The 114,459-nt window shown below is 71.7% G+C and carries 107 protein-coding genes, 1 pseudogene and 1 riboswitch (2 of these 109 only partly in view); of the genes and pseudogenes, 63 read left to right on the forward strand and 45 right to left on the reverse strand.

The genetic code is table 11. From position 1 onward, the window contains the following. On the forward strand, positions 1-20 hold the final stretch of the coding sequence (locus FO059_RS04455) for a bifunctional methylenetetrahydrofolate dehydrogenase/methenyltetrahydrofolate cyclohydrolase (RefSeq protein WP_199257072.1). It extends 832 nt beyond the left edge of the window; 20 of the gene's 852 nt are visible here — the last part of the coding sequence; the start codon falls outside the window, past its left edge; it ends in the stop codon at positions 18-20. 44 nt (positions 21-64) lie between these two features. Next, on the forward strand, positions 65-430 hold the full coding sequence (locus FO059_RS18635) for a DUF3017 domain-containing protein (protein WP_143906715.1): 366 nt from the start codon (positions 65-67) through the stop codon (positions 428-430). 59 nt (positions 431-489) lie between these two features. Here the strand turns inward: FO059_RS18635 and metX are convergent, their stop codons facing one another. Together metX and FO059_RS04470 are read right to left on the reverse strand one after the other, a co-directional pair. Next, on the reverse strand, positions 490-1,635 hold the full coding sequence (gene metX / locus FO059_RS04465) for a homoserine O-acetyltransferase MetX (protein ID WP_143906717.1): 1,146 nt from the start codon (positions 1,633-1,635) through the stop codon (positions 490-492). Positions 1,636-1,637: 2 nt separating this feature from the next. Continuing rightward, positions 1,638-2,960 (reverse strand): bifunctional o-acetylhomoserine/o-acetylserine sulfhydrylase, encoded by a 1,323-nt coding sequence (locus tag FO059_RS04470; protein WP_143906719.1) that lies wholly within the window; start codon positions 2,958-2,960, stop codon positions 1,638-1,640. Between the two features lie 428 nt (positions 2,961-3,388). Beyond that, positions 3,389-3,503: riboswitch (SAM riboswitch) on the reverse strand. 390 nt (positions 3,504-3,893) lie between these two features. Between FO059_RS04470 and FO059_RS04480 the strand changes: the two genes are divergently transcribed. From FO059_RS04480 to FO059_RS04500, 5 genes are all read left to right on the forward strand, one after another. Next, positions 3,894-5,117 (forward strand): NADP-dependent isocitrate dehydrogenase, encoded by a 1,224-nt coding sequence (locus FO059_RS04480; RefSeq protein ID WP_143906721.1) that lies wholly within the window; start codon positions 3,894-3,896, stop codon positions 5,115-5,117. A 205-nt stretch (positions 5,118-5,322) separates the two neighbouring features. Then, the gene (locus tag FO059_RS04485; RefSeq protein ID WP_233266916.1) at positions 5,323-6,522 is read left to right on the forward strand and encodes an MFS transporter; all 1,200 of its coding nucleotides are present in this window, start codon (positions 5,323-5,325) and stop codon (positions 6,520-6,522) included. Between the two features lie 10 nt (positions 6,523-6,532). Further along, on the forward strand, positions 6,533-7,345 hold the full coding sequence (locus FO059_RS04490; RefSeq protein ID WP_143906723.1) for an exodeoxyribonuclease III: 813 nt from the start codon (positions 6,533-6,535) through the stop codon (positions 7,343-7,345). After that, positions 7,335-7,805, forward strand: a complete 471-nt coding sequence (locus tag FO059_RS04495) for a ribonuclease domain-containing protein (protein WP_143906725.1) — start codon at positions 7,335-7,337, stop codon at positions 7,803-7,805. The genes FO059_RS04490 and FO059_RS04495 overlap by 11 nt, the downstream gene beginning before the upstream one ends. Before the next feature lie 31 nt (positions 7,806-7,836). Continuing rightward, positions 7,837-8,316 (forward strand): barstar family protein, encoded by a 480-nt coding sequence (locus tag FO059_RS04500; protein ID WP_143906727.1) that lies wholly within the window; start codon positions 7,837-7,839, stop codon positions 8,314-8,316. 42 nt (positions 8,317-8,358) lie between these two features. Here the strand turns inward: FO059_RS04500 and FO059_RS04505 are convergent, their stop codons facing one another. Then, complete coding sequence (locus FO059_RS04505) at positions 8,359-8,787, reverse strand: CBS domain-containing protein (RefSeq protein WP_143906729.1); 429 nt, start codon at positions 8,785-8,787, stop codon at positions 8,359-8,361. 147 nt (positions 8,788-8,934) lie between these two features. On the opposite strand from FO059_RS04505, the gene trpS reads away from it, so the two are divergent. The 3 genes from trpS (at position 8,935) to FO059_RS04520 (ending at position 14,067) form a co-directional block, all read left to right on the forward strand. Then, positions 8,935-10,011 (forward strand): tryptophan--tRNA ligase, encoded by a 1,077-nt coding sequence (trpS, locus tag FO059_RS04510; protein ID WP_143906731.1) that lies wholly within the window; start codon positions 8,935-8,937, stop codon positions 10,009-10,011. A gap of 26 nt (positions 10,012-10,037) precedes the next feature. Continuing rightward, complete coding sequence (gene yhjD / locus FO059_RS04515; RefSeq protein WP_143906733.1) at positions 10,038-11,096, forward strand: inner membrane protein YhjD; 1,059 nt, start codon at positions 10,038-10,040, stop codon at positions 11,094-11,096. Between the two features lie 79 nt (positions 11,097-11,175). After that, positions 11,176-14,067, forward strand: coding sequence for an FAD-binding and (Fe-S)-binding domain-containing protein (locus FO059_RS04520; RefSeq protein ID WP_143906736.1), 2,892 nt, complete (start codon positions 11,176-11,178; stop codon positions 14,065-14,067). Positions 14,068-14,089: 22 nt separating this feature from the next. Here the strand turns inward: FO059_RS04520 and FO059_RS18640 are convergent, their stop codons facing one another. Beyond that, positions 14,090-15,613, reverse strand: coding sequence for a D-alanyl-D-alanine carboxypeptidase family protein (locus tag FO059_RS18640; protein ID WP_233266915.1), 1,524 nt, complete (start codon positions 15,611-15,613; stop codon positions 14,090-14,092). Then, the gene (locus tag FO059_RS04530) at positions 15,610-16,491 is read right to left on the reverse strand and encodes an alpha/beta fold hydrolase (protein WP_158726608.1); all 882 of its coding nucleotides are present in this window, start codon (positions 16,489-16,491) and stop codon (positions 15,610-15,612) included. The genes FO059_RS18640 and FO059_RS04530 overlap by 4 nt, the downstream gene beginning before the upstream one ends. 349 nt (positions 16,492-16,840) lie before the next feature. Here FO059_RS04530 and FO059_RS04535 point away from each other — a divergent pair, with 349 nt between their 5' ends. Together FO059_RS04535 and FO059_RS04540 are read left to right on the forward strand one after the other, a co-directional pair. Continuing rightward, positions 16,841-18,196, forward strand: a complete 1,356-nt coding sequence (locus tag FO059_RS04535) for a hypothetical protein (RefSeq protein ID WP_143906739.1) — start codon at positions 16,841-16,843, stop codon at positions 18,194-18,196. Next, a complete protein-coding gene (locus tag FO059_RS04540; protein WP_143906740.1) occupies positions 18,193-19,047 on the forward strand; it encodes an ESX secretion-associated protein EspG in 855 nt (284 codons plus the stop codon). The genes FO059_RS04535 and FO059_RS04540 overlap by 4 nt, the downstream gene beginning before the upstream one ends. Here FO059_RS04540 and FO059_RS04545 read toward each other — a convergent pair. The 8 genes from FO059_RS04545 to sdhC form a co-directional block, all read right to left on the reverse strand. After that, entirely contained in the window at positions 19,044-20,117 is a 1,074-nt protein-coding gene (locus FO059_RS04545; RefSeq protein ID WP_143906742.1) for a Gfo/Idh/MocA family protein, read from the reverse strand. The two genes, FO059_RS04540 and FO059_RS04545, sit on opposite strands and share 4 nt — an antisense overlap. Further along, on the reverse strand, positions 20,114-21,256 hold the full coding sequence (locus FO059_RS04550) for a tellurite resistance/C4-dicarboxylate transporter family protein (RefSeq protein ID WP_233266914.1): 1,143 nt from the start codon (positions 21,254-21,256) through the stop codon (positions 20,114-20,116). The genes FO059_RS04545 and FO059_RS04550 overlap by 4 nt, the downstream gene beginning before the upstream one ends. Before the next feature lie 19 nt (positions 21,257-21,275). Beyond that, a complete protein-coding gene (locus FO059_RS04555; RefSeq protein WP_143906744.1) occupies positions 21,276-21,605 on the reverse strand; it encodes a cupin domain-containing protein in 330 nt (109 codons plus the stop codon). Between the two features lie 88 nt (positions 21,606-21,693). Continuing rightward, entirely contained in the window at positions 21,694-24,495 is a 2,802-nt protein-coding gene (acnA, locus tag FO059_RS04560) for an aconitate hydratase (protein WP_143906746.1), read from the reverse strand. Positions 24,496-24,717: 222 nt separating this feature from the next. Next, on the reverse strand, positions 24,718-25,503 hold the full coding sequence (locus FO059_RS04565) for a succinate dehydrogenase iron-sulfur subunit (protein ID WP_143906748.1): 786 nt from the start codon (positions 25,501-25,503) through the stop codon (positions 24,718-24,720). Continuing rightward, entirely contained in the window at positions 25,503-27,257 is a 1,755-nt protein-coding gene (sdhA, locus tag FO059_RS04570) for a succinate dehydrogenase flavoprotein subunit (RefSeq protein WP_143910432.1), read from the reverse strand. The genes FO059_RS04565 and sdhA overlap by 1 nt, the downstream gene beginning before the upstream one ends. Before the next feature lie 39 nt (positions 27,258-27,296). Then, positions 27,297-27,740, reverse strand: coding sequence for a succinate dehydrogenase hydrophobic membrane anchor subunit (locus tag FO059_RS04575; RefSeq protein WP_143906750.1), 444 nt, complete (start codon positions 27,738-27,740; stop codon positions 27,297-27,299). Beyond that, entirely contained in the window at positions 27,740-28,147 is a 408-nt protein-coding gene (sdhC, locus tag FO059_RS04580) for a succinate dehydrogenase, cytochrome b556 subunit (RefSeq protein WP_143906752.1), read from the reverse strand. The genes FO059_RS04575 and sdhC overlap by 1 nt, the downstream gene beginning before the upstream one ends. A gap of 273 nt (positions 28,148-28,420) precedes the next feature. Here sdhC and FO059_RS04585 point away from each other — a divergent pair, with 273 nt between their 5' ends. The 5 genes from FO059_RS04585 (at position 28,421) to FO059_RS04605 (ending at position 33,377) form a co-directional block, all read left to right on the forward strand. Beyond that, a complete protein-coding gene (locus FO059_RS04585; protein ID WP_372497844.1) occupies positions 28,421-28,840 on the forward strand; it encodes a cytidine deaminase in 420 nt (139 codons plus the stop codon). After that, a complete protein-coding gene (locus tag FO059_RS04590; protein ID WP_143906756.1) occupies positions 28,828-30,144 on the forward strand; it encodes a thymidine phosphorylase in 1,317 nt (438 codons plus the stop codon). The genes FO059_RS04585 and FO059_RS04590 overlap by 13 nt, the downstream gene beginning before the upstream one ends. Before the next feature lie 148 nt (positions 30,145-30,292). Then, positions 30,293-31,303, forward strand: a complete 1,011-nt coding sequence (locus FO059_RS04595; protein WP_233266913.1) for a R2-like ligand-binding oxidase — start codon at positions 30,293-30,295, stop codon at positions 31,301-31,303. Between the two features lie 46 nt (positions 31,304-31,349). Then, the gene (locus FO059_RS04600; RefSeq protein ID WP_143906758.1) at positions 31,350-32,534 is read left to right on the forward strand and encodes an adenosine deaminase; all 1,185 of its coding nucleotides are present in this window, start codon (positions 31,350-31,352) and stop codon (positions 32,532-32,534) included. A 111-nt stretch (positions 32,535-32,645) separates the two neighbouring features. Beyond that, positions 32,646-33,377: a VIT1/CCC1 transporter family protein gene (locus tag FO059_RS04605; RefSeq protein WP_143910434.1), complete on the forward strand. Its 732-nt coding sequence runs from the start codon at positions 32,646-32,648 to the stop codon at positions 33,375-33,377. A 34-nt stretch (positions 33,378-33,411) separates the two neighbouring features. Here FO059_RS04605 and FO059_RS04610 read toward each other — a convergent pair whose 3' ends face one another. Further along, positions 33,412-34,704 carry a primosomal protein gene (locus tag FO059_RS04610; protein ID WP_143906760.1) on the reverse strand — a complete coding sequence of 431 codons (1,293 nt, stop codon included), beginning with the start codon at positions 34,702-34,704 and terminating at the stop codon, positions 33,412-33,414. 71 nt (positions 34,705-34,775) lie between these two features. On the opposite strand from FO059_RS04610, the gene upp reads away from it, so the two are divergent. Further along, positions 34,776-35,399, forward strand: a complete 624-nt coding sequence (gene upp, locus FO059_RS04615) for a uracil phosphoribosyltransferase (RefSeq protein ID WP_143906761.1) — start codon at positions 34,776-34,778, stop codon at positions 35,397-35,399. Between the two features lie 44 nt (positions 35,400-35,443). Here the strand turns inward: upp and FO059_RS04620 are convergent, their stop codons facing one another. Further along, a complete protein-coding gene (locus FO059_RS04620) occupies positions 35,444-37,231 on the reverse strand; it encodes a phospho-sugar mutase (RefSeq protein ID WP_233266912.1) in 1,788 nt (595 codons plus the stop codon). Next, the gene (locus FO059_RS04625; RefSeq protein ID WP_143906763.1) at positions 37,228-38,091 is read right to left on the reverse strand and encodes a purine-nucleoside phosphorylase; all 864 of its coding nucleotides are present in this window, start codon (positions 38,089-38,091) and stop codon (positions 37,228-37,230) included. Before FO059_RS04625 ends, FO059_RS04620 begins: the two co-directional genes overlap by 4 nt. Before the next feature lie 153 nt (positions 38,092-38,244). On the opposite strand from FO059_RS04625, the gene FO059_RS04630 reads away from it, so the two are divergent. Both FO059_RS04630 and FO059_RS04635 read left to right on the forward strand, forming a co-directional pair. Beyond that, the gene (locus tag FO059_RS04630; RefSeq protein WP_143910436.1) at positions 38,245-38,952 is read left to right on the forward strand and encodes an enoyl-CoA hydratase/isomerase family protein; all 708 of its coding nucleotides are present in this window, start codon (positions 38,245-38,247) and stop codon (positions 38,950-38,952) included. Positions 38,953-38,955: 3 nt separating this feature from the next. Further along, positions 38,956-40,152 carry an amidohydrolase gene (locus FO059_RS04635; RefSeq protein ID WP_143906765.1) on the forward strand — a complete coding sequence of 399 codons (1,197 nt, stop codon included), beginning with the start codon at positions 38,956-38,958 and terminating at the stop codon, positions 40,150-40,152. A gap of 6 nt (positions 40,153-40,158) precedes the next feature. Here FO059_RS04635 and FO059_RS04640 read toward each other — a convergent pair whose 3' ends face one another. Continuing rightward, positions 40,159-40,734, reverse strand: a complete 576-nt coding sequence (locus tag FO059_RS04640; RefSeq protein WP_143906767.1) for a gamma-glutamylcyclotransferase family protein — start codon at positions 40,732-40,734, stop codon at positions 40,159-40,161. Between the two features lie 269 nt (positions 40,735-41,003). Between FO059_RS04640 and FO059_RS04645 the strand changes: the two genes are divergently transcribed. Together FO059_RS04645 and FO059_RS18645 are read left to right on the forward strand one after the other, a co-directional pair. After that, the gene (locus FO059_RS04645; RefSeq protein ID WP_143906769.1) at positions 41,004-42,407 is read left to right on the forward strand and encodes an NAD(P)H-quinone dehydrogenase; all 1,404 of its coding nucleotides are present in this window, start codon (positions 41,004-41,006) and stop codon (positions 42,405-42,407) included. A 234-nt stretch (positions 42,408-42,641) separates the two neighbouring features. Further along, positions 42,642-43,214, forward strand: a pseudogene (locus tag FO059_RS18645) (phosphatase PAP2 family protein); the annotation flags it as partial. Between the two features lie 61 nt (positions 43,215-43,275). Here the strand turns inward: FO059_RS18645 and glpK are convergent. Further along, positions 43,276-44,829: a glycerol kinase GlpK gene (gene glpK / locus FO059_RS04655; RefSeq protein ID WP_143906773.1), complete on the reverse strand. Its 1,554-nt coding sequence runs from the start codon at positions 44,827-44,829 to the stop codon at positions 43,276-43,278. A gap of 189 nt (positions 44,830-45,018) precedes the next feature. On the opposite strand from glpK, the gene FO059_RS04660 reads away from it, so the two are divergent. After that, a complete protein-coding gene (locus FO059_RS04660) occupies positions 45,019-46,743 on the forward strand; it encodes a glycerol-3-phosphate dehydrogenase/oxidase (protein WP_168226582.1) in 1,725 nt (574 codons plus the stop codon). A gap of 45 nt (positions 46,744-46,788) precedes the next feature. Here FO059_RS04660 and FO059_RS04665 read toward each other — a convergent pair whose 3' ends face one another. The 4 genes from FO059_RS04665 to FO059_RS04680 form a co-directional block, all read right to left on the reverse strand. Next, positions 46,789-47,343 (reverse strand): small multidrug efflux protein, encoded by a 555-nt coding sequence (locus FO059_RS04665; RefSeq protein WP_143906775.1) that lies wholly within the window; start codon positions 47,341-47,343, stop codon positions 46,789-46,791. A gap of 106 nt (positions 47,344-47,449) precedes the next feature. After that, the gene (locus FO059_RS04670; protein WP_143906777.1) at positions 47,450-48,202 is read right to left on the reverse strand and encodes a MerR family transcriptional regulator; all 753 of its coding nucleotides are present in this window, start codon (positions 48,200-48,202) and stop codon (positions 47,450-47,452) included. Between the two features lie 99 nt (positions 48,203-48,301). Continuing rightward, positions 48,302-48,619, reverse strand: a complete 318-nt coding sequence (locus FO059_RS04675) for a GNAT family N-acetyltransferase (protein WP_143906779.1) — start codon at positions 48,617-48,619, stop codon at positions 48,302-48,304. A 50-nt stretch (positions 48,620-48,669) separates the two neighbouring features. Further along, the gene (locus FO059_RS04680; RefSeq protein WP_143906781.1) at positions 48,670-49,722 is read right to left on the reverse strand and encodes an oxygenase MpaB family protein; all 1,053 of its coding nucleotides are present in this window, start codon (positions 49,720-49,722) and stop codon (positions 48,670-48,672) included. Between the two features lie 105 nt (positions 49,723-49,827). Here FO059_RS04680 and FO059_RS04685 point away from each other — a divergent pair, with 105 nt between their 5' ends. Next, complete coding sequence (locus FO059_RS04685) at positions 49,828-50,448, forward strand: TetR/AcrR family transcriptional regulator (RefSeq protein ID WP_143906783.1); 621 nt, start codon at positions 49,828-49,830, stop codon at positions 50,446-50,448. Positions 50,449-50,563: 115 nt separating this feature from the next. Here the strand turns inward: FO059_RS04685 and FO059_RS04690 are convergent, their stop codons facing one another. The 8 genes from FO059_RS04690 to FO059_RS04725 all read right to left on the reverse strand — a co-directional run bounded on the left by FO059_RS04690 (position 50,564) and on the right by FO059_RS04725 (position 57,786). After that, a complete protein-coding gene (locus FO059_RS04690; RefSeq protein ID WP_143906785.1) occupies positions 50,564-52,351 on the reverse strand; it encodes an acetyl/propionyl/methylcrotonyl-CoA carboxylase subunit alpha in 1,788 nt (595 codons plus the stop codon). 168 nt (positions 52,352-52,519) lie between these two features. Next, entirely contained in the window at positions 52,520-52,939 is a 420-nt protein-coding gene (locus FO059_RS04695) for a SufE family protein (RefSeq protein ID WP_143906787.1), read from the reverse strand. Next, positions 52,936-53,847, reverse strand: a complete 912-nt coding sequence (locus tag FO059_RS04700) for a sulfurtransferase (RefSeq protein WP_143906789.1) — start codon at positions 53,845-53,847, stop codon at positions 52,936-52,938. Before FO059_RS04700 ends, FO059_RS04695 begins: the two co-directional genes overlap by 4 nt. Positions 53,848-53,988: 141 nt before the next feature. Continuing rightward, entirely contained in the window at positions 53,989-54,405 is a 417-nt protein-coding gene (locus tag FO059_RS04705; protein ID WP_143906791.1) for a DUF2784 domain-containing protein, read from the reverse strand. Between the two features lie 128 nt (positions 54,406-54,533). Then, the gene (locus FO059_RS04710) at positions 54,534-54,956 is read right to left on the reverse strand and encodes a cupin domain-containing protein (protein ID WP_233266911.1); all 423 of its coding nucleotides are present in this window, start codon (positions 54,954-54,956) and stop codon (positions 54,534-54,536) included. Positions 54,957-55,070: 114 nt separating this feature from the next. Further along, complete coding sequence (locus FO059_RS04715; RefSeq protein WP_143906793.1) at positions 55,071-55,781, reverse strand: Maf family protein; 711 nt, start codon at positions 55,779-55,781, stop codon at positions 55,071-55,073. A 2-nt stretch (positions 55,782-55,783) separates the two neighbouring features. Continuing rightward, entirely contained in the window at positions 55,784-56,122 is a 339-nt protein-coding gene (locus FO059_RS04720) for an acyl-CoA carboxylase subunit epsilon (protein WP_235671115.1), read from the reverse strand. Between the two features lie 11 nt (positions 56,123-56,133). Next, positions 56,134-57,786 (reverse strand): acyl-CoA carboxylase subunit beta, encoded by a 1,653-nt coding sequence (locus FO059_RS04725; protein WP_143906795.1) that lies wholly within the window; start codon positions 57,784-57,786, stop codon positions 56,134-56,136. 156 nt (positions 57,787-57,942) lie between these two features. Between FO059_RS04725 and FO059_RS04730 the strand changes: the two genes are divergently transcribed. Continuing rightward, a complete protein-coding gene (locus FO059_RS04730) occupies positions 57,943-58,812 on the forward strand; it encodes a biotin--[acetyl-CoA-carboxylase] ligase (RefSeq protein ID WP_143906797.1) in 870 nt (289 codons plus the stop codon). An 11-nt stretch (positions 58,813-58,823) separates the two neighbouring features. Then, complete coding sequence (locus FO059_RS04735) at positions 58,824-59,315, forward strand: PH domain-containing protein (RefSeq protein ID WP_143906799.1); 492 nt, start codon at positions 58,824-58,826, stop codon at positions 59,313-59,315. Positions 59,316-59,370: 55 nt separating this feature from the next. Here the strand turns inward: FO059_RS04735 and FO059_RS04740 are convergent, their stop codons facing one another. Beyond that, complete coding sequence (locus tag FO059_RS04740) at positions 59,371-59,928, reverse strand: GtrA family protein (RefSeq protein WP_199257071.1); 558 nt, start codon at positions 59,926-59,928, stop codon at positions 59,371-59,373. Positions 59,929-60,021: 93 nt separating this feature from the next. Continuing rightward, entirely contained in the window at positions 60,022-60,639 is a 618-nt protein-coding gene (locus tag FO059_RS04745; RefSeq protein WP_143906801.1) for a hypothetical protein, read from the reverse strand. A 190-nt stretch (positions 60,640-60,829) separates the two neighbouring features. Here FO059_RS04745 and FO059_RS04750 point away from each other — a divergent pair, with 190 nt between their 5' ends. The 8 genes from FO059_RS04750 (at position 60,830) to FO059_RS04785 (ending at position 69,578) form a co-directional block, all read left to right on the forward strand. Continuing rightward, complete coding sequence (locus FO059_RS04750; protein WP_168226583.1) at positions 60,830-62,035, forward strand: DUF6578 domain-containing protein; 1,206 nt, start codon at positions 60,830-60,832, stop codon at positions 62,033-62,035. 227 nt (positions 62,036-62,262) lie between these two features. Beyond that, positions 62,263-63,480 carry a 5-(carboxyamino)imidazole ribonucleotide synthase gene (locus tag FO059_RS04755; RefSeq protein ID WP_372497846.1) on the forward strand — a complete coding sequence of 406 codons (1,218 nt, stop codon included), beginning with the start codon at positions 62,263-62,265 and terminating at the stop codon, positions 63,478-63,480. Further along, on the forward strand, positions 63,473-64,015 hold the full coding sequence (purE, locus tag FO059_RS04760; RefSeq protein ID WP_143906807.1) for a 5-(carboxyamino)imidazole ribonucleotide mutase: 543 nt from the start codon (positions 63,473-63,475) through the stop codon (positions 64,013-64,015). Before FO059_RS04755 ends, purE begins: the two co-directional genes overlap by 8 nt. A 5-nt stretch (positions 64,016-64,020) precedes the next feature. Then, positions 64,021-64,761: a TetR family transcriptional regulator gene (locus FO059_RS04765; protein ID WP_408033854.1), complete on the forward strand. Its 741-nt coding sequence runs from the start codon at positions 64,021-64,023 to the stop codon at positions 64,759-64,761. Positions 64,762-65,044: 283 nt separating this feature from the next. Next, on the forward strand, positions 65,045-66,205 hold the full coding sequence (locus FO059_RS04770; RefSeq protein WP_143906811.1) for an acyl-CoA dehydrogenase: 1,161 nt from the start codon (positions 65,045-65,047) through the stop codon (positions 66,203-66,205). A 49-nt stretch (positions 66,206-66,254) separates the two neighbouring features. Beyond that, complete coding sequence (locus FO059_RS04775) at positions 66,255-67,103, forward strand: 3-hydroxybutyryl-CoA dehydrogenase (protein ID WP_143906813.1); 849 nt, start codon at positions 66,255-66,257, stop codon at positions 67,101-67,103. Between the two features lie 168 nt (positions 67,104-67,271). After that, positions 67,272-68,936, forward strand: coding sequence for an FAD-binding oxidoreductase (locus FO059_RS04780; protein WP_143906816.1), 1,665 nt, complete (start codon positions 67,272-67,274; stop codon positions 68,934-68,936). Positions 68,937-68,948: 12 nt separating this feature from the next. Next, positions 68,949-69,578 carry a TIGR03085 family metal-binding protein gene (locus tag FO059_RS04785; RefSeq protein ID WP_143906818.1) on the forward strand — a complete coding sequence of 210 codons (630 nt, stop codon included), beginning with the start codon at positions 68,949-68,951 and terminating at the stop codon, positions 69,576-69,578. A gap of 126 nt (positions 69,579-69,704) precedes the next feature. On the opposite strand, the gene FO059_RS04790 is transcribed toward FO059_RS04785, so the two are convergent. The 3 genes from FO059_RS04790 to FO059_RS04800 form a co-directional block, all read right to left on the reverse strand. Beyond that, positions 69,705-70,364 (reverse strand): TetR/AcrR family transcriptional regulator, encoded by a 660-nt coding sequence (locus FO059_RS04790; RefSeq protein WP_143906820.1) that lies wholly within the window; start codon positions 70,362-70,364, stop codon positions 69,705-69,707. A gap of 70 nt (positions 70,365-70,434) precedes the next feature. Continuing rightward, on the reverse strand, positions 70,435-71,202 hold the full coding sequence (locus FO059_RS04795) for a TIGR03089 family protein (RefSeq protein WP_143906822.1): 768 nt from the start codon (positions 71,200-71,202) through the stop codon (positions 70,435-70,437). A gap of 68 nt (positions 71,203-71,270) precedes the next feature. Then, positions 71,271-72,824, reverse strand: coding sequence for an LCP family protein (locus FO059_RS04800; RefSeq protein WP_235671140.1), 1,554 nt, complete (start codon positions 72,822-72,824; stop codon positions 71,271-71,273). Between the two features lie 473 nt (positions 72,825-73,297). On the opposite strand from FO059_RS04800, the gene rfbD reads away from it, so the two are divergent. The 4 genes from rfbD (at position 73,298) to FO059_RS04820 (ending at position 77,279) form a co-directional block, all read left to right on the forward strand. Then, positions 73,298-74,239 carry a dTDP-4-dehydrorhamnose reductase gene (rfbD, locus tag FO059_RS04805; protein ID WP_143906826.1) on the forward strand — a complete coding sequence of 314 codons (942 nt, stop codon included), beginning with the start codon at positions 73,298-73,300 and terminating at the stop codon, positions 74,237-74,239. A gap of 173 nt (positions 74,240-74,412) precedes the next feature. Continuing rightward, positions 74,413-75,276 carry a glycosyltransferase family 2 protein gene (locus FO059_RS04810; RefSeq protein ID WP_143910441.1) on the forward strand — a complete coding sequence of 288 codons (864 nt, stop codon included), beginning with the start codon at positions 74,413-74,415 and terminating at the stop codon, positions 75,274-75,276. 16 nt (positions 75,277-75,292) lie between these two features. Continuing rightward, on the forward strand, positions 75,293-76,450 hold the full coding sequence (gene manB, locus FO059_RS04815) for a mannose-1-phosphate guanylyltransferase (RefSeq protein ID WP_143906828.1): 1,158 nt from the start codon (positions 75,293-75,295) through the stop codon (positions 76,448-76,450). Then, positions 76,443-77,279, forward strand: a complete 837-nt coding sequence (locus FO059_RS04820; protein WP_143906830.1) for an SGNH/GDSL hydrolase family protein — start codon at positions 76,443-76,445, stop codon at positions 77,277-77,279. Before manB ends, FO059_RS04820 begins: the two co-directional genes overlap by 8 nt. A 21-nt stretch (positions 77,280-77,300) precedes the next feature. On the opposite strand, the gene FO059_RS04825 is transcribed toward FO059_RS04820, so the two are convergent. The 3 genes from FO059_RS04825 to cofD are packed head-to-tail and all read right to left on the reverse strand — an operon-like array spanning position 77,301 to position 80,283. Beyond that, positions 77,301-77,894, reverse strand: a complete 594-nt coding sequence (locus FO059_RS04825; protein ID WP_233266908.1) for an NUDIX hydrolase — start codon at positions 77,892-77,894, stop codon at positions 77,301-77,303. After that, complete coding sequence (locus tag FO059_RS18650; RefSeq protein ID WP_233266907.1) at positions 77,891-79,249, reverse strand: coenzyme F420-0:L-glutamate ligase; 1,359 nt, start codon at positions 79,247-79,249, stop codon at positions 77,891-77,893. Before FO059_RS18650 ends, FO059_RS04825 begins: the two co-directional genes overlap by 4 nt. Continuing rightward, positions 79,246-80,283, reverse strand: a complete 1,038-nt coding sequence (cofD, locus tag FO059_RS18655) for a 2-phospho-L-lactate transferase (protein WP_233266906.1) — start codon at positions 80,281-80,283, stop codon at positions 79,246-79,248. Before cofD ends, FO059_RS18650 begins: the two co-directional genes overlap by 4 nt. Positions 80,284-80,983: 700 nt before the next feature. Here cofD and FO059_RS04835 point away from each other — a divergent pair. Then, the gene (locus FO059_RS04835) at positions 80,984-81,241 is read left to right on the forward strand and encodes a WhiB family transcriptional regulator (RefSeq protein WP_168226647.1); all 258 of its coding nucleotides are present in this window, start codon (positions 80,984-80,986) and stop codon (positions 81,239-81,241) included. Between the two features lie 100 nt (positions 81,242-81,341). Here the strand turns inward: FO059_RS04835 and FO059_RS04840 are convergent, their stop codons facing one another. After that, the gene (locus FO059_RS04840; RefSeq protein WP_143910443.1) at positions 81,342-81,929 is read right to left on the reverse strand and encodes a metallopeptidase family protein; all 588 of its coding nucleotides are present in this window, start codon (positions 81,927-81,929) and stop codon (positions 81,342-81,344) included. Between the two features lie 124 nt (positions 81,930-82,053). On the opposite strand from FO059_RS04840, the gene FO059_RS04845 reads away from it, so the two are divergent. The 14 genes from FO059_RS04845 to secA all read left to right on the forward strand — a co-directional run bounded on the left by FO059_RS04845 (position 82,054) and on the right by secA (position 99,205). Then, on the forward strand, positions 82,054-82,455 hold the full coding sequence (locus FO059_RS04845; protein ID WP_168226584.1) for a DUF3499 domain-containing protein: 402 nt from the start codon (positions 82,054-82,056) through the stop codon (positions 82,453-82,455). A gap of 111 nt (positions 82,456-82,566) precedes the next feature. Continuing rightward, entirely contained in the window at positions 82,567-83,943 is a 1,377-nt protein-coding gene (locus FO059_RS04850; protein WP_143906836.1) for a phosphomannomutase/phosphoglucomutase, read from the forward strand. A gap of 165 nt (positions 83,944-84,108) precedes the next feature. After that, entirely contained in the window at positions 84,109-84,348 is a 240-nt protein-coding gene (locus tag FO059_RS04855; RefSeq protein WP_143906838.1) for a Trm112 family protein, read from the forward strand. Then, positions 84,345-85,562: a tobH protein gene (locus FO059_RS04860; protein WP_143906840.1), complete on the forward strand. Its 1,218-nt coding sequence runs from the start codon at positions 84,345-84,347 to the stop codon at positions 85,560-85,562. The genes FO059_RS04855 and FO059_RS04860 overlap by 4 nt, the downstream gene beginning before the upstream one ends. After that, positions 85,562-86,869, forward strand: a complete 1,308-nt coding sequence (gene manA, locus FO059_RS04865; RefSeq protein WP_143906842.1) for a mannose-6-phosphate isomerase, class I — start codon at positions 85,562-85,564, stop codon at positions 86,867-86,869. The genes FO059_RS04860 and manA overlap by 1 nt, the downstream gene beginning before the upstream one ends. Positions 86,870-86,952: 83 nt before the next feature. Beyond that, positions 86,953-87,867 (forward strand): cation diffusion facilitator family transporter, encoded by a 915-nt coding sequence (locus FO059_RS04870; protein WP_143910444.1) that lies wholly within the window; start codon positions 86,953-86,955, stop codon positions 87,865-87,867. A 51-nt stretch (positions 87,868-87,918) separates the two neighbouring features. Beyond that, positions 87,919-89,409, forward strand: a complete 1,491-nt coding sequence (ahcY, locus tag FO059_RS04875; RefSeq protein ID WP_143906844.1) for an adenosylhomocysteinase — start codon at positions 87,919-87,921, stop codon at positions 89,407-89,409. Further along, the gene (locus FO059_RS04880; RefSeq protein WP_143906846.1) at positions 89,409-90,065 is read left to right on the forward strand and encodes a dTMP kinase; all 657 of its coding nucleotides are present in this window, start codon (positions 89,409-89,411) and stop codon (positions 90,063-90,065) included. Before ahcY ends, FO059_RS04880 begins: the two co-directional genes overlap by 1 nt. Before the next feature lie 137 nt (positions 90,066-90,202). Next, entirely contained in the window at positions 90,203-90,889 is a 687-nt protein-coding gene (gene mtrA, locus FO059_RS04885) for an MtrAB system response regulator MtrA (protein ID WP_199257069.1), read from the forward strand. Further along, on the forward strand, positions 90,886-92,652 hold the full coding sequence (gene mtrB / locus FO059_RS04890) for an MtrAB system histidine kinase MtrB (RefSeq protein ID WP_372497840.1): 1,767 nt from the start codon (positions 90,886-90,888) through the stop codon (positions 92,650-92,652). Before mtrA ends, mtrB begins: the two co-directional genes overlap by 4 nt. A 35-nt stretch (positions 92,653-92,687) precedes the next feature. Continuing rightward, positions 92,688-94,430, forward strand: coding sequence for an MtrAB system accessory lipoprotein LpqB (lpqB, locus tag FO059_RS04895; RefSeq protein ID WP_158726607.1), 1,743 nt, complete (start codon positions 92,688-92,690; stop codon positions 94,428-94,430). Positions 94,431-94,511: 81 nt separating this feature from the next. Continuing rightward, on the forward strand, positions 94,512-95,225 hold the full coding sequence (locus FO059_RS04900) for a ComF family protein (RefSeq protein WP_143910446.1): 714 nt from the start codon (positions 94,512-94,514) through the stop codon (positions 95,223-95,225). Positions 95,226-95,532: 307 nt separating this feature from the next. After that, on the forward strand, positions 95,533-96,177 hold the full coding sequence (gene hpf, locus FO059_RS04905) for a ribosome hibernation-promoting factor, HPF/YfiA family (RefSeq protein WP_143906852.1): 645 nt from the start codon (positions 95,533-95,535) through the stop codon (positions 96,175-96,177). A 166-nt stretch (positions 96,178-96,343) separates the two neighbouring features. After that, positions 96,344-99,205, forward strand: a complete 2,862-nt coding sequence (gene secA, locus FO059_RS04910) for a preprotein translocase subunit SecA (RefSeq protein ID WP_143906854.1) — start codon at positions 96,344-96,346, stop codon at positions 99,203-99,205. Positions 99,206-99,310: 105 nt separating this feature from the next. Here the strand turns inward: secA and FO059_RS04915 are convergent, their stop codons facing one another. Then, the gene (locus FO059_RS04915) at positions 99,311-99,994 is read right to left on the reverse strand and encodes an Rv3235 family protein (RefSeq protein WP_143906855.1); all 684 of its coding nucleotides are present in this window, start codon (positions 99,992-99,994) and stop codon (positions 99,311-99,313) included. Positions 99,995-100,180: 186 nt separating this feature from the next. On the opposite strand from FO059_RS04915, the gene FO059_RS04920 reads away from it, so the two are divergent. The 6 genes from FO059_RS04920 (at position 100,181) to FO059_RS04945 (ending at position 107,715) form a co-directional block, all read left to right on the forward strand. Beyond that, the gene (locus tag FO059_RS04920) at positions 100,181-101,638 is read left to right on the forward strand and encodes a WS/DGAT/MGAT family O-acyltransferase (protein ID WP_143906857.1); all 1,458 of its coding nucleotides are present in this window, start codon (positions 100,181-100,183) and stop codon (positions 101,636-101,638) included. 21 nt (positions 101,639-101,659) lie between these two features. Further along, positions 101,660-102,154 carry a DUF6912 family protein gene (locus FO059_RS04925; RefSeq protein WP_408033856.1) on the forward strand — a complete coding sequence of 165 codons (495 nt, stop codon included), beginning with the start codon at positions 101,660-101,662 and terminating at the stop codon, positions 102,152-102,154. Between the two features lie 160 nt (positions 102,155-102,314). Then, positions 102,315-103,472, forward strand: coding sequence for a ferredoxin reductase (locus FO059_RS04930; RefSeq protein ID WP_143906861.1), 1,158 nt, complete (start codon positions 102,315-102,317; stop codon positions 103,470-103,472). 146 nt (positions 103,473-103,618) lie between these two features. Beyond that, a complete protein-coding gene (locus FO059_RS04935) occupies positions 103,619-104,920 on the forward strand; it encodes a fatty acid desaturase family protein (protein ID WP_143906863.1) in 1,302 nt (433 codons plus the stop codon). Continuing rightward, a complete protein-coding gene (locus FO059_RS04940) occupies positions 104,917-105,732 on the forward strand; it encodes an alpha/beta fold hydrolase (RefSeq protein WP_143906865.1) in 816 nt (271 codons plus the stop codon). Before FO059_RS04935 ends, FO059_RS04940 begins: the two co-directional genes overlap by 4 nt. Before the next feature lie 60 nt (positions 105,733-105,792). Then, positions 105,793-107,715 (forward strand): chloride channel protein, encoded by a 1,923-nt coding sequence (locus FO059_RS04945; protein ID WP_199257068.1) that lies wholly within the window; start codon positions 105,793-105,795, stop codon positions 107,713-107,715. Between the two features lie 122 nt (positions 107,716-107,837). Here FO059_RS04945 and FO059_RS04950 read toward each other — a convergent pair whose 3' ends face one another. From FO059_RS04950 to FO059_RS04965, 4 genes are read right to left on the reverse strand one after another with little or no spacing between them, the layout of a single operon-like run. After that, entirely contained in the window at positions 107,838-108,209 is a 372-nt protein-coding gene (locus FO059_RS04950; protein ID WP_143910448.1) for a nuclear transport factor 2 family protein, read from the reverse strand. A 35-nt stretch (positions 108,210-108,244) separates the two neighbouring features. Next, the gene (locus tag FO059_RS04955) at positions 108,245-109,456 is read right to left on the reverse strand and encodes a thiolase domain-containing protein (RefSeq protein ID WP_143906867.1); all 1,212 of its coding nucleotides are present in this window, start codon (positions 109,454-109,456) and stop codon (positions 108,245-108,247) included. A 23-nt stretch (positions 109,457-109,479) separates the two neighbouring features. Then, entirely contained in the window at positions 109,480-110,640 is a 1,161-nt protein-coding gene (locus tag FO059_RS04960) for a thiolase domain-containing protein (protein WP_143906869.1), read from the reverse strand. A gap of 17 nt (positions 110,641-110,657) precedes the next feature. Beyond that, on the reverse strand, positions 110,658-111,671 hold the full coding sequence (locus FO059_RS04965) for a Zn-ribbon domain-containing OB-fold protein (protein ID WP_143906871.1): 1,014 nt from the start codon (positions 111,669-111,671) through the stop codon (positions 110,658-110,660). A 109-nt stretch (positions 111,672-111,780) separates the two neighbouring features. Between FO059_RS04965 and FO059_RS04970 the strand changes: the two genes are divergently transcribed. Together FO059_RS04970 and FO059_RS04975 are read left to right on the forward strand one after the other, a co-directional pair. Continuing rightward, the gene (locus FO059_RS04970; protein WP_143906873.1) at positions 111,781-112,815 is read left to right on the forward strand and encodes an LLM class F420-dependent oxidoreductase; all 1,035 of its coding nucleotides are present in this window, start codon (positions 111,781-111,783) and stop codon (positions 112,813-112,815) included. Between the two features lie 85 nt (positions 112,816-112,900). Further along, positions 112,901-113,551 carry a DedA family protein gene (locus tag FO059_RS04975; protein ID WP_233266904.1) on the forward strand — a complete coding sequence of 217 codons (651 nt, stop codon included), beginning with the start codon at positions 112,901-112,903 and terminating at the stop codon, positions 113,549-113,551. 116 nt (positions 113,552-113,667) lie between these two features. Here the strand turns inward: FO059_RS04975 and FO059_RS04980 are convergent, their stop codons facing one another. Then, positions 113,668-114,024, reverse strand: a complete 357-nt coding sequence (locus FO059_RS04980) for an amino acid permease (RefSeq protein ID WP_143906875.1) — start codon at positions 114,022-114,024, stop codon at positions 113,668-113,670. A gap of 53 nt (positions 114,025-114,077) precedes the next feature. On the opposite strand from FO059_RS04980, the gene FO059_RS18535 reads away from it, so the two are divergent. Both FO059_RS18535 and FO059_RS04990 read left to right on the forward strand, forming a co-directional pair. Next, entirely contained in the window at positions 114,078-114,314 is a 237-nt protein-coding gene (locus FO059_RS18535; protein ID WP_210416625.1) for a hypothetical protein, read from the forward strand. Positions 114,315-114,329: 15 nt separating this feature from the next. After that, positions 114,330-114,459 carry the 5' end (the start) of a hypothetical protein gene (locus tag FO059_RS04990; RefSeq protein ID WP_143906877.1) on the forward strand. 809 nt of this gene lie beyond the right edge of the window, so 130 of the gene's 939 nt are visible here — the first part of the coding sequence; its start codon is at positions 114,330-114,332; its stop codon lies off the right edge, out of view.

Consider the following 114,459-nt stretch of genomic DNA (forward strand, 5'->3'; position numbering starts at 1 on the left):
CCGAACGGGACGCCGGATAAGTCGACGACCCAGGGCAGGCCTGACACACAGCAGGAGAGACGCGATGAGCGACGCGGGTGACGGGGGCGGTCCGGGGGCGGGCAAGGCCGTGCCCAGCCGCATCGCCGCGCCGACGGGTCCGCCGACGACGCTCCTCTACCGGCTGCGCACCATCCATCTGCCGCTGATACTGATCGGCTGCGGGCTGTTCGCGGCGATGGTGCTGGTGGCGATGGACCGGTGGCGCCGCGGCACCGTGCTGTTCGGCCTGGTCACACTGGTGGCGGCGGTGGTGCGCCTGGTGCTCTCGCCGGAGCGGGTGGGGGTCCTGGCGGTGCGGAGCCGGGCGTTCGACGTGGCCACGCTCACCGCGTTCGGCGGGTTGATCATCTGGCTGGGCCTGTCCATCGAGTCGCTGGGCACCGGGTAGCCGGGCGGCCGTCATCCCGCCCGCGGTCCGTCGCCACCCCGCGAAGAAACACCCCCGCGTCAGCGCCGCGCGGCGGCCGCCTTGCGCGCCAGCTCCATCGTCTTGCAGATCGCAGCGTCGACCGCGTCGAATTCGATGAGGAACGCGTCGTGCCCGTAGCGGCTCTCGTACTGCAGGAACTCGACGCATCCGGCCAGGTACTCGGCGATCTCGGCCTGCAGGCGGATGGGGTAGAGCCGGTCGGAGTCCCAGCCGGCCACGATGGTGGGCACGCTGCAGCCGGCCAGCGCGGCCTGCACGCCGCCGCGGTCGCGTCCCACGTCGTGCCGGTTGAGTGATTCGGTGAGGATCACGTAGCTGCCGGGGTCGAATCGCCCGACGAACTTGTCCGCCTGGTACTCCAGGTAGCTCTGCACCGCGTAGCGGCCGTCCTTGAGCGGATCCTCGTCCAGCTGGCCCGCGTTGGCGAAGCGCTCGTCCAGCTCGAACTCGGTGCGGTAGCTCAGGTGCGCGAACCGCCGCGCCAGCCTGAGGCCGGTGTCGGGCCGCAGGCTGGTGCCGTAGAAGTCGCCGCCCTGCCAGTCGGGGTCGCGGCGGATGGCCTCGAGCTGCGTGGTCTGCGTGCCGATCTGGTCCGCCGTGGCGCGGGCGCCGACGGCGAGGATCAGCGCCGAGTCGACCCGCTCGGGATAGGTGACCTCCCATTCGAGCGCGCGGGCGCCGCCCATCGAGCCGCCCATCACGGAGGCGACGCGGTCGATGCCGAGCTCTTCGAGCGCGCGGGCTTCGGCGCGCACCTGGTCGCGGATGGACAGGTACGGGAACCGCGAGCCCCAGGGGCGCCCGTCCGGAGCGGGCGACGACGGCCCGGTGCTGCCGTTGCAGCCGCCGAGCGAGTTGGTGGTGATCACGCACCACTCGTCGGTGTCGAGGGCCAGGCCGGGGCCGATCAGCCCGTTCCACCAGCCCGGCGACGCGTGCCGGTCGTCCGCGGGACCGGCGGCGTGGGTGTCCCCGGTCAGCGCGTGCAGCGCGAGCACCACGTTGTCGCGCGCGGCGTTGAGCTCGCCCCACCGCTGGAACGCGATGGTGACCTGGGGGAGCCGGACGCCGCAGTCGAGGACCAGCGGTCCGATCTCGACGGCGCCCTGCTGCCCGTCCGGCGACGGGAGCGACGCCGGACGGGCAGGGTGGACCGTGCTCATGGTCAAGATGCAGCCGCCGCGGCGAAGCCGGTCGCCAGGTCCGCGAGGATGTCGTCGATGCCCTCGATGCCCACGCACAGGCGCACCTGGCCGGCGTAGACGCCTGCGGCCTCGCGCTCGGCCTCGGAGAGCTGCTGGTGGGTGGTGGACCAGGGGTGGACGACCAGCGAGCGGACGTCGCCCATGTTGGCCACGTGGCTGTGCAGGGTGAGCGCGTCGATGAAGGCCCGCGCGGCCTTCTCGCCGCCGGCGATGTTGAAGGTGAGCACGGCGCCGGTCCCGCGGGGCAGCAGCTTCTTGCCGCGCTCGTGCCACTGCGAGGAGGCCAGGCCGGCGTAGGAGACGGATTCGACCTCGCTGCGGGCCTCGAGGAATTCGGCGACGCGCTGCGCGTTGGCCACGTGCCGCTCGACGCGCAGGCTCAGCGTCTCCAGGCCCTGCGCCGTGAGGAACGCGTTGAACGGCGAGGGGGCATTGCCCATGTCGCGGAGCAGCTGCACGCGCGCCTTGAGGGCGAACGCGGGCGCTCCGAGATCCGCGTAGACGACGCCGTGGTAGCTCTCGTCCGGCTCGGTGAACCCGGGGAACCGGGGCGTGCCGTCGGCCTGCGTGACGGTCCAGTCGAAGTTGCCGCCGTCGACGATGACGCCGTTGATCGTCGTCCCGTGGCCGCCGAGGTACTTGGTGGCCGAGTGCACGACCACGTTGGCGCCGTGCTCGAGCGGGTTGAGCAGGTACGGGGTGGCGATCGTGTTGTCGACGATCAGCGGGACGCCGGCCTCCCGCGCCACCCCGGAGATGCCGGGCAGGTCGAGGACGTCGCCGCGCGGGTTGCCGATGGTCTCGCCGAACAGCGCCTTGGTGTTCGGCTTGATGGCGGCGCGCCACTGCGCGATGTCGTCGGGGTCGTCGACGAAGCTCACGTCCACGCCGATCTTGCGCAGCGTGTAGTGGAACAGGTTGAACGTGCCGCCGTAGATGTGCGGGCTGGAGACGACGTGGTCGCCGGCGCCGGCGATGTTGAGCAGCGAATACATGGTGGCCGACTGGCCGGAGGACAGCAGCAGCCCTGCGACGCCGCCCTCGAGCGCGGCGATGCGCTGCTCGACCGCATCCACGGTGGGATTCATGATGCGGGTGTAGATGTTGCCGGGCTCGGCCAGCGAGAACAGGGCCTCGGCGTGATCGGTGCTGTCGAACTGGTACGACGTGGTCTGGTAGATCGGCAGCGCCGTCGCCTTGGTGGTGGGGTCCGGGGTGTAGCCGGTGTGGACCTGCTTGGTCTCGAAGGACCAGTTGGCGGTGGGATCGGTGGTCTCGGTCATCGATGCGCTCCAGGGGGCTGGTTCGCCGCGCCGCCCGATGGGCGTGCGGGGCAGGTGGCGGATGGCTCCGGGCGGCTCGGGCCGCGGGCCCGCGCGTGGATCGCCGCGTTCCGGCGGGACCCGGTGGGATCCGCCGCTGTGCGGAGCCCGGCTCGGCACGGTGGCCTTCTGCCGGGGATCGTGCGCGGGCTCCGCCGGCGAGGGCGGACGGAGCCGTCGGGCAGGGTGCATCGCGTCGCGGCCTGCGGGCCGGGCCCGGGGCGACGACGGAGATGCGGGGGTCGGCACTTCCGTCAGCTACGACAACACATGTGTGAACCTCCGTTGGGGCTTACCCCTTCTTTGTGGGCCCGCCCCAGCGGGCCCGCGCTTGTCGTCCGCAACGGCCACCCGTTCGACGGATGCCTCGCCTGTGCCGTGGTGCGCACAGCCGGCGATGCCGACGCGGTGTCCACGGACGACCTGGTCATCACCCGGGGCACCCCACCGCGGTTGGAGGGTTGCCGGCCAGCCAGCCGGGGCTTGACGCTGACGCTCATGACCTGACCCGATCTTAGCCGTATACGCGGGTGCGGTTTCAACTGGTCCGTCCCGGCGGGGGGCCGGGATCCGGACCTGTTGTAGTCACCGGGACCTGAAGGGGTGCCCGGCGCCGGCTATCGAGTACGCTCGTACTGCAGAACGTGCGGTGTGCACGGCCGGGTCCTGTGCCCCGTGCGCACCCGCCCGGATTCCGGTGCGTATCACGTCACCACGTGACCGCTCCTGTGACCCGGGGTACTAATCTGCTACATGACGGAGTATGTCAGTACGGCCGGTGCCTGAGAGCACGCGCGCCGCGCGGTCGCCTTGCAGTCGGCCGTCGGGCGTGCATCCACAAGATGGGCCGCGCTGCGCGAGTTGAACAGGCTTGTCTAGGAGGACGCGGACCACATGTCCAAGATCAAGGTCGAGGGAACCGTCGTCGAGCTCGATGGCGACGAGATGACCCGCATCATCTGGCAGTTCATCAAGGACAAGCTGGTCCATCCGTACCTGGATGTGAACCTGGAGTACTACGACCTGGGCGTCGAGCACCGTGATGCGACGGACGACCAGGTGACCGTCGACGCGGCGAACGCCATCAAAAAGCACGGCGCGGGCGTCAAGTGCGCCACCATCACGCCCGACGAGGCGCGCGTGGAGGAGTTCGGGCTCAAGAAGATGTGGCGGTCGCCCAACGGCACCATCCGCAACATCCTCGGCGGCACGATCTTCCGCGCGCCCATCATCATCTCCAACGTGCCGCGCCTGGTCCCCGGCTGGACCAAGCCGGTGGTCGTGGGCCGTCACGCCTTCGGCGACCAGTACCGCGCCACCGACTTCAAGGTCCCCGGCGCCGGCACGGTCACCATCACCTACACGCCCGAGGACGGCAGCGAGCCGATCCAGCACGAGGTGTGCAAGATCCCCGAGGACGGCGGCGTCGTCATGGGGATGTACAACTACAAGAAGTCGATCCAGGACTTCGCCCGCGCATCGCTGTCCTACGGCCTGCAGCAGAACTACCCCGTGTACCTGTCGACGAAGAACACGATCCTCAAGGCCTACGACGGCATGTTCAAGGACGAGTTCCAGCGCATCTACGAGGAGGAGTTCAAGGCGGAGTTCGACGCCGCCGGGCTCACCTACGAGCACCGCCTGATCGACGACATGGTCGCCTCCGCGCTCAAGTGGGAGGGCGGCTACGTCTGGGCCTGCAAGAACTACGACGGCGACGTCCAGTCCGACACCGTCGCGCAGGGCTACGGTTCGCTGGGCCTGATGACCTCGGTGCTCATGACGCCGGACGGCCGGACCGTCGAGGCCGAGGCCGCGCATGGCACCGTCACCCGGCACTACCGCCAGCACCAGCAGGGCAAGCCGACCTCGACCAACCCCATCGCGTCCATCTTCGCCTGGACCCGGGGCCTGGAGCACCGCGGCAAGCTCGACAACACCCCCGACGTGGTGGAGTTCTGCCATCTGCTCGAGGACGTCGTCATCAAGACCGTCGAGAGCGGCAAGATGACCAAGGACCTGGCGATGCTCGTCGGCGGCGACCAGGGCTACCTGACCACCGAGGAGTTCCTCGGTGCGCTCGACGACAACCTGAAGGCCGCGAAGGCCCGCGCCTGACGCACCGCCGCTCGCGCAGAGCGGCACCCGACGGCGGAGGATCGGCCGGGGCCCACGGGCCCCGGCCGTTGTCGTGCGTCCGGAGCCCCGGCACCGTGGTGCGGCTCACGCCGGTTCCCGGAATGCCCGCGCGCCCGCGCCCCGTTGACCGTGCGTGTGGGCCCTCGCCCGCCGGTACTCGAACATTCAGGAAGGCGGTGCCCGCATGTCCGTGCGACCGGCGATGACGGCGCTCGCGCTCGGCGGCTTCGGCATCGGCACCACCGAGTTCGTGGCGATGGGGCTGCTGCCGCAGATCGCGGACGGCATGGGGGTGTCCGAGCCGACGGCCGGGCACGTCATCTCCGCCTACGCCCTGGGCGTGGTGGTGGGCGCACCGACGATCTCGGCGCTCACCGCGCGCGTGGACCGGCGGCGACTGCTGGTGGCGCTGATGGTCGCGTTCACCGTGGGCAACGCCGTCACGGTGCTGGCGCCGGGCATGGACGTGCTCATCGTGTCGCGCTTTCTCGCGGGGCTGCCGCACGGCGCCTACTTCGGGGTGGCGTCGCTGGTCGCCGCGCAACTCGCGGGCTCCGGCAAACGCGCGAAGGCGGTGGCCACGGTGATGCTCGGCCTGTCCGTGGCCAACGTGGTGGGCGTCCCGCTCGCCTCGGCGATGGGCCAGCAGCTGGGGTGGCGCAGCGCGTTCGGCCTGGTCGCCGTGATCGGGCTGGCGACGATGGCGGCGCTGCTGCGCTGGGTGCCGCCCATGGCGGCGGCGCCCTCGTCGAGTCCCCGGGCCGAACTCGGAGCGCTGCGGCGCCCGCAGGTGTGGCTGACTCTGGCCGTCGGGATGGTCGGATTCGGCGGCATGTTCGCCGTCTACACCTACATCGCGACCACGCTCACCGACGTCGCCGGCGTGCCCTCGGCGCTGGTACCGCTGGCGTTGGCGCTCTACGGGCTCGGCATGGTCGCGGGCAACCTCGTCGGCGGGCGCCTGGCCGACCGGGCGCTCATGCCGTCGATGTTCGCGATGCTCGCCCTCATCGCCGTCGTGATGGCCCTGTTCGTCGTGGCCGTGCACAACCCGGTGACCGCGCTCGCCGCCGTGTTCCTGGTGGGGGCCTCCGGGGCGGCGATGGTCCCCGCGCTGCAGACGCGGCTCATGGACGTCGCCGCCGACGCCCAGAGCCTGGCCGCCGCGCTCAACCATTCGGCGCTCAACGTCGCCAACGCGGGCGGGGCGTGGCTGGGCGGGGTCGTCATCGCCGCGGGCCTCGGCTACACCGCCCCGGCGGCGGTGGGCGCCGGGCTGGCGGTGGCCGGCCTGCTGATCCTGGCGGTGAGCGCGGCGCTGCAACGGCGCACCGACGCGCGCACGTCCGTGGACCGGGACCGCGCGCCGGCGGCGGTGCACTAGCCTTCAGAGCGTGTCGAAGAGCGATCTCACCGTCAGCACCGTCAACATCAACGGCGTCCGCGCCGCCACCAAGAAGGAGCACGGGCTGCTCCAGTGGCTGGCCGGCACCCGGGCGGACGTGGTCTGCCTGCAGGAGGTGCGTGCCACCGACGCGCAGCTGCAGGCGGCGCTCGCGCCCGCCGTCGAGGACGGCTGGCACATCGTCTCCGCCGAGCCGGAGCAGAAGGGCCGCAACGGCGTGGCCATCCTGTCGCGGGTGCCCGCCGACGCCCACCGCATCGGGCACGGGGATCCCGAGTTCGCCGCGTCGGGCCGCTACATCGAGGCGGACTTCGGCGACGTCACCGTCGCGAGCCTGTACCTGCCGTCCGGGGAGACCGACACCCCGCGGCAGGACGAGAAGGAACGCTTCATGGCGACGTTCGCCGAGCACATGGCGCGCGCCGCGACGGCCGGCCGGGACACCGTGGTGTGCGGCGACTGGAACATCGCCCACACCGAGCGGGACCTGAAGAACTGGAAGGGCAACAAGAAGTCCTCGGGTTTCCTGCCGGGCGAGCGCGCGTGGCTGGACGAACTGTTCGCCGCGGACACGGGCTGGGTGGACGTGATCCGCGCGCTGCACGGCGACGTCGACGGCCCCTACAGCTGGTGGTCGTACCGCGGCAAGGCGTTCGACAACGATGCGGGCTGGCGCATCGACTACCACGTCGCCACGGCCGGGCTCGCGTCGTCGGCGTCCGCGGGCGTCGTCGAGCGCGCGGAGAGTTACGACACGCGCTGGTCCGATCATGCGCCCGTCACCGTCACCTATGCGCGCTGAGCGGCCCCCTCTGCGGCGTGCGCGGCGGCCCGGCCGCATCGCGGCGCTGCTGGTGGCGGTCTTCGCCGTCATCGCCGCGCTGCTGGCCGGTTGCGGCCCGGCGGACGATGCCGCCGGGGTTGGCGGGGCGACCGGCGCGCACGCCGCGGCGCAGGCCGGCGATCATCCGCACGTGGCCGGCGTCCCCGAGGCCGCCTGGAGCACGCTCGCGCTCATCGACGCCGGCGACTGGCCGGAGGCAGCCGAAGCGCCCGGCACCAAGGGCGGGCAGCGCTTCGGCAACCGGGAGAACCGGCTGCCGCAGCGCGACGCCGGTGGCGACCGGATCCGCTACAGCGAATGGGATGTCAATCCGAAGAAACCTGGCCAAGGGCGGGACGCGGAGCGCATAGTCACAGGGGACGAGGGTTCAGCCTGGTACACGGGCGACCACTACTCGACGTTCACGCGCATGCGTTGACGGTGGCCGCCCCCAGGAGAGGTGATGCGCCATGACCGAGATCGAGAAGTTCGCCGCGGCCGGCGGGCACCTGGTCGGTGTCGCCCGGCCGGGCGACACCGGGGCGGGCGAGGTGATCGTGGCGCTTGAGAGCGCGGGATTCGCGGTGAGCACCGTCTCTGCGGAGCACATGCACACCGTCGGAGGGGTGTTCGAGGAGTTCTCGGCCGCCCTCGAGTTCCCCGACTACTTCGGCAACAACAAGGACGCCTTCGACGAGTGCATGCGCGAACTCGACGAGATCGTGGGGGAGGCGTCCGGCCACGCCGTCGTCATCCGGCATGCGTCCGAGCTGCTGGCCGATGAGCCGGACGAACTCGAGTGGTTCGTCGACGCGTTCGAGTTCTACGGGGAGCACTACGGCGACGCCGAGGTGGAGTTCCGTGTGCTGCTGGTGGTGGCCCCCGGCGAGGCCGACGGCGTGCAGGAGCGGTGGCGCGACTTCGGCGCCGATCCGGTGGAACTGGGCTGACGCTGCCCACCCGCTGCGGACCGCACGGCCGTCGCGGAGGGATCAGCCGCGGTGGATGTAGGACTCGAGGTGGTCGCGCTCGGTCTCGAGCTCGTCCATGCGGCTCTTGACCACGTCGCCGATGCTGACTATGCCGCGTAGAGATCCCTCCACGACGACGGGCAGATGGCGGATGCGGTGCTCGGTCATGGTGGCCGCGAGGCTGTCCACCGAGTCGTCCAACGCGCAGGTGAACACGGTGGTGGACATGATCTCGGAGATCGGCGTGCCCAGCGCGCCGGCCCCGCACCTGTGCAGCCTGCGGATGATGTCGCGTTCCGAGATCATCCCCAGGACCTCGTTGTTCTGCACCACGACGAACGCGCCGACGTTGTGGCGGGCCATGTCGTCGATGACCTGGCGGACGGTCACATCCGGTGCGACGGTGAGCACCGCGGTGCCCTTGGACTGCAGAACGTCTGCGATACGCATGCGGACTCCCCTGTCGAGCGTCTGTCGAGCGTCCTCCGACGATCACACGAGTCTACTGTGATGCACGACACTTTCCCAGGGGTTTCCGTGCGGGCGCGCTCTCGGCCGGAGGCGGGGGGCGGAGCGGCGCGTGAAAGTATGGGTGACATGGCAGAACCGTCCTCTTCACCGGCCTCCGATGCGCCAGCGGATCAGGCTCCGGCGGCCCAGGCGCCGGCCCGCAAGCCCCGGGTGCTCTCCGGAATCCAGCCCACCGCGGATTCGTTCCACCTCGGCAACTATCTGGGCGCGCTGCGGCAGTGGGTGCCGTTGCAGGACGAGCACGACGCGTTCTACTTCATCCCGGACATGCACGCGATCACTGTTCCGCAGGATCCGAAGCTGCTGCGCAAGCGCACCCGGCTGGCGGCGGCCCAGCTGCTGGCCATCGGGATCGACCCGGAGCGGTCCACCCTGTTCGTGCAGAGCCACGTGCCGGAGCACGCCGAGCTGTCGTGGGTCCTCAACTGCATCACCGGGTTCGGCGAGGCGGGCCGGATGACGCAGTTCAAGGACAAGTCCGCCAAGCAGGGCGCGGAGAGCACCGGGGTGGGGCTGTTCACCTATCCGATCCTCATGGCGGCGGACATCCTGCTCTACCGCTCGCATCTGGTGCCGGTGGGCGAGGACCAGCGCCAGCACCTGGAACTGACCCGTGACCTGGCGCAGCGGTTCAACGCGCGGTACGGGAAGTCATTCGTCGTGCCGGAGGCGACGATCATCAAGGAGTTCGCGAAGGTCTACGACCTGCAGGAGCCGACGAAGAAGATGAGCAAGTCCGGCGACAACCCCAAGGGCGTCATCAACCTGCTCGACGACCCGAAGGTCTCCGCCAAGCGCATCAAGTCGGCGGTGACCGACACCGGAAGCGAGGTCCGCTTCGACCGCGCGGAGAAGCCGGGCGTGTCGAACCTGCTGACGATCAACTCCGCGCTGTCCGGCCGCAGCATCGCCGAGCTCGAGCAGCGCTTCGCGGGCGGCGGCTACGGCGACCTGAAGGGCGACACGGCCGAGGTCCTCACCGGGTTCGTCACGCCGCTGCGCTCCGCCGTGGACGGGTACCTGGCCGACCCGGCCGAGCTCGACCGCGTCCTCTCGCGCGGCGCGGAGCGGGCGCGTGCGGTAGCGTCGGGAACCCTGAAGCGTGTCTACGACAGGGTGGGCTTCCTCGCCTCCGGGGATTGACCTCCGCGGGAAAGGAGTTGAGCCGTATGGCCCGCAGCGGCACTGCGACCGGGAAGACCGACGAGGACAAGGGTCCGTCGTTCCTGGACCGGCGCCGGGCCGCGTGGCCCTGGTTCGACCACGTCATGCGGGCGGCCGCCCGCTACAAGGACGAGCGCGGCGACCACTACGCCGCCGCCGTCACCTACTTCACCGTGCTGGCGCTGTTTCCGCTGCTGATGGTGGCGTTCGCGGTGGCGGGGTTCGTGCTGGCCGGCAACGCGCACCTGCTGGACGAGCTGCGCACGCAGATCACCGACAACGTGCCGGGGTCGATGGGCGGCACCATCAACGACCTGGTGGATACGGCGATCAACTCGCGTGCCGCGGTGGGCGTGCTGGGCATCCTGGGCGCGCTCTACACCGGGCTCGGCTGGATGGCGCACCTGCGCGCCGCGCTGTCCGAGCAGTGGGAGCAGACCAGCCCGCAGCCGAATTTCCTGATGAAGAAGGTCCATGACCTGGGTGCGCTGGGCGGGCTGGGCGTGGCGCTGGTGGTGTCGCTGGGCGTGACCGCCCTGGGCTCCGGGTCGCTGGGCAAGAAGGTGCTCGAGTGGCTGCGCCTCGACGCCATGCCGGGGGCCGGTGTTCTGCTGACTGTGGTGTCCGTACTGGCGGGCGTGGCGGCCTCGTGGGCGCTGTTCACATGGGTGATCGCGCGCTTGCCGCGGGAACGCGTGGCGCTCCGCAGCGCGCTGATGGGCGCCCTGCTGGCGGCGATCGCGTTCGAGGTGTTCAAGCGCATCGCGGTCGTGTATCTGGCGAATATCGTCCAGGGACCCGCGGGTGCGACGTTCGGGCCCATCATCGGCATCATGGTCTTCGCGTACATCACCGCGCGGATCACGCTGTTCGCCACGGCCTTCGCCGCCACCAGCGAGGAGAGCCTGAACCTGGCGCCGGTGCCGGTACCCGATCCCGTCGTCATCCGGCCGCGGGTGGACGAGCGCGAATCCGCCGCCGGATTCGCGGCGCTCGCGGGCGCGGGCCTGGGCGCCGCCGCGGGCTGGGGGATCGGCCGGAGGTCGCGGAGCCGGCGCGGCTGATCGCCCGGTCGGGCCCCGAGGGGCAGGCGGGGGACTACGCTCGCGGGAGACGCACGACCCACCCGTGAAGGAGGCCCCGATGGCGAGCCGGACGGATCCCGCGGGTCCCTCCTCGGAAGTCGTTTCCAGCCTGCGCCGCTCCACATCCGCGGACGTGCTCGACGATCCGGCCTCCCTCGCCCTCTACAGCGCGGACGCGTCGAACTACCGTCACGTGCCCACCGCCGTGGTCCTGCCGCGCGGCGAGGACGACGTGGCGGCGACGCTTGCGGCCTGCCGCCGCCACGGGGTCCCGTTGACCATGCGCGGCGCGGGAACCTCCATCGCCGGAAACTGTCTGGGCGAGGGCATCGTCATGGACACCTCCCGGTACTTCGACGCCATCGAGGACGTCGACGCGGGCTCGGCGACGGCGGTGGTGCGGCCGGGCGTCGTGGGCGGGCGCCTGCGCGAGGCGCTGGCGCCGTCGGGGCTCGCGTTCGCGCCGGACCCGTCGACGATCTCCCGCTGCACCGTGGGCGGGATGATCGGCAACAACTCCTGCGGCTCGCATTCAGTGGCCTGGGGCAAGACCAGCGACAACATCCGAGAGCTCGAGGTGATGCTCGCGGACGGCACACGCCTGACGCTGGGGCCCACCACCGCGGAGCAGATGGCCGCGGCCGCCGCGCGCGAGGACACCGCGGGGCGGCTGCACCGGGGATTGGATGCGTTGACGGCGGAGAACCTCGCGCTGCTGCGGACCGAGCTGGGCCGGTTCCCGCGCCAGGTCAGCGGCTACGGGCTGCACGAGCTGCTGCCGGACAACCATCGCAATCTGGCGCGCGCGCTCGTCGGCAGCGAGGGCACCTGTGCCGTGGTCCTGCGCGCCACCCTGGAACTGGTACGGCCGCCCGTGCACCGCGCGCTGCTGGTGCTGGGATTCGACGGGGACATCGCCTCGGCGCGCGCGGTGCCGGCGATCCTCGCGCATGCGCCGCTCACGGTGGAGAGCATGGGCCGCAAGCTGTTCGCGGGCGTGCGGCTGCACGGCGCGCGCGCCACCGCCGCGGATGCGCTGCCGGACACGTCGGACTGGCTGTTGGTGGAAACCGGCGGCGGGACCGCCGAGGAGGCCCGAGCGGCGGCCGAGGCGCTCGCACGGGGCATCGGCATGCCGGTGGGCTCCGACCCGCGGGCGGTGGTGCTCACCGACCCCGCCCAGCAGAAGGTGGTGTGGTCGCTGCGGGCGGACGGCAGCGGGCTGGCGGCGCGCACGGTCGACGGCGACGCGGCCTACCCGGGGTTCGAGGACGCCGCAGTGCCGCCCGAGCGGCTCGCCGATTACCTCGCCGACTTCCGCGGGCTGCTCGGCGAGTACGGGCTGAGCGGCGTCTCCTACGGCCACTACGGCGAGGGCTGCCTGCACATCCGGCTCGACGCGGACCTGTCCACGGGGCCGGGGGTGGATCGCTACCGCGCGTTCCTGTTCGACGCGGCGGACGTCGTGGCGCGTCACGGCGGGTCGATCTCCGGGGAGCACGGCGACGGGCAGGCTCGCTCCGAGTTGCTGCCCCGCGCCTACAGCCCCGAGGTGATCGGCCTGTTCGAGAGGTTCAAGGGCCTGTGGGACCCGGACGACCTGCTCAATCCGGGAATCCTGGTGCGCCCCAAAAAGGTCGACGCCGATGTCCGGTGGCTCGAGCTGGGTGTCCGCGAATGGGAGACCGCCTACAGCTACCCGGACGACCGCGGCAGCTTCCGGCAGGCGGTGAGCCGGTGCCTGGGCATCGGCAAGTGCCGCGTGGACCACGGCGTCGCGATGTGCCCCAGCTACCAGGTGACCCGCGACGAGAAGCACTCGACGCGGGGACGCGCCCGCCTGCTGTTCGAGATGATGCAGGGCGATGTGATCGAGGACGGTTGGCGCTCCAAAGAGGTGCTCGGCGCGCTGGACCTGTGCCTGAGCTGCAAGGCGTGCGAGTCCGACTGCCCGGTGAACGTGGACATGGCCACCTACAAGTCGGAGTTCCTCTACCAGCACTACCGCCGCCGCATCCGGCCGCGCGTGCACTACGCGCTGGGAAGGCTGCCGCAGTGGGCGCGCCTCGCCTCGCGGGCGCCCCGCGCGGTCAACGCGCTGTCCGGGGGCAGGCTGTCGGGGGCGGCGGCCAAGCGCGCCGCGGGCATCGATGCGCGACGGGACCTTCCGCGCTTCGCGCCGCACACGCTGCGGCGGCAATGGCGCGACCGGCCGGCGGGACCCGCCGGCGTGCGGGGCACGGTGGTGCTGTGGCCGGACACGTTCACCAACCACCTCGACCCCGGCGTGGGCATGGCCGCGGCCGCCGTCCTCGAGGACGCGGGCTATCGGGTGGTCCTGCCTGACGGGCCGGTGTGCTGCGGGCTCACCGCGCTGAGCACGGGCCAACTGCCGCTGGCGCGTAGAACCGTCCGCAAGAGCCTGGACGTGCTGGCGCCGCACCTGGCCGCGGGCACCCCCGTGATCGGCCTGGAGCCCAGCTGCACGGCCGCGCTGCGCACCGAGATCACCCGGCTGCTTCCTCAGGACGACCGCGCCCGGACGCTGTCGGGGCTGGTGCGCACCTTCGCCGAGCAGCTCGTCGACCACACGCCCGGCTGGGAGCCGCCGTCGGAGCAGCAGGACGCGGTGGTGCAGACCCATTGCCACCAGTACGCGGAACTCGGCGACGACGCCGACCGGGCGCTGATGCGCCGCGCGGGCATCCGGCCGGCGGAGATGAGCCCGGGCTGCTGCGGGCTGGCCGGCAACTTCGGGTTCGAAGACGGGCACTACGAGGTGTCGATGTCGGTGGGGGAGCAGAACCTGCTGCCCGCGGTCCGCGCGGCGGGCCCGGACCCGCTGGTGATCGCGGACGGGTTCAGCTGCCGCACCCAGGTGCGCGACGGCGCCGATGTCCAGGCCTTCCATCTCGCGCAGGTCCTCGCGGCGCGCCTCGACTCCGCCTGATCCCGCCAGGCGCGGGCACCGTTCAGCGCCGCCGGCGCAGAAGCCGGATCCCGCCCGCGGCGAGCAGCATCGCGGCGGCCACGATGCCGGTGACGGCCGCGTAGTAGCCGGCCCCGTGCGCGGAATCGTCCGAGCCCGGCTGCGCGCTCTGCGGCGGTGCCGCGAGCGTCACCGCCCCGTCGGTCCCGGAGCTGTGCGAAGCGTTCTCGGCCGCGACCGCGCCGTCCTGGCCCACGGTGCCGGGCTCGACCAGCGTGCCCACCGATGCTCCCGTCGGAAGGCTGAAACCGTAGTCGAGCAGCGCGGCAGCCTGCTGCCACGGATCGGACGGCGTGCGGGTGCCGTCGAGCAGCGTCACCACCAGGCGCCGTCCGTTCCGCTCGGCCGCGCCGATGAACGTCTGGCCGGCGTCGTCGGTGTAGCCGGTCTTGCCGCCGAGTGCGCCCGGGTACATGGACAGCAGCGGGTTGTCGTTGGCGATGGCGAAGCCCGGGTTGTCCGTCAGGATCACGGGCGCGCCGTCCGGGCCCACGACCGGAGGCTTCAGCCCGGTGGCGGGATCGGGTGCCGCCTCGGCCAGCGCGGCGGTCACCGCTTCCGCGTCGGTGGATTCCACGCGGATCGGTTCCACGCCCGCCGCGATCCGGCTCTGCGCGGCGGCGTGTTCCTGGTCGATCCGGTCCTGCGTCTTGGGATAGCCGGGGAACTCGATGGGCCCGTGCGAGATCAGGTCTGCGAAGACCGGATCGTGCATCGCGTCCCGGAAGATCAGGGCGAGGTCGTACGCGGAGGTCGACATGCCCGGTCCGTCGAGCCCCGCGGGGGTGGGTGTGCGGGTGTCCAGTGCGCCCAGATGCCGGGCGAGCGTGTTCATGGCCGCGGTGGTGGCATCCGTGCCACCCATCGTGTCGGCGAGGACCTGGGCGGCGTCGTTGCCGGAGTTCATCATGAGCCCGCGCAGCAGCTTGTGCACGGTGTACTCGCCGCCGGCGCCGATCCCGACGCGGCTGCCCTCCACGTTCGCCTCTTCAGGTGTGGCGGTCAGCACGGTGTCCAGGTCGAGCTTCTGCAGCGCCAGCGTGGCCAGGAGGATCTTGATGGTGCTGGCAGGACGGTGCCGGCCGTGCGGGTCCTTCGCGGCGAGGACCTCGCCGGTGTTGAGGTCGGCAAGCACCCACCCGGACGCCGAGATCCCTTCCGGCAGCGGCGGCGACGCAGCGGGTTGCACGGCGCCGCACTCGCCGAGCCGCGGGCCGCCGACGGGCTCGTCGGGGACGGGGAGCGGCGGCGGCGCGGTCTCGCCCGGTTCCGGGACCTCGGAGCTGTCGATGGGCGGCGGTGGCGACACGCGGTGGGGACAGTCGTCGGTGTTCGGAGTGGTGAATGCGGGGGCCGGCTCCGCCGCCGCGGCGGGTGCCAAAGGCAGCGCTCCCGCCAGGAGGGTCGCCGCGGCGGGCGCGGTGGCGACCGCTCCGGCGCACAACAGCGCCGCAGCGGCACGCCTGCGGGGGCCGGGGCGGGCCGCTCCGGCGCCGCGGACGGTCATGCCGCGGCCAGCTCGGCGATGAACCCGCGCACGGTGCGGGCCACCAGGTCGGGGTCCTCCAGCATCGGCACGTGCCCCACATCGGGCAGCAGCAGGCGCCCGGCGGTATCGGGCAACTCGTCGAGGAACGCCCGGGCGTAGACCCGCCACGGGATCACCCGGTCCTTGTCGCACAACACCAGCTGGGCGGGCGTCGTGGTCGAGTCCAGCCCGGTGAGTCCGCCGTCCCACACCGCCGACCACAACACCGGCAGCAACGCGCGCGAGTGGATGGCCGCGTTCATGGCGCGCTTGGCCGCGTCGAACGGCACCGCCGCCGGGTGCGCCGTGACCACGGACATCGCGGCCTTCTGGATCCGCCGCACCCCCACCGCCCACGAGGCGAACGGGCGGGCGACGATCATCAGCGGCGACAACGCGAGGAACGCCGCGCCCAGCCGCACGGCGGGCATCGACAGCGTGGTCCAACCGCCGGCCGGGGCGATCGCCGTCACGCTGCGGGCCCGCCCGCGTTGTTCGAGCTCGAAGGCGATCCAGCCGCCCAGCGAGTTGCCCACGATGTGGCAGGTGTCCCAGCCGCACTCGTCCAGCACCAGCTCCACCGCGTCGGCCATGTCCTTGGCGCCGGTGCGGCCCCAGCGTGCGTCGGGCCCGCCCCAATGCCCGGGCAGCGTCACGGCCAGGACCTCGTGGTCCACGGCGAGCAGGTCGACGACCTCGGCCCACACCTCGTGCGTCATGAGGAACGGGTGGATGAGCAGCACCGGCTCGCCTTTGCCGACGTGCCGGTACGGGGCGGGCGCGCCGTCCGTGCGTCGGGGCGCCGGCGCCCTGTCGTGTGTCGGCTCCGGCCGCGGGGTCGGGTCGTTCGAGCTCATCTCTTCCTCACTGCCACGCATCGCCGGCATCGCGGTGCGCTTCGGGGCCTGCCAGGGCGTCGATCGTGGGCGTCGGCTGAGTTTGTCGTGGGCGTCGGCTGAGTTTACGCCACGGAGCTGCCGGAGCCGGGGAGGCGAGGGGCTCCGGGGGGCGAAACGGTCGCCGTGGCGTGACGGTTGCGGGTAGGGTTCGACGCGGCCGGGCCGCCGCGGGGGCGGGGTCCGGGCGCGCGGCACCATACGGGGGAACGCGCGACACCATCGAGGCGCGCGGCGCATTCCGGGATGCGCCGGGTGCACAGAAGTTCGGGCCGTGGGACCAGCGGTCCGCAGGGGGAGGGGACGAGTCATGTCAGGATCCGGCCGGTACGCGGGAGCAGGGGACGGCCATCCGATGGCCCTCGACTTCGAGGCGTTCGAGGAGATGAGCCGTTCGACGCTGCGCTTTTATGCCCAGGAGCTGACCCCCGGCGCGGTCTCGGGGAACTCCGGTCACTGGACCACCGCTGCGGCGGGCCTGTCCGGCGTGCTGGACAGGGTGCACTCGGCGGTGGCGTCGGTGGCGGACGCGGAGTTCCGTGGCGCCTTCCCGGATGCGGTCCGCGCGGCGCACCGCGGTTTCGCGGACGGCGCGGCAGCGCTGGGCGACGCGCTGGGCCGGCCCGCGGGCCGGCTCGACGACGCGGCGCCGCAGCTGGGTGACGTGCGGACGAGGATCGCGGCCGCGCCGGCCGGCGGCGGGCTGCTGCAGGGGTTCCCGTCGCGGTACCTGTTCGCCGAGCCGTCCACCGAGCTGGCAGCACTGATGGAATCGCTGTATGTCCCCGCGGTGCGGCAGGCGGTCGCGGTGCACCCTCTTCCCGGGCCGGACGTCCGGCAGCGCGGCGGTGCGGACGCGGCCGGCCCCGAAGGCCCCGGCGCAGGTCCGGACTCCAGGCCTTCGGGGATCCCCGCTGCGGGCCCGGCGGGCGGCGTCGATGCCGGCCGCCGTGGACCGGACGTCTCCCGGCCGGTGGGCGCGTCCGGTGATGGGGGTGGCGGTGGCCACGTGGGCGACGTCGCGGGGGACGCGGCGGCAGGGCCGGGCCCGGGGCCGAACGGCGGCGCGAGCGCACCGGCTGCGCAGCGGGCCGACACGGCAGGCGTGGACCGGTACGGGGTCTCGGCTGCGGAGGCGGGCGGTGCCGCGCCGTCGCCCGTCCCGCCCGGGGCAGCCGGAGCCGACGCGGCGGTGAGCGGTGGACCGCACAGCGGGCCGGTGCGAGGCGACGGGTCCGGGCACACGCCGTCGGCCCTCCGCGGTACGGGGGCCGGAGCGTCGGCCGGCGCCCCCGTCATCGCCGACGGCGGGGACCGGCCCCGGGCGCGCGGCGTGGGCGCGCATGGCTCGGGGCTCCGGTCCCCGGGCTCGGCTGCGGATGGCCGCGCGGGCGGCGTGGCCGGCGGATCCGCCGCGCATGGCGGACCGCTGGGCCGGGTGCCGAGGTCGGCCGCCGGCGCCGCCGCGACGCACGAAGCCCCGGGCGGTGCCGTCCGCAGGACGATGGGCCCGGCGATGCTGGGCGGCGCGGGCCGTGGGCGCGGCGGCGACGAGGAGGGGTATGACGCGGCCGGGTTCCTCACCACCGTCGGCAACGGCGACCAACTCATCGGCGACCTGGGCACGGCGGTGCGCCCGGTGCTGGGGTCGGCGAATGGCTCGTGAAGCGCACGCTCACCGGAGAGCAGTTCCGGTACCTGTGGCGGGAGGCCGGCGGCGACGTGGTCAAGCGACCGCTGCAGGTGCTGGGGTCCGCGCGCACGCGCAGCGAGTCCGCATCCCGGACCGCGGAGCTCGCCGCCTGGTGGCGGTACCGGCCGGACCCCGCGGCGCTCTCTGCCGTGCGCATTCTGCGGCGGCCGGAACTGTGGCTCGAGGCGACGACCGTGGACGCGGCCGGGCGGCCGCTGCGCGGGCTCGTCGGCGTCGGCGCGGCGTATTCGACGCTCGTACTGCAGGATCCGGTGCCGGAGCCTCCCGGGCGGGCCGCAGAACCGGGCATCGGCGGCGCGCGGCCGGCCTGGTCCCGGGAACGGGGCGGCGACTGCCACATTGAAACGGGCCGGGTCGGCGGGCTCGTCGCGCGGCTGTGCGCGGGGCTGCCGCACCATCCGGCGGGCGGGGGAACCGTGCTGACGGCCGCGTTGGCCGCCGTCGCCCCTGGGGCGCCGGGCGGCGCCGGAGCACCCCTGTCCGAGCGTGCGACCAGGTCCGACCCCGAGCGCATCCGCTCGCTGGGGGAGCGGCCACGCAGGTTCGAGGCGCACTTCCAGGTCACCGCGCCGACGGGCGTGGCGGGTGAGCGTGCGCGGGCCGGGCTGATCTGGCTCGTCGGCGATGACGGCGGTCATGTCTTCGACGGCGACGGGATCGGCCGCAGCGCAGGGTCGGCGCCCGCGGGAGCTCCGGGCAGGACTGTGCGGGTCCGGCCGTGCGGCCGCGGCGCGCTCGAGGCCGCGGTGCGCTCGCTCCTCGCCGGGGCGCTGGAGCAGTCGGATCGTGCGGGCAGGGACTAGGGCGCGGCGAGCCCAGCGGCGGCGCGAACGTCGTCCGTCAGGCGCGCGACGGCCACCGCGTCGTCGAGCGACCAGCCGAACGGCATCGGCGCACCGTCGCGGACATGCGCCGCGAACCGGGCCAGCTGGCGGGTGTAGGTGGTAGGCCCGGTGAACAACGCGGTCGTGTCCCCGGCGGCCTCCGGCGCGCCGTTCCTGTGGACGACCAGGGAGCCGCCGAGGTGTGGAAGCAGGATCCCGTCGGCCTCGAGCCTGCCGTCGCGCCCGTCGACGCGGAGCCGGTGGCGCGACGACGCGGCGGCGATGGACGCGTGCACCTGCGCGTGCGCGCCGCCGGGGTAGCGCAGAACCACGGTGACGGACGCGTCGACCGGGGTGCGGTGCCCGTCTGCGGAGCGCCCCGTGCCGGCGAGCCGGGCCGACGCCGATTCCACCGCCGGCGCACCGCCGCACACGGCCCCTAGCAGGTGCGCGATCTGCAGCCCGTAGCAGCCGAGGTCCAGCAGCGCGCCGCCGCCCAGGGTCCGGGACCAGCGCGGATCGTCCGGGCCGGGCGGCGGCATCGACAGATCCACCCGCACGGAACGAGATGCGCCGAGGGCGCTCTCTACGATGCTCGGCGGCATCGCGAGAAGCGACGCGATGCGCTCCCACAGCGGATGGCAGAGGTGGTGATACGCCTCGTGCACGACGAGGCCGGCGCGGTGCGCGGCCGACCGGACGCGTTGCGCCTCATCCTCGGTGGCCGCGAGCGGCTTCTCGCACAGCACGTGTTTCCCGGCGGCGAGCGCGGCGAGGGTCCAATTCGCGTGCAGGGCCGGCGGCAGCGGGAGATAGACGGCGTCGACCTCCGGGTCCGCGAGCACGTCCTCGTAGGTGTCGTGGACGCGCTCCACCCCGCACAGCCCGGCGAAGAACTCCGCGCGCGCCCGGTCGCGTGATGCGACGGCCACCAGGCGGTGCCCGAGCGCCCGGGCGGGCAGCACGACGGCCTCGCCCGAGATCCGGGCGACCCCCAGGATGCCGATGCGCAGCGGCGGCGCGCAGTGGCCGGCGGGCGCCGGTGTCACGGGGCGGGGTCGGGTTCTTCGGGGATGATGTACGGGCGCTCCGGCTGCGGCGGGACGATCCGCCCCAGGATGAGCGTGCGGAACAGGTGCACGCACATGCTGAGGAAGACGGCCGCCCACGCGGCGAGCGCCACCCATGCCTCGACCTCGGCGATCGTCTGCACCAGCGGCAGGTCGTCGACGGGCGCCGAGCCGAGGAAGTAGCTGGCCACCGCATACATGCCGAGAGGGAAGATGATGCTCCACAGCGTGGCGTCGTACCGCAGGGGAAGCCGGTGGACCACGTGCCGCCAGTAGCCGGCCGCGATCAACACGGGGATCAGCCAGGTGCCGAAGACCCAGAAGATCACCGACGTCCCGGCCGCCAGCTCCCGGGTGGCCCGCACCATGGGCGCGGCGTGGTCGCCGATGAGCACCACCTTGGACCCGGCCAGGACGGTGATGGCGGTGGCGCCCATGGAGATCCAATACGCTGGCACCGCGTCCTCGGGGCCCAGCGGGTAGAGCATCAACCGCGCCGCCACCAGCAGCGCGACGCCCGCGTAGAGCACGCAACCGACGGCCCAGGAGAACACGGCCAGGATTCCCAACTCGTCCTGGAACGTGCTTACGGTGGGCTCCAGGGTGGCCGCGAGCACCGCCACGGACTGGCCGCCGACCACCCAGATGAACCAGGTTCCGTTCGCGCCGGGCAGGGTGGGCCGGTGCGACGGGTGCAGCACGGCCGTCCACGGCACGATGTACCCCAGCAGGAACCAGCTGATGGCGGTGATCACCAGCATCGCGATACCGAGCGACTGCTGCTCCTCGGCCAGCAGCACCGTTCCCAGCACTCCGGACCCCGCGGTGAACGTGAAGTAGCCGAAGCCGCGCCGCGGGTCCTTGAAGTCGTTGCGGATCGCGGGGCGGTGCCGGACTATCCGGATCAGCGTCAGGGCGGTGAGCAGTACCCAGGAGACGCCGCAGATCACCGCCATCACCCGCGCCAGCACGTCCAGGCCATGGATCCGGATGGCCACCGACACGATGCCCGTCGCCATGGTCAGCGCGAAGTAACCGGGGTTCAGGGTGGATACGGCGGAGTCGACGCGCCGGAGGAACGCGCGGGGCGACAAATGCTCAGGGTCGGTGTCGGTCACGGCGCCGGTTCCCGGTCGGTCAATTCTTCGCGACCGTCAACAGGAAGGAAGCGTCCTCCACCGCGCGAACGCTGTGGCGCGCCGGCGGGACCACGAGCAGGTCGCCCGTGCGGCCGTCCCACGAGTCCTCGGCCGTGTCCAGGGTGATCCGCCCCGAGAGCACCTGCACCGTCGCCTCGCCGGGGCTTTCGTGCTCGGCCAGCTCGCCGCCCGCCGCAACGACGACGAGCGTCTGCCGCAGGGTCTTTTCGTGCCCGCCGAAGACGGTGGAGGACGCGACCTTCCGTTCGCTCCCCGCCGCCCTCGTCCGCAGCTCACGAGTGAGTGCCACCAGCGACATCTTGTTCATGGGCTCATTGTGTCACTTGGTGCTCCGGGGCGGGGCGCGTTGCGGAGCGAACCCGCTGAACCGGGGCCGTCGATCTCCCCCGCCGCGGTCAGGCTTCCATCAACTGCCGCAGCACGTACTGGAGGATGCCGCCGTGCCGGTAGTACGACGCCTCCGCGGGGGTGTCGATGCGCACCTTCGCGATGAACTCGGTGTCGCCTGCCCGGACGGTGACGGTGCGCGGGAATTCGCCGGAGTCGGCGCCCTCGATGCCGGTGATCGCGAACTCCTCCTCACCTGTGAGCCCGAGGCTCTCGATCGACTCGCCCTCCGGGAACTCCAAGGGCAGGACGCCCATCCCGATGAGGTTGGAGCGGTGGATGCGCTCGAACGACTGCGCGATCACCGCCCGCACCCCCAGCAGCAGCGTGCCCTTGGCCGCCCAGTCGCGCGAGGAGCCGGAGCCGTACTCGGCGCCCGCGAGCACCACGAGCGGCGTGCCGTCCGCCTCGTACTTCTCCGCCGCGTCGAAGATGCTCATCTGCTCGCCGGTGGGCAGATAGCGGGTGACGCCGCCCTCGACGCCCGGCACCAGCTCGTTGCGCAGGCGGATGTTGGCGAAGGTGCCGCGGATCATCACCTCGTGGTTGCCGCGCCGGGAACCGTACGAGTTGAACGACCGCGGCTCCACGCCGTGCTCCTGCAAGTACGAGCCGGCGGGGCCGTCGCGCCGGATCGCGCCGGCGGGCGAGATGTGGTCGGTGGTGACCGAGTCGCCCAGCTTGGCCAGGACGCGCGCCCCCGCGATGTCGCGTACCGGCTCGGCCGCGCGGGCCATCCCGTCGAAGTACGGTGGCCTGCGGATGTACGTGGAGTCGTCCTTCCACTCGAACACCTCGCTCGTCGCCTCCGGGAGGCTCTTCCAGTTGTCGTCCCCGGCGTACACGTCCGAATAGCCGTCGGTGAACATCGAGGCCTCGATGGACTCGGAGATCACCTTCTCCACCTCGGCCTCGTCCGGCCAGATGTCCCGGAGGTACACGGGCTCGCCGTCGCTGTCGGTGCCGAGGGGATCCGAGGTCAGGTCCACGAGCATGCTGCCCGCGAGCGCATAGGCGACGACGAGCGGCGGGGACGCGAGGAAGTTCATCCTGGACTGCGGGTGGATGCGGCCCTCGAAGTTGCGGTTGCCGGAGAGCACCGCCGCCACGTTGAGATCGCCCTGATCGATGGCGTCGGCGACTGGCCCGAGCAGCGGACCCGAGTTGCCGATGCAGGTGGTGCACCCGTAGCCGACCAGGTTGAACCCCAGCTTGTCCAGGTACGGGGTGAGGCCGGAGCGCTCGAAGTAGTCGGTGACCACCCGCGAGCCCGGCGCCAGCGTGGTCTTCACCCACGGCTTGCTGGTCAGCCCGCGTTCCACGGCCTTCTTGGCCAGCAGCGCCGCGCCGATCATCACCGACGGGTTGGAGGTGTTGGTGCACGAGGTGATCGCGGCGATGATCACGTGGCCGTTGTCGACGGTGAAATCGTCGCCGCCGGGCATCGTCACCTTCGTCGGGTTCGACGGGTAGTCCGGAGCGGGCCCGTCGATGTCGACCTCGACGGGGGGCGCCACGTTGTGGTCCTCGACGATGGCGACCGGATCGGAGGCGGGGAACGACTCGAACGACGCCTCGTCCAGGCCCACGGCCTGCACCTCGTCGATGACCTTCGCCGTCTCCTCGCCGTGCAGCAGCTGCTTGACGGCGCGCTTGGAGTGGGTCAGCGGGATGCGGTCCTGGGGCCGCTTGGGGCCGGCGATCGACGGCCGGATGGTGGACAGGTCCAGCTCGACCTTCTCGCTGAACTCCGGCTCGCGGTCCGGATCGTGCCACATCCCCTGCATCTTGGCGTAGGCCTCGACCAGCTTGATCCGCCACTCGGGCCGGCCGGTGAGGCGCATGTAGTCCAGGGTGACCTGGTCGATGGGGAAGATCGACACGGTGGAGCCGTACTCGGGGCTCATGTTGCCGAGGGTGGCGCGGTTGGCCAGGGGCACGTTGGCCACGCCGGGACCGTAGAACTCGACGAACTTGCCCACCACGCCGGTCTTGCGCAGCAGCTCGGCGACGGTGAGCACCACGTCGGTCGCCGTGGTGCCCGGCTGCGGCTCGCCGGTGAGTTTGAGGCCCACCACCTGCGGGATGAGCATGGACATGGGCTGGCCGAGCATGGCCGCCTCCGCCTCGATGCCGCCCACGCCCCAGCCGACCACGCCGAGCCCGTTGATCATCGGGGTGTGCGAGTCGGTGCCGACGAGACTGTCGGGGTAGGCGGTGGCGGTGCCGTCGGCGTTGTCGCGGGTGAACACGCCGCGGCCCAGGTACTCCAGATTGACCTGGTGGCAGATCCCGGTGTCCGGGGGGACCACGAGGAAGTCGTCGAAAGCGCCCTGCCCCCAGCGCAGCAGCTGGTAACGCTCCTTGTTGCGCTCGAACTCCAGGTCGGAGTTGATCCGGGCCGCGTCGACCGAGGCGAACTCGTCGGCGATCACGGAGTGGTCGATCACGAGCTCGGTGGGGATGAGCGGGTTGATCTTCTTCGGGTCGCCGCCGAGTGCGGTCATCGCGTCGCGCATCGCGACGAGGTCCACCACGCACGGAACGCCGGTGAAGTCCTGCATGAGCACGCGGGCGGGGGAGAACTGGATCTCCGGGTTGGCGGTGGACGCGGGATCCCACTGCGCGAGCGCGTCGATCTGCGCCCGGGTGACCAGGTGGCCGTCCTCGTTGCGCAGCAGGTTCTCCAGCAGCACCTTGAGGCTGTAGGGCAGGCGCTCCGACCCGCGCACCTTGTCCACTCGGAAGACCTCGTACCGCGCGCCGTCGACCTCCAGCTCGTCCCGCGCCCCGAAGCTGTCCTCGCTCATCGCACTCCACCTCTCCAGACGTACCCGTGCGCAGCCGGCGCGTGCCCGGAGGCATTCGTGCGCCGCCCGCGGCCTCACACTAGCCCGGCTGCGCGCTTTCGACTGCGGAACCGGAGCGCCGGAGTGCGCGCGGCCGAAAGCAGGGGCGTGGAAAACGCCGGGGACCCCGCACCGTGCAGGTGCGGGGTCCCCGGAAAGCATGACCGCCGATGCGGTCCGTTCTCAGCGTGCGAACAGCAGCGCGCGCTTGACCTCGGCGATCGCCTTGGTGACCTCGATGCCGCGCGGGCATGCGTCGGTGCAGTTGAAGGTGGTGCGGCACCGCCACACGCCGTCGACGTCGTTGAGGATGTCGAGACGCTCGGCGGCGCCCTCGTCGCGGCTGTCGAAGATGAACCGGTGCGCGTTGACGATGGCGGCGGGGCCGAAGTAGCTGCCCTCGTTCCAGTACACCGGGCACGAGCTGGTGCAGCACGCACACAGGATGCACTTGGTGGTGTCGTCGAAGCGGGCGCGGTCGGCCTGCGACTGGACCCGCTCGCGGGTGGGCTCGTTACCCGAGGTGATCAGGTACGGCTTGACCGCGCGGTAGGCGTCGAAGAACGGCTCCATGTCCACGATCAGGTCCTTGAGGCACGGCAGCCCCTTGAGCGGCTCGATCGTGATGGTGACCGGCTTGCCGTCCTTGGGCAGCAGGTCCTTCATCAGCAGCTTGCAGGCCAGCCTGTTGACGCCGTTGACACGCATGGCGTCCGAGCCGCACACGCCGTGCGCGCACGAACGGCGGAACGTCAGCGATCCGTCGAGGTAGCCCTTCACGTAGAGAAGGAGGTTGAGCAGCCGGTCGGAGGGCAGAGCGGGCACCTCGAAGCTGTCCCAGTGGGCGCCCTTGCCGTCCTCGGGGTTGAAGCGCGCGATCTTGAGGGTGACCGTCACCGACCCCTCGGCGGGCTTCGGCAGCTCCGGGTCGCCCTTCGGCGGCGCGGTGATTACAGCGGTGTCGGCCATCAGTACTTACGCTCCATCGGCTCGTAGCGGGTCTGGACAACCGGCTTCTGGCCGAGCCGGATCTCGGAGAGCAGACCCTCGCCCTCCTTGTAGGCCATGGTGTGCCACATGTAGTTGGCGTCGTCGCGCTTGGGGTAGTCCTCGCGGGCGTGTCCGCCGCGGGTCTCCTTGCGGTTGAGGGCGCCCACGACGGTGACCTCGGCGAGCTCCAGCAGGAAGCCCAGCTCGATCGCCTCGAGCAGGTCGCTGTTGAACCGCTTGCCCTTGTCGTGCACCACGATGTGGTTGTACCGCTCCTTGAGCGCGCGCACGTCCTTGAGTGCCTGCTCGAGCGTCTCCTCGGTGCGGAACACCTGGGCGTTGGCATCCATCGTCGCCTGCAGCTCCTTGCGGATGTCCGCGACGCGCTCGTTGCCGTGGTCGGACAGGATCTGCGCGAGCCACTCGGTGACCATCTTGGCCGGGTCCTCCGGCAGCTCCACGAACTCGTGCGACTGCGCGTACTCGGAGGCCGCGATGCCCGCCCGGCGCCCGAACACGTTGATGTCGAGCAGCGAGTTGGTGCCGAGGCGGTTGGCGCCGTGCACCGAGACGCAGGCGCACTCGCCCGCCGCGTACAGGCCGGGGACGATGTCCTCCTGGTCGTTGCGCAGCACGTTGCCGGTGACGGTGGTGGGGATGCCGCCCATCACGTAGTGGCAGGTGGGGTAGACGGGCACCGGGTCGGTGACCGGGTCGACGCCCAGGTAGGTGCGCGAGAACTCGGTGATGTCGGGCAGCTTCTCGTTGAGCACGTCGGCGCCGAGGTGGGTCACGTCGAGGAAGACGTAGTCCTTGTGTGGCCCGGCGCCGCGGCCCTCCATCACCTCGAGGACCATCGAGCGGGCGACGATGTCGCGCGGGGCGAGGTCCTTGATGGTGGGCGCGTAGCGCTCCATGAAGCGCTCGCCGTCCGCGTTGCGGAGGATCCCGCCCTCGCCGCGCACGGCCTCGGAGATGAGGATGCCCAGGCCGGCGAGGCCCGTCGGGTGGAACTGGTGGAACTCCATGTCCTCCAGCGGGAGGCCCTTGCGGAAGATGATGCCCATGCCGTCGCCGGTCAGGGTGTGCGCGTTGGACGTGGTCTTGTACATGCGTCCCGAGCCGCCGGAGGCGAACACGATGGCCTTGCCCTGGAACACGTGCAGCTCGCCGGTGGCCAGTTCGTAGGCGACGACGCCGGTGGCGACGGGGCCCTCGTCGGTCTCGGTGAGGCACACGTCCAGCGCGTAGAACTCGTTGAAGAACTCGACGTCGTGCTTGACGCAGTTCTGGTAGAGCGTCTGCAGGATCATGTGACCGGTGCGGTCCGCGGCGTAGCAGGCGCGGCGGACGGGCGCCTTGCCGTGGTCACGGGTGTGACCGCCGAAGCGGCGCTGGTCGATCCGGCCCTCAGGCGTGCGGTTGAACGGCAGGCCCATCTTCTCCAGGTCCATGACCGCGTCGATGGCCTCCTTGGCCATGATCTCCGCGGCGTCCTGGTCGACGAGGTAGTCGCCGCCCTTCACCGTGTCGAACGTGTGCCACTCCCAGTTGTCCTCCTCGACGTTCGACAGCGCGGCGCACATGCCGCCCTGCGCTGCGCCGGTGTGGGAGCGGGTGGGGTACAGCTTTGTCAGCACTGCGGTGCGGGCGCGGGGGCCGGCCTCGATGGCCGCGCGCATGCCGGCGCCGCCTGCGCCGACGATGACCACGTCGTAACGGTGTTGATGCAGCTCTTGCGATTCTGGCATGAAGTTTCTGCTCCCCGGAGGTCAGCTGATCTTGATGTTGGGGTCGAACGAGAAGATGACGTAGGTGCCGATCGCCATGATCAGGACCACTGCGACGGCGAGCACCGTCGTCAGCCAGAACCGCGTGGAGTCCTTGCGTGAGTAGTCCGCGATCACGGTGCGCAGGCCGTTGCCGCCGTGCAGCATGGCGAGCCAGAGCATGACCAGGTCCCAGATCTGCCAGAACGGGTTGGTCCAGCGGTCCGCGACGAAGGCGAAGTTGATGCGGTGCACGCCGTCGTCGATCATGAGCATGATCGACAGGTGCGTGAGGACCAGGATGAGTAGCGCGACGCCCGAGACGCGCATGAACACCCACGCGGTCATCTCGAAGCCGCCGCGGCGGGGCCGGCGGGGCGAGCGCGGGTTGTCGAGGCTCGCGGGGCGGTCGTAGGAACGACCCATGATGGGGGCTTCGGCGGACATTATGAGATCCCCTTCATGATCTGCTGGATGATGCGGAAGGTGGCCGGGATCATCACGACCAGCCAGACGACTCCGACTCCCCAGAGCAGCTGGCGCTGGTAGCGGCAGCCCTTGGCCCAGAAGTCGACGAGGATGATGCGGACGCCGTTGAGCCCGTGGTAGAGGACCACCGCGACGAGCGACAGCTCCATCAGGGCGACGATCGGGTTCTGGTAGGTGCCGATCACCTCGTTGTATGCGTCCTGGCTGACGCGCACGAGAGCGGTGTCCAGCACGTGGACGAACAAGAAGAAGAAGGTGGCGACGCCTGTGATCCGGTGCAAGGCCCAGGACCACATTCCGGGATCGCCCCGGTAGAGGGATCGTGTGCGCTCTCTGGTGAGTGCGACTTCTTGCGTGCTGGTCATCGAGTGCTCTGCCTCCAACGTCTGTGGTGATTCGGCGGCCGCGAGACGTAGCAGATGCCGTGGGGACGCGGGAGTCCTACGGGCGGGGCCTCGGGGCTCGACGAGAACCTGAACCGACAGATGAACTGTAGACCCAGCGTAGTGAGGCAACGAATCCGATATACCGGCAATACGAAGAATCGGCCATGGAATTAGCGCAGCCTAAGCAAACCTCGGGCTGGGATCCGACGGCCCCGGACTGTGTCCCCTTCCGCCGATGGCACGATGGGTGACGTGGCCGACATCGACTGGAATGACCTGCGCAAGCGTGCTTTCGCCGCGATGCGGCATGCCTACGCACCGTACTCCGGATTCGCGGTGGGCGCCGCCGGGCTGACGGAGGACGGCCGCGTCGTGGTCGGGTGCAATGTGGAGAATGTCTCACTGGGTCTCACCGTCTGCGCGGAGAACGTACTGGTCGGTAACTTGTTTTCGTCCGGTGGCGGCCGATTGCGCGCGGTGGCGTGCGCGGGTCCCGACGGCGCCGCCGTCATGCCGTGCGGCAGGTGCCGGCAGGTGCTTCTGGAACACGGCGGCACCGGGCTGACCGTCGACGCCGGGCTCGACGCGCCCGTCACGCTCGGGGAGCTGCTCCCGCGCGCGTTCGGGCCCGGCGAGGTGGACTCGGGGGCGGTGCGGCGATGGACCCGGTAGCCGTCATCGCGCGCAAACGGGACGGGCACGAGCTGACGGACGCGGAGATCCGCTGGGCGGTGGCCGCATACACGTCGGGCGCGTTCGCCGACGTCCAGATGGCGGCGCTGCTGATGGCCATCGTGCTGCGCGGGATGTCCGCGGCCGAGACCGCGTCGCTCGAGTCGGCGATGCGTGCGAGCGGGACCACCGCCGATCTGACCGGTCTGCGGCGCGGCGGCGCGCGCCTTCCCACGGCGGACAAGCACTCCACCGGCGGGGTGGGGGACAAGATCACGCTGCCGCTGGCGCCGCTGGTCGCGGCCTGCGGCGCCGCCGTGCCGCAGCTGTCGGGGCGCGCGCTCGGACATACCGGCGGCACTCTGGACAAGCTCGAGTCCATTCCGGGGTGGCGCGCGGACGTGCCCATGCGGGCGTTCCGGCGCCAGCTGGAGGACGTCGGTGCGGTGGTGTGCGCGGCCGGTGCGGACCTCGCGCCCGCGGACCGGGCGATGTACGCGCTGCGCGACATCACCGGCACCGTCGAGTCCATCCCGCTCATCGCGGCGTCGATCATGAGCAAGAAGCTCGCGGAGGGCTCGGAGGCGCTGGTGCTCGACGTGAAGGTGGGCTCCGGCGCCTTCATGACCGACGCCGGGTCGGCCCGGGAGCTGGCGCGGACGATGGTGCGTCTGGGCACGGACGCGGGCGTGCGGACGACCGCGCTGCTCACCGCGATGGACACGCCCCTGGGCAGGACCGTCGGCAACGCGCTCGAGGTCGCGGAGGCGGTGGAGGTCCTGGCGGGCGGGGGTCCGCCGGACGTGGTGGAGCTGACGGTGGCCCTGGCACGGGAGATGCTCGCGACGGCCGGGCTGGACTCCGCGGACCCGGCGGCCCGGCTGGCGGACGGTGCGGCGATGGACCGGTGGCGGCGGATGATCTCCGCGCAGGGCGGAGACCCCGACGCGCCCCTGCCCGCCGCGCGGCACGTCGACACGGTGCGGGCCGAGCCGGGCGCCGCGGGGGTGGTCACCCGGCTCGATGCGCGGGCGGTGGGGGAGGCCGCCCGGATCCTGGGTGCGGGCCGCCGCGGCCCGGGCGACCGGGTGCAGGCCGGTGCGGGGATCGAGATCCACGCCCGCCCGGGCGAGCGGGTGGCGGCGGGCGGGCGGCTGCTGTCGCTGCACACCGATGCCCCGGAGCGGTTCGCCGCTGCGCGCGAGGCGCTGGCCGGGGCGATCGACATCGGGCCGCGGGGCCCGGCGGGCGTCGACGCCGGCGCGGGCGGTGCCGGCCCGCTGGTGCTGGGCAGGGTGACCTGACCGGACCCCGTCCGGTCGGACGTCCGATTCCGGCTCCGGGTATGTGTGAATGCGGGTATCGTCGGCTGTGACCGGGATCTCACACGCGCTCCGGACGTACGGCCGGGCCGCGGATCCGCATCGGCGCCGCCTGCCGGGAGGTACTTCCATGACGACACAGATGACATCGCAATCGACGGCCGCGCAGCCGGCCGCGCAATCACCCGCCTCGGGCGCGGACGACGTTCCGGACCTGCGCTCGGACTTCGCGACCCTCCGCGCCGGCGGGCTCAACTGGCAGTCGATGCCGCTGCGACTGTTCACCAAGGGCAACGCGCACTTCTGGGACCCGCGGAGCATCGACTTCTCCCAGGACCGCGAGGACTGGGAGGCGATGACCGACGAGCAGCGCCGCAGCGCCACCTACCTGTGCTCGCAGTTCATCGCCGGGGAGGAGGCGGTGACGCAGGACCTGCAGCCGTTCATGCGCGCCATGGCCGCGGAGGGCCGCTTCGGCGACGAGATGTACCTGACCCAGTTCTGCTTCGAGGAGGCCAAGCACGCGCAGGTCTTCCGCCTGTGGATGGACGCGGTGGGGCTCGACGGCGACCTGCAGCCGTTCGTCAAGGACAACCCCGGCTACCGGCGCCTGTTCTATTACGAACTGCCGCAGTCGCTGCGGGCGCTCGAGCGGGACCCGAGCCCCGCGAACCAGATCATCGCCAGCGTCACCTACAACCACGTCGTGGAGGGCAGCCTGGCGCTCACCGGCTACTACGCGTGGCAGAAGGTGTGCACCGAGAACGACATCCTGCCGGGGATGCGCGAGCTCATCAGCCGCATCAGCCTGGACGAACGCCGGCACATGGCCTGGGGCACGTTCACCTGCCGGCGGCACGTGGCCGCGGACGACGGCCTGTGGGAGCTCGTGCAGCAGCGCGTGGCGGAGCTCATGCCACACGCGATCACCATGATCAACTGGGTCAACGAGCAGTTCGACGAGCAGCCCTTCGGCCTCGACCCCGACGAGTTCGTCACCTACGCGGCAGACCGCGCGCAGCGGCGGCTCACCGCCATCGAGTCCGCGCGCGGGCGCCGCGTCGAGGAGATCGACCTGGACCACACGCCCGAGGCGCTCGAGGATCGCTTCGCCGAAGAGGACGCGGCCGTTCTCGGATAGCCGGGTGCACCGGCGCACCGCCGGCCCGCCGACGTACGGTCGGAGCGTGGACACCACCGCGAACGTCCCGGCCGCAGGCTCCGACGCGCAGACCCCGTCGGCGTCGCAGCCGGACCCGGCGCGCGCCGCCGCCTTCCGCGCGGCGCCCAAGGTGTTGCTGCACGACCATCTCGACGGCGGGCTGCGCCCGCAGACGGTGCTCGAACTGGCGGACGCGCACGGCTACCGCGGGCTGCCCGTCGGCGACGGGCCGGAGCTGGCCCGGTGGTTCCGTTCCGCCGCGGACAGCGGATCGCTGGAGCGGTACCTGGAGACGTTCGCGCACACCGTCGGCGTCATGCAGCACCGGGATGCGCTGGTGCGTGTCGCGCGCGAATGCGCGATGGACCTGGCGGACGACGGAGTCGTCTACGCCGAGGTGCGGTTCGCGCCGGAACAGCACCTCGAGGGCGGGCTGGGCCTGGACGAGGTGGTGCAGGCCGTGCTCGACGGTTTCGCCGCGGGGGTCGACATCGCCGCGCGGGGCGGCCGCGCCATCCGGATCGGCACGCTCGTCACCGCCATGCGGCATGCGGCGCGCTCACGCGAGATCGCAGAGCTGGCGGTGCGGTTCCGGGACCGCGGCGTGGTGGGCTTCGACATCGCGGGCGCCGAGGCCGGCAACCCGCCGACCCGCCACCTGGACGCGTTCGAATTCATGCGGCAGTCCAATGCGCACTTCACCATCCATGCCGGCGAGGCGTTCGGCCTGCCGTCGATCCATGAGGCGATCGCCTTCTGCGGGGCGGACCGCCTGGGCCACGGCGTGCGCATCACGGACGACATCACCGTGCCCGACGGCGGCATCGTCGACTGGTCCCCGGACGCGCCGAGCGGCAGCAGGCCGGTGCTCGGCAGGGTGGCGAACTACGTGCGTGACAAGCGGATCCCGTTGGAGCTGTGCCCCAGCTCCAACGTGCAGACGGGCGCAGTCGCGAGCCTGGCCGACCACCCCTTCGACCTGCTGGCGCGCCTGCGGTTCCGCGTCACGGTGAACACCGACAACCGGCTGATGAGCGACACGACGATGAGCGGCGAGATGATCAAGCTCGTCGACACCTTCGGCTACGACTGGGTGGACCTGCAGCGGTTCACCATCAACGCGGCGAAGTCCGCATTCCTCCCGTTCGACCAGCGGCTGGCGATGATCGACGACGTGATCAAGCCGGGCTACGCGGTGCTCTTCGGCTGACCGGGACCCACCGCACAAGAGTTCGGATAGGCTACCATTCCTGCTGGTAGTGCAGCCTTTCCTTGCTGGTGGGAGGGGTGCGGCGCGCCTACGATCGGGCTCATGGAGACCATGACGGGGGAGTCGTCACAGGCGGCGGTGGCGGGTACCCATCCGGAGCCCCACGGCGGCGCGATCGCCTCGAAACTCAACTGGCTGCGGGCCGGCGTCCTCGGCGCCAACGACGGGATCGTGTCGACGGCGGGGCTCGTCGTGGGCGTGGCGGCGGCGTCGGCCTCGCGCGACACCCTGCTGACCGCGGGCGTGGCGGGGCTGATCGCGGGCGCGGCGTCGATGGCGATGGGCGAGTACGTCTCGGTGAGCACCCAGCGAGACGCGGAGCGCGCGTTGCTGGCCAAGGAGCGTCAGGAGCTCGCCGACGAGCCCGAGGGCGAGCTGCGCGAGCTCGCCGCGCTGTACCGGGCGAAGGGCCTCACCGATGCGACCGCGCACACGGTGGCGGCGGAGCTCACCGCGCATGATGCGCTGACGGCGCACGCCGAGGCCGAACTGGGCATCGACCCCGACCAGCTGGTCTCGCCCTGGCACGCCGCCGCGTCCTCGGCGGTGTCGTTCATCCTGGGCGCGCTGCTGCCGCTGATCGCGATCGTCCTGCCGCCACCGGAACTCCGGGTGCCCGTCACCGTGCTGGCAGTGCTTGCGGCACTGGCGCTCACCGGCGCGGTGAGCGCCGCGCTGGGCGGTGCCGACAGATTGCGCGCGACGGTGCGCGTGATGGCCGGCGGGGCCGCGGCGATGGCGGTCACCTACGCAGTGGGCGAGCTCATCGGCGCGATGATGTGACGGTCCGGTGATGTGACGGGCCGGCCCGCCGGGATCACGTGTCCGGCTGGATCAGCCGATCCTCGAATGCGTGCTCCAGCGCGCGCCACTGACCGGCCTCGACGGTGAACGGCGGGTGCGGCATCACGCGGAGCGGGTCGGGCTCGCGGATGAACGACACCAGCGCGCCGAGCTCGGTGGATTCGTCCAGCGCCTGCTCCACGGCGTCGTCGTCGCAGTAGTCGGCGGCGTCCTCGAGCAGTTCGATCGCCAGGTCGAGCTGCTCGGAGTCGACGGCGACAGGGCCGTCGGTGATGTCCTCGACCAGTCCGGTGAGCACGTACACGTTGTCGTCCGTGATCACGATCTCGAGTTCGCCGCCGGTCGCCGACTGGGCCACGGTGGAGTACGTGCTCACCCCGGCCAGGTCGTGTTCGTGGTTGACCGCAAGGTGCTGGGTCAGCGCGCGGGGCGTGGCGAACACGCGGATGCGGCCGTCGTGGCCGAGGAAGACCGGGTCGTCCCGCAGGTAGCAGCGCAGGGTGTAGTAGGTGCCGCCGGGGACGACCACCTGGATGGGGTCGATGCCCACCGAATCCCAGAACGCGTACTCGTCGTCCCCCTCCTCGGATTCCCCGTCCTCGTCCCCGTCGTCCCCGTCGTCGTGATCGGCGTCGGTGCCCTCGGAATCGAGCAGGTCCAGGTCGTCGTCGGTGTCGAGCTCGTCGTCGTTCTCCACGTCGTTCTCGTCGGACGCCGTCAGCTCGGCCTCGGCGATCTCCAGGGCCGCCGCGTCGATGTCGGGGCTGCCGATGACGTCGTCGAGGGCGGTGAGGATCGCGTCCCACTCGCCGGCCAGCAGGCGCCCGATCCGGTCCCACCGCTTGCCGCCCGACCGGCCGTGGAACGGCGCCGTGCCGCTGCCGAGCAGATCCAGCTCGCCGTGCTCCTCGAGGAAGTCCGTGATGCTGCTGATGTCGCAGACGTCTCCGAGTGCGAACACGACGCCGAGGCAATCGTCCAGGAATCGCGTGGACGACAGGGTGGGCGCGCGCTGCGCGACCGCCGGCACCCGGGTCAGGTCGTAGCGGTCCTCGGGTTCGGGGGTGAGTTCGTCTGCGGACAGCGCCTCGACGATGTTCCAGGACGGATGGTCGTACAGGTCGTGGTCGTGGTCGGTGCGGATGAACGCGGTGAGCTCGGCGACGGAGTCGAAGCCGAACACCTCGTCCTCCAGCCCGAGGAACGCCTGCCACTCGTCCGCGCCGTCACGCCACCGCGGCGCCCACAGGGTGTAGACGCTGCCGGTGTGAAGGCGCAGTTCGATGGGGACGATGTCACCTGCCATGGTCGCGAGCCTATCGACAGAACGCCGATTGCGGAAAGGGTCGTGCAGTGGGGACCGCCTATGCTGCCCGTATGGATCTGCGCGTGATCGACCATCCCCTCGTCGGGGCCCGTCTGGCGATGCTGCGTGACCGGCGTGCCGACAATGCGCGTTTCCGTGCGGTGCTGCGTGATCTCACGACGATGCTCGTCTACGAGGCCTGCCGCGACATCGAGGTGACGGAGATCGATGTGCAGACGCCGGTGGCGCCGACGCGTGGTGTGCGCGTGGCGAACCCGCCGCTGCTCGTGCCGGTGCTGCGCGCGGGGCTGGGCATGGTGGACCAGGCGCAGGCCATGCTCCCGGAGGCCGATCTGGGCATGGTGGGCCTGGCCCGCGACGAGTCGACGCACCGGCCGACGGCCTACCTGGAGTCGCTGCCGGAGGACCTGAGCGGACGCCCGGTGCTCGTGCTCGACCCCATGCTGGCGACCGGCGGCTCGATGGTGCACACGGTGGAGCTGCTGCGGGGCCGGGGCGCCGACGCGGTGACGGTCATCTGCGTCGTGGCCGCACCGCAGGGCGTCGAGGCCGTGCGCGCGTGCGGCGCGGCGGACCGGCTGGTGACCGCCTCGCTGGACGACGGCCTCGATGCCGATGCGTTCATCGTCCCGGGCCTGGGCGACGCGGGGGACCGGCAGTACGGGCCGCGCTGAGCGGGCCGGTGCGCGGTGGTCCCGCGCCCGCGTGCGGTGGCCGGTCAGGGAGTGAGCAGCCGCCGGGCGTCGTCGGCGACGCTGCGCAGCAGCGCGTCGGCGTCGGCGCGCCGCGCGTCCAGCATCTCCGCGTCCAGCGTCTCTTCGCCGAGTGCCGGCGCACCCTGCGCGGCGACCGGCGGAAACGACACCTCGGCATAGGCCTTGACCTTCGGCTCGGTGCCGGACGGCCGGATCACCAGGCGCACCGCGGGCCCACCGGCGTCGTCGGGCGAGGCGAATACCAGCGCGTCGGTCCGCAGCCCGTCGGCGCGCTGGGCGAAATCTGCGTAGTGCACGGCCACGCCGCCGAGGCGGGACGGTGCGCTCCGGCGCAGACGGTGCATCAGCGCATCGATCACGCCGGGGCGGTCGGCGGCGACCGATATCTGGCGACCGGCATGCATCCCGTACTCGCCGGCGAGCCGGTCGAGCTCGTCGGCGATGCTGCGCCCGTCCGCGCGCAGCATGGCAGCCATGCGGCACAGCGCCACCGCCGCGGATATCCCGTCCTTGTCGGCGACGGCGTCGGGGTCCACGCACATCCCGATCGCCTCCTCGTACGCGTAGACGAGCCGGGCGCCGGGCACGTCGTCGGCGGCCCGCGCCAGCCACTTGAAGCCGGTGAGCGTGGTGCGGAACCGCGCGCCGTGTGCCGCGGCGATGCGGCCGAGCAGCGTCGACGACACGATCGTCGTCGCGACGAGCCGGGCCGAGGCCGGGACCGATGCCGGATCAGAGACCGGTTCCGTGGCAGGGCCGCCGGCGCGCAGGATGTGCTCGCCCAGCAGCGGGCCGGTCTCGTCGCCGCGCAGCATCCGCCAGCCGTCGCGGCCGGGCACCCCCAGCGCGCACCGGTCGGCGTCCGGGTCGAGCGCGATCGCCACGTCGGCGTCCACCCGCCGCGCCAGAGCCAGTAGCCGGTCGGCGACGCCGGGCTCCTCGGGATTGGGCCGCGGCGCGGTGGGGAAGTCCGGGTCGGGGGCGAACTGCTCGTCCACCACGTGCACGTCGGTGAAGCCCGCGCGCCGCAGCGCCGCCACCGCCACGGCGCCGCCCACCCCGTGCACCGGGGAGAGCGCGACGCGCAGGGGGCCGTCCGCCCCGACCCCGGCCAGGACCCGGGACGCGCGCTCGAGGTACCGCTCGACGAGTGCGGCGCACCGCGGGTCCGGTTCCGCGGAGCCGCGGTGCGCGGCCTCCGGCAAGGGCGTGCGTGGGATCTCCGCCGCGGGCCCGGCCTCGGCGATGGCCTCCTCGATGGCGCGGTCCGCGGGCGGCACGATCTGCGCACCGCCCCGCAGGTAGACCTTGTAGCCGTTGTCGCCCGCGGGGTTGTGGGAGGCGGTGATCTGCACTCCCGCCGCGGCGCCGAGCGCGCGGACGGCGAAGGCGGTGACGGGCGTGGGCAGCGGCTCCGGGAAGGTGACCACGTCGAACCCGGCGGCGGCCAGCACCTCGGCGGCGGCGCGCGCGAAGCCGGCGGAGCCGTGCCGGGCGTCGCGCCCCACGACGACGATCGCCCCCGACTCGCCGCGGCCGAGCAGGTGGGACGCGAGCCCCGCGGTGGCGCGCAGGACCACCGCGGTGTTCATCCCCGCCGGCCCGGCACGCAGCGGGCCGCGCAGCCCGGCGGTGCCGAAGGCCAGGGGCGCGGCGAACCGCGCGGCGAGCTCGGGCCCGCCCGGCGGCAGTGCCGACAACTCGGCGCGGTCGCGCGGATCCGGATCGCCCGCAATCCATGCCGCCACCCGCCCGGCCAGCGGCGCGGGATCGGGTTCGGGCGGCGTCACAGCGCCGACACCACGTCGCGCAGCAGCCCGCCCATCCGGCCGGCGGCCGCCGCGCCCGCCGCGAGCACCTCCTCGTGGTCGAGCGGTTCCCCGGTGATCCCGGCCGCGGCGTTGGTCACCATCGACACGCCGAGCACCCGCGCGCCCGCGGCACGTGCGGCGATCGTCTCGTGCACCGTGGACATGCCGACCAGGTCGGCGCCGAGGGTGCGCAGCATCCGGATCTCCGCGGGCGTCTCGTAGTGGGGGCCCGGCATGCAGGCGTACACGCCCTCGGCGAGCGTGGGGTCGACGTCCCGGCACAGCGCGCGCAGCGCGGGGTCGTAGGCGTCGGTCAGGTCGACGAAGCGCGGGCCGACCAGCGGCGAGCGCCCGGTGAGGTTGAGGTGGTCGCTGATGAGCACCGGCTGCCCCACCGACATGTCCGCGCGCAATCCGCCCGCCGCGTTGGTGAGCACCACCGTCCCTGCGCCGGCGGCGCACGCGGCGCGGACGGGATGGACGACGTGGGAAAGGCCGTGGCCCTCGTAGGCGTGGGTGCGGCCGAGCATGACCAGGACGCGGCGCCTGCCCACCGTCGCGGAGACCACCGTGCCGGCATGCCCCTCGGCGGTGGGCGGGACGAAGCCGGGCAGCTCGGACATGGGGATCCGCACGCCTGCTTCGGCGCCGCCCAGCAGCCGGTCCACGGCGGGCCGCCAGCCGGAGCCGAGCACCACGGCCACGTCGTGGCGCTGCACCTCGCTCAGCTCGGCGATGACGGCCGCGGCCTCCTCGGCGCGGGGCTCCTGCCTGGCGGAGACCGGGCGCGGTGTGGAGCCGGGGGCGGGCTCATCGGTGGGGAGGTTCGGCGACGGCATGGCCCCATTGTGCTGCCGGGCCCCATCGCGCCGCCGACGGGCCGTGCCGCGAAGCGCGGACCCGGGACGACCGGTCGCTACGATCAACCCATGCCGAACACTGAGCAGGAACCGGACAGCTCCGACGGCGCGCCGGGCACGGCACCGCGCGCGATGCCGCGGCTGCAGCGCCGGGGCGACGTCTTCATCCTCTGGCTGGCGGGCACGGACGCGGTGGACGACGACGCCCGCTTCCACCCGGACCGGATGGCCGCACTGCACGCGGCGCTCGACGAGGTGGAGGCCTCCGACGGGCCCGCGGCGCTGGTCACCGCGAACGCCGGCAAGTTCTTCAGCAACGGACTGGACCTGGACTACATCCTGCCGAAGCCGGACCGGCTGGACGCCTACCTGGACGAGGTGCACGCCCTCTTCAGCCGTCTGCTCGTGTTCTCCACGCCCACCGTGGCCGCGGTGCAGGGGCACGCGTTCGGCGCCGGCGCCATGCTGGCCACGGCGCACGACTTCCGCGTGATGCGCGCCGACCGTGGCTTCTACTGCCTGCCGGAGGTCACGCTGCAGATGCCGTTCACCCCGTCGATGTCGGCGCTGATGACGCGCAGGCTGCCCCCGCAGGTGGCGCTCGAGGCGATGACGACGGGCCGCCGCTACGGCGGCCGTGACGCGCTGGCCGCGGGCATCGTCGACGCCGTCGCGGACGGCTCCGCCTCGGCCGACGCGGTGCTCGACGCGGCCGTCGCGCGTGCGCAGGAACTGGCCCCGCTGCGCGGTGCCAACCTGGCGGGGATCAAGCGGGGGATCCACGCGGAGCTGCTCGAGGCGCTGGCGCGCAAGACCGCCGGCACCCGGATCGGCGGCTGAATCATGGCGGCCGGCGCGGATTGGTTCGAGGAGTGGCTGGGGGCCCACCGCGACGACCTGACGGCCTGGCGCCGCCACATCCACCGCAACCCCGAGTTGTCCCGCGCGGAGTTCCAGACCACCGACTTCGTCGTGCAGCACCTGCGCGCCGCGGGACTCGAACCGCAGGTCCTGCCGGGCGGCACCGGGCTCACCTGCGACATCGGCCCGGCGGACGCGGACGGCAAGCGGATCGCACTGCGCGCGGACATGGACGCGCTGCCGATGGGCGAGACCACCGGGCTGCCCTTCGCATCGCGTAACCCGGGCGCGGCGCACGCGTGCGGGCACGACGCGCACACCGCCATCCTGCTGGGCACAGGCCTGGCGCTCGCCTCGGCGCCGGCGCTGCACCAGGGGGTGCGGCTGCTGTTCCAGCCCGCCGAGGAGGTGATGCCGGGCGGGGCGCTCGACGCGATCGCCGCAGGCGCGCTCGACGAGGTCTCGCGCATTTTCGGGCTGCACTGCGACCCGCATCTGCGGGTGGGCACGGTGGGCCTGCGAGTGGGGGCGATCACCTCTGCCGCGGACATCGTCGAGGTGCACCTGAGCTCGCCCGGCGGGCACACCTCGCGCCCGCACCTCACCGCGGACCTCGTGCACGCCATCGGCCTGCTCATCACCGGCATCCCCAACCTGGTGGGGCGCCGCGTGGACGCGCGGTCGCGGACCGTCATCACCTGGGGTGCGGTCAACGCCGGTGCGGCGGCCAATGCGATCCCCCGCAGCGGTGTGCTGCGCGGCACCGTCCGCACCGGCGACAGGGCCACGTGGCGGCAGCTGCGCCCGCTCGTCTGCGAGCTGATCCAGGCGCTCGCGGTGCCGACGGGGGTCGAGGTGGACATCGACTACCGCCAGGGGGTGCCGCCCGTCGTCAACGACGAGCATTCGGTGGCGGTGCTGCGGCGGGCGGTCGACGCGATCGGCCCCGACGTGGCGGTGCCCACCCCGCAGTCCAGCGGCGGCGAGGACTTCGCCTGGTACCTGGAGAAGGTGCCCGGGGCGATGGCGCGCCTGGGCGTGTGGGACGGCGGGCGCAAGGTGGACATCCACCAGCCCGACTTCGACCTGGACGAACGCGCACTGGAGGTGGGGGTGCGCACGATGGTCAATCTGGTCGCCCCGCGGGTCAAGGTGCCCTACCAGGAGACGCTGGGGTAGCGGCCCCTACTCCGGGCAGCCCGGGCCCACGTTGCGGCTCTCGCGGGTGCGCAGCCCGCGCACGTAGTGCGACGGCGCACCGGCGGCCTCGGCGGCGTCCGCGATCACCCCGAGGTAGCGGGCGGACGGCAGGCCGCCCTCGAACGCGTCCATGACGTACAGCCAGGCCAGCAGCGGATCGGTGACCACGGCGGCGGGGTCGGCGTCGAGGGACGGTGGCTCCGTGGGCGCCGGGACGGCGGGGGCGGAGTCGTCGCCGGGTGCGGGACGGGCGCCCTTGCCGGGAGCGGTGCCCTCGGGGTGGATGCGCACGCGGATCTTGCGGTGCAGGCCCAGCTCGGCGCCCTCCCAGCGGTCCAGCCCCGGCGCGTCGTCCGCGGCGACGTCGTAGAGGACCACGAACACCCGGGAGTCCGGATCCTCGACCACGGTGGCCAGCGCGCCCTCCCAGCCCAGGTCGCCGCCGCAGAACGTCAGCCGCCACCCGTAGAGCCAGCCCGTCCCCGCCATCGGCGAATGCGGTGCGCGGGTGAGCATCTGCTCCGGGTGCATGTTGGACCCGTAGGCGGCGTACATCGACACGCGTCCACGATAGGCGACGCGGCCGTCCGCGCGCGATCCGCGCGTCCTCCGATCCCGGAGACGCCGTGGGCGCGGGACGCGCCTGGCGGACGGCATCACCCGTCCGGGGGAGTCGTGGCCGCGGGGTGTGCGGCGCGCCTCCGCGCGCGGCCCGGAACCGATAGCGTGGACGCGACGGCGCCGCGACCGGCCATCCAGGCGGCGGGCGCGCGCCGCACCGGGGCCCACGAGACGACGCGGACCACAGCGACGAACGGAGATCGGCGAGCATGTACCGGATCGTGATCATCGGCGGCGGACCGGCCGGCTACGAGGCGGCGCTGGTGGCGGCGCAGAACGGCGCGGCGGTGACCCTCGTGGACTCCGAGGGCGTCGGCGGCGCCGCGGTGCTGGCGGACTGCGTCCCGTCGAAGACGTTCATCGCGTCGACGGGCATGCGGACGACGCTGCGGCGTGCCGACGAGCTGGGCGTGGACATCGACCTGGACCACGCGCACATGAACATGAAGCGCATCAACCGGCGCGTCATCGACTTGGCCCGCGCGCAGTCGGAGGACATCTCGGCCCGGCTCGAGGAGGAGGGCGTCACCGTCATCGACGGCCGCGGGCGCCTCGCCGACACCGCCACCGGCCTCGCGTCCCACCAGGTGACCGTCTCTCTGGCCGGCGGCGGCGAACAGACGCTCACCGCGGACGTCGTCCTCATCGCCACGGGGGCCAACCCGCGTGTGCTGCCGGGGGCCGAGCCGGACGGCGAACGCATCCTGACCTGGCGGCAGGTGTACGACCTGGAGGAGCTGCCCTCGCACCTGATCGTCATCGGGTCGGGCGTCACCGGCGCGGAGTTCGTCTCCGCCTACACCGAGCTGGGCGTCAAGGTCACGCTGGTGTCCAGCCGCGACCGCGTCCTGCCGCACGAGGATGAGGACGCCGCGCTGGTGCTGGAGGAGGCGCTGGCCGAGCGCGGCGTCAGCATCGTCGCCCACGGCCGTGCGGACCGCATCGACCGCACCGCCGACGGCATCAGCGTGGTGCTCTCGGACGGGCGCACCGTCGAGGGCAGCCACGCGTTGATGACGGTGGGCTCCGTGCCGAACACCGACGACCTGGGGCTCGACTCGGTGGGCATCGAGCTTGAACGCAGCGGGCACATCACGGTCGACCGCGTCTCGCGCACCTCCGCGCCCGGCGTGTACGCGGCCGGCGACTGCACCTCGCTGATGCCGCTCGCCTCGGTGGCCGCCATGCAGGGGCGTATCGCGATGTACCACGCGCTGGGCGAGGGGGTGACGCCAATCAAGCTCAAGACGGTCTCCGCGGCCGTGTTCACCCGCCCCGAGCTGGCCACCGTCGGCGTCAGCCAGAAGGCCATCGACGCGGGCGAGGTGCCCGCCCGCACGATCATGCTGCCGCTGAGCACCAACCCGCGCGCGAAGATGATGGGCCTGCGCCGCGGTTTCGTGAAGATCTTCTGCCGGCCCGCGCAGGGCACCGTCATCGGCGGCGTCGTCGTGGCGCCCACGGCGTCCGAGCTGATCCTGCCGATCGCCATCGCGGTGCAGAACCGGCTGTCGGTGGCGTCGCTGGCGGCCACCTTCTCCGTGTACCCGTCGCTGTCCGGATCGATCACCGAGGCCGCCCGGCAGCTCATGCGCCACGACGACCTGGACTGAGAGCATGCCGACGGCCCGCCGCGCGCCGACGGACAGCGCCCCGTGAACCACAACCTGACCTGGCAACAGGCGGCGTGGCTGGCCGGCGCCGCCGCGGCGGTCGCGGCGGCGCTGTGGGCGTGGTCGAGTGCGCGGCGACGGCGTGGAGCCGAAACGCCCGCGCGGGCGCTCGCCGCGGCGCGGCTGCTGCGCGAGGCTGCGGTGGTCGTCGGCCTGTACGCGGTCTGGCAGTGGGTGGGCGGCGTCGCCGGCCGCACCACCGACGGCGCCGTCGCGCACGGGCAGGCGATCCTCGACCTCGAGCACGCACTGCACCTGCCCGGCGAGCACGCGGTGCAGCAGTGGATCCTCCCGTACGCGTCCGCGTCCCAGGCGGCCAATCTGTACTACGCCACCGCGCACTTCGGCGCCATGATCGCCCTGCTGATATGGCTGTACGCGCGGCACCGCCGGGCCTACGGCCGGGTGCGCACGGTGGTGGCGGTGTCGACGGCCGCGTGCCTGGCGATCTCGCTGGTCGCCGTCGCCCCACCGCGCCTGCTGCCGGACGCGGGCTTCGTCGACGTGGCCGCGCGCTACGGGCAGTCCGTCTACGCAGCGGCCGGGGCGCTGGCACCCGACGAGGTCGCCGCGATGCCGTCGGTGCACGTGGCGTGGGCGTACATCGTGGCCTGCGCGGTGTGGCGGTACGGCGGCCGGCGGTGGCGGTGGATCGGCCCCGCGCATCTGGTTCTCACGGTTTTCGTAGTGGTCGCCACGGCCAACCACTACTGGCTCGACGGGGCGGCCGCCATCGCCGTGGTCGCCGTGTGTGCTGCGGCGACGGCGGCCGGCTACCGGGCGGCGGCGCGCGTGCGCGGGGCGGTGGTCAGTCCTGCACCCAGCCGTAGGTGCGTTCCACCGCCTGGTTCCACCGGGCATACAGCTCCTCGCGCCGCTCCGCGGGCATCGACGGCTCCCACGTGCGCTCCGCCGACCAGTTCCGGCGGATCTCCTCCGTCCCGGACCAGTACCCCACGGCCAGCCCCGCCGCGTAGGCGGCCCCGAGCGCCGTCGTTTCGATGACGGCGGGGCGGGTGACCGGAACGCCCAGGATGTCGGCCTGGAACTGCATGAGCAGCTCGTTGACCACCATGCCGCCGTCCACGCGCAGCTCGCCGACCGGCAGCCCCGACTCCATCGCCGCCTCGATGACCTCGCGGCTCTGGAACGCGGTGGCCTCCAGTGCGGCGCGCGCGATGTGCGCCTTGGTGACGTAGCGGGTGAGCCCTACCAGCACCCCGCGCGCGTCGGGGCGCCACCGCGGCGCGAACAGGCCCGAGAACGCGGGCACCAGATAGGCGCCGCCGTTGTCGTCCACGCTCGCCGCCAGCGGCTCCACCTCGGAGGACGACGAGATGAGGCCCAGGTTGTCGCGCAGCCACTGGACCAGCGAACCGCTCACCGCCACCGATCCCTCCAGCGCGTACACGGCCGGCTGATCGCCCAGGCGGTAGCAGACGGTGGTGAGCAGGCCCTTGTCGCTGTGCACAGGCTCGGTGCCCGTGTTGAGCAGCAGGAAGTTGCCGGTGCCGTAGGTGTTCTTGGCGTCGCCCGGCTCCAGGCACGCCTGGCCGAACATCGCCGCCTGCTGGTCGCCGAGGATCCCCGCCACGGGCACCCCGCCGAGCACGCTGCGTCGGCGCACCCGGCAGTACTCCTCGGACGAGCTGCGGATCTCCGGCAGCATCGAGACGGGGATGCCCATGTCCTCGCAGATCCGTTCGTCCCACTGCAGCGTGGTCAGGTCCATCAGCAGCGTCCGCGAGGCGTTGGTGACGTCGGTGACGTGGATGCCCGGTTCCTGGCCCGGCCCGCCGGTCCCGCCGGACAGGTTCCACATCAGCCACGTGTCCATGGTGCCGAAGCACAGCTCGCCGGCCTCGGCGCGCTCGCGCACCCCGTCGACGTTCTCGAGGATCCAGGCCAGCTTGGTGCCGGAGAAGTACGGCGAGAGCGGCAGGCCGGTGACGGCGCGGTAGCGGTCGATGCCGCTGCCGTCCGGGGCGCCCGCCGCGAGTCGTTCGCAGATCTCCGCGGTGCGCGTGTCCTGCCAGACGATGGCGTTGTACACCGGCTCGCCGGTGGCCCGGTCCCACACCACGGTGGTCTCGCGCTGGTTGGTGATGCCGATGGCGGCGATCTCCGACGCGGGGATGTCCGACGACGCCAGCACCTCGCCCGTCACGGATCGGGAATTGATCCAGATCTCCTGGGCGTCGTGCTCCACCCACCCGGGATGCGGGAAGATCTGCCGGTGTTCACGCCGGGCCACGTCGACGATGCGGCCGTCGTGGTCGAAGATGATGCACCGGCTGGAGGTGGTGCCCTGGTCGATGGCGGCGATGTAGCCGCCGCGGTGCGGGGTGTTTGCGTCGGTCACCGCCTCATTATGCGGATTCCGCCGCCCCGCGCGGCGTAATCCGGTGGGCCGCGCGCCGCAGCAACTAGCCTGGGAGAGGTGCCGCGGCACGACGGCATGCAGAGGATGCGACGGCCGTTGAGGACACGGTGCCAGACGAAACTGCGCCAGACGATACGGCGCCAGACGATACGGCGACAGGGAGTCAGGGTGGCGAAGGAACCGGGACACGAGCGGCTCGGGCCCCGCCAGCGCGACGAGGCGTGGCGGCGGCTGGGCGCCGAACAGTTCGATCTCATCGTCATCGGCGGCGGGGTCGTCGGGGCGGGCACGGCGCTCGACGCCGCCACCCGCGGGCTCCGCGTGGCGCTGGTGGAGGCGCGCGACTTCGCGTCGGGCACGTCGTCGCGCTCGTCGAAGATGTTCCACGGCGGGCTGCGGTACCTGGAACAACTGGAGTTCGGGCTGGTCGCCGAGGCGCTGCACGAGCGGGAGCTGGCGATGTCCCGGCTGGCTCCGCACCTGGTCAAGCCGCTGCAGTTCCTGTTCCCGCTGCAGCACCGGCTGTGGGAGCGGCCGTACATCGCCGCCGGGATCATGCTCTACGACAGGATGGGCGGGGCCAAGTCGGTGCCCGCTCAGAAGCACCTGACCCGGGCGGGCGCGCTGCGCATGGCGCCGGGGCTCAAGCGCAGCGCGCTGGTGGGCGGCATCCGGTACTACGACACCGTCGTCGACGACGCCCGCCACACCATGACCGTCGCCCGCACCGCCGCCCACTACGGCACGGTGGTGCGTACCTCGACCCAGGTCGCGGGGTTCCTGCACGAGGCGGACCGGGTCAGCGGCGTGCGCGTGCGCGACAGCGAGACCGGCGAGGCCACCGACGTGCGCGGGCACGCCGTCGTCAACGCGACGGGCGTGTGGACCGACGAGATCCAGTCGCTCTCCGGCGAGCGCGGCCGCTTCCGCGTGCGCGCCTCCAAGGGCGTGCACATCGTGGTCCCGCGCGACAGGATCGTCAGCGAATCCGCCATCATCCTGCGCACGGAGACGTCGGTGCTGTTCATCATCCCGTGGGGCCGGCACTGGATCATCGGCACCACCGACACCGACTGGAACCTGGACCTGGCGCACCCGGCCGCGACCCACGCGGACATCGACTACCTGCTGCACCACGTCAACAAGGCGCTGGTCACCCCGCTCACGCCCGACGACATCGAGGGCGTCTACGCGGGCCTGCGCCCGCTGCTGGCGGGCGAAAGCGACGAGACCTCCAAGCTCTCACGTGAACACGCGGTGGCCCGGGTGGCACCCGGGCTGGTCGCCATCGCCGGCGGCAAGTACACCACCTACCGGGTGATGGGCGCCGACGCGGTGGACGAGGCCGCCGAGGACATTCCCGGCCGGGTGGCCGAGTCCGTGACGGACAAGGTGCCGCTGCTCGGCGCCGACGGCTACTTCGCGCTGGTCAACCAGGCGCAGCACGTGGCCGACCGCTACGGGGTGCACCCGTACCGGGTGCGGCACCTGCTGGACCGCTACGGCTCGCTCATCCACGACGTGCTCTCCCTCGCGGAGGGGCGGTCGGAGCTGCTGGGCCCCATCGACGCCGCGCCGAACTACCTGCAGGTGGAGGTCGTCTACGCCGCCGACTCCGAGGGCGCCCTGCACGTGGAGGACGTGCTGGCCCGGCGGACCCGGATCTCCATCGAGTACGCCCACCGCGGCGTGGACTGCGCGCGGCAGACCGCCGGGCTCATGGCCGGCGTGCTCGGCTGGGACCAGGCCACCATCGACCGGGAGGTGGAGAACTACTGCGCGCGCGTCGAGGCGGAGGTGCGTTCGCAGGAACAGCCCGACGACGCGTCCGCCGACGGATTGCGCGCCGCGGCGCCGGAGGCGCGTGCCGAGATCCTGGAGCCCGTCGAGTAGGGCCGCGGTGTCCGGCCCCGCGCGGCTAGTGTGCGGGGCTCGAGTTCAGGACGGCACGATGGCGTTGAGCGCGGCCCATACCAGGATCGTGGTCCCCGTGGTCCACAGCGCGATCGCCACGGCCTGCCAGCGCAGGACCCTCGCAGGCGGTGTCCCGGACGCGACGAGCATGGCGGAGGTGAACTGGGTCGGGATCGCCAACGGTCCGAGGAGGCTCGCCCCGGGTACGCCGAAACGTGCCAGCCACTTCCGGAAGCGCCGGCGGCCCTTCGACTCGCCCGCGCGCCCGGCGTCGCCGAAACCGGGTTCGGCATCACCGGGCGCGGGGGCGCGCATCGGGCCCGTGCGGCCGCCGACCACCGCAGTCCGGGCCCGGGAACCGACTGCCACGACGACCAGCACGCTGAGGAAGTTGCCCAGTGCGGCCGCCAGGCCGGCGACGAACGGATTGATGCCGCCGATCACTCCGATTGTTGTTCCTACCTCGCCCTCGATGAACGGGATGGCTCCCGCGAGCATGGCGATGAACGGACGGATGTGCTCAGGCACCTGCGTCACCAGTTCCTGGAAATCGCTGACGAGGTTCTGGAGGGGATTCACGGCGGGCCTTCCTCTGGCTGGAGCTGAAGGTCGAGGTCTGCCTCGACACGCCCAGTAGAGGCCGTGTTCTTGGAACAGGGTCAAGCATCGTGCGGATACACACTGGTCAGTCGGCGTTCTCCACCGGCTGATCGAGAGCGCGCACACGCTCGTCCGCCAGGATGCCCGCACGGGACAGCACGTCCAGCTGTGCAGGGTTGTAGAGCTCCAACATCGCCTCGACGAGAGTCCGCCGCGTCACGTGGCCGGGCTGCGACAGCCGGGATTCGGGGGCTCTCAACCACGGGAAGTCGATGAGATTCCGGGCGACGATCGGCGCGAGCTGCTCTGCGAGACCGGCTCGCGCCGCTTCGTCCGCATCGGGCGGCAATCCTTCGAGGCGTGCGCTGACGGCATCGGTGTCGGCGTCCACCATGGCACGTACGTCTTCGAGTGCGTCCGCGTCGTAAAGCCTGGAATAGATGTGGATTATCGCGCTGTCGGCCTCGGAAAGCCGCGATGCAACGGCCGTGAATCCCGCAGGTGCATCGGCGGGGGCGTCGTCGGTCAGGATCGCCGCGATGTCGCTGCGCGCCTTCTCGAGGCGCTCGATCCGCCCGGCGAGTTCGGCATCGAGGTTTCGCAGCGAGTCCCGGGCGTGATCGCCTGCCATGTCGGTTCGGCCGATCTGCGTCAGGCCGACTCCCAGCTCCGCCAGTCTGCGAACGCGCAGAAGTCCTACAAGATGCCGAATCCCGTACTGCTTGTATCCGTTGGACCGACGCTCGGGCTCCGCGAGCAGGCCGAGCCGGTGATAGTGACGGATGGTGTTCACCGTCGTCCCCGTCAGCTCGGCGAGCTCGCGGGTGCTCCACGGCATGCCGCCTCCGTCCTGCGCGCGTCGACACGGCGCACGGTCACCACCCGTGGATACCACGCTGCGGCACCGGTCCGCCGTGGTGCCGGGTTCGTCGTGGGCTCACGCCGGTTCGGGCAGCCCCATCGCGGAGCGGGTGGCGGCGGGGATGTGCGCCAGGTGCTCGGCGTTCTTGGTGACGAACTTGCGCACGTAGCTGCAGGTGGGGACGACGGAAAGCCCTGCGGCCTCGGTGTCCGCCAGCGCGGCTGCGACGACCTTGCCGGCCAGCCCGCGGCCGCCGAACTCGGAGCCGACCTCCGTGTGGTCGAAGTCGCGGGCCCCGTCGGCCGGCTCGTACGCGGCGAAGCCGGCGAGCTCGTCGTCGACGAACACCTCGAAACGGTGCTGCTGCTCGTTGTGGACGATCTTCTCGTTCATCTGCTGCCGCCTTCCGTCGACGCCGGACCGCCGATTGCGGGCCTGCTCACTCACCGTTGTAGCAGCCGCATGAGAAACCCCGGCGCCCAGGCCGTGCGGGGAGCGCCCGCCGGGTTGTAGTGCTGTGGTCCGGACGCGTAGCGGCCGGCGGGAAGGTTGCGGGCGGGGCTCTCGAGCAGCGGCGCATCCGCCGCCACCGTGCCCGCGGCGCGGTCCACGCCGTCGCGGGCCCGGGGATGCTTGCGGTAGCGCGGCGGAACCAGGCGGAACAGCGCGTTGACGGTGCGCCCGACGAGCCGGTGCAGACGCGCATCGCGTGCCGTCCAGCGGTAGCCCAGCAGGTCCCGCACCTCCGGGTCGTACATGCCCACCGTCAGCCAGACGAACCCGCGCGCCAGCAGGGGGCGCTGCAGCCGCCAGAGGGCGTCCGGCAGCCACGGCAGGAACGGCGGGCGGGGGAGCGCGGAGAGGTCGAGCACGTCACGTGTGGCCTTGTTGTCCTCGAGCACCTCGGCGCACATGTGCTTCCAGTACCGCTGGAAGTCCTCCCAGGTGTCCGGCACCGGCCGCATGCTCACGCCGTACTGGGCGTACCACTGCTTGTGCTCGTCGAACAGCCGGCGCTTGTCGTCTTCCGAGATGCCGCCGCAGAAGTGTTCGGCGGTGACGATGGTGCCGTAGAAGAACGTGGCATGCGCCCAGTAGAAGACGTCCTGGTCCAGAGCGTGGTAGCGGCGGCCCTGGGAATCGACGCCCTGGATGCCGCGGTGGTAGTCGCGCACCTCGAGCCCGGTGCGGTGCGCGCGGTCGCCGTCGAACACGACGCCGCCGATGGGGTAGAGGGACCGCAGCAGCCTCTCCCAACGCTCGTCGAAGAAGTCCGAGTGCTGCTCCACCGCGGCACCGAGCTTGGGGTGCATGTTCTGCATGGAGCCGGCCCACGGCCCCTGGAGCAGCCCGCGCCAGTCCCCGAAGTACTTCCACGTCGCGGACCCGGGCCCCAGTGGCGCGGCTGCGGAGGCGGCCGGAGCGTGCCGGCCGGAATGCGCCGGCGGAGTCTCCGCGGGGCTTTCGTCGGCCTGCGGAGGGGGGAATCCGCTCATGAGGGGTCCTCGATTCCGTCCAAGCGACTGGCTGCGCGTCCTGTTGACAACGTATGTTGTCAGGATAGGAATGCGGTGCGGATCGGTCAAGGGAGGTGGTGAGGGATGGCGCCTGGGCGAGATGCGCAGCCTTCGCTGGAGCAGCGCAGGCGAATGCGCCGTGAGGCGCTCATCGACGCGGGCATCACGCTGCTCGGCTCCACGGAGACGACGCCGCTGACCGTCCGAGCAGCATGCCGCTCGGCGGGCCTGACCGAACGCTACTTCTACGAGAGCTTCGACGACCGGGACGGATTCGTCCGCAGCGTCTACGACGAGCTGGGCGCCCGGGCGAAGGCCACGCTGGGCGACGTGGTGCAGGCGGGGCCCATGGACGGGGCGACGCGGGCGCGCGCCGCGGTGGAGGCGTTCATCGGGTTGACGGTCGACCGGCCGGTGCTCGGCCGTGCATTGCTCATCGCGCCGCTGACGGAACCCGCATTGAGCAGGGTCGGGGTCGCGCTGGCGCCGGAGTTCGTCACGATGGTCTTCGACGGCCTCTCCACCGTGGAGGACGTCGAGGAACGGCGTATGCGGTCCACCGGGCTCGTCGGGGCGTTCACCGCGTTGTTCATCGGCTTCCTCGACGGCACGCTGGCGGTGGACCGGGAGAGGCTCGTCGAGCACTGCGTCGGACTTCTGATCGACTCCGGGGTGCGCAACCCGCGCGGATCGGTCACCGCCTAGTCGCGATCAGGCGGGGGCCGACGGCGGGAACGACCACGGGCCGGAAGCTCCGATCGGTTGATCGATGCTCCCGGCCCGCTGCAGGGCGACTACGCGCGCCCGGCGGTTCCAGCGCCTACTTGATCTCGGCCAGCACGGTGCCCTGGTTGATGGCAGCACCCGGCTCGACGGCCAGGCCGGTGACGACGCCGTCCTTGTGCGCGGTCACCGGGTTCTCCATCTTCATCGCCTCGAGCACCACGATCAGGTCGCCGGAGGCGACCTCCTGGCCCTCCTCGACTGCGATCTTGACGACGGTGCCCTGCATGGGGGCGGTGATCGCGTCACCCGACACGGCGGCGTTGCCGGCGGCGCCGCGCTTGCGGGGCTTGACCTTGCGGCGCACGGCGGTCGCGGTGCCGCCGCCGTTGCCGCCGAGGTTCAGCTCGCCGGGCAGCGACACCTCGAGGCGGCGGCCGCCGACCTCGACAACGACGTTCTGCCGCTCGGCGTCGTCCTCCGGCGCCTCACCGGGCGCGTTGAAGGGCTCGACGTTGTTGACCCACTCGGTCTCGATCCACTTGGTGTAGATGTCGAAGCCGTTCTCGTCGCCGATGAAGGCCGGGTCGTCCAGCACTGCGCGGTCGAACGGGATCACCGTGGCCAGACCCTCCACCGTGAACTCGGCCAGTGCGCGGCGGGCGCGGGCCAGGGCCTGCGGGCGGTCTTCGCCGGTGACGATGAGCTTGGCGAGCATCGAGTCGAACTGGCCGCCGATCACGCTGCCGGTCTCCACGCCTGAGTCCATGCGGACCCCGGGGCCCGTGGGCGGCTGGAACAGGGTGACGGGGCCGGGGGCGGGCAGGAAGCCGCGGCCGGCGTCCTCGCCGTTGATGCGGAACTCGATGGAGTGCCCGCGCGGGGTGGGATCCTCCTTGATGGAGATCTCGTCGCCGTTGGCGATGCGGAACTGCTCGAGCACCAGGTCGATGCCGGAGGTCTCTTCCGTGACGGGGTGCTCCACCTGCAGGCGCGTGTTGACCTCGAGGAAGCTGATCGTGTCGCCCTGCACCATGTACTCCACGGTGCCGGCGCCGTAGTAGCCGGCCTCGCGGCAGATGGCCTTGGCGGACTCGTGGATGCGGCCGCGCTGCTCATCGGTCAGGAACGGCGCGGGCGCCTCCTCGACCAGCTTCTGGAAGCGGCGCTGCAGGGAGCAGTCGCGGGTGCCGACCACGACGACGTTGCCGTGCGTATCGGCGATCACCTGGGCCTCGACGTGGCGGGCCTTGTCCAGGTACTGCTCGACGAAGCACTCGCCGCGGCCGAAGGCTGCGACCGCCTCACGGGTGGCCGACTCGAACAGCTCGGGGATCTCCTCGACGGTGCGCGCGACCTTCATGCCGCGCCCGCCGCCGCCGAACGCCGCCTTGATGGCCACGGGGACGCCGTGCTGCTCGGCGAAGGCGACGACCTCGTCCGCCCCGGCCACCGGATCCTTGGTGCCCGCGGCCATGGGCGCCTGCGCGCGCTCGGCGATGTGCCGGGCGGTGACCTTGTCGCCCAGGTCGCGGATGGACTGCGGCGACGGGCCGATCCAGATCAGGCCGGCGTCGAGGACGGCCTGCGCGAAGTCGGCGTTCTCGGACAGGAACCCGTAGCCGGGGTGGATGGCGTCGGCGCCGGAATCGGCTGCGGCCTTGATGAGCTTTTCGATGTTCAGGTACGAATCGGCAGAGGTCTGGCCGCCCAGAGCGAAGGCCTCGTCGGCGAGGCGGACGTGAGGTGCGTTGGCGTCGGGCTCGGCGTAGACGGCCACGCTGGCGAGACCCGCATCGGCTGCCGCTCGTATCACTCGCACCGCGATCTCGCCACGGTTGGCGACGAGGACCTTGGTGATCTTTTCACTGGAGTGATTCGGCACAGGGCCTCCCGGGAGTGTCTTCGTGGAAGTTCATGCCCCTCGCGGGGGCGATTCTGGTAATGGAGTCTAAGCAACCGGGCCATGCGGCGTCAGCCGCCGGTCCCGCTGCGACCGCATCGCGCCACTGCGCGACCGGATCACATTCTAGGCGCCCGTGTGACGGCGGCTTCAGGCGGACTCCCGGATGTTGCGCTTGACCCGCGAGAGCATGGCCGACAATCCGCGCAGCCGCAGCGGGCTGACCACCTTCTCGAGTCCCAGGGTGGAGTAGAAGTCGTCGGGCACCCCCAGGATGTCCTCGGCGCTGCTGCCGTTGAGCCCCTCGTAGAGGATCCCCGCGAACCCGCGCGTGGTGGGGGACTCCGGGGGAGCGCTGAAATACAGGCGCACCGACTGCCTGTCGGCGGCGTCGACCCGCAGGAACAGAGGCGACTGGCACTCGGGCACGGGCTCCATCGCCGCCTCCTCAAGCTCGGCCGGGAGCGGGGGGAGCTCCTGGCTGAACTCGAGGAGGAGGGTGACCTTGTCCTGCCCCTGGAGATCCTCGAAATCGTCGATGATCTCCGCGAGCGCGGCGGGAATGCTCATGCCTGCGACGGTACCGCCCCGGGCTCCTCACCCGCTGCGATGGGCACGCGCACCGTATTGCCCCATTCGGTCCAGGAGCCGTCGTAGTTGCGGATGTTCGGCAGGCCCAGCAGGTGGGTCAGGACGAACCAGGTGTGGCTGGAGCGCTCGCCGATCCGGCAGTAGGCGATGATCTCGCCGTCGTCGCCCTGGCGGGCCTCCTTGACGCCGGCGTAGATCTCCTCGAGTTCGTCGCGGGAGCGGAAGCGGCCGTCGGGCGCGGCGGCCTTCGCCCACGGGATGGACACGGCGGTGGGGATGTGCCCGCCGCGCAGGACCCCTTCCTGCGGGTAGTCGGGCATGTGCGTGCGCTGGCCCGTGTACTCCTCGGGCGAGCGGACGTCCACGAGCGGCCCCGAGCCGAGGAAGTCCCGGACGTAGCTCTGGTAGGCGCGGATCTGCGAGTCGTCGCGCTCCACCGCCGGGTACTCCGTGCGGGGCAGCTGCGGCACGTCGAAGGTCATCTCGCGGTTCTCCGCCAGCCACGCGTCGCGGCCGCCGTCGAGGAGGCGCACGTCCTCGTGCCCGAACAGCGTGAACACCCACAGCGCGTAGGCGGCCCACCAGTTGGACTTGTCGCCGTAGACGACGATGGTGTCGTCGCGCTTGATGCCCTTGCTGCTCATCAGCTCGGCGAAGGCGGGCCCGTCGAGGTAGTCGCGCGTCACCTGGTCGTTGAGGTCGAGGTGCCAATCCACCTTGACGGCGCCGGGGATGTGGCCGACGTCGTAGAGCAGCACGTCCTCGTCCGATTCGACGACGACCAGACCCGGCGTGCCGATGTTCGCGGAGAGCCACTCGGTGGAAACGAGTCGCTCCGGGTGTGCGTAGGCGGCGAAGGCCGGATTCTGCTCGACGGGGACTGGCACGGTGCGCTCCTGTTGTCTCGGCAGTGGCGGGCTGAGGCGTCACCGCGGGCCGATTAGGCAATACCGCCGTGACGTAAATCAGCGTAGTCCCGAGCAGGCGGATGAGACACGGCGCGGGGCAGCGCGGCGGTGTGGACCCTGTCACTCGTGCGGTCGGTGCGGGGCCGACCGGTCGTCGCGGGATTGGACGGAGGCCGGTGCGCGGCGCTGCGACTGCACGACCGCGAAGCCCGCCCACGACGCGGCGACGACGAGCGCCGCCGCGATCTCGGCGATGCCGGCCGCACCGCGCGGATAGAACACGCCGGTGATGTAGTAGGCGATGAACCCGCCGTCCGGCAGCGGATCCATGCCCCCGCCGTCGCGGGCCCAGCGCTCGATCAGCGTCAGCGGGCATTCGAGGTACGGGATGACCGTGATGCAGACCGCCCACGCGGCGGCGATCAGGTGCAGCCAGATCGTGCGGGGATGGCGCCAGGCGATGAACCCGCCGCACAGCAGGTACCCGATGAAAGCGAAGTGCAGGGCCGCCGACACGGCCACCAGTGCCACGTACACGCGCTCACCCCCGCGGACCGGAACGGTGCGTCCTTACCGCTTGAGATTAGTCCGCGAACGGCTCCGCGATGCGCGAATCGGCCAACACTGCGAGGCGCGGCGTGCACGTTCCACGCCGGCCCGGCGGGCTACTCCTCGCCGGTGGCCGCGGCCGGGTCGAGCATGGTCAGCAGCAGCGTGGCGTCGGTGACGGCCCGCACCTCGTGCAACAGCCGGGCCGACAGGTGTGCGACGTCGCCGGGATGCAGGTCCACGGTGCGGCCGTCGGCGGTGAACTCGATGTGCCCGTCGATGGACTGCACCAGAATCGGGAACGCGGCCTTGTGCTCGGCGAGGATCTGGCCGGCGGCGAACCGGAAGACGATCACGCGGGCGCCGTCGGCGACCATGATGCGCTTGACGCCCGGGCGCGCGCCGCGCGGCGCCACGGCGTCGATCAGCCCGTGGTGGTCGGTCATCGTGAGGACCCGGGGCGCAGTGCCGGGCGAGGCCGTCTCGGAGCCGGACGTCGTCGCCTCAGGGGCGGGCATGGTTTCCTCGGATTCGGGCATGGTCACCTCTCAGCGCGGCCGTCGGACCCGATCATCGCACGGACCCCCGCCGGAGGAGCGTGGCAGCGCCGGTCAGCGGGCAGCGCGGTCAGCGGGCAGCGCCGGTCAGCGCGGTCAGCGGGCGTTGCCCGCCCACAGTTGCGCGACGTCGAGACCCACGTCGCGCAGGAGCGTGCGGACCAGCGGCAAGCCGATGCCGATGACGCTGGACGGGTCGCCCTCGAGCGAGTCGACGAACCAGCCGCCGAGGCCGTCGAGCGTGAAGGCCCCGGCCACCTCGAGCGGTTCGCGGGACGCCAGATACGCCTCGAGCTCCGCCTGCGAGGGCGTGCCGAACCGCACTGTGGTGGAGCAGACGCCCTCCGCCTCGGCAATCACGCGCCCGTCCGCGATCCGCAGCAGGCAGTGCCCCGTGAGAAGGTCGCCGCTGCGCCCGGCCATCGTGGCCCAACGTTCGCGTGCGGCCTCCACGGTGTGCGGCTTGCCCTGCAGGCGGCCGTCGATGTGCAGCATCGAGTCGCAACCGACGATCACCGTGTGGGCCGGGGCGTCGGCGTCGCGCGCCTGCACGGCGAGACCGTCGGCCACGTCGACCGCCTTCGCGCGGGCGAGCGCCGCGACGACTTCGGCGGGGCCGGTCTGCTCCGGCAAGGCGGATGCGACAGCGTCCTCATCCACCGAGGAGACCCGCACCGACGGTTCCACCCCCGCCGCGCGCAACACCGACAGACGCGCGGGGGAGGCGGATGCGAGGACGAACAGGACGGGCGCGACGGCGCCGTCCGGGCCGGGATCACCCGGGCGGGCGGCGACGGGCGATGCCATGATCAGCGGCCGCCGAATCTCCCGGATTGGTACGCGCGCGGCGAGAACATGCGCGGCATGCCGTCGAGCGCGTCGTCGAGATCGCCCCACATGTCACGCGGACCCGCATCATCGGAACCGTCACCGCCATTGCCGGAGGCGGCGGCGACGACGGCGACCAGTACCGCGAGCTCCTCGGGCGACGGGTTGCCCTTCACGACCCGGAGCAACGCCGGAGCCGTGGCCACGTCGCCGTCACCGGCCGGCGCGGCGGCCTCGTCGATCGCGCTCTGCGCTTCGGTATCCACAGCTTCCGCATCCACCATAGTTTGGGAATCCACCACCGCTCCGGCCTTCGACACAGTTCCGACACTCACAGTGGAATGTTCCCATGCTTCTTGGGCGGCAGGCTGACCGACTTGCGTTCGAGCAGCCGCAGCGACTTGGCGATGTAGGCGCGGGTGTGCGAGGGCGGGATCACCGCGTCCAGGTAACCGCGCTCGGCGGCGACGTACGGGTTGACCAACGTGTCCTCGTACTCCTGCTGGAGATCCAGGCGCACCGCGTCGACGTCCTTGCCCTCGGCCTCGGCGGCCTTGAGCTCCTTGCGGTAGACGAAGCCCACCGCGCCCGACGCGCCCATGACGGCGATCTGGGCCGTCGGCCAGGCGATGTTGACGTCGGCGCCCATGTGCTTTGACCCCATGACGTCGTAGGCGCCGCCGTAAGCCTTGCGCGTGATGACGGTGATCTTGCCGACCGTGGCCTCGCCGTAGGCGAACAGCAGCTTGGCGCCGCGCCGGATGATGCCGCCGTACTCCTGCTCGGTGCCCGGCAGGAAGCCGGGCACGTCCACCAGGGTGACGATGGGGATGTTGAAGGCGTCGCACGTGCGCACGAAGCGGGCGGCCTTCTCGGAGGCGTCGATGTCGAGCGTGCCGGCGAACTGCGTCGGCTGGTTGGCGACGATGCCGACGGAGCGGCCGTCGATGCGCGCGAAGCCCACGATGATGTTGGTGGCGCGGCCCGCCTGGACCTCGAGGAACTCCTCGTCATCGACCAGCCGCTCGATGACCCCGTGCATGTCGTACGGCTGGTTGGGGGAGTCGGGGATGAGCGAGTCGAGTTCGAGGTCGGTGGCGGTCACGGAATCCTCGACCGACGTCTCCACCGGGTTGGGCGCCGGGTAGCGCGGCGGCTCGGAACGGTTGTTGTCGGGCAGGTAGCCCACCAGCTCCTTGACGTAGTCGAGCGCGTCCTGCTCGTCGGGCGCCACGTAGTGCGCCACGCCGGAGGTGGCCATGTGGGTGTTCGCGCCGCCGAGCTCGTCCATGGTGACGTCTTCGCCGGTGACTGTCTTGATGACGTCCGGGCCGGTGACGAACATCTGGCTGGTCTTGTCGACCATGACGATGAAGTCGGTCAGCGCCGGGGAGTAGACGTGCCCGCCCGCGTTGGGTCCCATGATCAGCGAGATCTGCGGGATCACGCCGGAGGCCTGCACGTTGCGGTAGAAGATCTCGCCGTACAGGCCCAGGGAGACCACGCCCTCCTGGATGCGGGCGCCGGCGCCCTCATTGATGCCGATCAGCGGCCGGCCGGTCTTGAGCGCAAGGTCCATGACCTTGACGATCTTCTCGCCGTAGACCTCGCCGAGGCTGCCGCCGAAGACGGTCACGTCCTGGCTGAAGATGCAGACCTCGCGCCCGTCGATGGTGCCGTAGCCGGTGACCACGCCGTCGCCGGTGGGGCGGTTGGCGTCCAGGCCGAAGTTCGTCGATCGGTGCCGGGCGAGCGCGTCGATCTCCACGAACGAACCGTCGTCCAGCAGCTCCTGGATGCGTTCGCGGGCGGTGAGCTTGCCCTTCGCGTGCTGCTTCTCAATGGCGGCCGCGCCGACCGGCTGCTGGGCCTCCGCGAGCCGGTTGCGCAGGTCCGCGAGTTTGCCCGCGGTCGTGTGGATGTCGATGGCGGCCGGGTCCTGTGGGGCCGCGGCGCCCGTCGTCGAGTCTGTCGCACTGGTCATGTGCTGCATGGTAGCGATGCGCGCCACACCGCATTACTGCGAGGTCCGACTACCGGCCGGTAGTCGGTGTGCGGGTGGCCACAGCGTGAACCGCGGCTCGCGCGCGGGCGGGCGGCGACTGCGCGCAGCCGCGGAACAGTCAATAGTCTGGGTGGCATGTACGGGGATCTGGGACGGCCGCCGCTGGACGAGCGCGGCCTGCGGCGGAGCCTGGCGGGCGCGGTGGACGCGCCGTGGTCGGGTCTCGAGGTGCTCGCGGAGACAGGCTCGACCAACGCGGACCTGCTCGAGCGCATCGCGCGGGACCGGCGTCCCGAATCGCTGGATCGGACGGTGCTGCTGGCCGAGCAGCAAGTGGCGGGCCGTGGGCGGCATCGGCGGTCGTTCGAGTGCGCGCCGCAATCCCAGGTTCTGATGTCGACGGTGCTGCGCCTGCCCGGAATCCCCCCGGACCGGATCGGCTGGCTGCCGCTGCTCACCGGGGTCGCCGTGGTCGACGCGCTCCGCGAGGTGGCGGAGGTCGACGCGCGGCTCAAGTGGCCGAACGACGTTCTCGTCGGCGACAGGAAAGTGGCCGGGATCCTCGCCGAGGTCGCCTCGCCCGCCGCCCGACCGGGTGCGCCGTACGTCCCGATGATCGTCGTGGGGGTGGGTCTCAACGTCTCGCAGTCGGCCGACGAGCTGCCGGTCCCCACCGCGACGTCGCTGGCGGTCGAGGGCGCCGCGTGCGTGGATCGCAACACACTGGTCCGGGCGATGCTGCGCAACCTGGCCTCGCGGACGCACCGTTGGCAGGGGCTGCGCGGCGAATCCCCGGAGCTGACCGCGGACTACCTGCGCCACTGCAGCACGGTGGGACGCGAGGTGCGGGCGCTGCTGCCCGGCGGCGACGCGCACGTCGGCCGCGCGACGGGCATCGACGAGCGCGGCTGCCTGCTCATCGACGCGGGGTCGGCGGGGCCCGTGGCGGTGGCGGCGGGCGACGTCGAGCATGTGCGCCCGGCCCCCGCGCCGGGCGCGGGCTGACCGGGACGGCGATGGCCTACCCCGAGAGCGTCCTGGAACCGGGCGAGACGGTGCTGTGGCACCGGAATCCGCACTGGAAGTCGGTCCTGCCTGCGGCCCTGCTGCTGCCGGTGCTGACGGGCGTCGCGGGCATCTGCGGCGGCCTGATCGAGCGGCATGCGGGCCCGGGTGTCTCCGCGGTGCTCTACAGCGTTCTCGCGGTGGCGTGGTGCGCGGCGGTGTGGTGGCGGTGCGTGCTGCCGTGGCTGCGGTGGCGGTCGACGCACTTCGTCGTCACGGACCGGCGCGTCATGGTCCGCCAGGGGGTGTTCTCGCGCTCCGGGTTCGAGCTGGAACTGGAACGGGTCAGCGACGTCCGCTATCGCCGGTCGTTCTCGGAGCGGCTGCTGGGCGCGGGGACCCTGGTGCTGCGTTCATCTTCTGCGGAGCCGTTGGAGTTCGCCGGGATGCCCGGGGCGCGACGCGTGCAGCGGCTCATCCGCGAGGAGGCGGGCTGGAGCTGATCGGACCCGGAGCGGCGGCGCGCGGCGGCATGCGCGGTCGCCGCGGTCCGTGGATTCAGCCTCGCGGCGTGAGCCGCGGCTCGGGGAGGTCCGGCGGGCCGGGTTCGGACACGTCGATCTCGGTGGTCCCGTCCTCGTGCGGGAACACCCAGCGCCGCATGGCCCAGAACCGGAAGGCCATCTGCAGCAGGTTGCCGATGATGTAGGCGCTGACGAAGTCCGCGATGTTCTCGACCGTGAGCGAATAGTGCTCGGCGTTCAGGTGCAGCCCGTAGCGGGACACCCACAGCGGCGCGAAGCTCAGCACCACGCCGATCCCGCTGACGATGAAGAACAGCACCGCCTCGGAGCTGATGTGCCGACCGCCGCGGGAGCGGAACGACCACTGCCGATTGAGGAAGTACGACAGGATCATGGCCAGCACGCCGGAGATGATTTTGGCGGTGACCGGCTTGGGCTCGAGGATCGTGAGCTTGAGGCAGTAGAAGATCGCCAGGTCGACGACGAAGGTGGTACCTCCGACGATGGCGAACTTGATGAACTCGGCGTGGCGCAGCGCGAGGTCCCGGAACGGCTGCGGGATCATCCCCATCACGGTGTCGACATAGGCCACGATCCCACAGTCTAGATTCCGCAAGGCCCGGCGTGTGCGCTGCGGCGCAGGCAGGGTGCGGAGTGTGTGCGGGATCTCGCCCGCGGGGCCCGTTTATTGCGGTGCGGATCCGTCGACATCGAGCGTGACGAGGGCGCCCTCCTCGCAGCGCCAAGGACCGTCCCGTGGTGGCACGAGCGGGAACCAGCCGGAGCCGTGGAAGTTGTCGGGTACGTCGGCCACCAGTCCGGAATCGAATCCGGACTGTCCGACGCGTAGAGGGCTGAGCTTCATGGTTCCGTCGTGCGAATACTCGCCGTCTGTGTCGGGCCAACTCGTCCGGGTGATGAGCATGCAGTCGGTCACTTCGCCCGCCGCGCGTGCGTGCTCTGTCACCATTCCCAGGCATGCGACCTCGAAGATCCCGACGAGCTCGGCCGGAACGGAGTCGAGGGTCTGCGAAGCGAGCGAGGCGGCCCAGTGACTCCCACGGAGCAAGTGCCGGCGCCCGTCATGGTGCGCAAGGATTCGGCGGTCGGCGTCGGCATGCGCGTTGCCGGCGGCAGGAACGTGCTCTGCGCGCGTCTCGACCACGTGGGAGGCCTCAGGAAAGACTGCGGGGTCGATCTCCCGGAACTCCAGCAAGTACTCCACCCGGTCGCCGACCCGCGGGATCGTCTCCTGGCCGTCCGAGACCAGGTACTCGGGCAGGACTATCCGCAACTCCGCCATGGAGACATGGTGCACGGGGGTTCTCTCGGCCGCGATGCTCTCGCGGGAATGCCCGCGGCTATCGGGGGGCGTCGTGGTAGTTTCCGGTGCAAGGTGTCCCCGCGCCCGATGGCTTCGCCCATCGGTTCGTCGAGTGCGTGGGGTTTGCACGATGACTGCCGAAACGGCTGATCGCACGATTTCCGTGTTCGTGCCCGGTTGGGTTTTCGATGACCGCTCGCTCACCCCGCCCGATCGCGGAGACCTCCTCGACGTCGAGTTGACGTTCGACCCCGCCGGGCAGACACCCTCGCCGTGTGAGCGCGCCGTGCAGGCCATCGCGCGGCCGATGTTCGGGCACGCCCCCCGCAACCGACCCGGCGGTCGACTGCGCTGGCCCCACGAAGTGATCGGTGACGGATGGTCCGCCGAGTGGCTGTCTGAGCAGCCACTGGCCGGACGGGTCGAACTCACCGGAACGCTCGTCGTCGGTGTCGGCTGGACGTCGTCAAGCAACGCAGCGCGGGTGCGCGGCCGGGTGCGGCGGGTCCGGCTCGTCGAGCAGCGCTTCGAGCACGTCGAACGAGGGATACGCGCCGTGGACGGCACCGAGCGGCTGACCGAGGTCGAGTTCACCCCGCGCCGCTTCTGGTCGGACCTGGTTGTAGAAGAGGACGGTTTCCGGGCGACGGGCGTGCTGGTCGACCTGGACGTCCACGACGTGCCGGCGGCGAAGCCGGAGTTCGTCGCCGGCGCGGTTTCCGTCGCCGGGCCCGACGTGTGGGTGATGGACCGGTCGGATCCGGTCCTGCTGCACATCGACACGAGGCCGTCGCCGCCGCGAGTGGTCGAGTACCTGTTGCCGCTGACCATCGAGCCGCCGGTGGACCAGTGGACCCGCAGGGTTCACGCCGACCGTGACGGGTGCTGGATCACCTCCCGCTACGAGGTGTTCCGGTGCGATCGCGACGACGACGGGACGCTGACCGTGGAACGTGTCTGCACGGAGGGTGGCAGCACCGTTTTCTTCGACGGGCAGCTTTTCCTGATTGGTCACCTGCGTCCTAAACTGAGCAAGGACCCCCGCTACGGCGCCGTGCGCATCGAGGGCGACGCCCACCGGCTGCGGGTGCTCGACGAGGAGCGGCGGTTCGTCCCCGTCGCGGATCCGGCCACCATCGCCGAGGTCACGGCGCAGTGGGGGCGAGCCGACTCGGCGCGCGGGACCGACGGCACGGAGTGGAGGGCCGTGGGCATGCTCACCGCGCAATCCCCGGACGGCACGCGTCGGCGCATCGACCTCGATGTGCGAACCCGTGGCACTGTGCGCTGGGTTCGGCCGGACCCGCTGACGGATCCGGCCAACGCCGACATCGTCGCGAGGATCTCGTTTCCGCCGCCGCGCGCCGCAACATAGAACCGTTGGACTTGGCGCTCTCCGGGGTGCTGAGCTGCGTGCGCGCATATCCAGGGCGAGTCCGCGCGCAGGCCGCTCCCGTGACACCATGGACAGCCGTGACCGACGAACCTCTCTCCGCACCGGCTGACGACGACAGTGCCGCGCACGGCGACTCGCGCATCCGCGGCGGCGCGCGGGATTCCGCCCCTCCCGGCCGCGGCGAGGAGGCCGCGGCGGCGGGCGTGATGCCGCTGGTCGCGATGATCGGCGGCGGGCAGCTGGCGCGGATGACGCAGCAGGCGGCCATCGCGCTGGGGCAGAACCTGCGGGTACTCGCGGGCGCGCCGGACGAGTCCGCGGCGCAGGTGTCCGCGGACGTGGTGCTCGGCAGCCACACGGATCTCGACGCGCTGCGCCGCGCGGCGGACGGGGCTTCGGTGCTCACCTTCGACCACGAGCACGTGCCGCCGGAGCACTTGCACGCACTTGTGGCGGAGGGCGTGACGGTGCTGCCGCCGCCGGAGGCGCTGGTGCACGCCCAGGACAAGCTGCTGATGCGCCGCAGGCTGCGTGAACTCGGCGCGCCGGTGCCGGACTTCGCGCCGGTGGAGGGCACCGCGGACGTGGCGGAGTTCGCCGAGCATCACTCCTGGCCGGTGGTGGTCAAGGCGACCCGCGGCGGCTACGACGGCAAGGGCGTGTGGGTGCTGCACTCCCAGGACGAGGCCGCGGAGGTGGTGGCCGCGCAGCGCGCCGCGGGAACGGTGCTCATGGTCGAGGAGGCCGTGCCGTGGCGGCGCGAGCTGTCCGCGATGGTGGCGCGCTCGCCGTTCGGCCAGGGCGCGGCGTGGCCGGTGGTGGAGACCGTCCAGCGCGACGGCGTGCTCGCCCTCGCGCTGGCCCCGGCGCCCGGCATCTCCACCGAGCTGGCCTCCCGCGCGCAGCAGCTGGCGCTGCGCCTGGCCGACGAACTGGGCGTGGTCGGGTCGATGGCGGTGGAGCTCTTCGAGTTCGACGGCCCGGACGGCACCCCGCGGATCCAGGTCAACGAGCTGGCCATGCGCCCGCACAACTCGGGCCACTGGACCCAGGACGGCGCCGTGACCTCCCAGTTCGAACAGCACCTGCGTGCGGTGCTCGACTACCCGCTCGGCGACCCGTCGCCCACGGCGCCGCTCACGGTGACGGCGAACGTGCTCGGCGCCGCGCAGGCGCCGGAGATGTCGATGGACGAGCGCCTGCATCACCTGTTCGCGCGGATGCCCGAGGCCAAGGTGCACCTGTACGGCAAGGGCGAGCGCCCGGGCCGCAAGCTGGGTCACGTCAACATCGCCGGCGCCTTCCCCGGGTCGCCCGACGACGCGGACTATGCGGCGGACGTGCGTGAACGGGCGGAGCGCGCGGCACACTGGATGTCGCACGCGGAATGGACCGACGGATGGGATGGGCACGCGGATGACTGACCAGCAGCCGGAGCGGACCCCGGGGGCGCCGGGCGAGGGCGCCGCGCGCGTCGGTTTGATCATGGGCAGCGACTCGGACTGGCCGACGATGGAGGCCGCCGCGCTGGCGCTGGCGGAGTTCGACGTGCCGTTCGAGGTGGGCGTGGTCTCCGCGCACCGCACGCCGCAGAAGATGCTGGACTACGCGCGCGCGGCCCACACCAGGGGGGTGCGCGTGGTGATCGCGGGGGCCGGCGGTGCCGCGCACCTGCCGGGCATGGTCGCCTCGGCCACGCCGCTGCCGGTGATCGGCGTGCCGGTCCCGCTCAAGCATCTCGACGGAATGGACTCGCTGCTGTCGATCGTGCAGATGCCGGCGGGCGTGCCGGTGGCCACGGTGTCCATCGGCGGCGCGCGCAACGCGGGCCTGCTTGCGGTACGCATGCTCGCCGCGTCCGATTCCGCGCTGCGCGAGCGGATGGTGGAGTTCCAGGCGGGCCTGGAGCGCATGGTGGCGGACAAGGACGCCGCGCTGCGCGCGAAGTTGATGGGCTGATACCGGTGCCGCCCGGCGACGACGCGCCGCGGAATCCGGCGCTGCCGGATGCGCGGATGCGCGTGATGGACGCCGCGATCCGGCTGTTCTCCGAATCGGGCTTCGAGTCCACCACCGTCGACGAGATCGCGGCGGCCGCGGGGATCTCGCGGCGCACGTTCTTCCGCCAGTTCCACTCCAAGGAGGACGTGGTCTTCGCCGACCACCGCGCTTTGCTGGCGCAGGCGTCCGAGTTTCTCGAAACGTCGCGGCACAGCCCGCACACCGACCCGTGGGTGTCGGTGTGCGACGCGGCGGAGCTGGTATTCCGCCGGTTCGAAGAGAACCGGGCGCTGTCGGTGCGGCGCTACCGCGTGGTCAATGCCGTCGAGGCGCTGCGCGAGCGGGAGATCGTCACCGTGCACAGCTACGAGCGGCTGTTCACCGACCACCTCGGCGCGGTCGATCCGTCGGCCGCGCCGTCGGTGATCGTGCCGTTCGCGGCGGCGGTCACCGCGGGGCACAACTACCTGCTGCGCGAGATGCTGCGCGGCAACCCGGAGGCCACGCTGCACCGGCTGCGCTCCGAACTTTCACTGATCCGTAGCCGGATGCGCGGCGAAGCGGCGCCCGCAGACGGGCGGGCGTCGGCCGGCCGTCGCGTGGTGGTCGTCGTCGCGGAGCCGGGAGCGGGCGACGACGAGATCGCCGACGCGGTGCGGTCGCAGCTGGCGCGCACAGCCGACGGCACCGTCGCTGGCACTTAGTGCCAAGCGTGGCCGCGCGGCGCGGGCGTGGCGCGGACGTGGCGCGGACGTGGAAGCAAAAGGGCTTGACGTGCTGGTGCAGTACGGGAGTATCATGGCTTCGGCGGATGTCGAGGCGCTGTCTGCGCACATGACGGAGATGTGGACGTCCGTGGAGGGCGCAAGCTGGCACTGAGTGTCATCGAGAGTCCCTTGATTTCACTCGGAATCGGCGAAGCGACACGCATGCTGTGTCCATCGGGCGTCGCCGCCGCGCCCGCGGACCCTACGAGGAGGACCACCAATGGCCGGAAACCCGGATTTCGACCTGTTCAAGCTGGGCGATGAGCACGATGAGCTGCGCGCCGCGATCCGCTCGCTGTCCGAGAAGGAGATCGCGCCGTACGCCAAGGCCGTCGACGGGGAGGCCCGCTTCCCGCAGGAGGCGCTCGACGCCCTCACCGCGTCCGGGTTCAACGCGGTGCACGTGCCCGAGGAGTACGACGGCCAGGGGGCGGACTCGGTGGCCACCTGCATCGTCATCGAGGAGGTCGCGCGGGTGTGCGGCTCGTCGTCGCTGATCCCCGCGGTGAACAAGCTGGGCACGATGGGGCTGATCCTCAACGGGTCCGACGAGCTCAAGAAGCAGGTGCTGCCGCAGCTCGCCTCCGGCGAGGCGATGGCCTCCTACGCGCTGTCCGAGCGGGAGGCGGGTTCGGACGCCGCGTCGATGCGCACGCGCGCCAAGGCCGACGGCGACGAGTGGGTCCTCAACGGCTCCAAGTGCTGGATCACCAACGGCGGCAAGTCCACCTGGTACACCGTCATGGCCGTGACCGACCCCGACAAGCGCGCCAACGGCATCTCCGCGTTCATGGTGCACAAGGACGACCCGGGCTTCTCCGTCACCGGCTACGAGCACAAGCTCGGCATCAAGGGCAGCCCCACCGCCGAGCTGGCCTTCGAGAACTGCCGCATCCCCGGCGACCGGATCATCGGCGAGCCCGGCACCGGGTTCAAGACCGCGCTGGAGACGCTGGACCACACCCGGCCCACCATCGGCGCGCAGGCCGTGGGGCTGGCGCAGGGGGCGCTGGACGCGGCGATCGACTACACCAAGGACCGCAAGCAGTTCGGCAAGTCGATCAGCGAGTTCCAGGGCGTGCAGTTCATGCTGGCCGACATGGCCATGAAGCTCGAGGCCGCCCGCCTGATGGTGTACACCTCGGCGGCGCGGGCCGAGCGCGGCGAGAAGAACCTGGGCTTCATCTCCTCCGCCGCCAAGTGCTTCGCGTCCGATGTGGCCATGGAGGTCACCACCGACGCCGTGCAGCTGTTCGGCGGCGCCGGGTTCACGACCGACTTCCCCGTGGAGCGTATGATGCGCGACGCGAAGATCACCCAGATCTACGAGGGCACCAACCAGGTCCAGCGCATGGTCATGTCGCGGGCACTGTTGAAGTGAGCCGTCCGGCGATCGCGCCGGTCACGGATCCCGACACGAAAGCGAGATTATGAAGCAAGTAGGAGTGGTCGGCGGCGGCACCATGGGTGCCGGCATCGCCGAGGTCTGCGCCAAGGCCGGCACCGCGGTCACCGTGCTGGAGACCAAGCAGGAGTTCGCCGACGCGGCCCGTGCGCGCATCGAGAAGTCGATCGCGCGCGGGGTCAAGGCGGGCAAGCTGGGGCAGGCCGACGCCGACGCGGCCCTCGCCCGCGTCACCGTGACGCTCGAGATGAACGATCTCGCCGACGCCGACCTGGTGATCGAGGCCGCCCCGGAGATCGAGTCGCTCAAGGCCGAAATCTTCGGCAAGCTCGACCAGATCGTCAAGGCCGACGCGATCCTCGCCACCAACACCTCGTCGATCCCCGTGATCAAGGTGGCGAACGCCACGCAGCGGCCGGAGAAGGTCGTCGGCGTGCACTTCTTCAACCCCGTGCCGGTGATGCCGCTGGTGGAGGTCATCTCCACGCTGTCGACCTCTCCGGAGACTGCCGCCGCGGTCACCGAGTTCGCCTCCGCCACCCTGGGCAAGACCGCGGTGCAGGCGGGCGACCGCTCCGGCTTCATCGTCAACGCGCTGCTCATCCCGTACCTGCTCTCGGCGGTGCGCATGTACGAGTCGGGCTACGCCACCAAGGAGGACATCGACGCGGGCATGAAGGGCGGCTGCGGCCACCCGATGGGCCCGCTGACGCTGTGCGACACGGTGGGCCTCGACGTGGCGCTGGCCGCCGCGGAGTCGATGTACGCCGAGTTCGGCGAGCCGCACATGTGCCCGCCGCCGCTGCTGCGTCGCATGGTCGACGCGGGGCACCTTGGCCGGAAGACGGGCAAGGGCTTCTACGACTACAACTGAGTCCCCGCCGCCGCAGGGTGCACGAGCCTGCCGCGGCAGCGCGTGACCGAGGGCGGACGCCCCGGCGGAGGATTCTCCGCCGGGGCGTCCGCGCGTTTCCGGCGGCGTCGCGGTCGTCGCGGGCTACGGTGCGGGGGGGCGCGTGGCACGGCGTGGACGGAGGAGACCGTGGGTCGATCGTGGTGGGGGTGGGGCGACGAGGATGCTGCGGTGACAGGGGAGGAGGCCGCCGCGCTGGAGCAGCGGGTGGCCGCGCTGCTGCCGGACGCCGATCTCACCGCGCACCGGCCGCCGGCCGTCCACGACGTGCCCCTGCCGGCGCCGCGGGTGTCGGCGCCCGCCGCCCTGCGGGCCTTCGTGTCCGACGGCCACGCCGACCGCGTCGCGCATGCCCGCGGCAAGGCGTTCCGCGATGTCGTGCGCAACCTGCACGGCGCGGTCGACCACGCGCCGGACCTGGTGGCGCGGCCGCGCACCGAGCAGGACGTGACGGATGTGCTCGATTGGTGCACCGGAGCGGGCGTCGCGGTGATCCCCTACGGCGGCGGCTCCTCGGTGGTCGGCGGCGTCGAACCGCGCTTCGACGGTCCGGCCGTGTGTCTCGACACGACCGCGATGAACAAGGTCCTGGAGGTGGACGCCACCAGCCGGGCGGCACGCGTGCAGGCGGGGATCCTCGGTCCGGCGCTCGAGGACGCCCTGCGCCCCGCGGGCCTGACCCTGCGCCACTTCCCGCAGTCGTTCGAGTTCTCCACTCTCGGGGGCTGGCTGGCCACCCGGGCGGGCGGCCACTATGCGACGGTTCTCACCCGCATCGACGACCTCACCGAATCGATGCGGGTGGTGACCCCGGCGGGCACCTCCGAATCTCTGCGCGTGCCGGGATCCGGCGCCGGCCCGTCGCCGGACGGGCTGTTCCTCGGTTCCGAGGGGACGCTCGGCGTCATCACCGAGGCGTGGGTGCGCCTGCAGGACCGCCCGCGCTACACGGCCTCGGCCGCAGTGCATTTCGACGATTACGCAGGCGCCGTCGCGGCGACCAGAGCCCTGGTGCAGTCCGGATTGTCCCCGTCGAACTGCCGGCTGCTCGACCCGGTGGAGGCGATGCTCAACGCCGGGACGGCATCGCAGGGCGGCGTGCTGGTACTCGGCTTCGAATCCGCCGACCACCCGGTCGACGCCGCCATGGACCGTGCGGCCGAGCTGTGCGCAGATCACGGCGGGGCCGTCCGCGACCGGCGCAGCGACGACCGCGCCGAAAACAGCGCCGGCGGGCGCAGCGGCCCGGGTTCCGCAGGCGCCGGCGGGCCCGCGCGGCGGTGGCGCTCGTCGTTCCTGCGCATGCCGTACCAGCGGGACGCCCTGGCCGCGCGCTCGATGATCGTCGAGACCTTCGAAACGGCGTGCACGTGGGACCGCTTCGACGCGCTGCGCCACGCGGTCACCGCCGCGGCGCAGGACGCGATGGCGCAGGAGGGCGCAGCCGGCGTGGTCTCGTGCAGATTCACCCACGTGTACCCGGACGGGCCGGCGCCCTACTTCGGCGTGTACGTGGCTGGACGCTGGGGCGCGACGGTGACGCAGTGGGACGCGATCAAGTCCGCGGTGAGCGAGGCCATCGCCCGCGAAGGCGGCACCATCACCCACCACCATGCGGTGGGCCGGGATCACCGCCCCTGGTATGACCGGCAACGCCCGGACGTGTTCGCGGGCGCGTTCCGCGCGGCGAAGTCGGCGCTGGACCCGGGCGGCGTACTCAATCCGGGTGTGCTCGTGGACTCGGACCCGAGGGCGGCGGGACGCCGGAACGCGGATCCCGCGCCGTCGCGGTAGTAGCCTCAGCACATGGGATTCGTGCGGGAAGAACGACGGTCCATTGTCGACACGATGCAGCAGGCTGGGCCCGACGCGCCCACCCTGTGCGAAGGGTGGACGGTGCGCGATCTGCTCGCGCACCTGGTGCTGCGCGAAGGCCGCCCGGACGCCGCCCCTGGCATCCTCATCCCGCCGCTCGCCGGATACACGGCACGCGTGCAGGCGTCTGTGGCGCGCAGGAACTTCGGCGAGCTGCTGGACGCGGTGCGCAGCGGCCCGCCGTGGTACTCGCCGATGCGTTACCTCGATGAGAAGGCCAACCTGGTCGAGTACATCGTGCATCACGAGGATGTGCGCCGCGCACAACCGGATTGGGAGCCGCGGGAGCTGCCCGCACCGGTGCGCGGTGCGCTGTGGAAGGCGGCGACGATGCTGGGTCGGCGCGCGTACTCATCGGCTGCGGCCCCCGTGGTCCTGGAGGCGCCGGGGCGGCCCGAAGTTCGCGTGCACCACGGCGGCGACGGCGGCGCGGTCACTCTGCGCGGGGAGCCAGAAGAGCTGGTGCTGCACGCCTTCGGCCGCGACGCGGTGCGCATCGGGTTCGAGGGGCCGGCCGAGCAGGCGCGCGCGGTGCGGGAGATGAAGCGCACGATCCCCTGAGCGCCATCGCGTGCCGCGATCTGATGGCGGGCATCCGCCGGCCGGCCGATGCAAAGCAGGGCCCCGGCCGCACAGGGTGCGGCCGGGGCCGGGACGGGATTCGGATTGTTACGGGTGTGCGGTTGCTCAGCCTGCCAGTAGTCCGCGGATGGCCGGGGCGTACCGTGCGACGACGTCGTCCACCGACAGCTCCGCCACTACCGGCGACTTCACGATGTAGCGGGCGTAGACCATGCCCATGTTCATCGCGACGATGACCGCGCTGCGCTGGTGTGCGAGGGCGGAGTCCATCCCGTCCTCGGTGAGCTGTTTCTCCACCACTTCGCCGGTGGAGTCGCCGACGGCGAGGATCAACTCGTCGGTCTGCGGGTCCTCGCCCGCGGACAGGATCAGCCCGGTGAGCAGGCTCTGCGTCTCGGGGCGCTCCCACGCCCGCAGGATCTCGCGGACGAGACGCTCGGCGAAGTCCATGCCGCGCATGCCCTGTGCGCTGTCGTCGCTGATGTTCTCCGCCACCTCGGCCTGCCGGGCGGCGGGCTCGTGGTGACGATAGAGCACCTCGCGGAACAGGCCCTGCCGGGAGCCGAAGAAGTAGTTGATCATCGCGGGGTCGACGCCCGCGTCGTCCGCTATCGATTTCGCAGTGGCCGCGCGGAATCCTTGGGATGTGAAAGCCTGGTAGGCGGCGTCGAGGATCGTCTCACGGGTATCAGGTCGCCCGGGCCGACGACCGGGCCGGCCGCCACCGGCTTGCCTCCGCTTGATCGGGGGCTGGTCTGTAGGCATGCCGCCATACTAGTTATCGGATCGGGCACATGCTCCCCGAGATATGGTCGAGATTATCGATATTAGATCGTTACCGCAGGTCCGCGGTGATTTTCTCGATTTCAAATCGGCGCGACATCGCCGCGTCGTCCGGGTTGCTCACCTGCACAAGCGAAGCGCCCGCCGCAAACGGGGCGAGTAACCCGGTCACAATCGATCCTGCGTCGTCCCAACCGGCCACGGCGAGCACCCGATCCGAATCCGTGATGTGGAGCGCAGCGGCGGCCGCGCGTGCCTCGTCGGCCGTGTCGGCGATGCTGCGCCCGTTCATCGCCGGGGCGTCGGCGTCGATCCGTTGCGGCATGAACCGGTCACCGTGGAGGCGTACCGTCGTCGCGTAATCCGTGGCGCCGGGCGGAAGGTCGGCGGCCGGGCGGCCGAACGCGTCCAGCGACAGCACCAGAAGCTCGTCCGCGTTGCGCGCTTCGGCGGAGGAGTCGGCCTGCATGAGCGACTCGGCGACGAAGGCGATCTCCGCAGGACTGCCGGTGTCGTCGCCGCCTTCTGAGCCCTCGGCGCCCACCAGGACCTCGCAGCCCGCCCACCAGCATCCCAGCAGCACGGCGGCCGTCTGCCAATGCGCGGGGAGCGCGATGCGCACGCGGGTGCCGGGTTCCGCGGCGAACTCGTCGCGCACCATGTTGGCGGTCTTGGCGGCCCAGTTCATCAGGGTCACCGTGGACAATTCCACACGCTCGCCGGTGCCGTCGTCGTAGTAGGTCACGCGGGGCGTGGCGGGGTTCGTCGCGAGGATCGGGTCGATGAGCTTCTCGGTGAGTGTGCGGTGGGTGGGGGTCACTGTTCACCTCGTCTGCGGAAATATGCGGAGCCGCTGCGTGCGGCCGACGGTGGTGATGCGGGTCGGGGTCAGTTGACGCACCGGACGCCGTCGTCCGCGCTCACGGCGGGACCCACCGGGTGGTCGGCGTCGGGCTGCGCCGTGGTCGGCCCGGGCTGCCCGGTGCCGGCCGCGGATCCTCCGGAACCGGACGATCCGCCCGACTCCGAGACGCCGTCGGTCCCGGACACCAGGGTGCCAGACCAGGTGTCGGAGCCGGGACCGGCGTACTCGTCGGACACGACCACGGTGACTGTTCCCGGTGTCATCGCGTCGTCGGTGACCACTTCGAGCCCGCCCAGAGCGCGCGCCACCGCGGTCGCGGCGTCACGGCTCCCCGGCGCCGCGCGCACCTGCGATTCGGACGGTGGCGCGGCGGTGTAGTTGGCGACGCGGCCTGCCGGGTATCCGACCGAGCCGAGCGCCTCCGACACGGCAGAGGCCAGGCCGCCGATCGCCGAGCTGTTGAGCACGTCGACGGTCACGTCGCCCGGGGAGACGTCGAGCGCTTCGCCGCCGTCTGCGGCGGGTCCGCTGCCGCCGTCTCCGGCCGGATCCGCGGGCGGGTCGCCGCGGCCCACGAGCCCCTCGAAGAAGGAGTGGACCTGAGCCGGGTCGATCTTCACGATCGATTCCCCGTCCGGCGACGTGCCGGAGGGGTTCTGCACGGGGATGGTGCGGAACGTGACGGCACCGGCGGACAGGTCCTGCAGGCGGCGGGCGAAGCCGAGGATGTCCCATCCGGAGTCGACGACGACCGACCGCTGCACCGCCGAGTTGAGCTGGTTCAGCTTGGCGGGGTTCGCGAGCATGTCCGCGCTCAGCACCTCCTGGGCGAGCGATGCGAGGTAGGACTGCTGCCGGACGATCCGGTCGAGGTCGCCGCGCGGCAGCCCGTGCCGCTGCCGCACGAAACTCAGCGCGTCGGACCCGTGGAGCGTCTGCCGGCCGGCGGGGAAGTCTGCGCCGGAATAGGGGTCGTCCACGGGCGCATTGAGGCACACCGGCACGCCGCCGACGGCGTCCGTCAGCAGGACGAAGCCGAGCAGCCCCACCTCCGCGTAATGGTCGACGGTGATGCCGGTCAGGTCGGCCACCGCCTCGAGCAGGGCATGCCGGCCGGCCTTCGTGCTCTCGGCGTCCGCCTTGTCCGGGTCCATGCCGTCCTCGACGAGCTCCGCCTGCTTGAGCGCCTTGGTCTCGCCGTAGGCGGCGTTGATCTTGGACATGCCGATGCCGGGGACCTGCACGTACGAGTCACGCGGAATCGACACCGCGGTGGCAGACGATCCGTCGTTGGGGATCCGGATGAGGATGATCGTGTCGGTGTTGGTGGCGTCGGCCTCGCCCGCGCGCAGCATGTCCAACTCGTGCTGCGAGAGCGGATTGCCCTGGGCGTCGGTGCGCGAGTCGATTCCGACCATGAGGATGTCGACGGCGCCGTCCTTGCCGTCCCCCAGCTCCAGGCCGCCGGCCGTGGTCAGGCTCGACCGCAGCGAGTCCACCTGCTGCCAGGCGAACCCGGTGACGATGAGGACGAGTACCGACACCAGCGTGACGAGGACCTTGCCCGGGTGCCGCAGCGCGGTCGCCCACGCGCCCGCGGCAGTGGTTCGGGGCGGACCGCCGGCGGTGCGCGGCCGCTCGCCGGAGGCCCGGCGTCCGTCGCTCCGGGACCGGCGGTGCCACTGACCGGCGGCTCCCGCTGTGCTCCGGGAGTCGCTGCGGCGCCGGGAGTCGCTGCGGCGCCGGGAGTCGCTGCGGCGCCGCGCCCGGGCCGCGTTCCGCCCGCCGCGGGGGTCACGTCCGTCGGGGTCGGACGGCACGGGCAGCCCTCCTGTCGGTCGCCTGCACTGCTTTGTCGCCTGGGGTCTCGTGGACTGGGCTGTCCGGTGGCCTGCACGGGCCGGGCGCCGGTCTGCGATACCGGTGTTCCAGACTAGCGGCCCGACGCGCGGTGGCAGGGGAGGCCGGACCGGGATCGTGCCAGACTCGGCCGCAGTGGAAAGCGGACCGAGGAAGTTCGCGGGACCGTTCGGAGAAGGAGGGGCGACGCATGGCGACGCGGATACTGATCGCGGGAGCGGCAGGTCAACTGGGGTCCGCATTGCTGTCCCGGTGGCACGACGGGACGGGACCCGATGCGGGACGGGTCGAAGCGGTGGGGGTCGGCTCGTCTGAGATGGACATCACCGATCCGGCCGCCGTGCGGGAGGCCGTGCGACGGATCGACCCGGGGGTGGTGGTCAACTGCGCCGCCTACACGGCGGTCGATGCGGCGGAGGCCGACGAGGCGGCCGCCCACGCCGTCAACACGGTGGGCGCGGAGAACCTGGCGCGGGCGTGCGCCGACGCCGGATGCGGGCTCGTGCATCTGTCCACCGACTACGTCTTCTCCGGGGCCGGACCCGGGGCGGGGACGGCATCGCCCGCCTCCTGCGGCGCGGACGGTTACGAATCGGACGACCCCGTCGGTCCGCATACCGCGTACGGGCGCTCGAAGGCCGCGGGGGAGAGGGCGGTCCGGCGGGCGCATCCGGCCGCGGTGATCGTCCGGACGGCCTGGGTGTACACCGGCGCGGTGCGGCCCGGCGGCGGCGATTTCGTCGCGACCATGCGGCGGTTGGAGGCGGAGCGCGAGACCGTGGACGTGGTCGACGACCAGTGCGGTTCGCCCACGTACGTCCGGGACCTCGCACGCGGAATCGCCGAGCTCACGGGGCGGCTGACGGACGGGCCGGCGGCGGACGGGCCGGCGGGGCGCACGCTGCACGCCGCCGGCGGCGGGGCGGCGACGTGGTACGAGGTGGCGAGGGCCGTGTTCGAGGAGCTCGGCGCGGATCCGGGCCGGGTCCGCGCATGCCGGACCGAGGACATGCCCCGGCCGGCGGCCCGCCCGCGTTATTCCGTTCTCTCCGGCGCCTCCTGGGCAGCCGCCGGGCTCACCCCGTTGCGGCATTGGCGGCCGGCACTGACCGCGGCACTGGCGGAACCGTGAGCCGCCGCCGTCCGGCCATGCGGCGCGGAGAGTGACGCGACGCGCAGGCCCGGCACCTCATTGGTCGTCGGCCCGCGGCTGTGGATACCCTGACCGGCGTGACTGCGACCCCCTCGGACGAATCGGCGCCCCCCACCGGCGGATCGGCATCGGGCCCCGCGCCGACGCTCAGCGTGGTCACCGTGACGTACTCGCCCGGCGAGCACCTCCGCGGCTTCCTCGAGTCGCTCGCGTCGGCCACCGTGCTGCCCACCGAGGTCATCATGGCCGACAACGGCTCCACGGACGGCGCCCCGGAGGCCGCGGCGCAGGAGTTCCCGGGTGCGCGCCTGCTGCGCACGGGCGGCAACATCGGATACGGGGGCGCGATCAACCGCGCGGTGGCGGAGATCGATCCGGCGGCGGAGTTCGTCGTGGTGGCCAACCCGGACGTGCGCTGGAAGGCCGGCGCCATCGACAGTCTCCTGGCCGCCGCCCGCCGCTGGCCCCGTGCCGGGTCCCTGGGCCCCACGGTGCTGGAGCCGGACGGGTCGCGCTACCCGTCCGCGCGGGCCGTGCCGGGCCTGCTGGACGGCGCCGGGCATGCGGTCCTCGGCAAGGTCTGGCCCTCGAACCGGTGGACGCGCGCCTACCTGCAGGAAACGCAGGAGGTCAGCGAGCGGCCGGTGGGATGGCTCTCCGGTTCATGCCTGCTGTTGCGCAGAAGGGCCTTCGATTCGATCGGTGGCTTCGACGCGCGCTACTTCATGTACATGGAGGACGTCGACCTGGGCGACAGGCTCGGCCGCGCCGGCTGGCAGAACCTGTATGTTCCGGATGCCACGGTGGTGCACGCCAAGGGTCATGCCGCCGGCAAGGAGCCGGAGCTGATGCTGCCGGCGCACCATCGCAGCGCCTACCGGTTCCAGGCGGACCGGCATCCTCATTGGTGGCAGGCGCCGCTGCGCGGGGCGCTGTGGGCGGGTCTGCGGCTCCGGTCGCAGGTGTCGGTGGCGTCGGCGGTCCGTGAGCGTCGCAGGGCGGGCAGGCAAGCGTGAGAGCGGAGACGAATCCATGACCGTACAGTCCGGACAGTGGGGAACCGGCCGGGCGCGGCAATCCGCGGCGGCCCCGGCGTCGCCCTCGCCGGGGCGCGACCTCGCGGAAGAGACCGACGCGGTGATCCTGGTGGGCGGGAAGGGCACCCGCCTGCGGCCGTTGACGCTCTCGGCGCCGAAGCCGATGCTGCCGACGGCGGGGGTGCCGTTCCTGACGCACCTGCTGGCGCGCATCCGGCAGGCCGGGATCCGGCGCGTCATCCTCAGCACCTCGTTCAAGGCGGAGGTCTTCGAGGAGCACTTCGGCTCCGGGGCGGATCTGGGCCTGTCCATCGAATACATCACGGAGACCGATCCGCTGGGCACCGGCGGCGGCATCCGCAACGTCCTGCCCCGGATCGCCTCGGAGAACGTCCTCGTGTTCAACGGCGACGTGCTCGGCGGCACCGACCTGGGCGGGCTGCTGGAGACGCACGCGCAGCAGGAGGCCGACGTCACGATGCATCTCGTGCGCGTGGGGGACCCGCGCTCGTTCGGCTGCGTGCCCACCGACGAATCGGGGCGGGTGACCGCGTTCCTCGAGAAGACCGAGGATCCGCCCACGGACCAGATCAACGCCGGTTGCTACGTGTTCCGGCGCAAGGTGATCGAGCGGATCCCCGCGGGACGCGCGGTCTCGGTGGAACGCGAGATCTTCCCCGCGCTGCTCGCCGCGGGCGCGCGCGTGTTCGGGCACGTCGACGCGTCGTACTGGCGTGACATGGGCACGCCGGAGGACTTCGTCCGCGGGTCCGCCGACCTGGTGCGTGGGATCGCACCATCGCCGGCGCTCGACGGGACGCGCGGCGAGTCGCTGGTGCACGCCAGCGCGGGCGTCGCCCCGGGCGCACTGCTGATCGGCGGCACCGTCGTCGGGCGGGGCGTCGAGGTGGGGGCCGGGGCGCGGCTCGACGGCGCAGTGCTCTTCGACGGGGCCAAGGTGGAGGCCGGCGCCGTCGTGGAGCGTTCGATCATCGGGTTCGGCGCCCGCATCGGGCCCCGCGCTCTGATCCGGGACGCGGTGATCGGCGACGGCGCCGACGTGGGGGCGCGATGCGAGCTCGTCGGCGGCGCGCGCGTGTGGCCCGGGGTCCACCTGCCCGACGGCGGGGTCCGATTCTCGACCGATGTCTGACAACGAGGAGAGCGCAGTGGGACGGCAGTCGGAGGACGACGGCGGACAGCCGGTGTACCGGCGCTACGTGGCGCTGGGCGACTCGTTCACCGAGGGGGTCGGCGACGACGACGCGGCGCGCCCCAACGGCCTGCGCGGCTGGGCGGACAGGGTCGCAGAACAGCTGGCGGCGCATGCGCGCCGGGCCGGCGGCCCGGAGCCGGCCTACGCGAACCTGGCGGTGCGCGGGCGGCTCCTGCCGCAGATCCTCGACGAGCAGATCGAGCCGGCGCTGGAACTGCGCCCGGACCTGGTGACCATCTACGCCGGGGGCAACGACATGATGCGGCCCTCGCTTGATCTCGACGCCCTGGTGGCACGGTACGAGAGCGCGTTGCTCCGGCTCGCCGATTCGGGTGCCAGGGTGCTCGTGTTCACCGCCTACGACGCGGGGTGGGCGCCGGTGTTCCGGCGGCTCCGCGGCCGCACCGCCATCTACAACGAGCTGCTGCGGCCCGCAGCGTACCGTGCCGGGGCCGACCTGGTGGACTACTGGAACATGCGCGGCTTCGACGACACGCGCATGTGGGGCACCGACCGGCTGCACATGTCGCCGCTCGGCCACACGCTGATGGCCGCCGAGGTGCTCGATGTGCTGGGCGTGCCGCACGCCGTCGAGCGCCCGCAGTTGCCGCCCGCGCCGGCGCTGTCGCGGGCGGAGCAGCGAGAGGTGGACCGCGAGTGGCTGCGCACCTTCCTGGTGCCTTGGGCGGGACGCCGGCTGCGCGGGGCGTCGTCCGGGGACGGCGTCTCGCCGAAGTACCCGACGCTGACGGCGATCGAGGTCTGAGGCCCCGCCCGGGCCGACGGTTCAGCGGCGGCGCGCCAGCGCGATCATCCTGGCGATCGTGTCGTGCTCGGCCGCGTCCGGCAGTTCCCCGACACGCCACCAGCGCAGGTCGTCGGATTCCGCGGACCGTACCGGCTGCGCCCCCGGCGGGGCGACGGCGAGGAAGCGCACGTCCAGGTGGCGGGTGGGCACGCCGAGCGAGCAGGTGATCGGGTGGGTGTGCAGCTCGAGGGGCACGGGGTCCAGTGCGACTCCGGTCATCCCGGACTCCTCGGTGGCCTCGCGCAGCGCGGCGGCCTGGATGCTCGCATCCTCAGGCTCGCAGTGCCCGCCCAGTTGGATCCACCGTCCCACGCGCGGGTGCAGTGTGAGCAGGACCCGCTCCAGGTCCGCGTCGACCAGCAGCGTCGACGCGGTGAGGTGCCCGGGCGCGCTGCGGCGCAGGCAGGCGTCGGGCGCCGCGTCGAGGAACGCGAGATAGGTGTGCCGCATCGAGTCCTGCCCGGCGTTCGGCGCCGGCCACTCGCGCAGGGTCTCGGCCGCGGAGGCGTGCAGAGAGGTGGGGTGCTGGCCGGCGGAATGCGCAGCGGCGGCCGTCGGGTCCATGCCGGTCATCGGGTGACCAGCCGTGTTCCGGTGTCGGCGGGCGGGCGCGGTGCCAGGCCGTCGGCGGGGTGCCCCACGGCGATCGCACCGAGCGGGCGCCAGTCGTCGGGCAGGTCCAGAACGCGGCGCACGGTCTCCGGGGCGAAGATCGTCGACCCGATCCAGCAGCTGCCCACGCCGCGGACGGCGAGCGCCACCAGCAGCCCCTGCACTGCGGCCCCCACCGCGACCGTGAACATCGTCTCCTCCGCGCGGGTCCGGCGCGCATCGGGATAGTCGTGCGCGCCGTCCGGCACGCAGAAGGGGATGAGCACCTCGGGGGCGTCGTAGAGGATGTCACCGCGGTGCACCCGCTTCTCGACGCGCCCGGGGTCCCAGCCGTCGGCGGCCAGGTCGGCGCGCCAGTCGTCGCGCATCGACTCGAGCAGCGCGTGCCGGCGGTCGAGGTCGCGGAGCCAGACGAAGCGGACGGGCGCCGTGTGGTGCGGCGCGGGAGCGGTCAACGCCTCCGCGACGGACTCCTCGATCAACGCCGGGTCGACGGGGTCGGCGGTGAAGGAGCGGACCGAACGCCGCAGGAGCAGCGCCTCGCGGCGACCGCGCTCGATCGACTCGGCCGTGCCCAGCCAGAACAGGTCCTCCGTGCCCTCGCGGACGAGATCGCGCGCGCGGGATCCGTCGTCGCGTGGGGACAGCCCGCGGACCACCGCCACCGGGGTCGCGCCCAGCTTGCCCTTCACCAGGTCGCCCGCGGCGGCGATCTCGTCGGCCACCGCGATCTCGGTCACGATCAGCTCGTTGCCCTGCCCGTCCACACTGCCGTCGAAAGGGTGGCTCACCGCCAGGCCGGCGGCGCCGATCGCCGCGTCGGTCTGCCCGATCCGCCACGCACGGCCCATCGTGTCGGTCACCACCACCGCGACGGTGACCCCGGCGAGCCGGCGCACGGCGTCGCGCAGGCCCCGCGCGCTGGCGTCCGGATCCTCCGGCAGCAGCGCCAGCTCGTCGCCGCGCACGTTGGATCCGTCGATCCCGGAGGCGGCCTGGACGATGCCGAGGCGGTTCTCGGTGATGAGGGTGCGGTTCTTGCGGGCCACCACGCGGACCGACTCCTGGTCGATCAGGCGGCGCCGCGCGGCGTCCCGCTCGTCGGGGTCGCGCGGCGCCGCCACGATGCGCCCCTCCGCCTTGGAGACGATCTTGGAGGTGACCACCAGGACGTCGTCGTCCTCGAGCCACGGGGCGCACGCCACGATGGCCGCTGCGAGGTCGTCGCCCGGGCGGAACTCGGGCAGGCCCTCGACGGGGCGGATCGTCAGGTGCGGTGCGGCGTGATCGTCGGGCGCCCGCCCGTCGGCGGTCACGGCGCCTGGTCTTCCGCAGGGCCGACGCCGGCCAGATCCAGGGCCTGCCGTGCCATCTCCGCGGTGGCCTCGTCGTCGGTCATGAGCAACGGCACCGACCGCACGTCGACGCCGGGGACGTCGGCATGGTCGCCGGTGTGCACCAGCCAGCCGTCGAGCAGACCGGATTCCGAGCGCGCGCCGTACATGCGGCCGACCGCCTGCGCCGAGGTCTCGACGCCGATCACGGACAGGCAGGTGTCCGCCATGCCGCGCACCGGTGCGCCGGCGATGATCGGGGAGACGCCCACGATCTTCGCCTCCGTCGTGCGCAGCGCGCCGCGGATTCCGGGTACAGCGAGCACCGGTCCGATGCTGACCACGGGGTTCGACGGGGCGATGAGGACGACGTCGGCATCCTCGATGGCCTCGACGACGCCCGGCGCGGGGACGGCGCGCTCGGCGCCCACCTGGACGAAGCTGTGCGTGGGGACGCCGGCGCGGTGGCGTACCCACCACTCCTGGAAGTGGATTGCGCGTTGTTCGCCGGAGTCCTCGTCGGTGACGACGACGTGCGTCTCGCAGCGGTCGTCGGTCACGGGCAGCAGACGGACCCCGGGCCGCCAGCGGTTGGACAGCGCCGCGACCACATCGGAGAGCGGATACCCGGCGCGCAGCATGCGGGACCGGATCAGGTGCGTGGCGGTGTCGCGGTCGCCCAGGCCGAACCAGGTGGGGTCGGCGCCGTACGCGGCGAGCTCCTCCTTGACACGCCAGCCCTCGTCGGCGCGGCCCCACCCGCGTTCGCGGTCGATGCCGTCGCCGAGGGTGTACATGCAGCTGTCGAGGTCCGGGGTGATGCGCAGCCCGTGCAGCCATACGTCGTCGCCCACGTTGACGACGGCGGTGACGGAGTGACCGCCGCTCGCCGCGCCGCGTGCGTCGTCTGCGCCGTCGCTCCGGTGGCCTTCGCCGCCGGGGATCCCCAGATGTGAGCGCAGCCCCCGGAGGAACTTCGCGCCGCCTACTCCGCCCGCCAACACCGTCACCTTCACGGGCACGAGCCTAGTGCGTGCCGGCCTGCATGCCCCGGCGAGGGCGAACCGCCCGCCGACCCGTCTCAGGGTGTGCGCGCACCCGGGAACGGCGGTACCTTGTGAGGGAAAACACACGGCAAAAGCGGAGGTCGCCGTGTAAAGACTGTGTGACTCCTCCGTGTCACCCTTCAAAAATGATGGATCAGGATGATATAGCGATTTCGCGATTCGGGTTGAAGGGTCGGTCCGGGAGGTGTTTAATCACAGGCATGTGATTCGGGTGGATGCGAGGTCTTCGGGCGGTCGGCATCCTCGGGGAGTCCAGGCTCCCGGGGCGCAGGCTGCAGGACGTATCGATCGGTCGCTATGGTAAACATGGACGTTCACCATTGGATCGTTCGGCGGCCGAGGCCGCAGGCCGGCGGTTCACCCGGCGCGCACGCCGACGGGCGTCGATTGCGGGAAGTGCGACTGCAGGAGATGCCTGATCGGGCAACCGAGTCCAGGCATACGGCACCACGACAGATGAGGACCCTTCACGATGCTGAATGAGCCCGGTGGTCACGAATCTGGCCGCAGACTGTTTCACATGACGGAGCTTCACGCGGCCGACGGCGCCGCGCCGGGAACCGTGGCGGAACCGCAGTCGGGGGAGTGCGGGGAGTTCGGTCACGGCTTCGGCGAGGAGCCGGTGGCCACCGGCCGCCCGGAGCTCGATCTGGTGGGCGGGTTCGAGGGCAGCGACCTCGGCCCGGTCGAGGAGCAGTGGCAGGATCAGGCTCTGTGCGCGCAGACGGACCCGGAGGCGTTCTTCCCCGAGAAGGGCGGCTCCACGCGCGAGGCCAAGCGCATCTGCCAGAGCTGCGAGGTGCGTTCCGAATGCCTCGAGTACGCGCTGGAGCACGACGAGCGGTTCGGTATCTGGGGCGGTCTCTCGGAGCGTGAGCGGCGCCGCCTGAAGAAGGGCATCGTCTGACGGTCGCCCGGCGCCCGGTGGGCTGAGCCGGGTGGTGCGGGCGGCGACGTGCCCGAATCTCCTGGCCCCGAATCTCCTGGCCGGAGCGCGGGCCGACGGCTCAATCGTCCCGGAGCGTGGGGTCGATGATCTCCGGCGTCACGCCGAGGTGGTTCGCGATCTGCTCGACGAGCACGTCGTGGATGAGCAGCATCAGCTCTTCCGGTTTGCCGGCCCGCAGTTCCAGCGGCCGCCGGAACAGCACCAGCCGTGCACGAGTGGGGCGGCCGTCGCGGGTGAGCCCGGCCGGGATGAGGCGGGCTAGGGGCACGGCCCCGTCGGCGACCACCTCCGGTGGCCACACGACCGACCGGGGGTTGCGGGCGCTGATCCGCGGTACATCGTCCACGGCCAGGTCCAGCTTGGTCAGCCTCTCATGCCAATCCGCGTCGATCGCGCTGAACGCGTTGAGCGCGAGCTGATCGAAGGCGGACGATCGGCTCAGCCGGGCGGGGGCGCCCGCTGGGAGGATGCTGCCCCGGGGGCCGCGCCCGCGCCGTTCCACACTGCGGGAACTGGGTTCGCCGCCGCGTCGCCCGCCGGAGGACTCGCCGTGCGCGGACGCGCGGGACACGCCCGGTGCGCCCGGGTGCCTGCGCCGTCCCAGCCCGCGACCGGCGGCCGCGCGGTCGCCGAAAGGCCCTCTCATCATGACGACGAGGCTACCCGTGGGGCCGTCCGCGGGCGCACAGGCGCGTCCGGTGCGGCCCGGACGGTGCGACATGCGGTGAGTGCGACGGTGCGGCGCGGGGAGTGCGATAGGGTCGACGCTTGTGAGGATGCTGCGGAAATGCTGCCGGCCGGGGTGCAACAACTCGGCGGTCGCCACGTTGACGTTCGTGTACTCGGACTCGACTGCAGTGGTGGGACCGCTGGCGACGAGCGCGGAGCCGCACTCCTGGGACCTGTGCGAGTCGCACGCCGTCCGCATCACCGCGCCCCGCAACTGGGATCTGGTCCGCCACGAGGGCCGCTTCGCGCCCGGCGAGCCCGACGAGGACGATCTGACGGCCCTCGCCGAGGCGGTCCGCGAGGCCGGACGGGGGGAACGCAGGAGGTCCGCCGCCGCCGACGGTCCGGCACGCGGGGCGGACACGCCGTCGGGGCCACCGTCGCCGATCACCAGGACGGGACGCCGGGGGCACCTGCGCGTCCTGCCGGATCCGGAATCCTGACGGGGATCACGACGGGCCCGGGCCGTTAGGATCGTGGCCGTGCGGGACGGCCACGCGGGGCGTGCGGAGTCCGCCGCGCATTCGTAGACGAGATTCGAGAGGCTTGGGGCAGTGGTGCGATCGGCTACGTCAGTGCACGCCGTGATCAAGGCGTACGACGTGCGAGGGCTCGTGGGTGAACAGCTCGACGAGGGCTTCGTCCGCGACGTCGGCGCAGCGTTCGCGGCCCTCATGCGATCGGAGGGCGCACTCTCCGTCGTCGTGGGCCACGACATGCGCGAGTCGTCCCCGGCGCTCGCCGCCGCCTTCGGCGAAGGAGTCCGGGCGCAGGGGCTCGACGTCGTCTCGCTGGGGCTGACCTCCACCGACGAGCTGTATTACGCATCCGGCGCGGCGTCCTGCCCCGGCGCCATGTTCACCGCCAGCCACAACCCGGCCCGCTACAACGGGATCAAGATGTGCCGTTCTGGTGCACGTCCGGTGGGGCAGGACTCCGGACTGGCCGAGATCGCCGGCGCGGTGATCGCAGGCGTCCCCTCCTGGGATGGACGCCCCGGGGAGGCGTCCCGGCGTGAGGTGCTCGGAGAGTACGCGGCGTTCCTGCGCGGGCTCGTGGACCTCAGCGCCATCCGCCCGCTCACCGTGTCGGTCGACGCGGGCAGCGGCATGGGCGGGCACACCGTGCCGGCGGTGCTCGGCGGCGCCGGCCTGCCCCTCACGATCGACCCGCTCTACTTCGAGCTCGACGGCGAGTTCCCCTTTCACGAGGCGAACCCGCTCGACCCGAAGAACATCGTGGACCTGCAGGCGCGCGTCGTCGAGTCGGGCGCCGACGTGGGTCTGGCCTTCGACGGGGACGCGGACCGCTGCTTCGTGGTCGACGAGCTGGGCCGTCCGGTGTCGCCGTCGGCGGTGACCGCCCTGGTGGCGGAGCGCGAGCTGGCGAAGGCGCCGGGGGCGTCGATCATCCACAACCTCATCACCTCGCGGGCGGTGCCGGAGCTGGTGCGCGAGCTCGGCGGCACCCCGGTGCGCACGCGCGTCGGCCACTCCTTCATCAAATCGACGATGGCGGACACTGGCGCGGTGTTCGGCGGAGAGCACTCGGCGCACTACTACTTCAAGGACTTCTGGAACGCGGATTCCGGCATGCTCGCGGCGATGCACGTGCTGGCCGCGCTGGGCGAGCAGGAGCGCCCGCTCTCCGAGCTGATGGCCTCCTACACCCGGTACGCGGCGTCGGGCGAGATCAACTCCACGGTCGAAGACGCGGCCGCACGCACCGACGCGGTGGTGGCGGCCTTCGCCGACCGGACCGTGTCCGTGGACGACCTGGACGGGGTCACCGTGGAACTCGAGGGCGGCGCGTGGTTCAACCTGCGGGCGTCCAACACCGAGCCGTTGCTGCGGCTCAACGCCGAGGCGGCCACGCAGTCGGAGGTGGACGCGCTGGCCGCGGAGGTGCTCGCCGTGGTGCGCGGCGGCTGACCGGGCCAGCCGGAGGGCCGGGGGCGGCCCCGACCGCGCGGTGCGCCCCGGACTGCTGCGCGCCCGGGGCGGATCGGCAAGACTGACAGTGTGCGACGGGGATCGACCGGGAATGCGTTCGGAGGTCCCCGATGCCCGAAACGGAACCCGGAAGGAACATTCGACATGGCGGTGGAGCTGGATCCCGTGCTGGCGGAGGTGCTGGCCTGCCCGGCGCCCGACCACGGAGCGCTGCGGGCTGGAACGCCGGAGGACCCGGACGCGGACGTGCTCGCCTGCACCGTGTGCGGCCGGATGTACCCGGTTGTCGACGGCATTCCGGTGATGTTGCTGGAGGAGGCGACGCTTCCGGGCCAGGGGGTCTCCGGCGAGGCTGCGCCGCTGGACGGGGAACAGTCGACGTGATCGCTTCGGCGTCCGGGATCGACCTCGACGACGCCGAGCAGTTGATCCGCGGAGACCACCGCGGGATCCTGCGGTCGGCGGCCTCCGGGGGCGCGCAGTTCCGTGCCGTGGCGACGGCGGTATCGGAAGACGTACTCGTCCCGGTCGCAGGGGTGCGTCCCCGTGCGGTGGTCCTCGTGGCGCGCGGCGGTGGCGGCGCCGCGGCGGCCGACGTTGCGGCCGCCGTGCTGGGGCCGGATCTCGACGTCCCGGTCGTGCGTGCGGCGGCCCTGCCGGAATGGGCCGGTTCCCTTGACCTCGTGGTCGTGCTCGGCGACGACGCCGGCGACCCGGCGCTGAGCGGGGCGGTGGGGGAAGCGGTGCGGCGCGGCGCGGAAACAGTGGTCACCGTCCCCGCGGAGGGGCCCGTCGGCGCGGCGGCGGGCACGCGGGCGCTGACGTTGCCCCCGCGCGTCCCGGTGCTGATCGCCCACCGCTTCCTGCACCATCTGGCAGCGGCGCTGGCCGTGCTGGCGACCGCGCGGCCCGAACGGTGCGCCCGGTGGTTGGGGACCCGGGACGTGGCCGCAGGCCTCACTGCTCTCGCGGACCGCCTCGACGGCGAGGCGCTGACCGACGGGCCCGGGCGCGAGGCGTTCCGCAATCCGGCGAAGGCGCTGGCGGAGGCCATGCTCGGCCATGACGTGGTGTTCGCCGGCGACGACGCCGCCACCGCGGCGCTGGCGCGCTGCGCGTCCACCGATCTGCTGTCCACGGCCGGCGCGGCTTCCGCGGGGGTCGGGCTCGTCGAGGTGCTGGCCGCGCCGCCGGTCGCGGACGGGCCGGGTGGGGCGGACTCGATCTTCCACGACGATCAGATCGACGGGCCGGCCGCGGTGGCGCCGCGCCGGGTGTTCGTCTTCGCCGCCGCCCGCGACGAACGCGCAGTGCGGCCCCGCATGGCGGCGGTGCCGGACGGACAGTTGCTCCTCGCTGCATCCGACCCGTCCGCTTCCGACCACGCCGAATCCGACCCGGCCGCCTCCGACCTGTCCACCGGTGGTCCGCCCGGCGCCGCGGACGCCGGGCGCGCCGGCACGGCGCGCGCCGCGGACTCGGTGCCGCTGATCGAGCAGTGCGCGGTGCTTGCGGTGCGGTGGCAGACGGCCGCCGGCTACGTCGCCGCGGCGTCCGGCACTGCCGCATGGGGCGGTCCGCAGGGGGAACTGAGGTAGTGCTGGTACTCGACGCAGTGGTGCGCTCCTACGCCTGGGGATCGCGGACCGCACTGGCGCGGCTGCGCGGCGACGCCGGCCCCTCGCCGCATCCCGAGGCTGAGCTGTGGTTCGGCGCGCATCCTGCTGATTCCGCCTACGTGCACGGAGCGCGCCCGCGCGACGGCGAGGACGCCCCCGCGGACGGCCGCAGCTCGCTGTTGGACCTGATCGAGTCGGACCCCGCCGGGCAGCTCGGCGCAGAGGTGATGGCCAGGTTCGGCCCGCGGCTGCCGTTCCTGCTCAAGCTGCTGGCCGCGGAGGAGCCGCTGTCGTTGCAGGCGCATCCCAGCAGGGACCAGGCGCTGGAGGGGTTCGACCGCGAGGAGGGCGCGGGGATCCCCATCGACTCGCCCATCCGCAACTACCGGGATCGCAACCACAAGCCCGAGGTGGTCGTGGCCCTCGAGCGCTTCGACGCGCTCGCCGGGTTCCGCGACCCGGCGCGCACCGTGGATCTTCTGGGCGCCATCGGCGTGCCGGAGCTCGACCCGCATCTGGGACTGCTGCGTGGGCAGCCCGACGAGGCCGGGCTTCGGGCCCTGTTCACCACGTGGATCACCATGCCGCAGGCGATGGTCTACCGGCTGTTGCCGAAGGTCCTCGAAGGGTGCGTCCGCTACCTCGCGGAGCACGGCAACGGCGGCGAATTCGCGGCCGAGGCCCGTTCCACCCTGCAGATCGGTGAGGCCTACCCGGGGGATGTGGGCGTGCTGTCGTCGATGCTGCTCAACCGGATCACGCTGGAGCCCGGCGAGGCGCTCTACCTGCCGGCGGGCAACCTGCACGCGTACCTGCACGGCGTTGGCGTGGAGATCATGGCGAACTCCGACAACGTGCTGCGCGGCGGGCTCACCCCGAAGCACGTCGACGTCCCCGAGCTGCTGCGCGTGCTGGACTTCCACTCGGTCCCCGCCACCCCCACCGAGGGCGTCGCCACCGGGGCCCGCGAGCGCGTATACCTCTCGGACACCCCGGAGTTCCGCCTGAGCAGCATCGACCTGCACGACGGGTGCGTGGAGATCTCCGGGTCGGGACCGGAGATACTTCTCTGCACAGGGGGGGCGGTTGAGGCACACTGTGATGCTGTGGAAACCACGATCCATGCCACGCAGGCGCTGTGGGTGCCCGCATCGTCCGGACCGGTCACGCTGACGGCGGTCCCGCATGAACGCGGGCCGCTCGCGCACGTGCCGCAGGATCCGGGGGCGGGTGCCGCGGGCGGTACCGGGGCGCAGGTCTTCCGGGCCCGGGTGGGGTCGGCGTGAGCGCCGGGCCGGGGCAGGCGGACGACGCCGCCGGACCGTCCGGTGGCGGGGCGGACGAGTCCGGCGGCCACGGGCAGGAGGGCCTGAAGACCATCCTCGCCGCGCTGTCGGCCAACCTGGGCATCGCGATCGCGAAGTTCGTCGGGTTCGCCGTCACCGGTTCGTCGTCGATGCTCGCGGAGGGCGTGCACTCGATGGCCGACACCGCCAACCAGGCGCTGCTGCTGCTGGGCCGCAAGCAGGCGTCCAAGAGGCCGGACCGCCTGCACCAGTTCGGCTACGGCCGCAACCGCTACTTCTACGCGTTCGTCGTGGCGCTCGTGCTGTTCAGCATGGGTTCGGTGTTCGCCGTCTACGAGGGCATCGAGAAGATCCGGCACCCCGAGGAACTCAGCAGCCCGTTCGTGGCGATCGCGATCCTCCTGGTGGCCGTCGCGCTCGAGGGCTACAGCTTCCACACCGCCCGCGGCGAGTCGAAGGCCCTCAAGGGCGGGCAGAGCTGGTGGGGGTTCATCCGCAGAAGCAGGAACCCGGAGTTGCCGGTGGTGCTCCTGGAGGACTCCGGAGCTCTCGTGGGCCTGGTGCTGGCGCTGGCCGGTGTGGGGCTGACCATGGCCACCGGCGACGCGGTGTGGGACGGGGTCGGCACCGTGCTCATCGGCTGTCTGCTCGGCGCCATCGCGATCGTGCTCATCGTGGAGATGAAGTCGCTGCTCATCGGGGAGGCGGCCACCGAGGAGCAGGAGGGCAGGATCCTGGCGGCGATGGAGGCGGGTCTCGCCGAGCGCGTGATCCACCTGCGCACCCAGTACCTGAGCCCGGACGAGCTGTTGGTGGCCGCAAAAATCGCGCTGCCCCCGGGCACGCCCCTCGACGAGGTGGCGAGGCAGGTGGACGCGGCGGAGGCGCGGATCCGCGAGGCCGTGCCGGTGGCGCAGCTCATCTACATCGAGCCGGACCTGGACCGGGCGCGCGGCGCCGGAAGCGCGGACCGCTAGCCTGGCAGGCGGTCCGCGGGCGGACCGACCGTACGTGATGAGGAGAGGTACATGACGAGCGCACAGACCAGGGCGACCGTGCAGACGCTGGGCGGCATCGACTTCGCAGTGGCGGACCTGTCGCTGGCGGAGTTCGGGCGCCGCGAGATCCGGCTTGCCGAGCACGAGATGCCCGGGCTGATGGCGTTGCGGCGCGAGTACGCGGATGTGGCGCCGCTCAAGGGCGCGCGCATCTCCGGTTCTCTGCACATGACCATCCAGACGGCGGTGCTCATCGAGACGCTCACGAGCCTCGGCGCGGAGGTGCGCTGGGCGTCGTGCAATATCTTCTCCACCCAGGATCACGCAGCCGCGGCGATCGTCGTCGGCCCGCACGGCACCCCCGAGGCGCCGCAGGGCGTCCCCGTGTTCGCGTGGAAGGGCGAGACCCTCGAGGAGTACTGGTGGGCCGCCGAGCAGATGCTCACCTGGCCCGAGGCCGATGGGAAGCATGAGCCCGCCAACATGATCCTCGACGACGGCGGCGACGCGACGATGCTCGTGCTCAAGGGCGCGCAGTTCGAGAAGGCCGGCGTGGTGCCGCCCGTGGACGAGGAGCACGACAGCGACGAGTACAAGGTGTTCCTGTCGCTGCTGCGCGCCTCGCTGACCGCGGACGCGGCCAAGTGGACGACCATCGCGGACTCGGTCCAGGGCGTGACGGAGGAGACCACCACCGGCGTGCTGCGCCTCTACCAGTTCGCCGCGGCGGGCGAGCTGGCGTTCCCCGCCATCAACGTCAACGACTCGGTCACCAAGAGCAAGTTCGACAACAAGTACGGCACCCGGCACTCGCTGCTCGACGGGATCAACCGCGGCACCGACGTGCTCATCGGCGGCAAGACGGCGCTGGTGTGCGGGTACGGCGACGTGGGCAAGGGCTGCGCCGAGGCGCTCAAGGGCCAGGGCGCGCGCGTCACGGTCACCGAGGCCGACCCGATCTGCGCGCTGCAGGCGCTCATGGACGGTTTCGACGTGCGCACCGTCGACGAGTTCATCGACCAGGCCGACATCGTCATCACGGCCACCGGCAACAAGGACATCATCGGCTTCGAGCAGATGAGGAAGATGAAGCACCAGGCGATCCTGGGCAACATCGGCCACTTCGACAACGAGATCGACATGGCGGGCCTCGAGCGGGCCGGCGACGTCACCCGCATCAACATCAAGCCGCAGGTCGACGAGTTCCGCTTCGCCGACGGGCACAGCATCATCGTGCTGTCGGAGGGGCGCCTGCTCAACCTGGGCAACGCCACCGGGCACCCGTCGTTCGTGATGTCCAACTCGTTCGCCAACCAGACGATCGCGCAGATCGAGCTGTTCACCAAGCCGGACGAGTACGACAACGAGGTCTACCGCCTGCCCAAGCATCTTGACGAGAAGGTCGCCCGGGTGCACGTCGAGGCGCTCGGCGGGTCCCTCACCAAGCTGTCCAAGGACCAGGCGGAGTACATCGGCGTGGACGTCGAGGGGCCGTACAAGCCGGAGCACTACCGGTACTGATGGGCGTACTGATCGCCGTCGAGGGCATCGACGGGGCGGGCAAGCGCACGCTCACCGGCCGCCTCGTCGAGGCCTGGCGTGGCGGGGGGCTGACGGTCGCCACCGCCGCGTTCCCCCGCTACGGCGCGTCGGTGCACGCCGACCTGGGTGCCGAGGCGCTGCGCGGCGGGCACGGCGACCTGGTCGACTCCGTCTACGGCATGGCGCTGATGTGGGCGCTGGACCGGCGCGCCGCGGACGGGGACCTGGCCGGGATGATCGCCGGGCACGACGTGGTGCTGCTGGACCGCTACGTCGCATCCAACGCGGCGTACGGGGCGGCGCGCCTGCGCGAGGGCTGCGACGGGCCGTTCACCAAGTGGGTGCGCGGGCTCGAGTTCGGGCGGTTCGGCCTGCCGGTGCCGGACGCGCAGTTGCTGCTGGACGTGCCGGTGGAGCTGGCGCGCGAGCGGGCCGCCCATCGTGAGGCGCAGGACCCGTCCCGGTCCCGCGACGCCTATGAGCGCGACGGCGCGCTGCAACAGCGGGTGGCCGGCGCCTACGAGGCGCTCGCGGGCGCCGCGTGGGTGTCGCCGTGGGAGGTCGCGTCGCCGGACACGGCGGGTTCGGCGGTCGCGGTGGACGCGCTCGCCGCGCGCCTCGTGCCGGGACGGTGAGGCGGCGGAGGACACCGGTGATCGCACCGCGGCCAACCGATCCGAACCGGCGATCCGCCACCGGATAGACTGTTCGCGCGAGTGCCGTGCGAACCGCCGCGGCGCGTTGGGCGTCGGCGGCGGTCTGGGATGCCACGATGGGGAACATGAAGCAGCGGATTCTGGTAGTCGACGACGATGCCGCCCTGGCGGAGATGCTCACGATCGTCCTGGAGGCGGAGGGCTTCGATCCCTGCGTCGTCGGCGACGGGATGGAGGCACTGCCGCAGATGCGCCAGTTCCGGCCGGACCTGGTCCTGCTCGACCTCATGCTGCCCGGGATGAACGGCATCGACGTGTGCCGGGCGATCCGCGCGGAATCCACGGTGCCCGTGGTCATGCTCACCGCCAAGACCGACACCGTCGACGTGGTCCTGGGCCTCGAGTCCGGCGCTGACGACTACATCGTCAAGCCGTTCAAGCCCAAGGAACTCATCGCCCGGGTGCGGGCGCGCCTGCGCCGGATCGAGGACGAGCCCGCGGAGATCCTCTCCATCGGCGAGGTGGAGATCGACGTCCCCGCGCACAAGGCCACCCGCGACGGCAAGCGCGTCAACCTCACTCCGCTGGAGTTCGACCTGCTCGTCGCGCTGGCCCGCAAGCCCCGCCAGGTGTTCACCCGCGAGGTGCTGCTCGAACAGGTGTGGGGCTACCGGCACGCCGCGGACACGCGGCTGGTCAACGTGCACGTGCAGCGGCTGCGCGCCAAGATCGAGCGCGACCCGGACAATCCCGAGGTGGTGCTCACCGTCCGCGGCGTCGGCTACAAGGCCGGACCTCCGTGATCGGTTCCCCCGGAACGCGGCGCCGCCTCCGTGGCGTCGTGATCACGGTGGCGCACGCGTTCCACAGGCTGGGACGCGTGTTGTCGCGCAGCTGGCGGCGGTCGCTGCAGCTGCGCGTGGTGGTGTCGACGCTGGCGCTGTCGCTGATGGTCATCCTCATCCTCGGGTTCGTCTTGAGCAGCCAGATCACCAACCGGATGCTCGAGGCCAAGGTCGACGCGGCGTCCGAGGAGATCGACCGTGCGCGCGGCACCGTCGACCGCATGCTCGAGAACTCCGATCCGTCCAGTTCGCTCGAGAGCCGCCTCGAGGAGGCCAAGTCCGCGCTGACGGATCCGACGACGGACGGCCAGGCCGGCAACAACGCGGGCGCGTTCGAGCCGGTGCTCATCGTGCCCGGCGCGGGCCCGCGCAAGGAGACCTCGGCGGGGCCGGTCAACGAGGTGCCCGACTCGCTGCGCGGGTTCGTCCGCGCCGGCAAGGTCAGCTACCAGTACACGACCGTTCCCGACGGGTCCGGGATCGGCTCGGCGCTGGTGGTGGGGACGCCCGCGGGGTCGGACATCTCGCCGATCGAGCTCTACATGATCTTCCCGCTCACCGCGGAGGAGCGCAGCCTGTCGCTGGTGCAGGGCATCCTGCTCACCGGCGGCCTGGTACTGCTGGGCCTGCTGGCCGCGATCTCGCTGCTGGTCGCCCGGCAGGTGGTGCTGCCGGTGCGGTACGCATCGCGCATCGCCGAGAGGTTCGCTGACGGGCGGCTCAAGGAGCGGATGCCGGTGCACGGCGAGGACGACATCGCCCGGCTGGCGGTGTCGTTCAACGACATGGCGGAGAACCTTTCGCGGCAGATCACCCAGCTGGAGGAGTACGGCAACCTGCAGAAGCGGTTCACCTCGGACGTCAGCCACGAGCTGCGCACCCCGCTCACCACGGTGCGGATGGCCGCGGACCTGATCCACGACAACAGCGACGAACTCGATCCGGTGCTGCGGCGCTCGGCGGAGCTGCTGACCGCAGAGCTCGATCGCTTCGAGGCGCTCCTGGGCGACCTGCTGGAGATCAGCCGCCACGACGCCGGTGTCGCAGAACTCGCCGCCGAGAAGCTCGACCTGCGCGCCTGCGCACGGGCGGCCCTCGAGACCGTCGAGTATCTGGCGGCCGAGTCGGGCAGCACCCTGGTGGTGGACCTGCCGGACGAAGCCGTCGTCGCGGAGGTCGACCCCCGGCGGGTCGAGAGGATCCTGCGGAACCTGCTGGCCAACGCGCTCGACCACGGGGAGGGCAAGCCGGTGGCGCTGCGCATGCGGGCCGATGAGGACACGGTGGCCGTCGTCGTGGCCGACGCCGGCCTGGGGCTGCGCCCGGGGGAGGAGAAGCTCGTGTTCAACAGGTTCTGGCGTGCGGACCCGTCCCGCGTGCGGCGCTCGGGCGGGACCGGCCTGGGCCTGGCCATCAGCATGGAGGACGCGCGACTGCACAACGGGCGGCTGGAAGCGTCGGGGTCGCCGGGCAAGGGCGCCAGCTTCCGCCTGACGCTGCCGCGGAAGCGCGGCGCCGGCGTGGTCTCGTATCCGCTGCCGCTGCGCGTGCAGGCGCCCGCGTCGGTGCCGGCGCTCGAGGCGGCCGCCCCGGACCGGGCGTCCCCCGGACCCGACCTGCCCGGCGCGGGTGACGTGGAGCCGCCGGCGGAGGGGGACTCGGGAGACGGGGCCGCCGACGGCGCTTCCATCGATACGAGCGGAAGCGAGGCGCGGAAATGATCCGGCGCGGACTATCCGCTCGGCGGTCCAGCGCCATGCTCCTGACGGCGCTCGCCGCGATCCTCATGGTGGCACTGTCGGCCTGCGCGGAACTGCCCACGTCGTCGTCGCCGCAGGCGCTGGGCACCGTCCAGCGCGACGTGGGCGCCGCCGACGTGCCCACGCCCACGCCCGGCAAGGAGCCGGACCTGATGGTGCGCGACTTCCTCAAGGCCAGCAGCGAGCCCGGCGGGCGGCACTCGGCGGCGCGCAAGTTCCTCACCCCGACCGCGGCGAAGAACTGGGACGACACCACCAGCACGTCGATCATCGACAAGATCGACGTGTTCTTCGACAGCCGCAGCGCCGACGAGGCGACGCTGCTCATCAGCGCCGCTAAGGTGGGCCGACTGGACGACAGCGGCTCGTTTCGGGCGGAGGAGGGCACGCTGGAGACCCGGGTGTCCATGGTGCGCGTCGACGGCGAGTGGCGCATCGACCGGCTGCCGGACGGCGTCATCATCGACAGGTCCCAGTTCCTCAACAGCTACCACCAGGTGCAGCTGTACTTCCTCAACCCGGCGGGGACCATGGTGGTCACCGATCCGCGCTGGTTGACCGTGCGTGTCGAAGAGCTCGCCGCGCAGCTGATCTCGATGCTCATCGACGGGCCCAACCAGCTTCTCGAGGAGTCCGTGGCCACGCGGTTCGGGCCCAATGTGCACCTGCGCAGCACGCTCACCAAGCTCGACGGGCGCGACAGCAACGTGGGCGTCGGGATCGGCGGGGTGAAGATGGATTTCCAGGGCATCGGCGGCCTGGGCCCGCGTGAGCGGCAGCAGTTCGCCGCGCAGGTCGTCTGGACCCTGTCCTCGGCCGGCGTCGCCGGCCCGTACGAGATCCTCGCGGACGGGGCGCCGCTCGACCCGGCCCACGCGGACGGATACACCACCGCCGACGTCGCAGCGTTCGACCCGTCCGGCACCGCCGCCGACGTCGGGCTGCACGCGGTGGTCGGCGGGGCGCTGGTGGTCATGACCGACTCCGGCCCGGTACCCGTACCGGGGCCGTTGGGGTCGGCCAAGGGGCTCATCGACGCGAGCCTCGCGCGCGACGGCAGGCACGTCGCCGCGGTGCAGAGGGCGAACGCGCCCGCGACGGGGGTGGAGCTCGTCGTCGGCCAGTACGGGGCCGCGACCGACGTCGCCGCGGCGGGCCCGTGGATGACCGAGCCCACCTGGGGGCCCGACGGATCCACGTGGGTCGCGGTGGGGGGCGATTCGGTGCAGCGGATCAGCGAGGGAGAGAACGGCGAGCCAGCGGTCGAGCAGGTCGACATCGCAGACGTGACGAAGATCGGCGGGGACATCACCGCTCTGCGCCTCTCGCAGGACGGCGTGCGGGCGGCGCTGATCGTGGACGGACGCGTGTTCGTCGCCTACGTCACGCCCCGGGACAACGGCGGCTATGCGCTGACCTCGCCGAGTGCCATCGGGTCCAGCCTCAGCGGCGACGCGGTGTCCCTCGATTGGGGCGGCAGCGAGGAGATCGGCGTGGTCCGGTCCACCCCCGAAGCGCCGCCGGTGATCATGTCCTTCGACGGGTTCAGCATGCACGCGATGAGCAGCCGGAACCTCGCGCCGCCGCTGACGATGATCCAGATGACGCCCGACGACGTCTACGTGGTCGACAGCCGTGGTGTGATGCGCCGCGCACGCAGCGCGGGCGAAGAGGCGCAGTACTGGCGCGAGGTGCCCGGGCTCATGGGCGACGACCGCCTGCCGGTGGTGCCCGGCTGACAGGCATGGACGGCGTAGTCGGGGGGGCGGCGTGATCGCGACGGCATGATCGGGGGGACGGTGCAGTCGGACGGCATGCGGATGCTCGCGGGGCTTCTGGACCTCGCGCTCCCGGCCGAGTGCGCCGGCTGCGGCGCGGCGGGGACCGGCTGGTGCGCACGGTGCGCGTCGGGGTTGGCGACCGAGCCCGTCGCCGTGCGCCCCCGCGTCGCGCCCGGAGCGCCTGTGTGGTCCGCCGGCGTGTTCGCCGGTCCGCGACGGGGTGCGGTGATCGCGCTCAAGGAGCACGGTCGCAGGGATGCGGCGGCGCCGTTGGCCGCCGCGCTGGCCCGGATGATCGCGGTGCTCCGGCAGGCCGGTGAGCTCGACCCGCCGGAGCTTGCGCCGCTCATCCTCGTGCCGGCCCCGTCCAGGGCGTCGGCCGCCCGCCGTCGCGGGGGCGATCCGGTCGCGCGCATAGCCCGTCTGGCCACGCGTACGCCTCCGTCGGGTCCGGCCTCGCCGGGCGCGCCCGACCGCGCGGTGCAGGCGTTGCGGCTGCGTGCGGGTGCACGTGATTCGGTGGGCCTCGGCGCCGGGGAGCGGCAACGGAACCTGGCGGGTCGTGTGGCGCTGCGGCGGAGTGCCGCCGCGCGCCTGGAGGCGGTGCCGGTTCCCGGCGTGGTTCCGCGCACCCCCGCCGTCGTTTTCGTCGACGATGTCGTCACGACCGGGGCCACCGCCGCCGAGTCCGTGCGGGTGCTCGCGGACGCCGGTGTCACGGTGCGCGCGGTGCTGGTCCTGGGGCACGCGTGAACGGCCGGCGGAACCGGCGCGCGGGTGTGTCGAAATGTGTGGCACAACCGGCCGAGGAGCGATAGCGTCGCAGGTAGCACCGGGTGATACCGCCGGTGCACGGTAAGTCCATGCGGGATGTCGACGCAGCGGGATCCGCGTAGCCGTCGCGGACGCGCACCGCCCCGGGGCGGTGCGAGGACGGGCGCCGCGCGAGTCGCATGCGCGGGCGTGCTGGGTCGTCCGGCCCGTGAAGCTGCTGCCGCTGCCACACCGAGCGGCAGCCGAAGCTGGGAGGTAAGACGTGTCCACCGGTTCAGAAGCAGCCATGGAGTACTTGCCCGACGAACGCGACGCGTCCGAGGACGGCGGCTTGTCGGCCGATCTCGTCATCAAGGGGCGCAACGTCACGGTCCCCGACCATTTCCGGGTGCACGTGGCGGACAAGCTCGCCCGCCTCGAACGCTTCGATCTGAAGGTCAAGCTCTTCGACGTCGAACTCCAGCACGAGCGCAACCGCCGGCAGTCCAAGTCCGCGAGCCGCGTCGAGATCACCGCGCGGGGCAAGGGGCCGGTCGTGCGCGCGGAGGCGCGTGGCGACAGCTTCTACGCTGCGCTCGAATCCGCCATCGACAAGCTCGAGAGCCGCCTGCGCAAGTCGAAGGACCGCCGCACGGTCAGCTACGGCGACAAGACGCCGATGTCCGTGGCGAGCGCCACCGCGGAACTGGCCCGCAATGCGGACTTCGGCATCCCCCCGGGCTCCCTCGAGGAGGACGACTATCCGGTGGGGCCGGGCCAGATCGTCCGCACCAAGGAGCACTCGTCCACGCCCATGTCGGTCGACGATGCCCTGTACGAGATGGAACTGGTGGGACACGACTTCTACCTCTTCCACGACGCCGCCACAGACAGTCCGTCCGTGGTCTACCGGCGCCACGCGTTCGACTACGGATTGATCCGGCTCGCCTGAACCGGCCCGGTTGCGCATACCATGGTTCCGGTCGGGGCGTTCGCGCCCCGGCCGGAACCGGCGTTTGCACGTCAGGCGGCCGGCCGGGAGCCTGGACCGCGGGCCACAGCGGTCCGTGCGCCGTCCCGGGACATGAGCTCACACAGGATTGAGGAAACGAACGCCCGTGCTGTCGAAACTGCTGCGTATCGGTGAAGGCCGCAAGGTCAAGCAACTCAAAAAGGTCGCAGACCACATCATGGCGCTGGAGGGGGACTACGAGGGCCTCACGGACGCGCAGCTGCGGGAGAAGACCGACGAGTTCAAGAAGCGTTACGAACAAGGCGAGTCGCTGGACGACATGCTGCCGGAGGCATTCTCGGTGGCACGTGAGGCCTCCTTCCGTGTGCTGGGGCAGAAGCATTACCCGGTGCAGATCATGGGCGCCGCCGCCCTGCACTTCGGCAACATCGCCGAGATGAAGACCGGCGAAGGCAAGACGCTCACCTGCGTGCTCCCCGCGTACCTCAACGCGATCTCCGGCAAGGGCGTGCACGTGGTCACGGTCAACGACTACCTGGCCAAGCGCGACGCGGAGTGGATGGGCCGGGTGCACCACTTCCTGGGCCTCGAGGTGGGCTCGATCCTCAGCGGTCTCACGCCCGAACAGCGCCGGACCGCCTACAAGGCCGACATCACCTACGGGACCAACAACGAGTTCGGGTTCGACTACCTGCGCGACAACATGACGCACAACCTCGATGACCTGGTGCAGCGCGGGCACGCGTACGCCATCGTCGACGAGGTGGACTCGATCCTCATCGACGAGGCCCGCACGCCGCTGATCATCTCCGGCCCCGCGGACGGCTCGTCCAACTGGTACACCGAGTTCGCGCGCATCGCCCCGCTGCTGACGCTCGACGAGCACTACGAGATCGACATCAAGAAGCGCACGGTGGGCGTGCACGAGGCAGGCGTGGAGTTCGTCGAGGACCAGCTGGGCATCGAGAACCTCTACGAGGCCGCCAACTCGCCGCTGGTGAGCTACCTCAACAACGCCATCAAGGCCAAAGAGCTCTACACGCGCGACAAGGACTACATCGTGCGCAACGGCGAGGTCATCATCGTCGACGAGTTCACGGGCCGCGTGCTGCACGGGCGCCGGTACAACGAGGGCATGCACCAGGCGATCGAGGCGAAGGAAGGCGTCGAGATCAAGGCCGAGAACCAGACGCTGGCCACGATCACGCTGCAGAACTACTTCCGCCTATACGACAAGCTCGCGGGGATGACGGGCACCGCGGAGACGGAGGCCGCCGAGCTGCACGAGATCTACAAGCTCGGCGTCATCCCGATCCCCACCAACAAGCCGATGATCCGGGCGGACCAGCGCGACCTGATCTACAAGACCGAGGTCGCCAAGTTCGACGCAGTCGTCGACGACATCGCCGAGCGGCACGAGAAGGGCCAGCCGGTGCTCATCGGCACCACCAGCGTGGAACGGTCCGAGTACCTGTCGAAGGCGCTCACCAAGCGCGGCGTGCCGCACAACGTCCTCAACGCCAAGCACCACGAGCAGGAAGCGACGATCATCGCGCAGGCCGGGCGCAAGGGGGCCATCACCGTGGCCACCAACATGGCCGGCCGCGGCACCGACATCGTGCTGGGCGGCAACCCGGACATCATCGCCGATCTCGAGATCCGCGCGACGGGAGTCGACCCGGTCGATTCGCCCGAGGATTACGAGAATGCTTGGGACGACGCCATCGTGCGCGTCAAGGGCGTCGTCCGCGAGGAGGCCGAGAAGGTCAAGGAGGCGGGCGGACTCTACGTGCTCGGCACGGAGCGGCACGAGTCGCGGCGCATCGACAACCAGCTGCGCGGCCGCTCGGGACGACAGGGCGACCCCGGCGAGTCGCGGTTCTACCTCTCGCTCGGCGACGAGCTGATGCGGCGCTTCAACAGCGCGGCCGTCGAGTCGATCATGACCCGCCTGAACATGCCCGAGGACATGCCGTTGGACTCCAGCATGGTGGCCAAGGCCGTGCAGACGGCGCAGACGCAGGTCGAGCAGCAGAACTTCGAGATGCGCAAGAACGTCCTCAAGTACGACGAGGTGATGAACCAGCAGCGCACGGTCATCTACGAGGAAAGGCGCCGCATCCTCGACGGCGAGGACCTCGAGGGGCAGATCGAGCTGATGGTCAGCGACGTGGTGTCGGCCTACGTCGACGGCGCGACGGCAGACGGGTACGTCGAGGATTGGGACCTGGACGCACTGTGGACGGCGCTGAAGTCCCTCTACCCGGTGGGCATCGACCACAAGGACCTCACCGGCGAGGCCACCACGGGTGAGCGCGACGACCTGACGGCCAAGGAACTCAAGGACGCCCTGCTGGCCGACGCGCAGAACGCGTACGACAAGCGCGAGGCGGAGATCGACGCGCTGGGCGGCGAGGGCGCCATGCGGCAGATCGAACGCAGCGTGCTGCTGCAGGTGCTGGACCGCAAGTGGCGCGAGCACCTCTACGAGATGGACTATCTCAAGGAGGGCATCGGCCTGCGCGCGATGGCGCAGCGCGACCCGCTGGTCGAGTACCAGCGCGAGGGCTTCGACATGTTCGGGGGGATGCTCGAGGGGCTCAAGGAGGAGTCCGTGGGCTTCCTGTTCAACGTGTCGGTGGAGCAGACGCAGTCGGCGCCCGCCGCAGGCCAGGCGGCCGGCGCCGCGGCCGCACCGGTGGCAGGAGAGTCCTCGGCCGCCGCCGGATCGGACGCCGCCGAGGGCGACGCGCAGGCGGACGCACAGGCGAAGGCCGAGGGCGCGCCGCCGGCGAAGGAGCCGACGGTCCGCGCCAAGGGGCTGGGCGACGAGCAGGCTCAGGCGCTGAGCTATTCGGGGCCGTCGGAGACCGGCGACGCCGAGGTCAAGAGTTCGAAGCCGGCGGGCGGAGCGGCTCCGGCGAGCCGCCGCGAACGCCGGGCCGAAGAGCGCGCGCAGGCCAAGAAGAAGACGAAGAACGCCAAGTCCAAGAAGTCCCGCCGCTGAGCGACTCCGCCCCGCGGCGGCCGTGCGGCCGCCGCGGGGCGGAGTGTCGGCGCAGGTCCGTGCCGAGGCCGATCCGCCGAGCGCCGCGCGTGCCTCCGCGATCCGTCAGGCGAGGTGCAGCGCGGTGCAGATCCACGTGCCGCGCTTGCGTTCGAATCGACCGGCGATGGCGAGCGTGCGACGGCCGCGGACGTAGGTGGCGCAGATCTCGGCGGCTCCGGCTCCGGCCGAGGTGATGTGGATGCGGCGCAGGACAGCGCTTCCCAGATGGCGGCCGGGCGGCGACGTACGGGAGAGCTTGCGGATCATCCCGAGTACGGAGGCGTCGGCGAAGCCCTCCAGCTGTTCCGGGCGGCGCCGTAAGTCCAGGACCTCCAGCACCAGCCGGAGCGTCACCTCCACCTTGCGCCGGACCTCGGCGGCGGTGGCCGCGTCCCGGGTGCGCGGGACCCGCGTGCGGGCCGACGGCGCCTGCGGCGACGGGATGGCCGCGGTCGGCGCGGTCGGCGGGGACGACGGGGCCGGCGCCGAGGCTGCCCGCAGGTGGTTCTGCGCGGGGGCCGGCCGGGCCGGGGGACGGGAGAGGTAACGCATCGTCGGGTCGAGGACCGGCACCGCGCCGCGCACTACGACGGGCGGAATGCGCAGGCCCGGCAGCCCGGGGGGTTCCGTCGATCCGGGAGCGGGCCGCGCGGAGTGCACCTGACCGGAATCAGCGTGCGCGAGGTTTCCGGGCGATGCGCCCGAGGATTCGTCATCGACGGTGGTGCCGTGCGCGTTGCCTGCCATGTGTCCCCCTGACTCGACCCGGGGCGCGCCGGCCGGCCCGTCCCGTGGGTGTGTTCCTGTCGAGTCCGCGGGGGAGGCGCGGACGAAATCCATCATGGCAGAATGTGTCTGCGGCCACCACCGGGGGTGGGCACGTCGGAGGCACGTGTACGCGGGCTGCCCGAGCAAAGGTGGGGACACGCGCAGATGGTCACACGACTCAGCAGCAAAGACGCCGCGTTCTTCTACATGGAGGAGGCGGCGTCGCCGTCGCACCTGTGCACGATGGCGGTGTTCGACCGCGCGGGCGCCCGCCTGGGGTACGAGCAGGTTCTGGAACAGGTCGAGCAGCAGCTGCAGCTGATCCCGCGGTACCACCAGCGCGTCCGGGAGGTGGCCGGCGGCCTCATGCGTCCGGTGTGGGTGGACGACGCCGATTTCGACATCACCTACCACGTGCGGCGTTCGGCGCTGCCGCGCCCGGGATCCCGTGACCAGCTCAACGATCTGCTGGCCCGCTTGGTGTCGCGGCCCTTGGACCTGGGACGTCCGCTGTGGGAGCTGTACGTCATCGAGGGGATCGAGGGCGATCGGTTCGCGGTTTTCACCAAGTCGCACCGCGCCCTCGTCGATCCGCGCGGCGGCGCGCTGGACATCGGGCAGGTGATGCTCGACGGCTCTCCGGAGCCGCCGGAGCGGCGGGAGGACCTGTGGATGCCGCGCCCCGAGCCGGGGCGTCTGGGACTGATGTTCGAGGGTCTGGCGGGTGTGGTCTCGCGGCCGGCGTCCGGCGTGGACATGGTCCGGTACGCGTTCGGGGACGTGGCGGACTTCGCCGGCAAGACGGGCCGGACCATCGCGGACGTCGCGTCGATCGTGCGCGGCGCCACCACCAACGGTGCGGTGGATCCGCTCAGCGGCGGCCGGTCGGCCATCCGGAGGTTCTGCGTGGCGGAGGCGGAGCTGGCCCACTTCAAGAAGGTGCGTTCGCGCTTCGGCGGGACCATCAACGACGTCGCGCTGGCCGTGGTCGCCGGCGTCCTGCGCAGCTGGCTCGTCTCGCGCGGGCACCCGGTGACCGCGTCGACCTCGGTCCGCGCCCTCGTGCCGCTGTCGGTGTATCCGGGCGATCGCGCGGCGCCGGGCACCCCGCCCGCGGTGGGGGACGGCGAGCAGTCGTCGGACCGGTATCCCGTCGGCCCCACCTACGGTGAGACCACAGTGGAACTGGCGCTGGTGGACCTGCCGGTGGGGGAGCCCAACGCCATCGTCCGCCTCTCACAGATCTCGCACGCCATGACCTCGCGTCCCGGCGCCTCGCGCGCGGTGGCCGCGCGCAACCTCATGCGGCTGTCGGGACTCACGCCGCCTACGCTGCACGCAATGGGGTCGAGGGTGACCGGCTCGATGTCGCGGCGGGCGTTCCACCTCGTCGTCGCCAACGCGCCGGGGCCGCAGACGCCGATGTACTTCGCCGGTGCGCGGATGCTGGAGATGTACCCCGTGCTGCCGTTGGTGCCGGGGCAGGCGCTGAGCATCGGCATCACCTCGTACGACGGCAAGCTGTTCTTCGGGTTCGACGTGGAACGCGACGCCGTCCCGGACGTGGACGTCTTCCCGGCGCTGGTCCGCGAGGCCGTGGACGAACTGCTGGAATCGCTGTGACAACCGACTGACTGGAGTGTGCTGATGCGGGTTTTCGTCCCGATGACCGTGCCGATGCTGGAACAGCTCGTGCAGGACAGACTGTTCATGCCGCTCAGCGGGACGGTGTTCACGGTCACCCCCGCGCTGCGGGACGAGTACACCTCGGACGGCGACGACGAACTCGCGGAGGTCGCGATGGCGGAGGCGGCGCGGGCCTCGCTGCGCCTGCTGTCCGCCCAGCCCGGCGCGCGGATGCGCCGGGTCGTCGTCAGCGCGGATGTACCGGCCGCGGAGCACCGCCCCGACCTCGACGCGGCGGTGGCGCGGGTGCAGGATCCGATCACGCTCAAGCAGGTGGCGTCCGTGCACGTCGACCTCGAGGACGCGGAGGACCACGTCCGGGGTGCGGCGGACGTGGTCGACGCGGCGGACCTGGGCGACGAGGACGCGGAGTTCGCGCTGGGCGACGCCGAGGACCACTCGCTGGCCTGGTACGCCACCCAGGAGTTGCCGTTCCTTCTCGAGCTCATGTGACGGCGCGGCGGCGGGCGGCGCCCGCCCGCCGCCGGGCGGCGCGTTCCCCTGCAGCCGCGGATGCGGTAACCTACGGTTGCGTAGGTTACGCGGTGGGTCGCGCTTCCGGAACCTCTGGAGTTTCGGGTGACGCGGGTTTCCGGATGATGCGGAACGCTGGATGAGGGGACGGGCTGTGGGATTCGACCTGGGAAACAGGGTCGCGCAGGTGCGGCAGTGGCTGGAAGAGCCGGCGAAGGACGTGGCGACCACCGGGTCGCCGCGGATGAACATGCTGCGCGGCGCGGTTGCGCGGGTGACGACCCCGCTGCTGCCGGATGACTACCTGCACCTGGTCAATCCGCTCTGGTCGGCCCGCGAACTGCGGGGCCGGATCGTCGAGGTCCGCCCCGAGACGGCCGACTCCGCCACCCTGGTGATCAAGCCCGGCTGGGGATTCCACTTCGACTACCGGCCCGGGCAGTACATCGGCATCGGGCTGCTCGTGGACGGGCGCTGGCACTGGCGCTCCTACTCGCTGACGTCGAGCCCCGTCGTCGGCGCTCGGCTCATCACGATCACCGTCAAGGCGATGCCGGAGGGCTTCCTGTCCTCGCACATCGTCGGCGGCGTGGAGCCCGGCACCGTGGTCCGGCTGGCCGCTCCGCAAGGGAACTTCGCGCTGCCGGAGCCGCTGCCGGATCGGATGCTCTTCCTGACGGCGGGCAGCGGCATCACGCCGATCATGTCGATGCTGCGCACCATGGACCGTCGTGGGCGCGTGCCGGACATCGTCCACATCCACTCGGCGCCCACCGAGGACGCGGCGATGTTCCGCGGGGAGATCGCCGCGCTGGCCGACGAGCACGACGGGCTGCGGCTGCACCTGCAGCTGACCCGCTCGATGGGCCAGTTCGACATGGCCCGGCTGGACGAGCTGTGCCCGGACTGGCGTGACCGGCAGGTGTGGGCCTGCGGCCCCGCCGGGATGCTGGCGGCCGCGGAGGAGCAGTGGCGCGCTGCGGGGCTCGAGGCCAATCTGCACCTGGAACGGTTCGCGGTGGACCGCACCGGGCAGGACGGCGACGGCGGCACGGTGACCTTCGCCCGTTCGGGCAAGGAACTGCAGATCGACGGCGCGACAACGCTGCTCGAGGCGGGGGAACAGGCGGGCGTCCAGATGCCGTTCGGCTGCCGCATGGGCATCTGCCAGACCTGTGTGGTGCCGCTCGAGGCGGGTGCCGTGAGAGATCTACGCAACGGTAAGGTTCATGAGGAAGGGAGCCGGATCCAGACGTGCATCAGCACCGCGGCCGGCGACTGCACGCTCGAACTCTGACCGGGTCGTCATGACCGCGGGCCACGGGGGGAGGCGGCCGGATCCGGCGGAGCGGGTGGTGCAGACCTGGGAGGCGGATCGTTCCCGGTACGGGGCGGGAGGTACCGGGGCGAGCCGCCCGTCAACGAGAATTGCAGGTGACAAGCATGGCGATCACTGATGTCGGCGTTTACGCCCATCTCACGGCCGAGGATATCGAGAACCTGCGAATCGAACTGGACCGGATCCGCGAGGACGTCGAACGCGCGCGGGGCGTCCGCGACGCCCGCTACGTGCGCCGCACGATCGTCGCCCAGCGGATCCTGGAGGTCGCCGCGCGTGCGGCGATCGTCGGCGCGCGGACGCGTCCGGGGTTGTGCCTGGGGGTGCTGGGGCTGGGGGCGGCCAAGAGCATCGAGAACATGGAGCTGGGCCACAACGTCAGCCACGGCCAGTGGGACTGGATGAACGAGCCCGAGATCCACTCCACCACCTGGGAGTGGGACATGGCCTGCGTCTCCGCGCAGTGGAAGCACTACCACAACTACCTGCACCACAAGTACACGAACGTGCTGGGCATGGATGAGGACATCGGCTTCGGCATCATGCGCGTGTCCCGCGATCAGCAGTGGCGCCCCATCTATCTGATCCAGCCGGTGCAGAACCTGCTCCTGGCGATCGCGTTCGAGTGGGGGATCGGCATGCACGACATCAAGCTCGGAAAGCTCCACGGTTCCGCCGAGGAGCGCGCGCACACCAAGGCCCAAATCCGTGCGTTCGGCCGCAAGATCCGCCGCCAGGTGGTCAAGGACTACGTGCTGTTGCCGGCATTGAGCGGCCCGCGCTGGCGCCGCACCCTCGCTGCGAACGCCGCCGCGAACGTGCTGCGCAACCTCTGGGCCTACCTGGTGATCTTCTGCGGGCACTTCCCGGACGGCGCCGAGAAGTTCCTCCCCGACGACATCGCCGACGAGACACGCGGGGAGTGGTATCTGCGTCAGATGCTCGGCACCGCCAACTTCGACGCGGGCCCGGCCATGGCGTTCATGTCCGGCAACCTGTGCTATCAGATCGAGCACCACCTGTACCCCGACCTGCCCAGCAACCGCTACGCGGAGATCGCCGAGCGGGTCCGTGCCGTATGCGACAAGTACGACCTGCCCTACACCACGGGGCCGCTGGCCAAGCAGTACCTGCTGACCCTGCGGACCATTGTCAAACTCTCGCTGCCTGACCGGTACCTCACGGACACCGCAGATGATGCGCCGGAGACCGGGTCGGAGCGGCGATTCACCACGCCCACGGTGTCCACGATCAGCCCGCTGACCGGGCGCCGCCGGGGCCTGCGCACCGCGCTGCGCGACCTTCGGTCGGCGCGCGGCCGGGCGGGCCGCCTCCCCCGGGGTTCCGGCGCCGCGCCGGCCGTCGGCCGGGACCCGAAGCGCCCCGCCTTCGCGCACACGGCATGAGCGCGCCGGTACTCACGGTCGCGCCGGCGGGCGTCGACATCGCGTACCGCTTCACCCGCGCCGGGGCGGCGCCGGGCGCGGATCCGGTGCTGTTCATCCACGGAATGGGCGGTGACAGCCGGACGTGGGACGCGGTCGCCCGCACCGCCCGGTCCGCCGGCCGCGACGTGATCACGGTGGACCTGCGCGGCCATGGCCGCAGCGCGAAGGCGCCGTCGTACCGGTTCGACGACATCGCGCAGGACGTCATCGGGGTGTGCGACCACCTGGGGCTGGGGAGCGTCGACATCGTCGGGCACTCGCTGGGCGCGCTGACCGCCACGCTGGTGGCGCAGCGCCGGCCGGGCCTGGCGCGCAGGCTCGTGCTGGAGGAGATGCCGATGCCGCTGCGCGCCGGCGACCCGGTGCCGGAGGTGCCCTCCCACCGGCCCACGCCCGCAGAGTTGTGGCATGCGCTGGGTGCGATGGCCCGTAGCCCGCGCGGCGTCCTCGGCTTCGACCGGGGGCTCACGGAACCGGCGATGGCCCAGTTCCGCGCGCCGAACGCCCGATGGTGGGCCGCGCTGCCCGGCCTGCGGGGCGTGCCGGTGCTGTTCCTGCGCGGCACCCGCCAGGGCAGCATGGTCGACCCGGCCCTGCTCGCCGGGATGGCGCGGGCGCTGCCCGGGATGGCCGTGCACGAGGTGCCGTGCGGGCACAGCATCCACCGGGACCGGAGGGCCCGCTTCGAGGCCGCGGTGCTGCCGTTCCTCGACGCATCGTTGGAGCCGCCGGACGGGGGGACGATCCGGCGGCCGGTGCGGCAGGACTAGGCTTCTTCCGTCCGATCACCGATTTCTGCGCCGGACGGCTGCGTGGAGGCTGGAGGAAACGTGGCAGGCCGGGGCCATCCGCCGCGCGATTTGCGACATCTCGCGGACTTCACGGCGCATCGCCGGATCCTGCTGATCGCCGCATTGGCGGTCCCGGTGGGGTTGCTGGGGGCGTGCGCCGCGTGGGTGCTGCTCAAGCTGATCGGCCTCATCACCAACCTGGTCTTCTACCAGCGTGTGGCCACCGAGCTGGTGGCGCCGGGGGCCGGCGACCACAGCCCGTTCCTCATCATCGGGGCGCCGGTGGCGGGCGGCCTCATCGTGGGCCTGATGGCGCGTTACGGATCCGAGAAGATCCGCGGCCACGGCATGCCGGAGGCCATCGAATCGATCCTGCTGGGCGGCAGCAAGATCCAGCCCCGCGTGGCCGTCCTCAAGCCGACCTCGTCGGCGGTGGCCATCGGCACGGGAGGGCCGTTCGGTGCCGAGGGGCCCATCATCATGACCGGCGGCGCGCTCGGGTCGCTGCTGGCCCAGTTCCTGCAGCTGACTGCCGATGAGCGCAAGACGCTGCTGGTCGCCGGTTCCGCGGCGGGCATGGCGGCGACGTTCAACACGCCGTTCGCCGCCATCGTCCTGGCGGTGGAGCTGCTGCTGTTCGAGTGGCGCCCGCGCAGCTTCATCCCGGTGGTCGCCGCGGTCACCGTCGCCACACTGCTGCGGCACGTCATCCTGGGGACCGGGCCGTTGTTCCCCAGCACCGGCGACTTCCACATGAGCGCGGCCGCCTGGGTGCTGTGCGCGGTCACCGGCGTGGTCTCGGGGCTGTTGGCCGTGGTGGCGACGACCCTCGTGTACGCCTCGGAGGACCTGTTCCGCAAGCTGCCGGTGCACTGGATGTGGTGGCCGGCGATCGGCGGCGTGATTATCGGCATCGGCGGACTGTTCGTGCCCCAGGCGCTGGGCGTGGGCTACGACGTGATCGGTGCGGAGCTCGACGGTTCCATCGGACTGGGCCTCGTCGTGGGGATCCTCGTCGTCAAGACGCTCATCTGGTCGCTGTCGCTGGGTTCGGGCACCTCCGGTGGCGTGCTGGCGCCGATGTTCATGATCGGCGGCGCGCTCGGGGCGCTGGAGGCGCAGATTTTTCCCGACGTGGGCCCCGGTTTCTGGGCGCTGGTGGCGCTGGCCGGGGTGGTCGGCGGGGTGATGCGCTCGCCGATCACCGGCGTGGTGTTCGCCGCCGAGCTCACCCATCGCTTCGACGCGCTGCTCCCGCTGGTCATCGGCGCGACGGCGGCCTATGCGGTGTCGGTCCTGACGCTCAAACGCTCGGTGCTCACCGAGAAGATCGCCCGCCGCGGGTTCCACGTGTCGCGTGAATACGACGTGGACCCGTTGGAGATCCTGTTCGTCGGCGAGGTCATGAACAGCACCATCGTCACCTTCGCCCACGACATCACGGTCGACGACGCGTCCGCCACGGTCTCCGGCAACGATCCGGCCACGCGTTCGGACCGCCGCCAGATGCTCTATCCGGTGGTCGACGGGCAGGACAACCTGGTCGGGGTGGTCACCTCAGGGATGCTCGAGACCGCCGCGTACCGGGGCGAGTCGGACGAGTTGCTTTCGGAGCTCGCGGTCGCGCCCATCGTCACCCACCCGGAGGAGACCCTTCGGTCGGCGGCGATGAGCATGACAGAGCACGAGGTGACCAAGATGCCGGTGGTCGACAGGGAACGGCCGCAGCGCGTGCTGGGCATCGTGACCTTGCCGATGCTCCTGGCGGGCAGGCAGAAGGATCTGGACGAGGCGCGCACCACGGAGCGGGTGCTCCGCATCCGCGTGGTGCGCCCGCGGTGGCTCGGCGGGCCGGACGGAAGTAAGTCCGGCGGCGGTGATGCGGGCGGCGGTGATGCGGGCGGCGGCGGTGGCGGCGACAGGGCCGCCGGCGCGGCGATGGGCGCCGGATCGTCCGACTGATCGACCCCCGCCCACGGCCCGTCGGGTGGACTTCTGGTCGGATATCCGCCGGATACCGACCGGAAGTCCACCGAACGCAGGGGCTCGCGTGCGGGGGCCGACGCAGGGACCGAGGGGTGGGGCTATTCGGCCGGCCGCGCGGTCTTCATCGCGCGGTCGAGCTCCCAGAACGCGCGCAGCGACAGCAGATCGCCAGCGTCGTCGACACGGTAGACGAACACGCCCTCCGCGTCGATGACGGTGCCCGCCAGCGTCGTCCGGATGCGCCCGATGTTGGCGACCTCGTCGCCGCAGGCCACCGAGTCATCGATGAGGAACTCGATCGAGTCGGTCTTGGCGATGGCCATGTCCCAGAAGCGGCCGATGGCCTCTTTCCCGTGATGGCCGGAACCCTCGGGGTCGAAGCCGGACTTGCCGACGGGGTCCTCCACCCATCCGTCGTCGGCGAAGATGTCCAGCCAGGCCTGCTTGTCCTTGGCGCGCACCGCCGCCATCGACCGTTGCGACGCCGTGCGCGCCGGGTGCTCGCTCACGCCGTGCCGCCTTCGCCGGCGGGACCTGAGGCGGACGGCGCGGGCTTGTCGGCGCCCACCACCCACATGGAGAAGTACTGCGACCCGCCGCCGTAGGCGTGTCCCAGCGCCTTGCGCGCGCCCTCCACCTGGTGGGCGCCGCCCTTTCCGGTGACCTGGATCGCCGCCTCGGCGAACCGGATCATGCCGGAGGCGCCGATCGGGTTGGAGGAGAGCACGCCGCCGGACGCGTTGACGGGCAGTTTGCCGTCGAGGGCGGTCGCGCCCGACTCGGTGAGCTTCCAGCCCTGGCCCTTCTCGGCGAAACCGAGGTTCTCCAGCCACATCGGCTCGAACCAGGAGAACGGCACGTAGATCTCCGCCGCGTCGATCTCCTCGATCGGGTCGGTGATGCCCGCCTGCTCCCACAGCGCGGCCGCGGCGTCCCGGCCGGCCTGCGGGGAGACCTGGTTGCGGCCGGAGAACCACGTGGGCTCGGTGCGCATGGCGGTGGCGTGGACCCAGGCGACGGGGCGTCCGGCGGCGACGGACTCGTCGGCGCTCGCCTCGTCGCCGATGACCATCGCGCAGGCGCCGTCGGACGACGGGCAGGTCTCGTCATAGCGGATCGGGTCCCACAGCATCTGGGACTTCTGCACGGACTCGACGGTCATGTCCGGCTGGTGCAGGTGCGCGAGCGGGTTGAGCGCGCCGTTGCGCCGGTCCTTCGCGGCCACGATGGCGCCGACGTGCTCGGGCGCCCCGGACTCGCGGATGTATGAGCGCACGTGCGGAGCGAAGTACCCGCCCGCCCCGGCGCCGACGGGCTTGTTGAACGGGATCGGGATCGACAGCGCCCACATCGCGTTGGACTCGGACTGCTTCTCCCACGCGACCACCAGCACCTTGCGGTGGATTCCGGACTGCACCATCTTGGCGCCGACGATGGACGTCGATCCGCCCACCGATCCGGCGGTGTGCACGCGGAACAGCGGCTTGCCCACCGCTCCGAGGGCGTCGGCGGTGGGGAGCTCCGGCATCATCACGCCCTCGAACAGGTCGGGGGCCTTGCCGATGACGATGGCGTCGATCTCGTCGAGGGTCACGCCGGCGTCGTCGAGGGCGCGGTCGATGGCCTCGCGGCACAGCGAGCCCATCGTCACGTCGTGGCGCTTGGCGACGTACTTGGTCTGCCCGGTGCCGAGCACTGCGGCCAGGTTCTTACTCATGGTGTTGGTCTCCTCCTGGCTGGTCAGCGTCGTCCGTCGAGGACGCACACGAGATTCTGCTGCAGCAGTGGGCCGCTGGTGGCATGCCCCAGGGCGCGCTCGGCGCCGCCGTCGATCACGGTTCGTGCCGCGTTGCCGATCCGCTGCAGCCCGGCCGCGAACATCGGGTTGCCGGTGAGCGGGCCGCCGGACGGGTTGATCGCGATCGCGTCGGCCGAACCGTCCAGGCCCAGGGCGGAACGCAGGATCAGCTCCTGGTGCGTGAACGGCGCGTGCAGCTCGGCCACGGTGATCCCCGCGATGTCGCCGCCGGTCGCGCGCTCGCCCGCCCGCGCGGCGGACGGGGCGGTGGTCAGGTCGCGTCCGCCCAGCTCGGCGGAGTCGATGATGTGGTCGAACCCGGTGATCCAGGCGGGGTTGTCGCACAGCTCGAAGGCCCGCCGGCCGCTGGCGAGGACGATCGCCGCCGCGCCGTCGGTGACCGGCGCGATGTCGTGCCGCCGCAAGGGGTCGGCGAGCATCGGCTGAGTCAGCAGCTGCTCGGCGGTCACGTCGTCGGTGACGGTGCCGTCCGGTCCGCGGAAGCCGGAGAACTGCGCCGCCGGATTGCCCACCGCGTCGCGCCGCGAGCGCGCCGCCACCTCTGCCATCGCCGTCTCGTCCCACAGTCCGGCGTCGAGGCCCAGCCGGGCCTGCATGCCGGCCAGCGCGAGCGAGTCCGGCCACAACGGGGCGACCACGTAAGGGTCGGTCTGCAGAGCCAGTGTGCGGCGCAGGTCGCCGGCGGAGGACTTGCCGAAACCGTAGGCCACGGCGGTGTCGGTCTCCCCGGTCTTCAGCTTGACGTAGGCCTCGTACATGGCCCACGCGCCGTCCATCTCCACGTGGGACTCGTCGATCGGCGGCACGGCGCCGATGGCGTCCACCGAGGAGATGAACGAGAACGCACGCCCCGACATGTAGTCCGAGGAGCCCGAGCACCAGAAGCCGATGTCGCGGCGGGTGATGCCCAGATCCTTGTAGAGCTGCTGGAAGATCGGCACCAGCATCTCGGTGCCGTTGGTGGTGCTGTAGCTGTGGCGCACGGACGGCGACTGGCAGAAGGCGACCACGGCGACGTCGTCGTCGGTGACGGTCTCGGGTGTCAGCGCGGCCGGACGCGCGGCGGAGGTTGTCGATGTCATGTGTGCGTGCTCCCCGTTCACAGGTGCTCGGCGTAGGACTCGTACGGCGCGTCGGGTTCGCCGGAGGGCTCGAAGTGCTCGATGTTGCCCGTCGACGGGATCCACTCCTCGCGCGGCTTCCACACCGCGCGCACGCGCATGCCCATGCGCACCTCGGCCGGGTCGCAGCCCAGTACCAGGTGCAGCAGGGGGATGTCCGCGCCGTCCAGGAGGATGTAGGCGCCGACGTAGGGCGGCTTGATCTTCTGCCCGATGAACGGCACGTTGACGATGCAGAAGGTGGTGACGGTGCCGGTGTCGGACACCTCCACCTCTTCGCTGGTGGGCACCCCGTGGGTGGGGCTGGCGCCGCGCGGCGGCACGTACACCTTGCCGGTCTCGGGGCAGCGCTGGCCCACCACGCGGCCCTCGGCGATGGCGCGCAGGTAACTGCTCTCCTCCACAGAGGCGGAGTGCTGCACCGTCATCTCGAACGGGGTGACGAGGATCTGCAGCGGGTCCTGGTCGAGGAACGCCGTGAGCGCCTCGCCGGCGAGCGGCTCCGGATCCGCGGCGGCTTCCTCTCCGTGGCCGCCGTCGGCCCCGCCCTCCGGCGTGAAGTGGACGATGTCCCCGATGGACGCGGTCGTGGTCTCCGCCCACACGGCGCGCACGCGCATCCCGGTGGACATCTGCGCGGGGCCGTCCACCTTGACCGCGTGCAGCATGGCGGTGTCGGCGCCGTCGAGGCGGATCAGCGCGAACGCGAACGGCTCGGTCAGCGGGTTGCCGTCCACGGGGTCGGCGACCCACGACCAGGTGACGACCTGGCCGGACCGGCCGACTTCGACGAATTCGTCCAGCGGATCGGCGGTGTCCGGGTCATATTCGACGGGTGGCACATGCACCCGGCCGTCGGAGCCGCGGACGCCGACGATGCGCCGCCGGGCGAGGGCTCCGAGGAAGCGGCCGATCACCGGGCCGACGGAGCGTGTGTAATCGAACTGCAGCTCGATCGGCGCGCTCAGCGGCTCGAGGTCGGGGGTAGGCATTGCCACAACAGGGGTTTGCGTGCTCACATGGTGAAGTAGAACACGTTCTCATTTGTTCGGCAAGGGTTTTTGACATATTGACTGAAACCCGGCGGAGAGGGGATCGAACATGAAGCTCGGCCTGCAACTGGGGTACTGGGGCGCACGGCCGCCGGAGGGCGTCGCCGCGCTGCTCACCGCCGCGGAGGAGTGCGGATTCGATTCCGCTTTCACCGCCGAATCCTGGGGATCGGACGCGCTCACGCCCCTCGCGTGGTGGGGCTCGGATACCAGCCGGCTGCGGCTCGGCACGTCGGTAGCGCAGCTGTCCGCGCGCACGCCCACGGCAGCCGCGATGGCCGCGTTGACGATGGACCACCTCACCGGAGGGCGGTTCATCCTGGGGCTCGGCGTATCCGGGCCGCAAGTGGTCGAGGGGTGGTACGGGCAGCCCTTCGCCAAGCCGCTCGCCCGCACCCGCGAGTACGTCCAGGTGATACGTGACGTCCTCGCCCGGGAGGCGCCGGTGGCCCAGGACGGGCCGCACTACACCCTGCCTTTCGCGGGGGAGGGGGCCACGGGGCTGGGAAAGCCGCTCAAGCCGATCACCCACCCGCTGCGCGCCGACGTGCCGATCTGGCTGGGCGCGGAGGGACCCAAGAACGTCGCGCAGACGGCCGAGATCGCCGACGGCTGGCTGGCCATCTACTACTCGCCGCGCCTGGCGCCGATGTACGACGAGTGGCTGGACGAGGGGTTCGCGCGGCCGGGCGCGCGGCGCAGCCGGGAGGATTTCGAGATCGCGGCGACGTGCCAGATCACCGTCACCGACGATCCGGGCGCGGTGCGTGACGGGGTGCGGCCCACCGTGGCGCTGTATGTGGGCGGCATGGGCGCGCCCGAGCTCAACTTCCACGCGCAGGTCTACCGCCGGATGGGCTACGGCGAGGCGGTCGACGAGGTGACGGACCTGTTCCGGGCCGGGCGCAAGGACGAGGCCGCGGCCGCGGTCCCCGACGAGATGATCGACGAGACGATGATCATCGGCGACGCGCAGCACGTGCGCCGCGAAGTGGCCCGGTGGGAGGCGGCGGGGGTCACGACGATGCTGGTGACCTGCCGCGACGCGGCGCAGGTCCGGAGCATCGCAGAGGTGGTGCTGTAGGGGCGTGGTCGCGGCCGCGGGGCCCTCCCGGCGGCTGGGTAAGGTGGGCCGAAAGCCATCCGCATCGGCGTCAAGGGGCCCGCGCTTGTTGGATTCGATCAACGACTTCATCATCGGTGAGTCAGGCGCGCTTTGGCTCTATCCGCTGCTGTTCGCGGTGTGCATCATCGACGGGTTCTTCCCGCCGATACCGAGCGAAACGGTGCTGGTAACCCTCGGATCGCTGGGCGGGGCCACCGGCGAACCGTACCTGTGGGCGGTGATCCCGGTGGCGGCGCTGGGCGCGGTGATCGGCGACAACATCGCGTACACCATCGGCAAGTTCGTCGGCACCGACCGGTGGGCGTGGATGCGGAAACCGAAGACGGCTGCGGCCTTCGCATGGGCCCGCCACGCCCTGGACGAACGCGGTCCGGTGATCATCGTGACGGCGCGCTTCATTCCCGTGGGACGCATCGCCGTCAACATCACCGCCGGGGCCACCGGCTACCCGCGGCGCGTGTTCTTCCCGCTGACGGTGGTCGCCGGGCTCATCTGGGCCTCGTACTCGGCGCTGATGGGGCACTTCGTGGGCGGCTGGTTCGAGTCGCAGCCGCTGCTGGGGGCCGTCATCTCGATCTGCATCGCCGTGGTGGTGGGGCTCATCGTGGACAAGCTCATGCAGCGGTTCCAGGCGCGCAAGCGCGCAGCAGCCGGCTCAAACGCCGCCGCGAAGTCGGAGGAGCCGACGTCCTGAGGGCGCGTGGGCGTCGTCGCCGCGGCTCCGGCGGCTGAAGCGGTCTGCATCGGGGCGGGACCGGCGGACTCGAGGGCGGGTCGGTGCGTTCAGAGTAGTCCGGACGATCGTCCGGTTCAGATCCGGCGGGTGCGCCAGGCCCAGACGGAGGCCGCGGCGCCCACCGCCGCGGCGACGGGGAGCCACCTTCGCAGGTTCTCCTGGCGCTGCATCTCCTCGAACTGCTCGTTGGACAGGAACTGCGCTCCGGTGGGGCCGGGGGTGAAGGCGTCCCAGAAGAAGCGGGCCGAGCCGCCCAGGTTGTCGATCCACCCGAGCGAGGCCCCCACCCACCCGGCGACGGCGAGGCACAGGATCGCGAAGGCCGGCCAGAACCACGGCAGTCCGCGGGCGCCGAACCGGGCGCGGCGGGGGACGACGGCGGTTGCCGCCGCCGCGATCACCGCGCACGCGGCGAGTATCGACCAGAGCATGGGGGAAGCGTACGGGGGCGGCGCTGTCGGTGATTGGCGCTAGGTTCGCCGTCGTGATCACAGGGCAGCTCAAGAGCAAGATCGACCACGTGTGGGATGTGTTCTGGTCAGGCGGCATCCCCATTCCCCTCGAGGTGATCGAGCTGCGCGACGGCTGCGTTCCGTCGGCGCCGCGTCGCGGCAGAAGTCGCGGAAGAAACCTGTCGGTGCGCAGGGGCATACTCCGACAGCAACGCGACGGGAGCGGCCCGTGCGGCGACGGCGAACTGCCGACGCGGCCGCCGCTATGACACGGGGGAGGGGCCGTGAGCACCACCGACGAGGAGCCTGACGAGCGCAAGGGGCTCGACGCTCTATGGGAATCCGCCCTTGCATACGGCCGCGCGCCGCTGTCCGCCGAACTGCTCCAATTCGTCCGCAGGATGCCGGCCATCG

This window comes from Tomitella fengzijianii, assembly GCF_007559025.1.
Taxonomy (GTDB): domain Bacteria; phylum Actinomycetota; class Actinomycetes; order Mycobacteriales; family Mycobacteriaceae; genus Tomitella; species Tomitella fengzijianii.

Bases quoted from the DNA above. Each gene is read 5' to 3' on its own strand.
- FO059_RS18635 (WP_143906715.1), top strand. From the start codon at position 65: ATGAGCGACGCGGGTGACGGGGGCGGTCCGGGGGCGGGCAAGGCCGTG.
- metX (WP_143906717.1), bottom strand. From the start codon at position 1,635: ATGAGCACGGTCCACCCTGCCCGTCCGGCGTCGCTCCCGTCGCCGGAC.
- FO059_RS04470 (WP_143906719.1), bottom strand. From the start codon at position 2,960: ATGACCGAGACCACCGATCCCACCGCCAACTGGTCCTTCGAGACCAAG.
- FO059_RS04480 (WP_143906721.1), top strand. From the start codon at position 3,894: ATGTCCAAGATCAAGGTCGAGGGAACCGTCGTCGAGCTCGATGGCGAC.
- FO059_RS04485 (WP_233266916.1), top strand. From the start codon at position 5,323: ATGTCCGTGCGACCGGCGATGACGGCGCTCGCGCTCGGCGGCTTCGGC.
- FO059_RS04495 (WP_143906725.1), top strand. From the start codon at position 7,335: ATGCGCGCTGAGCGGCCCCCTCTGCGGCGTGCGCGGCGGCCCGGCCGC.
- FO059_RS04500 (WP_143906727.1), top strand. From the start codon at position 7,837: ATGACCGAGATCGAGAAGTTCGCCGCGGCCGGCGGGCACCTGGTCGGT.
- FO059_RS04505 (WP_143906729.1), bottom strand. From the start codon at position 8,787: ATGCGTATCGCAGACGTTCTGCAGTCCAAGGGCACCGCGGTGCTCACC.
- trpS (WP_143906731.1), top strand. From the start codon at position 8,935: ATGGCAGAACCGTCCTCTTCACCGGCCTCCGATGCGCCAGCGGATCAG.
- yhjD (WP_143906733.1), top strand. From the start codon at position 10,038: ATGGCCCGCAGCGGCACTGCGACCGGGAAGACCGACGAGGACAAGGGT.
- FO059_RS04520 (WP_143906736.1), top strand. From the start codon at position 11,176: ATGGCGAGCCGGACGGATCCCGCGGGTCCCTCCTCGGAAGTCGTTTCC.
- FO059_RS18640 (WP_233266915.1), bottom strand. From the start codon at position 15,613: ATGACCGTCCGCGGCGCCGGAGCGGCCCGCCCCGGCCCCCGCAGGCGT.
- FO059_RS04530 (WP_158726608.1), bottom strand. From the start codon at position 16,491: ATGAGCTCGAACGACCCGACCCCGCGGCCGGAGCCGACACACGACAGG.
- FO059_RS04535 (WP_143906739.1), top strand. From the start codon at position 16,841: ATGTCAGGATCCGGCCGGTACGCGGGAGCAGGGGACGGCCATCCGATG.
- FO059_RS04555 (WP_143906744.1), bottom strand. From the start codon at position 21,605: ATGAACAAGATGTCGCTGGTGGCACTCACTCGTGAGCTGCGGACGAGG.
- acnA (WP_143906746.1), bottom strand. From the start codon at position 24,495: ATGAGCGAGGACAGCTTCGGGGCGCGGGACGAGCTGGAGGTCGACGGC.
- FO059_RS04565 (WP_143906748.1), bottom strand. From the start codon at position 25,503: ATGGCCGACACCGCTGTAATCACCGCGCCGCCGAAGGGCGACCCGGAG.
- FO059_RS04575 (WP_143906750.1), bottom strand. From the start codon at position 27,740: ATGTCCGCCGAAGCCCCCATCATGGGTCGTTCCTACGACCGCCCCGCG.
- sdhC (WP_143906752.1), bottom strand. From the start codon at position 28,147: ATGACCAGCACGCAAGAAGTCGCACTCACCAGAGAGCGCACACGATCC.
- FO059_RS04590 (WP_143906756.1), top strand. From the start codon at position 28,828: ATGGACCCGGTAGCCGTCATCGCGCGCAAACGGGACGGGCACGAGCTG.
- FO059_RS04595 (WP_233266913.1), top strand. From the start codon at position 30,293: ATGACGACACAGATGACATCGCAATCGACGGCCGCGCAGCCGGCCGCG.
- FO059_RS04605 (WP_143910434.1), top strand. From the start codon at position 32,646: ATGACGGGGGAGTCGTCACAGGCGGCGGTGGCGGGTACCCATCCGGAG.
- FO059_RS04610 (WP_143906760.1), bottom strand. From the start codon at position 34,704: ATGGCAGGTGACATCGTCCCCATCGAACTGCGCCTTCACACCGGCAGC.
- upp (WP_143906761.1), top strand. From the start codon at position 34,776: ATGGATCTGCGCGTGATCGACCATCCCCTCGTCGGGGCCCGTCTGGCG.
- FO059_RS04625 (WP_143906763.1), bottom strand. From the start codon at position 38,091: ATGCCGTCGCCGAACCTCCCCACCGATGAGCCCGCCCCCGGCTCCACA.
- FO059_RS04630 (WP_143910436.1), top strand. From the start codon at position 38,245: ATGCCGCGGCTGCAGCGCCGGGGCGACGTCTTCATCCTCTGGCTGGCG.
- FO059_RS04635 (WP_143906765.1), top strand. From the start codon at position 38,956: ATGGCGGCCGGCGCGGATTGGTTCGAGGAGTGGCTGGGGGCCCACCGC.
- FO059_RS04645 (WP_143906769.1), top strand. From the start codon at position 41,004: ATGTACCGGATCGTGATCATCGGCGGCGGACCGGCCGGCTACGAGGCG.
- FO059_RS04670 (WP_143906777.1), bottom strand. From the start codon at position 48,202: ATGCCGTGGAGCACCCGCGAGCTCGCCGAGCTGACGGGGACGACGGTG.
- FO059_RS04675 (WP_143906779.1), bottom strand. From the start codon at position 48,619: ATGAACGAGAAGATCGTCCACAACGAGCAGCAGCACCGTTTCGAGGTG.
- FO059_RS04680 (WP_143906781.1), bottom strand. From the start codon at position 49,722: ATGAGCGGATTCCCCCCTCCGCAGGCCGACGAAAGCCCCGCGGAGACT.
- FO059_RS04685 (WP_143906783.1), top strand. From the start codon at position 49,828: ATGGCGCCTGGGCGAGATGCGCAGCCTTCGCTGGAGCAGCGCAGGCGA.
- FO059_RS04695 (WP_143906787.1), bottom strand. From the start codon at position 52,939: ATGAGCATTCCCGCCGCGCTCGCGGAGATCATCGACGATTTCGAGGAT.
- FO059_RS04710 (WP_233266911.1), bottom strand. From the start codon at position 54,956: ATGCCCGAATCCGAGGAAACCATGCCCGCCCCTGAGGCGACGACGTCC.
- FO059_RS04715 (WP_143906793.1), bottom strand. From the start codon at position 55,781: ATGGCATCGCCCGTCGCCGCCCGCCCGGGTGATCCCGGCCCGGACGGC.
- FO059_RS04725 (WP_143906795.1), bottom strand. From the start codon at position 57,786: ATGACCAGTGCGACAGACTCGACGACGGGCGCCGCGGCCCCACAGGAC.
- FO059_RS04730 (WP_143906797.1), top strand. From the start codon at position 57,943: ATGTACGGGGATCTGGGACGGCCGCCGCTGGACGAGCGCGGCCTGCGG.
- FO059_RS04735 (WP_143906799.1), top strand. From the start codon at position 58,824: ATGGCCTACCCCGAGAGCGTCCTGGAACCGGGCGAGACGGTGCTGTGG.
- FO059_RS04745 (WP_143906801.1), bottom strand. From the start codon at position 60,639: ATGGCGGAGTTGCGGATAGTCCTGCCCGAGTACCTGGTCTCGGACGGC.
- FO059_RS04755 (WP_372497846.1), top strand. From the start codon at position 62,263: ATGCCGCTGGTCGCGATGATCGGCGGCGGGCAGCTGGCGCGGATGACG.
- purE (WP_143906807.1), top strand. From the start codon at position 63,473: ATGACTGACCAGCAGCCGGAGCGGACCCCGGGGGCGCCGGGCGAGGGC.
- FO059_RS04770 (WP_143906811.1), top strand. From the start codon at position 65,045: ATGGCCGGAAACCCGGATTTCGACCTGTTCAAGCTGGGCGATGAGCAC.
- FO059_RS04775 (WP_143906813.1), top strand. From the start codon at position 66,255: ATGAAGCAAGTAGGAGTGGTCGGCGGCGGCACCATGGGTGCCGGCATC.
- FO059_RS04785 (WP_143906818.1), top strand. From the start codon at position 68,949: ATGGGATTCGTGCGGGAAGAACGACGGTCCATTGTCGACACGATGCAG.
- FO059_RS04790 (WP_143906820.1), bottom strand. From the start codon at position 70,364: ATGCCTACAGACCAGCCCCCGATCAAGCGGAGGCAAGCCGGTGGCGGC.
- rfbD (WP_143906826.1), top strand. From the start codon at position 73,298: ATGGCGACGCGGATACTGATCGCGGGAGCGGCAGGTCAACTGGGGTCC.
- manB (WP_143906828.1), top strand. From the start codon at position 75,293: ATGACCGTACAGTCCGGACAGTGGGGAACCGGCCGGGCGCGGCAATCC.
- FO059_RS04820 (WP_143906830.1), top strand. From the start codon at position 76,443: ATGTCTGACAACGAGGAGAGCGCAGTGGGACGGCAGTCGGAGGACGAC.
- FO059_RS04825 (WP_233266908.1), bottom strand. From the start codon at position 77,894: ATGACCGGCATGGACCCGACGGCCGCCGCTGCGCATTCCGCCGGCCAG.
- FO059_RS04840 (WP_143910443.1), bottom strand. From the start codon at position 81,929: ATGAGAGGGCCTTTCGGCGACCGCGCGGCCGCCGGTCGCGGGCTGGGA.
- FO059_RS04855 (WP_143906838.1), top strand. From the start codon at position 84,109: ATGGCGGTGGAGCTGGATCCCGTGCTGGCGGAGGTGCTGGCCTGCCCG.
- ahcY (WP_143906844.1), top strand. From the start codon at position 87,919: ATGACGAGCGCACAGACCAGGGCGACCGTGCAGACGCTGGGCGGCATC.
- FO059_RS04880 (WP_143906846.1), top strand. From the start codon at position 89,409: ATGGGCGTACTGATCGCCGTCGAGGGCATCGACGGGGCGGGCAAGCGC.
- mtrA (WP_199257069.1), top strand. From the start codon at position 90,203: ATGGGGAACATGAAGCAGCGGATTCTGGTAGTCGACGACGATGCCGCC.
- lpqB (WP_158726607.1), top strand. From the start codon at position 92,688: ATGCTCCTGACGGCGCTCGCCGCGATCCTCATGGTGGCACTGTCGGCC.
- FO059_RS04900 (WP_143910446.1), top strand. From the start codon at position 94,512: ATGCTCGCGGGGCTTCTGGACCTCGCGCTCCCGGCCGAGTGCGCCGGC.
- hpf (WP_143906852.1), top strand. From the start codon at position 95,533: ATGGAGTACTTGCCCGACGAACGCGACGCGTCCGAGGACGGCGGCTTG.
- FO059_RS04915 (WP_143906855.1), bottom strand. From the start codon at position 99,994: ATGGCAGGCAACGCGCACGGCACCACCGTCGATGACGAATCCTCGGGC.
- FO059_RS04920 (WP_143906857.1), top strand. From the start codon at position 100,181: ATGGTCACACGACTCAGCAGCAAAGACGCCGCGTTCTTCTACATGGAG.
- FO059_RS04930 (WP_143906861.1), top strand. From the start codon at position 102,315: ATGAGGGGACGGGCTGTGGGATTCGACCTGGGAAACAGGGTCGCGCAG.
- FO059_RS04935 (WP_143906863.1), top strand. From the start codon at position 103,619: ATGGCGATCACTGATGTCGGCGTTTACGCCCATCTCACGGCCGAGGAT.
- FO059_RS04940 (WP_143906865.1), top strand. From the start codon at position 104,917: ATGAGCGCGCCGGTACTCACGGTCGCGCCGGCGGGCGTCGACATCGCG.
- FO059_RS04950 (WP_143910448.1), bottom strand. From the start codon at position 108,209: ATGGCGGCGGTGCGCGCCAAGGACAAGCAGGCCTGGCTGGACATCTTC.
- FO059_RS04955 (WP_143906867.1), bottom strand. From the start codon at position 109,456: ATGAGTAAGAACCTGGCCGCAGTGCTCGGCACCGGGCAGACCAAGTAC.
- FO059_RS04960 (WP_143906869.1), bottom strand. From the start codon at position 110,640: ATGACATCGACAACCTCCGCCGCGCGTCCGGCCGCGCTGACACCCGAG.
- FO059_RS04965 (WP_143906871.1), bottom strand. From the start codon at position 111,671: ATGCCTACCCCCGACCTCGAGCCGCTGAGCGCGCCGATCGAGCTGCAG.
- FO059_RS04970 (WP_143906873.1), top strand. From the start codon at position 111,781: ATGAAGCTCGGCCTGCAACTGGGGTACTGGGGCGCACGGCCGCCGGAG.
- FO059_RS04980 (WP_143906875.1), bottom strand. From the start codon at position 114,024: ATGCTCTGGTCGATACTCGCCGCGTGCGCGGTGATCGCGGCGGCGGCA.